Source organism: Ignavibacteria bacterium (assembly GCA_016707005.1).
Classification (GTDB): Bacteria; Bacteroidota; Ignavibacteria; order Kapaibacteriales; family Kapaibacteriaceae; genus UBA10438.
In genome coordinates this window covers 1-115,343 of sequence record JADJIQ010000004.1, presented here as the reverse complement: position 1 = coordinate 115,343, position 115,343 = coordinate 1, and the positions used below count along the sequence as shown (strand labels likewise).

The following is a 115,343-nucleotide window of genomic DNA, read 5'->3' as shown; positions in this document are numbered from 1 at the left end:
AGCCATCCTTGAGTTTCAGCAGGCTCTACGGTATGACAGCTCGTCGGCAACGTTAGCGGCGATCTCCCGGAGCTATCTCGAACTTCGCAAGCTCGACATGGCAAGCGAATATGCCGAGGCCGCCATTGAGCGTGATTCCCTCTCCCGAGATACATGGGAACTCATTGCTGAGATCGAAGTACTGCGTGGTCAATACGATGCCGGAATAGCGGCTTATGAGCGGATCCTTGAACTCAATCCGAGTCGGCGACAGCTCTATACTCTTGGTCGACTCTACGAACCTCGAAACGCCGCCAAGGCCATCGAGGTCTTCGAACGCCTCTGTACAATGGAGCCGGACGAGACCGTTCTTCTGCGTCTTGCTGACCTGTACGAGCGACGTCGCGATGTGAAGGGTGTGCTACGATCTCTGGAACGAGCTCGCAAGCTCGACCCAATAGATCCGCAGATCGCTGCCCGTACATGCGAGATCTATGTGCACGAGGGAATGTTCCCGGAACTGCGTGTTTTGCTTGCTTCGTGGCGCGGACGTGATCTCGATCTTGATCGCAGTGCGCGGGTATGGGGTGTTACGCTCTCCAGTATTCTCGAAGACAGTCTCGTGATGGGAATGTACCGAGAGGACATCACAACCATCCTCGATGATGCCAAGGAGTCATTCCCACAAGTATGGCCCGTGATGGCCCTTGCCGGTACAGTCTCCATGCGTATCGAAGACACAACGCGAGCAGCGACGTTCTTCGACCTAACCGTTGCGAGTCCGGAATCACAACCGGAGTCCTACCTCGAGATCTCTCGCATCTATCTCATCTACGGATATCCGCTCGCTGCTGAACGATATCTCCTCCTCGGGAAGAAGAGATTCGCCACAGATGCAAGATTCCCCTTCCTGCTTGGTGGTGCGGCGATCGACCTCAACAAGGACGAGCTTGCTGTTGCGTACTACCGCGAGTCCGTCTTCATGGACTCATCGATCGTTGATGCATGGGTCCAGCTGGGTCTCTTGTATGATCAAAAGGGGCTTGTCGACAGCTCAGATGAGTGTTATGAACGAGCGCTAAAGATCGACCCTGAACATGCGCTTGCAAACAACAACTACGGATACTCTCTAGCCGGACGTGGCGTCAAACTCGATCGCGCACGTGCTATGTCGTGGAAGGCCGTTCAAGCCGAACCAACAAACGCTGCCTACCTCGACACCTATGCCTGGATCCTTCATCGTTCCGGCGATGATGAGCGGGCGCGGACCTTTATCGAACGTGCGATCAGTGTTGGCGGTAATGCAACACACTATGAGCACTATGGCGATATCCTCGAAGCACTTGACGATCTTAGCGGTGCCATACGCGCGTGGCAGAACTCTCTCCTGCGCGATCCGCAACGAACGTCAGTTCAAATGAAGATCGATAAATACCGATAACACTTCTGAGCAGAACACCATGGAAACCCCAACAAGTACCGATCCGAATGACTATGAGGTCCTTATCCGCAGACGCGGTGAGTCGGACTACGCTTCGTATTGTCCGCAGCTTGCACGTATGATAAAGGGGCAAGCACACGAAGAAGTTGAGGAAGCGATGAAGAAGATCGTTCTGGATCATATCGCTACTCTTCAACAGTCAACACCAACAAGCTGATATGAGCAGCGCCTACCTCACAGCTCTACGCTGGGAGTCGCGTTCGGTGATCGCCTACATCAGCTTCGGTATCATCTCTTTCTCAGTCGCGGCCTTGATCAGTCGCGACGCGATGTGGATCGTTACCGCCTTCCTTGTCATCCTTGGCACGGTCCTCGCATTCTGGCTTCGGCGCACCATTCGTGAAGACTACTTGCACATCGACGGCTACATGGTGATGCTCTATGCTCTTCCTCCCTTCTCGTTCTCGGTGATCTTTGCAGGGATGATCCAGACCTGGATGAACCGCGTCGGATTTGGAACTACTATGCGTGTGGCTGTTGTCTCTATTCTCGGTACGATCATTCCTTCGGCACTTTTCGGCTTCGAGCCGACAACGTCAGCTATCGTCTGTGTCGTGGCCGTTTCCACGTCCCTCCTTCGTGAGTTCCGTCCGTCAGGTGAATACATGGCACCGGTCGGACTCGCCATCTTCATCCGAAGCATCCTCCAATGGTGATCCCTGCGCTCAATATCTGGTGGGTGCGGATCGTTGCGATGATCGGCGTTGTGCTAGCCCCCTCCCTCGTTCTTGGGATGGTGGTCACTGGTGAAGACGCCGTCATCCAGATCCAGTCCATGGTCTACGGGCTGTGCGTGGTGGCGATGATCTCTTTTGAAGTACTCAGGCCTAATGGTCACGCTGTTGCATCCGGGATCATCCCTACCAAGATGAGTACGAAGCTTACGAGCCTTGGTATTCTCTGGGCACTGATCTCTATCGCTGTTATCGCCGTGGTTGCTGTTGTCCTTGGAGGAACCATCGTACCTGTTGCGACGATGTTGGAACCTTCGGCAATATCTACCGTGATTCTCTTTGCCATCGGCGAAGAAGTCCTCTTTCGTGGCACGATATTCCGCGCTGTTGAAGAACGATTCAGTCCAACAATGGCCGTCCTCGCCACAAGTCTCCCATTCGCACTTGTCCATCTGTCGAATCCAGGTTCATCTTGGATCAGTGCAGTGAATGTATTCCTCGCCGGTGTGGCGCTCGGAACATCTGTTGCCCTCACACGCTCTCTGTGGACGGCCATTGGATTCCACGTTGTTTGGAATCTCGGCATCGCGTTTCTGTTCGGTTTTGTGAGTGGTATGGATCTGCCCATTGATGCCTACGTGTTGAATACGAGTGGTATAGCCCCTTCCCTTCGTTGGTTGGTGGACGGATCATTCGGAGTGGAAGACGGGGCGCTGACCACCGTTCTACTGATCATTGCTACGATCGGTATGCAACGTCTCCGCATCTTTGACCCCTATGTGCAGGCTGCTCGCTATCAACAACAACTTTCACTCACACGGTAACGTCCGCGTGAACGTCGTTCGATGTATATGAAACGCCTCGTCACCCTCCTCGTTCTCCTGTACGCTTCAGCTACTGCTGCAAACGCCCAATGGGTCTTGATCAAGGCAGACGGAGATACGATTCTGCAGCGCGGTATCGACCACATCTACAACGTTGAGTTCGATCGTGCTCATGAGGATTTCAAGCAGGTCATCGCGATGTATCCCACACACCCGGCCGGCTATTTTCTTGATGCCATGGTGGAATGGTGGCGGATCAATCTTGATCGACGGAATTCATCTGCCGACCAAGCCTTCTTGAAGAAGATCGATAAGGTATTGTTTGTGTGTGATCAGATGCTCGACTCAACACCACATAACATCACGGCATTGTTCTTCAAGGGTGGAGCACTTGGTTTTAGGGGGCGATACCATGCCATGCGTGAGAATATGTTCAGTGCAGCAGACGATGGTCGTCTTGCCCTAGATATCCTGCAGGAGTGTCAAAAGGTAGCACCGGGCAATCACGACATCATGCTTGGAACGGGGCTCTATAACTACTACGCAGCTGCTCTTCCCGAGAAGTACCCGGCACTCTCCACCGTGATGGTCTTCTTGCCGCGCGGCGACAAGTCTCTTGGGCTGGCACAGTTGAAAGCTGCTGCTCGAAAGGCAAAGTACGCTGCCAATGAAGCGAAGGTGGTTCTCATCCAAGCCTATTTCGACTTTGAACGGAACCCACTTGCGGCGATGGAGTTTGCCTCTGATCTACACAAGCAGTATCCCATGAATCCGGCGTTCCAACGTGCATACGGACGTTGTCTGGTATCCCTAGGTCCGTTGGATTCCATGGAAACCTGTTGGCGTAACGTCCTCGTACGATACATGGACAAGAAAACCGGGTATGACAAACTCGCGGCACGGGAGGCACTTTATTACATCGGCGTTGCTCGAATGATGAACAGGGATCATGAAATGGCTCTGAAGTACCTGTACAAGTGTGATGAAGCATGTCGGGTTCTCGATGAAGACCCATCCGGATACATGGTGAAGGCGAACTTGAAGGTCGGGCAGATCTATGATCTGCAAGGGAAACGCGACCTCGCCATCAAGCAGTATAAGAAGGTACTGGACTGGGATGACGTGGGCGGATCTCAGGCCGAAGCGCAGAGATATCTGCAGTCCGCCTATAAATAGGCGTGGTGGAGAGCCCCTTCCGTATTTTTGAGCTCTCCGCAATTGAGACGCCTTTCCATGAAACCCGATATCACTCCGTGGTCCGAGCTAGCAGCAAAAGAGCTCAAGGGCCGCTCGGCTGACTCCCTCACTATCCGATCAGCTGAAGGTATTCCGATCAAGCCGTTGTACACATCGGCTGACCTGGAGTCGCTGGCCCATGTGAACACCCTGCCCGGTCTGTTCCCTTTCATGCGCGGTCCGTATGCAACGATGTACACGAACCGTCCGTGGACCATTCGCCAGTATGCAGGGTTCTCTACAGCTGAGGAATCGAACGCGTTCTATCGTAAGGCGTTGGCATCAGGTCAGAAGGGACTCTCCGTTGCATTCGATCTTGCAACCCATCGCGGATATGACAGTGACCATCCACGAGTGGTGGGCGATGTTGGAAAGGCCGGCGTAGCCATCGATTCCGTTGAGGATATGAAGATCCTCTTCGATAAGATCCCGCTCGATACGATGAGCGTATCGATGACGATGAATGGTGCTGTGATCCCGATCCTCGCGATGTTCATCGTTGCGGCTGAAGAACAAGGTGTGCCCAAGGAGAAACTCAGCGGAACGATCCAGAACGACATCCTCAAAGAGTTCATGGTTCGCAACACCTACATCTATCCGCCCGAGCCATCAATGCGGATCGTTGCGGACATCATCGAATACACCAGCAATGAGATGCCGCGCTTCAACTCGATCTCCATCAGCGGCTATCACATGCACGAGGCCGGTGCAACGGCCGTTCAGGAACTGGCCTATACGATCGCCGACGGATTGGAATATGTGCGTACTGCCATCAACCGCGGAATGCCGGTGGATGCCTTTGCACCTCGACTGTCCTTCTTCTTTGCCATTGGCATGAACTTCTTCATGGAGATCGCCAAACTCCGCGCCGCTCGCGTTCTATGGGCAACGGCAATGCAGCAGTTCGCACCGGCGAAGAAGGATTCCCTATTGCTTCGAACACATTGCCAAACGTCGGGCTGGTCTCTTGCAGCGCAAGACCCCTTCAACAATGTTGTTCGAACCACCATCGAAGGTCTTGCGGCAGTGCTTGGCGGTACGCAGTCTCTGCACACCAACTCGTACGACGAAGCACTCGGACTCCCTACGGAACGTTCAGCTCGTGTTGCCCGCAATACGCAGCTCATCATTGCAGAGGAGAGTCACGTTACAGAGGTGGCCGACCCCCTCGGAGGCTCGTATTATGTTGAAGCCCTGACCGATGCCCTCGTTCGTGATGCATCGGCGATCATCGCCGAGGTAGAGTCCTACGGTGGGATGACAAAGGCGATCAATGCCGGGATCCCGAAGATGCGGATCGAAGAGTCGGCGGCCAGACGTCAAGCCCTCATCGATCAAGGCAAGGAAGTGATCGTTGGGGTCAACAAGTATCAACTTGAACATGAGTCCGATATCGATGTCCTCGACATCGACAACACAAGCGTTCGTGAATCACAAGTAACACGGCTTGCCTCGATCCGAGCATCACGAAACGAAGACGATGTAACACGCACGCTCCTTGCGCTCACGAACGCAGCACGCAGCGGTGAAGGAAACCTCCTTGAGAAGGCGATTGATGCTGCACGCTGCAGAGCAACATTAGGTGAGATCTCCGATGCAATGGCTCAGGTATTCACACGATTCGAGGCACATACCGTGGCGATCGAAGGTGTCTATGGTGCGCAATACGCACACGATCCGGAGTACGCAGCATTGCGTGCCAACGTGGATGAGTTTGAAAAGGAATTCGGCAGACGGCCTCGCATCCTCGTGGCTAAACTAGGACAGGACGGACACGACCGCGGAGCCAAGGTCATCGCAACGTCCTTTGCGGACATCGGATTTGATGTAGACATCGGTCCCCTGTTCTCCACTCCGGAAGAAGCGGCTCGTCAGGCCGCCGATAATGACGTGCATGTGGTTGGCGTGTCGAGTCAGGCAGCCGGACACAAAACCCTTATCCCGCAACTCATCAGTGCCCTCAAGGCAGAAGGCGCAGGAGACATCCTTGTTGTGGCCGGCGGTGTGATCCCGCCAAAGGACCATGATATGCTACGCTCAGCAGGCGTTACCTCGATCTTCGGCCCCGGTACGAACATTCTTGTGGCAGCAAAGGAAGTGGTTGAGGCCATTCGTACACACCTGAGATCATTGAAGTGATCGTTGCCGGTATCGATATCGGTACCAACACGGCGTTGATGGTGATCGGACAGGTCAACTCCGACGGTTCCTACGATGTACTCGAGGATGTGTATGACGTTCCTCGCCTTGGTGAAGGACTTGATGCATCAGGGGTTATTGCCGATGCGTCATTGTTGCGTGCGGAACAGGCCATGATTCGTTTTCGCAACCATCTTTCGAATCATCCACACGTCAAGGTCTATTCCGTTGCAACAAGTGCGATGAGAGAAGCCGACAACGGCAGCATCGTACGCTCGAGACTAGAGCTGGCATTGGGTTATCCCATCCACATCATCGAAGGTGATGAAGAAGCTCGTCTTACATTTCTTGGGGCCGTTGGAACACGTCCCGAACACACACTCATGATCGACATTGGCGGAGGATCCACGGAGTATGCTGTTGGCATCGGCGGCACGATCACCGATGCAGCATCCACATCTATCGGTGCTGTACGCCTCACAGAACGATTTGCGGTGTCTCGCCCCCTATCTCCTACTGCCGTTTCACAGGCTCGCGAGTACATTCGTCAACTGATAGTCCCCCTTGCTCAGCGGTACGGGAGGATCGATCATGTTGTTGGTGTGGCAGGAACCCCAACAGCCCTTGCAATGATCGATAAGGGGCTCCCCACGTTCGACCCTGCCTTGGTTGATGGTCATACGATGACCACTGCGCGGATCGGAGAGTTATCGGAGTGGCTCTGTGGATTGTCGATCGATGAACTGCGTGCGATTCCGGGTCTTCATGAACGCCGCGCCGATATCGTTCCGATCGGCTCTGTGATCTTGCACACATCGCTGCAGGTTTTTGGATGTGATGCCGTGGAAGCAACGATTCGAGGCCTGAGATTTGGTGCTATGTTGCACTCTTGGAGCCTTATATGAGAACTCAAACGATCATACGGATTGCCATATCGGCGCTCATGTTGTTTGCCGTTGGAGTCAATGGTAGCGGGCAGAGTCAAAACGGCTTGTCGTTGACCTATGACCTTAAGGTTGGAGACAAACATGTCTTTAAACTCACAACGGACCAGCATGTTGTGGGAAATCGGGCAATACGGGTCCAGTCCATTCTGACAATTGAAGTGATCGATGATGACCATCTCGGTAATTATCAATGTCGCGTTACCGTCAGGTCCGATTCCAGCAAAGAACGCACGGATACCGTGGTTTACCGTCCTCATGGCGGGTTCCTGTTTGCAGGCTATCGGTTGTATAGCGAAACGGGAGGATATGACGCAGTGATCGATGCTTTGGGCAAGGTGATTCTCGGACAATCGGTTGCTCCTAAAGACTATGAACAAAGTACGATGACGGCGTTCACCGGCACCACCGATGTTGATGCAACGGAGCGACTGACAATTCCTTATTCCGTTGTGTTGAGCATTCCCAAGGCACCAGAAAACACTCTGATGGACATCGGAAAAGAATACCTCGATACAGTCTATCTCCTAAGCTCGATCCAGCCGATCTCACAATCCTACGGTTCAACCTATTCCAAAGGGGCTCCGAAGAGAAATTTCGACACGATCGCGCGAAGTACGGTTTTGGACTCTGTGGTGATCATCAATGGGCGCAAGATCGGCTTCCTTACCTCACTCTCGATCAAGAAGACATTCACTGGCCAACGCTATACTATAATCGCAAGAAGCGAACGCGACCTCTCTACCGGACTCGTACGATTTATAGATGAAAAGAGCTACTACGTTTCAAGAGGGAGTCCTCGTTTAGAGTATGTGACTACGTGCTACCGCATATCAGGTGACCCTTTTGATCCGATCTCGCCACGACGTCAAAGTACACTTGATGATAAGTGATGGGGGGCAATTACGTACGTAGATTACGTAAGTGGACCCACGTCAAGTCGTTGATAATTGTAACGGTTACGGGTTATCGCGTATATAGTGACATCGATCAGGGGTCTAATTTTGTGCCCTGATTCAATTGTGGTCAGAATGCGCGACCGATCCCTGAGGGGGGTGACGTCAAGAGGGGTTGCCATGAAAAAGTATATTGAACAGTATCGTTCGTTCTGTCTGATCGCAGTAGTGGCGTTGGTTTGTTTCGCGAATACCGCGTCGGCCTTTTCCACATCTCCCGACTCGCTGGTCACCCTAAAGTATCAGTTGGATGTTGGCAGAACCTACACATGGCGACTCGTAGCCGACCAGTTCATCGTAAATGGCCGAGCCCTCCGCCTCAGTGCTATGTTCCATATGGATGCCATTGACTCAGACATTCAGGGCAATACACAGGTTCGAATTCGCGTCAGGTCAAGCGACGGTGATCCAAGAACGAACGAAATCATCGATAGCGTTAAGGCTGGCATGTTCCCTGTTGGTTCGCGCCGAACAAACAAGGCCGGTGTGTATGATGCGATGGTCGATCAGCTCGGAAAGATCATCGCCGGGCAGTACACGATCGATGAGAATACGCCACCACCAGTGATGTCTGGCATTGGCGCAACGAATCAGTTCGATTCAGAACGCAGTATCGACATCCCGGCAATGATGAACATGATGATGCCGACAATGACAGACGGTCAAGATGTCAAGATCGGCACGATGCGGCTCGACACACTATACATCCCGTCAATGAACCAGAAGATCTCCGGTTCTCGCGGCAGCATGATGGCAGACGGGAGCAAGGGTCAGACGGCCATGGATACGCTGTATCGGACCATCGCGTTGGATTCTGTGCTCGTGAAGCCATCCGGACAACGCATCTGCAACATGACGGTGTTCGTCGCCCGTCACAATGCCAACGGCACACACTCCATTACCGAAACGTCAGTGCAACGCGACAAACACACGGGCCTGCTAGAGTTGGTGATCGAACGGGGCTTCAATCTCAAGGACAACGGAGATCGCGTGCCTGCCTACGTAGCTGTTGCCGTGATCGAAACGGATCTTACGCGCCTCACAGATAACGAAGGGAATGAGGTACTCACTCCCCCGTCGATGACTCCGGGCTCATTCCGTTAAAGACGTTCACAGCGATCTCAATGCTTGATCGCAACAGCATCCGTTAGTAGGTCTTCCTGTTGCTGACCGTGTACACCATGTGATCCCGTGGCTGGACTTGCGGCCGCTGATCGTCCAGCGTACCGAAGCTTTTGTCCAGGCTGAAGCAGATCCAACAGATATGGCTGCACAAAGGTCCAAGAGCCCATGTTCTTGGGTTCTTCCTGACACCAAACGATCTCTGCGGCATTCGCATAACGAGCCAAAACGGACTTCATCATTTCGCTATGGAATGGATGGATCTGTTCGAGTCGCACCAACGCAACGGTGTGCACACCTAGGTCAGAACGCTTCTTGAGAAGTTCATTATAGACATTGCCGGTGGAGATCACCACACGTTGGACCGAAAGCGGATCAGCGATCGTTGTGTCATCGATGATCTCTTGATACGATCCATGCGTCAGTTCATCCACGGTCGATTGGAATATCCGCAGATATCCCTTCGGCGTCATGATAACAAGGGGCTTGCGCCAGTCTGCCTTTACCTGTCTGCGAAGGGCATGGAAGTAATTGGCCGGTGACGTGAAGTTGCAGACGATCATGTTGTCCTGAGCGCAGAGCTGTAGGAACCGCTCAAGCCTTGCGCTGGAGTGCTCCGGTCCCTGACCATCGTAGCCGTGCGGCAAAAGCATGGTCACGTTGCTTCGTTGACCCCATTTTTCTTCGGCACTCGAAATGAATTGATCGAAGACGATCTGAGCACCATTGGCAAAATCGCCGAACTGTGCTTCCCAAATGGTGAGTCCACTCTTTGCGATCGTGCTGTACCCATACTCATATCCAAGCACAGCGTACTCAGACAGCGGAGAGTCATAGATGTGCAGCTGTTGCGGCGCATCGATCTCATTGAGAGGGATGTGACGAGAGTCGTTGGTGATATCGCGGTGTACGGCCTGACGGTGGTTGAATGTACCGCGACCACTGTCCTGTCCGGTGATCCGTACCAGATGATCTTCACGAAGCAACGAACCGAACGCCAAGGCTTCAGCCATCCCCCACTGCACGGTGCCGGCATCGAAGGAATGTTTCCGCTTTTCCGCTTCTGCCTTCACCTTTGCATGGATGGCAAACGTGGATGGAACTGAGGTAACAGCCGCAGCGATGTGTTGCAGTTCCTCGAGCGGGACGGCCGTTTGAACTGGCGTAAAGAGATCGAATTCGATGTGCGGTGCATGTGGCGTTGTAGCCGTTGCACGATCGTCATATGCCTTCACAAGAACTGCGTGTTCTTCGTTAACGATCGTTTTCAAAACCTCGGCCGTGGCCACACCTTCGGCCAACAGTCGTTGTTCGTACACGCCACGCACGGGAACCATGTTGCGGATCTTCTTGTACAGCAATGGCTGCGTGGCCGTTGGGTCATCCTGTTCGTTGTGACCGTACTTACGGTAGCAATACATGTCCAGCACAACGTCATCTCCGAACCGCTCACGATACGCAAAGGCAAACTGCGCGGCTGCTCTGCACGCTTCCGGATCGTTCCCATCTACATGCAGGATTGGTACTTGCAACATCTTCGCAATGCCGGTAGCATAATGCGTAGAGCGCGAATCCTCCGGCGATGTTGTGAAGCCGATCTGGTTGTTGATGATGATGTGGATGGTTCCGCCCGTTGCATAGCCCTTGAGTCTGGCCATGTTCAACGTCTCCGGAACCACACCCTGACCGGCAAATGCCGCGTCACCATGAATGAGGATCGGAAGTACTCTGCTGTACGTTTCGTCGTTGATCTGATCATCCAAGGCGCGCGCGATACCTGCCACCACAGGGTTCACAGCCTCGAGGTGACTCGGGTTGGGAGCAAGGACCATATGGATCCCCTTGCCGTCCTGCGAAAGGTACGTTCCCTTTGCACCAAGGTGATACTTCACATCTCCAGACCCTTGATAGGAATTCGGATCGATCTTTCCTTCGAACTCATTGAAGATCTTCTCAAGGGGCTTGCCCATCATGTTGGCAAGGACGTTGAGTCGACCGCGGTGAGCCATGCCTAACACAGCACCCGACAGTTCCTTTGATGCTGCATTCTGCAAGATTTGGTCAAGAATGATCAGGGCACTTTCGCCCCCTTCAAGAGAGAATCGTTTAGCTCCAAGGAACTTCGTGTGAAGGAAGTTCTCAAGATTCTCAGCGCGAGCGAGTTTCCTAAAGGTCTCGATGCGCTCCTCTGGCGAAAGTGCAAGCTTAAGATGGGTCTTCTCTACGTTGTCACGGATCCACTGCTTCTGCGTTGGATCTTGAATGTGCATGTATTCGATGCCAACGTGATCACAATAGGTATCACGCAGCATATCGATGATGTCGCGCAACGTTGCGCGCTTCACGCCGCCTAAGCCGCCGGTATCAAACTCACGATCGAGATCCCAGATCGTGAAGTTGTAGTGCGACGGGTCGAGTTCCGGATAATAGTAGGCTTCCAACCCAAGCGGATTGATATCGGCCAATAGATGTCCGCGCACACGATAGGCGTGGATCATCTGAACGACGCGACCTTCCTTATCGATGATCTCCGGCTGATCCTGCGGGAGGAATGGATTTGCCCCCTTCTCAACGGTCCAGCGCATGGGCTCGAATGGAATTCCCAGTGCTGCGAAGATCTGTTCGTAGAACCGATGTTCGCCTAAGAGGAGCTGGTGCATGAACTGGAGGAACTCACCCGACTCTGCACCTTGGATCACACGGTGATCATAGGTTGACGTGAGCGTAACAACCTTGGAGATCGCAAGCGTTGAGAGCACGTCGGGCATCATTGCCTGAAACTCTGCCGGATACTCGATCGCACCTGCAGCAACGATCGTCCCCTGTCCATCCATAAGTCGCGGTACAGACATCACCGTACCGATACCACCAGGGTTCGTCAACGTGATGTTCGCGCCTGTAAGATCTTCGGGTGTGAGCTTATTCGTCCGAGCACGCTTGATGATATCGTCATAGGCACGAGCGAACTCATCAAAGGTCAACCGCTCGGCATGTTTGATGCTCGGAACAAGTAGGATACGACTGCCATCCTTGCGCGTAGTATCCACGGCGAGTCCGAGATTGATACCGCCGCGCTCCACACGCACTGGGATCCCATCATGGACACCGTACGAGTTCTTCATGTTCGGACACTTTTCCGTGGCCTTGACGATGGCCCAGGCAAGGATGTGTGTGAACGACAACTTCGGACGGTGCTTCTTTGCGAGGACTGTATTGGCAATGCGACGATTCTCTTCAAGTGCCTTGACCGGTGCATTCCGCGCACTCGTGGCCGTTGGCACACGCAATGACGCTTCCATGTTCTCGGCGATCTTTCCGCCGATCGATGACAGAGGAACGAGCGTATCGTCAGCAGCTAGTGCCGGCAACCGTGTTGAACTCGAAGTCTCAACCTTCTGCGGCTGAGATGGTTGGGCCACGACAGCTTGTGCAGATTGTGGCTTTTCGGGCGTATAGGATTGGAAGAACGTTCGCCATTCCTGAGTGAATGACTCAGGATCGCGAAGGAACTCGAAATACATTTCATCTACGTAGGCACTGTTCATCGACATCATGGTCGAGGGGCTTTCTCAATTCAAAAACAGAACTGCAAAACTACTGACTTTTCTCAGGCGTAAAACGTAACCCTATGAACGCTAACATCCGACCGGAACGTTCCCCATCACGGCGATATGAATGCCATTGTTCATCTGTGATCGTACATTCACTCCGAACGTCGATGTTCTGCTCTCCAATGCCCGCAGAAAAACACTGATCCCGTATCGCCTGATGATTGTCAAAGAGCCACTTTGAGCCAAGGGGCGTGCAATGTTTCGCCAGTACCTGAAAGACGTCTTCACCCACTTCATAGTGCGAACCGGATGCACACGGAGATAGCCACACTCGTATGTCAGATGTCTTGGTCTTAAATCTCGATGTCAATATCTCAATGGTTTTGCCAACAATGTTGCCGGCAGTACCTCTCCAACCGCTGTGGATTGCCGCTACAACACCAACTGACGCGTCGTACATCAACACACCGCAGCAATCAGCTAGCTTCACTCCAACGATCAGTCCGGGTGTGGTTGTGATCAACGCATCGGCCTGGGCCTGTGTGCGGGAATCAGCGACCAATATCTCCGTCCCATGCACCTGGTGAACGGTTACGATCCGTTCTCTGTCAACGTCAAGCTCTCGTGCCAATGCCAGGTAGGACCTTTCTACATGTTCCGGCGTAGTGGCCGGTGAGATCGAGAATGAGTAACCCGGCCATGGAAACTCCGTGTTGTCCACCTGAGTGATCCCACTCAGCAAACGGTCATCGTTGAATGCTTTGATGATCTTCATACTTCGAACCTACGAGTTCGCGTCGGATCGTGGCACTCATTCTTCGACCCCATAAGCCCCTTCCCTCACACTTGACAGGGATGGGCTGACGTTTGACCCACAACATGAGCTTGCCGTCGATCGCTGCGTGATGTTGCCCGTCGATAAAGACGTTCAGTGTGTCTCTGCACACAGCTGCAATAACAATTCCGTTTCGTCTCTGAGCAATGAAGGTCTCCGTAGCCCGAACCGGAATACACCATATCACTCCAATGATCACAACTACACCAGCCACCATACGAACCACCCCGCCTATAAACGTTGGAGAAACAAGTGGCCAGAGCAAGGTTGCGATCATCAAGACCACAATGACCCATTTCCATACATCATGGACATGAGCAAGACTGTTATCGGCGGTTCCTTGTGCCACATGATCGGCCATACGAACGAGGACGCTGATACACCATGCTACGGGAGCTGTGACCCCTACAACAGATGTGATACAAAGGAGCAGACAGGCCACGAGTGCACAACTCAACAATGGTACTACAATGAGATTTGCGAAGGGGGCTGTTAACGATGTGGAAGAGAAATACACGAGCGACGGAATACTCACACCGATGGTTGCTGCAATGCTCGTAGCACATGTAGCCGCAAGTGCTCTTTTCCACGGTCGCGGTCTGTCAACAAGACGCATCACACCATTGAACCAGAGCGGACCAACGATGAGGATGGAAGCCATAGCCATCACCGACAAGATCATCCCGGGTTGGGTGCTTACGGTTGGATCAACAAGGACCATCCCTAGTGCTACACCACAGAGAATGTTCACCATGTCGGTATGAAGTTCCCTTCTCCGTGCCACAAGTGCAACGATCCCCATCAGTCCGGCACGAACAGCAGGGGGCTCCCCACCGCTCACAAACACATAGGCAGCAATGATGAGCGAGATCACCACCACGCGCCACCATGACGGTGCAGAGCCTATGATCGTGATCAATACGCCGAGGATGATGCCAACGTGTGATCCGCTCACGGAAAACATGTGCGCTGTGCCACTGGCAGCATAGACCTGCATCACTTCCGGATCGAGCGCCGTGCGATCTCCGATGACAACGGCGATGGCAAGTGCCGACACATCGCGGGGAAGTTCGCGCTCAAAGATCGATACCATCCACTCTCGCGTTACATCGGACCAGCGATTCCACCACGGTTGATCACGAACAACCGCTGATGAGGCATTCGTGATGATGAGCGATGCGCCGGAACCGTGGCAGACGGCCTTCTCCGGAACCTCATCAGGAAGTGTTGCCGGATCCGGACGTCGCAACAGTCCGGTAACGATTCGAGTCTCCCCTTTCCTTGGTGGTGGACGCAAAGAGTCTGCTACCCATTCGGTGACCAAACATGCCGCTCGAACGCATGGCAACTCCGATGCGTCGATCTCACCCATAAGGACATAGCGGTGCTTGCCGGGAGAACTTCGCTTGATCTCCTGCACTACTCCCTCGGCTCGAACACGCATGGTTGGACCAAGGACATCGGAGGTGTCGACCATATGAGAGGCGCGGTACTGCACTGTTATGCAGCCAAGAGCGAGGCACGAACAATGGAATGCGGTGGCCAAGGAGCCCCTTTTCAGGGAGATGGCTGCCAGAGTGATCGATACTGCAGATGTCCAGAACAGGAGGCTTTCTGAGGCATGTGCCACGGTCAGGATCAGGACCCAGCCGAGTACGCAGAGAGTCGGAAAAACAAGGGGAAGGCGGCGTTCCATACCATTCTGTGGCGTTGCCGGGACGGAACGTGACGGTGCCTGTGTCCGTGTTGAAAACTTACCCCGCTATGGGGCTTCCGGGGGGCGGTATTTTGGGGGTCGCGTCACGTTCTGCACCCCTGCAGACACGATGTATCTGAACAGCAAATGATCACTTTTATCAGGATATCAGAATGAGCACAGACATCAAGGCCCCGAAGGAACCAAAGGAGCCGAAAGAACCAAAGGAACCGAAGGGTTCTTCAGAGTCAACATCGATGCGTGTACCCGAGGCCAAGGTCAAGGCAGCACAATTGGCGATGGAGCAGATCGAGAAACAGTTCGGTAAGGGTTCGATCATGCGCCTGAGCGATGAGAACTCTGTCGACATCGACGCGATCTCCACGGGCTGTCTTTCTCTCGACGCAGCCATTGGTATCGGCGGCGTGCCGCGCGGACGGATCGTCGAGATCTATGGACCGGAATCGTCAGGTAAGACAACTGTCTGCTTGCAGGTGATCGCCGAAGCACAGAAGAATGGCGGACTTGCCGCCTTCGTTGATACGGAACACGCACTTGATGTGAAGTATGCGCAGAGACTTGGCGTGGATCTCAACAATCTCTTGCTCTCTCAGCCGGAGTTCGGTGAGCAGGCATTGGAGATCGTGGAGACGCTTGTGCGCTCCGGTGCGATCGATGTGGTGGTGGTTGACTCCGTAGCGGCACTTACACCGCGTGTGGAGATCGAAGGCGACATGGGTGACGCGCAGATGGGCTCACAGGCGCGTCTTATGAGTCAGGCTATGCGAAAGCTCAATGCCGCGATCGGTCGATCAAACACGACAGTGATCTTCACCAACCAACTCCGTTCGAAGATCGGTGTTGTATATGGGAATCCGGAGACCACAACCGGCGGTAACGCGCTGAAGTATTATGCTTCCGTTCGTATCGATGTGCGCCGCAAGGACGTGATCAAGGACGGTCAGGAGATCGTTGGAAACCGCGTGCGTGCCAAAATCGTGAAGAACAAGGTTGCACCTCCCTTCCGCGAAGCAGAGTTCGACATCATGTACAACGAGGGCATCTCGCGCCTTGGTGATATGATCGATGTAGCCGTAGAAGGTGGCATCATCACCAAGTCCGGTTCATGGTTCTCGTTCAACGATGAGCGTTGTCAGGGTCGCGACGGAATGCGTAAGCTCCTCAGCGAGAACGCAGCCCTCTATGCCGCACTCGATGCAGCCGTTCGTGAGGCACTGCACCTGCCAACTCCCGGCACAGTCACAAGTAAATCGAAGTAATACATGGGCACGATCACGTCGATCCGTCGTAACGTAAAGGACGGTGGACGCTGTTCGGTGTTCGTTGACGAAGTCTTCCTTGCTGCATGTCCGATCGACGTTGCTACGTCGCTCGGACTGCGCAAGGGACTTGAGATGACCGATGACCTTGAGCATAAGCTGCGCAAGGAAGATAAACGCATCGTGCTTCGTCAGAAAACGTATCACTTTGCCACCTACAAACCTCGAACAGAACGTCAGGTGCATGACTATCTCGTTGGCCGCGAAGCGACGCCGGAAGAGATCGATGATGTGATGGCGTGGCTGAAGGAGTTCAAGCTTCTCAACGACCGCGTCTATGCAGAACGTTTCCTGGATGCTGCTCGAGAACGCAAGCCCCTTTCGCGATCAATGGCCAAACGGACACTCGCACGCAAGGGAGTACCGGAGTTGATCATCGATGAGGTCTTGCACGAACAGTACTCCGATGACGATGCCATCAATGCTGCACGCCGAGTGGCTAGCAAGAAACTTCGAATGATCACGTCGGTCTCGGATAAAGAGCGCGATGAAAAACTCATGAGATTCCTTCAGTACCGCGGCTATCCGTGGAATGTGATCCGAACGGTGCTTGAAGAGCTTCGTGTGGGTACACTCTGCCTGGCGGCAACTATTGCAACGTTGTTTGTCTTCGCCGCTAGTCAAGGCACGTCGCAGGAGATCACATCGTGCAGGCGATCGCGACTGCCAGATGCGGTGAATCGGTTCCAACCCACAACACAACCGGTGCTCGCTCCAGATGGTACTCTGTTCCTCGACAGGAAACTTCATCCGGACAATGCCGATGGAGGTGTGAAGGATCCGGATGACGTGTGGTTGGCTAGACGCGACGCTTCGGGTATATGGTTGGATGCTGAGCGAACGACATTCACATCATGCAAGCGACCAGACATTGTGTTCTCCTTCACGAGTGATGGTTTGGCCGCTCTGGCTGCAGGTACGTATCGCAAGGACGGCGGAGTTGACGTACCGTCACTAGCCATCCTCAAACGTCGGTCATCACAGGACCTCTTCTCCGAGGTTGAACCGGTGAACATCCCCGGCCTTTCCTCGTTGGGTCGCAACTTCTTCGCCATGATGAGTGATGACCGCAGAACCATCCTCCTCGCGTTGGAGCGTTCTGATGGAATGGGCGGACTCGACCTCTACGTCAGCGTTCGTTGCGGAGAGAACTGGTCAGCCGTGATCAACTGCGGTCCAATGATCAACACACCAGCTTTTGAAGGGGCTCCATGGCTCGCCCCGGACGGAGAGACATTGTACTTTGCCTCAAGCGGACGTGATGACAGACGGGGCAAGTCGGACATCTATGTCACACGTCGCATCGGCTCATCGTGGACCTCATGGTCAACACCGCGAAATCTTGGCTCCTGCGTCAACACCATTGAAGACGAGACCGCATTCTCCCTCATCGGTCGTGGAGACAGTGCGCTGATCCACTCATGGGATGCAGAGTCGGGCAGACCAGGGATCTACGTGGTGGAACTCACGGGTGACGTTCGCCCCCTACCATCATGTTCTTTCACCGGAACTGTGGTTGATGCCGTCACAAACGAGTCATTGCCGATGGCTGAATTGCGCATCCGCGATTCCGCAAGCTCCTGTGAACCCTTCGAGATCCCGCTGGATACTGCAACCAAGAAGTTCACGATATCCTTACCGGCATTACATCGTTATCACATCGACACCAAGGTCCAGCACTACGTTCCGCATCATCAAGTGATCGGTATTCGGACGTTGGATAGTACAACGCTGCTCCGCGTTACGACCAAGGTATTCGATACGCGACGTCCGCTTGCTTCGATCTACTTCGACCGAGGAGTTGCGCAGTTATCCGATGAACATATCGCAATGTTGACAGCGCTTTTACAGCGCTATGATATGCGGCAGATCGCCTTTGACGTAGTTGGGTACACAGACGTGGTAGGTACGCGTGCGTTGAACACGACGCTTTCGGGACAACGTGCAGAATCCGTTGCGGCGCAGCTTGTTGTCCTTGGTCTTGATCAAAACAAGGTACGCGCGATCGGTCGCGGGATAGAGAACCCCGGTACGTTACTTGGACTGAAGGAGAATCCTCAGAGCAGACGAGTGGACATCTTCCCTAGCGAGAAGTCAGGGCGTTGAGAGGTGGACCATCGTGGTAACCTGACCTTCTTCCGGCCGCTCTTCCATGATCTTCAGTGTCCACATCCGATGTGCATGCAAGTAGAGTGCGATGGCATTCTCTGCAAGCCATTCGAATCCCTCATCATGATGAGGTGATCGCCAGAGGATCTCGTCGTGAGCGATAAGGCATGCACGCTCGAAGCCGTCCTGCCCGATCACTTGCACGATAACCTCTTCCATTTCAGCAGGTCTTCGCTCAAAACGGATCGTGATCCGTTGCCATGTTTCATGGCTCTCGAGAGTTGCATCTCTGACGAGTGCACGTGAGCGATGCATTGCTGTGGTCCCAAAAACGATGGGAACGCGAACTGGGTCACTGGTCATAACTACCTCCTGCAGAGGGCGTGACAGATCCACCGGTGGGTGGACACCACATGCGGCGAAGATCGCCGCTACATGACCTCGGAAAATAGCATCAAAATCGGCTTTATGGGGCGCTAAATGTCGATCGTCGTACCACCAGAACCAATCGGAGGCTTCTACGGTCTCCATTTCCTCGGCAACCTGCTCCGGAGAGCGCCCGGAGGCCTCCAGAGCGGCCTTGCAGTCGCGCAGGAGTGACCACGCCAGGTTCTTCACCGGAGAGCCGATCCAGATGTCAAACGTCCCGTTGATCCACGACCCTGCCGTGAAGTGATGCAGACGTCGCCTGCCTGGAGACTCGGAGGCCTGGGAGCAGGTAAGGGTCGTGAACCTGTCCTGATCAGAACATCTCTTCATCAGGGCGTTGAGGAAGTCTTCCCCATTCTTGTCATAGAACTCCCAACAGTTCTCTCCGTCGAGAATGATCGGAACAACCGCCGAGGCCAGAGACATCTCACCGTGTTGAGCGATGATCGCACGCTTTCGTTCTTCAAGTCTGCGCACGAAATCATCAGCAGCCACATCGGCGTCCCAGCGTGCGTATTCAAAACCGATGGCATCGCTCAAGGCATGGTCGCGAAACAACACCGTGATAGGCCCGCGAGCTGTTTCAACAACATGCGGGAAATACTTTTCCGTTGGGCTCCATTGTTCCCCCAAGGACTTCTGCAACACATCTTCATCAGTGGCTGTCCACACTACGCCGTGTTCGGCAAACAATTCGAGCGCAGCCATTGAGAGGCTTCCTTCGGCTGGCCACATCCCAAGCGGACGGTGACCGCTGCGTGACTTCCAGTCATCGAGTGCTCGGCGTATGTGTCGTCGTGCATGATCCGGCGCCTTGTATGCCGGTGACGGTAGTTCAACATGTGGCATGCTCTCATGAGCTACATCACTATCGATCACGAGTGGTAGGATCGGATGATGATACGGCGTGATGCTGATCTCAAATCGCCCCTCACGTTCATACTCGAGGAAGGTTGGTACGATGTCCTTCATCACGTCGTGATGCAATCGGATCAACGCAAACTTTTGCTCTTCGTTGAAGTTGCGTCCTTGTAGAAGAAGTTCGGCAGCGAGTGCCGAACCACGTCTCGTAACCGGACCCAACCATGCAAGGTTGACCAAAACCTGGACGTCGCGCCAATCTTGCGCAGAGAAGTGTCCGGTATCGTTCGCGAGGAGTGCATCGTAGAGTTCTTCATATCTCGGTAAGGGGCTTACCATTGTCTCCCGTTGCACCGTGCTGGCCCAACGTGCAAGCGCTGCCTTCTGTGCGTTGTCTAGATCTTCAGCACGGATCATCGTGAGTCGTTCAAGCTCGTCTGTTCTGCCCCCTTCATATTCATCGAGTTGCATGAGCATCGACGGAACGAGGTTGAACGTGTGTTGAATCGGAAATCGTCCGAGGATATCACAGAGATCTCGATAGTCCTTGGTTGCGTGCAGCCTGACCCAGGGTAAGAAGAACCCATCTGCTGTGCGATAGTCGGGTTGATGCTGATGCCACAGGAAACAGATCCGAAGTGGTAGTGTCCGATCCATCAGAATGCCTTTCGCACGGTGAAGCGCAGAATGTTGTCTTGGGAATCGAACGGCTGGTTGGGGTAGGATCGTGACTTTTGAGCCATATAGTGTAGCTCCCCTGTCCAAAGATCTCCAAATCGATAGCCGAGTCCGGCGTGGAGCCGAATGCGCGAATTGAAATACTCCTTCGGTGCAGGATCGAGATTCTCGAAGAACTCCACTTCGGCGATCGCATACAATGAGTTCGGCGCGATACGCTCATCTGTGATCGCGATACGCGAACCGATGCGCAGTCGAAGTCTGTACTGATCCTGCCAGGTCTTTGTATCTAGGTAGTATAGGTTCCGAAATTCTTGTCGGAGCATAACATAGGGTTCAAACCGAGGGATCACATCGGTATACCGTAGAGCCACATAGGGTCGTAGCTCAATGATGTCGGAGATGTCGGACTGATCGGCATACTCCATGAAGAGTGCCCCCTCGGCCAAGAGCCAGGGAGTGATCGCAAAGGAAACTGCCGGACAGACGGATACACTTGCGTACTTCCGTGAACCATCCACGAAATACTGCGTGAGAAAGAGACTTCCTACCCATCGATCCGCGAGGCTGGAAACAGCTGTTTCTTCAACCCATACTTGGAACGTGGACTGTTCTTGCGATCGCAGAGGGGCGATGGTCGCAAAAAAACAGAGCAGATATAGAATTCGTGGCAGGTGCCGTTTTGTCAGCATCTGCAAATTTAGCTCATTGACGTCAGGCGAACCGATGCCGTTGCTTCAACGCCACACGAACAAGAAGCAACATCACCGGTACTTCGATAAGGGGGCCTATCACGGCGGCAAAAGCCTGACCTGAGCTGAGGCCGAAAACGGCAATAGCCACAGCGATGGCAAGTTCGAAGTTGTTGGATGCCGCAGTGAAGGACAACGTTGTGGTTCGTTCGTAGTCGGTTCCCATATACCGACTCAACCCCCAGCTCACGGCGAACATCACCACGAAGTAGACGGTCAACGGGATCGCCACTCGCACAACGTCCAGAGGCACGCCCAGGATACTCGTTGCTTTGAGACTGAACATGACCATGATCGTCAAGACAAGTGCAACAAGCGTGAGGCGACCAATTCGCGGAACAAAGACATCATCATACCAAACCTCGCCCTTCATCTTCCGCAGGATCACGCGCGTGAGGAAGCCTGCCGCAAGCGGCACGCCGAGGTAGATCAGCACGCTCTCTGCGATCTGTCCCATGGATACGTTAACAGAAGCCCCCTCCAACCCGAGGATCGGCGGAAGCCACGTGAGGAAGAACCAGGCATAGACGCTATAGAACAACACCTGAAAGATGCTGTTGAAGGCTACAAGTCCGGCTGCATATTCTCGATTACCACAGGCCAGGTCGTTCCACACGATCACCATGGCGATACATCGAGCAAGGCCGATCATGATCAGACCTTGGACGTATTCCGGTTTGTCGGGCAGGAACAGAACAGCCAGTGCAAACATCAATACCGGACCGATCACCCAGTTCTGTACAAGGGAAAGTGCAAGGACCTTGGTGTCGCGAAATGCTTCGCCTAACAGCTCGTACCGAACCTTGGCAAGGGGCGGATACATCATCACGATCAGTCCGATGGCCAACGGAATATTCGTTGTGCCGGACTGCATGTTCTCTAAGGCTTGCGGCAATCCCGGGATCAACACTCCAAGCGCCACACCGATGACCATGGCTCCGAAGATCCATAACGTGAGGTAGCGGTCGAGCAGATTCATGCCGACTCTGTTATGGGCGTGAAATATGCCGGCAGTGCCACAACGAAACTCTTGATCTCGTCGCGAACTCGACGATACACTTCGAGAGCCTCTTGCTCCGGAAGACCCTTGGCTTCGGCAGGAGGATCGTCAAACGAATGGTGGACGGTGATGGCTACGCCAGGCAGGTATGGGCAACGTTCCCTTGCGGAGTCGCAGACCGTTACCACGAGGTCCCACGCGATCTTAGGGAGATCATCGATCGTCTGGGAGAGTTGTGTGGTGATATCAATGCCTACTTCCGACATCACACGGACGGCCATAGGATTCAGGCCATGTGCTTCTATACCGGCCGAGTAGGCAACACAGGTATCCGAGAGTAACGTTCGGGCCCAGCCTTCCGCCATTTGTGAGCGACACGAATTGCCGGTGCAAAGGAAGAGGACGTTCATCTTACGAGGATTAGAGGGCATAAAAACGTAATGGTGGTTGGTGATATCACCGCAAAGATCATGCGATATCAACAACCACCAACGTTACGAAACCGTAACCGAGCGGGAAACGGGACTCGAACCCGCGACATTCAGCTTGGGAAGCTGACGCTCTACCAACTGAGCTACTCCCGCTTACGATGGGTGGAGATGCCGGGAGTCGAACCCGGGTCCGAAGTGGACCACCCGAAGCTTACCACGTGTGTCTTCGATCTACGTTTTCTCACCGATTGGGTAACCGATCGATAGGTCCCATTCAGCCAGCCTCAGTGTTGTCTCGCGCTATGCCCTGTTGCTCAGCTGCACGCCAGCTTGTTAGAAAGCGTCACCGGAGAGGAAGGTAACAAGCACCCTTCCGTCCGATGGCATAGCTACTTAATTAAGCAGCCATGCGATAACCGAAGTTATCTGCATGTTTGTTTTCGCCAGTTGTATTAACGAGCTCCACCAGCGTAGCTCGACACGCATCTTCGTGATCGCCTCACCCCGTCGAGACCGTTACATCCCCGTGTTGGCTAGTTACTAGTTACTAGTTACTAGTTACTAGTTACTAGTTACTAGTTACTAGTTACTAGTTACAAATTAGGTGTTCTGGAGTGATTACCATCCGGTAATATTCCATTGACGTATAAGATCTGCGTTTCGTTGATTCCGCATGTACAATTGAAACTCGCAACCCGTAACAAGTAGCAAGTAACCAGTAACTAGTAACTAGTAACAAGTAACCAGTAACTAGTAACTAGTAACTAGCCAAATACTCCTTCACCTCTTCCATATACCAATGCGGGGTGCTGGTAGCTCCGGAGATCCCAACGGATGATGCGCCTTCGAACCATGAAGGGTCGATCTCGTCCGTCGTTTCTACGAAGTAGGTTCTGGGGTTCGCTGCCTTAGCAACGTTATACAAGACCTTGCCGTTTGAAGAGGCACGTCCGGCTACGAAGAGGATCACGTCGTTCTCGGCCGCGAATTTGGCCAATTGGCCTTCCCTGCCGCTTACCTGACCGCAGATGGTATCCTTTGCGTGAAACTCGGTGGCAATGTCTTCCATGGTGTCAACCACGAGCTCGGCAATTCGGGCCTTTAACACATCACGCACGGCGATGAAGGTTGGCCTGTCCATGGTTGTCTGGGAGAACAACACGGTTTTCTTACCGAGTGCAACCAGGTGTTCTGCTTCTTCCACCGTTGAGATCACCACACATTGGTCGTGGACAACGCCACGTACTCCAAGAACTTCGGCATGATCCTTCTTCCCGAAGATCACGATCTGATAGTCCTGGTCCCAAAACTTCCGCACACGTTCTTGTAGCTTGGTCACTACCGGACACGTTGCATCCACGATCTCGATCCCATACTCCCATGCCTTTCGGTAGGTCTCAGGGGGCTCTCCATGGGCTCGGATGATCACCTTGGCTCCGGAGTGGGCCAGACGCGGGAAATCGTCCGAGGTGATCGTGGTAAGCCCCTTATCCTCAAGCCGTTGGATCTCTTTGGGATTGTGAATGATATGCCCTAGGACATAGACATTCCTGTCTGCTCGTGTTGCAGCGAGTTGATCTTCGGCGATCTGTACCGTGCGCACTACACCCCAGCAAAAGCCACTGAAGCGGTCGATCGAGACGTTCATATCAGAAGTTTCCAAACTTTGAGACCAGATCGTAGGTCTTTTGATATCCGTGTACCAGTTCGAGGATCTGCTCCACCTGGTTGTCGATCGTTAGACGTGTGGTGTCGATCTCTGTTGCTCCGTCGGGTTTGATCAGGGGGCTATCTGCACGCTCGCTGTCGAGTTTATCCCGACCCATGATCTGGGCACGTACCTGGTCGGCATCGATCTGCTCACCTCGGTCCAGTGCTTCGGCAAGGCGACGTCGGATACGCTCCTCCGGGTCAGCGATAAGAAAGACCTTGACCTCGGCATTCGGGAAAACAACGCTCCCGATATCCCTGCCGTCCATCACAACACCACCGTTGAAGCCCATCGCGCGCTGACGCAAAACAAGCGCCCTGCGGACAGTTGGGAACGTACTCACCTGACTCACAGAACTTGTGACGTCTGCCTGCCTGATGGCCTTTGTGACGTCTTCTCCGTTCATCATCACGGTCTGCCCGTTGAATCCCGGTTCCATGTGGATCTCGGTTCCGGAGGCAAGCTCTCCGAGATCATGGTCGTTCATCGGCGTACCTTGACGCAATGCAGCAAGCGTGATGGCTCGATACATAGCGCCGGTGTCGATATACACATACCCCAGGCGCTCTGCTACGCGTCTGGCCGTTGTGCTTTTTCCTGCTCCGGCAGGTCCGTCGATGGTCACGATGATCTTTTTCATAGGCTCAACAAATCTACGTGAAACCCTGACCCACTCTTGCTGTCTAAACGGGAAATTCCACACTTCATCAGGAACTTCTGTGAAACACCTACTCATCGTGCTCCTAACAGTCTTCGGCGTGACACTTCTGCATTCTGAACAGACAACAACGACCAGTACCCTAACAACCGTCTCGAAGGATGGCAAGGTGATCCAAGAAACGGTAAGCCCCCAGGTGGACTCCCAGGGTCTCACCACGGCTGAACAGTTTCGACTTGACAGTATGCAGAAACAGCATGATTTCGAACTTCGCGAAGCGGAGATCATTCATCAACAACGTGGCACCCACCCCGAAGAGATCATCGGTGTCTTCATACCGATCATCGCAATTCTCGGTGCCTTCCTCGTTGTCTGGCGCGGCATCGAATCAAAGCGGGCGCTGCGTATGGCCATGATCGAGAAGGGTATGGATCCTTCCCTCCTCATCGATCGCTCCGATGAATCAAGCAAGAAATATGGCGCTCTGCGTTTTGGTATGTTGCTCGCCGGCGTGGGTCTCGGTCTGCTCGTTGCCTTCGTGATCGTGAGTTCTTCCATGATCAATGAAAACCACCAGCCCCTTGTCTTTATCTCCAGTTCCCTCCTCTTCGGCGGAATAGGGCTTATCGGCTATCATTTGATCGCCAATCGTCTCGAAAAGAAATGACCGACGCAGAGATCATCGATCGTGTGTTATCCGGCGACCAACAGGCCTATGGCTTGTTGGTTGCCGCATATCAACGCAAGGCTCTCTCACTGGCGGAACGACTGATGCAGAATGTGCATGAGGCCGAGGATCTTGTGCAGGACTCCTTCGTCAAGGCCTATACATCCTTAGCAAGTTTCAGAAGGGGCTCCTCCTTTGCCACCTGGTTCTACCGGATCGTCTATACCACATGTCTCAATGCGCTTCAAAAACAGAAAAGAATGCCATTGTCTCAATCACTCGATGAGGACACGGCACCGTCGTGGATAGAGCCGGCTGTGTTCGATGAATTAAGCAATGAAACAGTAGAACAGGTTCTTCGTGAAGAGATGTCCCTCATGCCCCCACTCTACGCTGCAGTGATGGAGCTCTTCTACGGCGAGGAATGTTCATATGAACAGATCGCAAAGATCACCGGCATGCCCCTTGGCACGGTGAAGACCCGCCTCAACAGAGGCAGAATGTTATTGAGGACAGCCCTCCTGAAGCGTTGTCCGGATCTGGAGTTGACCAATGCCTGACACTCATCAACACGAACTTTTGTCAAAACTTCTTGACGGTTCACTCACCCCATCAGAATGGGCAGAAGCCCAATCGCTTTGGGGAGATGAAACATTGCGGTTGATGCTTTCCGGAGAACAGAGACTTCGCGAGTCATACCAGCACATGTTGTATCAGGCACCACAGCCCGACATGATTTCTACGATCATGAGTCGGGTAGAGAACGTTCCTGCTCCAAATCGGTCCTTGATCTGGATCCTGAAATATGGTGGACTTCTCGGTGCTGTGATTTTTGCGGTTGGACTCTCCGTTGTATTTGTTGCCTTTTCCGATTCAGCTTCTACGTCATTCACATTCTCCGCTCCCGAACTGGATGGCAGCTGGGCGCTCTGGGGTTTACCCGTGTTGATCCTCATCGGTGTTGGGATATGGCGGATGGAGACGGCCTAACACCGTATCTTGCGCCATGCCATTGCTTTCGGTACGCGACCTCACACATACGTATCCGAACGGGTTCCAAGCGCTCAAGGGAATTTCCTTCGACGTGGAAGCCGGGGAGTTCCTCGTTGTCATCGGCTTGTCTGGTTCGGGCAAGAGTACTCTCCTGCGTTGCCTCAACCGACTCATCGAACCAACGGGCGGATCGATCACCTTCGACGGCCAGGATGTAACGCACATCGCAAATGATGCCCTGCGTAAACACCGCGGTCAGATCGGGATGATCTTTCAACACTTCAACCTTATCCCCCGACACAGCGTCCTGAACAATGTGTTGTATGGGGCTCTAGGGTCAACCGGCACCGTTGCTGCAATGCTTGGTCGGTTCTCCGACGAACTCCGCACACGTGCGCTTGAAGCTCTGCGTGTTGTAGGTATCGCGGAAAAGTCAACCGTCAGAGCTGATGCCCTCTCGGGCGGACAACAACAACGTGTTGCCATTGCGCGAGCGTTGATGCAACAACCACGCATGCTCTTGGCCGATGAACCGGTTGCCTCACTCGATCCGTCAACCTCACACTCTGTGATGACCTACCTTGAGCGTATCAATAAGGACATGGGAACAACAGTGATCTGCAATCTTCACTTCTTGTCCCTTGTTCGTCAATACGCAACTCGAGTGATCGCTCTGAAGGATGGCATCATGGTGTTCAATGGATCGCCCCATGACATCACGGAAGAATGGTTCACAACCATCTATGGTGAAGACGCGGTGGAAGTGGAGATTCGTTAATGTGCTAGTGAAGAAATTGATGTCCATCGTGATCGATCTTTTGCTTGGTGCTACGGTAGTGGCGCTGATCGAGAGAGTCATACTCCCATCCTTGTTGGATGGGAAGCCATGGGCATTTGGTCCGCTGTCGATGGGGATCATCATTGGCGGTGCAATTGTGTGGGCATTGATCGGAATCGTGCGTGGGGCCTCGTTGGGTCGACTCTACACAGGCCTGGACGTTCCGGAAGGCCAAGCCCGCACCATCGTTACGCATCTCGGATGGATCGCCCTCACAACGTGTATCATCGGCGGATGGATCATCACCGATATCTCGCCGATCGAGTTTCTTTCCGGCGAAGGACTCCAGGGTGCCGGACGCATCTTCGGTGCACTCCTCACTCCTGAGTTCGACGTGATCGGTGAAGCACTTGCAGCGATGGTTGTAACGATCTTCACAGCCTTTATGGCAACCGTGGTTGCCGTCCCCCTGAGCTTCCTCCTAAGCTTCCCTGCCGCTCGCAACGTGATGGCCACCAGTCCCCTCGGCAAAACCATCTACATGGGGCTTCGCATCATCCTCAACATCATGCGTTCGATGGAGCCTATCATTTGGGCCATCATCTTCAGTGTATGGGTCGGGATCGGACCATTCGCCGGTATGCTTGCTCTGGTCATCCACACCGTTGCCTCACTTACCAAACAATACAGCGAACAGATCGAAGACGTCAATGCCGGACCTATTGAGGCTATATCTGCCACCGGTGCAAATCGCATCCAGGTCCTCTGGTTCGCCATCGTCCCGCAATGTGTGATCCCCTTCCTCTCATTCACCATCTACCGCTGGGACATCAACGTCCGCATGGCAACCATCATCGGCTTTGTGGGGGGCGGCGGGATCGGTACACTCCTCACGCAGTACCAAGGTCTTGCTCGCTATCATGAAGTGGGCACCCTCGTGATCCTCATCACAGCCGTTGTCTGGATCTTGGATGTTGTGAGTGCTAGGGTGCGGGAGGCCCTGCGTTAGAGGGTTAGAGTGCTAGAGTGCTAGATTGTTAGAGTGCTAGATTGTTAGAGTGCTAGAGTAACTGCGTAACTAAGTAACTACGTAACTAAGAATTTGCTGGAGCACCTTCACATCGATGTCCGTGAGCTTCTTGACGTAAAGGCATCCTTTGCCGGCTTTGAATTTTCCGAGCTTGGCGAGGAGGTCTTCGTGTTGCTCGAAGCCGCCGTGCAGATAGATGGTCAGGTTTGCGGCGCGGGGTGAGAAGCCCATGGGGAACCAGTCGACATCGCGACCGGAAGCGTACTTGAGATGAAGGGTACCGAAGCCAACAATGCTGGCTCCCCACATCTTGGGTTCGCACTTGGTAAGCTTCTTCATGAGTTTGAGTACCGTTAAACAATCAGCGCGCATTCCCTCGTTGGGAATGCGCGCTAAAAAGTCTGATACGGACTGTTCCGTTTGTTTCGTTTTGATTTCGGCTTTTGCCATGCCCCTTATCCCTTGAAGTCGAACTCTCCCATGTTGACGCCACCGATCCAACGGCGACGATCGAAGGTTTCGCGGTTCTTGTTGCAGACGATCTGGAAGGCCGTTGAGTTGCCCTGCTTGGCGATGTCAACAGACCAGCCAAGGAAGATCTCCCAGCAACGATACCACCACTGACCGTACTCGTCATAGACTGCGTCACGGTTTGCCATCCAATTGTCATACCACTGTTGGATGGTCTGTGAGTAGTGGATCCCAACATTCTCAACGCTGTGGATCTCGAAGCCGGCCTTTTCCAAACGTGCCACCACGAAGGAGAGTGGCATGCTGGCATCGGCGCCAGGGAAGATGTACTCATTCATGAAGGCGCCCCAGATGAGCGACTCTTTGTGAATACCTGCCTTGAGTCCGGCGATCTGAAGATAGAACAGACCATCGTCCTTCAAGAGGCCGTGGATCTGATTCATGAAACGCTGGAAGTACTTCACACCTACGTGCTCAGCCATTTCAAGACACGTGATCTTGTCGTACTTGTCCTGAGGGATCGCGCGATAGTCCATTCGAAGGCAACGTGCTGTGTCCTTTACGCCCCATTCGGCGATCTGGGCATTACCATGATCAACACCTGCTTGAGCGATGGAGATACCGGTTGAATCTGTTCCGAAGTACTTCGCCGTGTGCGCAACCAACGTTCCCCAACCGCAACCGATGTCGAGAAGGCGTTCGCCCTTCTTGAGTTGGAGCTTCTGGCTAACGAGGTTGAGCTTGTTGTCTTGGGCTTCTGTAAGCGACTCTTGGCCGGTCTTGTAGAAGGCAGATGTGTAGATCATGCGCTCTCCAAGGAAGCCCTTGAAGAAGTCGTTACGACGATCATAGTGATCACGAACGATACGCTCATCCTGCTTCTTGGAGTGGATGGCGAGCTGCGGGATGAACTTGTTGAAGATGAAACCGATGTGGTGGCCTACGATGTCGTAGTTGAAGTAGGCTTCCCGACTTTGCAACAGCGTCTGAACGTCAACCGTTACGTCGACCCGACCGTTCATGTAGTCTTCGATGAAATTCGTGATCGGGGTCTTCTGGCCGTTCTTGTAGCGCGACTTCACTTTTGGGTCGCGGACAACCACGAGATCCAGGATGTTCTTCGACAGGGGGACGTTTGACGCCATATGCTGCTTTCTTCGATAGAGAGTAATTTGCTTGGAAGTTGTAAGAATACGGGATTCGGCCTTCGAAACCGTCATTTTTTATCATCACAGACAAGGGTTCGCCCCCTTTTTCGTCCTTGTTCAGTTACGAATACGACAAACACCCCCACCCTATGGCAACCATCCATCAGACAGTAGAAACCAAGAAAACCGTGGCGGAAATGCGCCACTCCCTTGACAGCAAGGTGCTTAGCCGACCTGAGTTGAAGCTCCTTTTGGACGAGCATCGCTGGGAAGGCAATGTTCTCCATGCAAAGGGCAAAATGGGTCACGGTACGATCACGCTTGAAGAAGGTCGAGTGATCGTCCATATCGAGCTATCATTGTTCGGTTCCGCGGCAAAGGGACAGATCGAGGAAGCCCTCGGAAAACAGCTACAGCGACTCGGGGAATAACATGAGCTTCGTTCACCTTCACAACCACACACACTTTTCCCTTCTCGATGCTGCGGCTAGTCCGCAGAGCATGATCGATGCTGCCGTTAAGGACGGACAAAAGGCACTCGCGATCACCGATCACGGTGTGATGTTCGGCTGCTTTGAATTCTACAAGAAGGCAAAGAAGGCTGGCGTGAAGCCGATCATCGGTTGTGAGGTCTACATCGCCGTCAAGAAACACACGGACCGCGAGAAGGTACAGGACGCCGGCAAAAAACGGAACTACTACCACCTGGTGTTGCTTGCCAAGAACGAGACGGGATATCGCAATCTCATCAAGCTTACATCCATTGGTCATACGGCCGGCTATTACTACAAGCCCCGTATCGACATGGATCTGCTTCGTGAGTATCATGAAGGCCTGATCGCTACGTCGGCCTGCTTGGCCGGACCGATCAATGCGCCGATGTTGGCCGGTGACGAAGCAACGGCCAGACGGAATGCGATCACGCTGAAGGAGATCTTTGGTGATGACTTCTACATCGAACTTCAGGATCACGGACTTCCCGAAGACCGTCACGTCCTAGAGTTCGCTCCCCGACTTGCCAAGGAACTCGGTATTCGCTTGGTGGTCTCCAATGACGCCCACTACGTCAAGAAGGAAGATGCGGTAGCGCACAATGTTCTTCTGCACATCAACAAGGATGCTTCGTTCTCGCGCGACGGATCTTTTGACGTAAAAACCCGATCTGCGGTATAAGGTACCGGAGATGTACCTCAAGACGCAGCAGCAAATGAAGGATCTCTTCAAGGACTTTGCTGAAGGCATTGAGTCGACCCAGGAGATCGCCGACAAGGTGGACCTGACCATCCCCACTGAACTGCAGCTGCCGAAGTTCCCCATCCCTGAGGAGAGCGACGCCACTACGTTGGAAGACTACCTCGAAGAACTGACGATGAAGGGGCTTGATGAACGTTTCCCTGTTCTCACCAATGAGATCTTGGACCGCGTAGGCTTTGAGCTGAATGTGATCAAACGCATGGGGTATGCGGGGTACTTCCTCATCGTGTGGGACTTCATTCGTGCGGCACGGGAAATGGGTGTCCGTGTTGGTCCGGGACGGGGCTCTGCTGCCGGATCGTTGATCGCCTATGCACTGCGTATCACCGATATCGATCCGCTGAAGTACGATCTGCTCTTTGAGCGATTCTTGAATCCGGATCGTGTGTCGATGCCTGATATCGACGTTGACTTCTCCGATGACAAGCGCGAGCGCGTCATCGAATACGTCAAGGAGAAATACGGCGCTGATTCCGTAGCCCAGATCATCACCTTTGGCACTCTCTCATCACGCGCCGTCCTCAAGGATGTAGGCCGTGTGATGGGGATCGATCTTGCCACCATCAACAGTATCACCGATAAGATCCCGGTGATCCTCGGCAAGGTGCACTCGCTCAAGGATGCACTGGACCTGCCGGAACTTCGGTGGTTGAAGACCTCGGACGATCCACGTCTGAAGGACATGATCAGTTATGCGCTTACCCTTGAAGGGTTCGCCCGCAATGCCTCGCTTCATGCCGCCGGTGTGGTGATCGCGCCGGGTCCGATCAGTGACTTCGTGCCGGTCTACAAGACCCCTACCACGGAGCCTGCAACCCAGTACAACATGAAGGACCTCGAAGAGGCCGGACTGTTGAAGATGGACTTCCTTGGACTGCGAACACTGAGCATCATAGATGAAACGCTTGAACAGATCAAGCGCAATCATGGCCTTGTAGTAGACATCGACACGATAGACTTTGACGATCCGGCAACGTATGAGCTGTTTGCACGTGGTCAGACACAGGCCGTGTTCCAGTTCGAATCCGACCCGATGCAAAAAGCCCTGAGAGAACTCAAGCCATCCGTGCTTGATGACCTCATCGCCATGAACGCCCTCTACCGTCCGGGTCCGATGGGTAACATCCCGGACTTCATCGATCGCAAGAACGGACGTAAGCCCATCGAATATCTGCACCCGCTCATGGAGCCGATCCTCAACAAGACCTATGGCATCATTGTCTATCAAGAACAGGTGATGCAGCTCGTACAGACCCTCGCCGGATTCACCCTTGCTCAGTCCGACGTGATGCGCCGGGCCATGGGAAAGAAGGACGAGAAGTCGATGTCCGAGCAGCGATCGAAGTTTGTGGAAGGGGCGAAGACCAACGCCAATATCGACGAAGCTCTTGCCACAGAGATCTTTGACCTCATTCAAAAGTTCGCTGCCTACGGCTTCAACAAGTCGCACTCAGCCGCCTACGCCTATCTGGCCTTCCAAACAGCATGGCTCAAGGTGCACTACCCTGCCGAGTTCCTTGCTGCGAACATGACGGCGGAATTGAGTGATCAGAATAAGATCGTAACACTCATCGACGAAGCGAAGAGATTCAACATCAACGTCCTTCCGCCGGATGTGAATAGGTCGATGGCAACGTTCGTTGCCGACAAGAACGTGATCTACTTCGGCATGGCCGGTATCAAGACCGTGGGTATCTCTGCGGTGGAGGCCATTGTTGAGGCACGGCAAGAAGCCCCCTTCACCTCGATGTTTGATTTTGCAGCTCGAGTGGAAAAGAAGGTTGTCAACAAACGTGTGCTCGAAGCGTTGGTGTGTTCGGGTGCGTTTGATACGCTGAAGCACGGTCATCGTGCGCAGCTGTTCTCAGTGATCGATACTGCATTGCATTATGCATCACAGGTGCAGGACGATGCCCTCTCCAACTCCGGCGGCCTCTTCGGTACAGAGGATATTGAACGTCCCAAGGAGCCGGCGTTGCCACGTATGGAACCGTGGCCCGAGCGTGACCGACTGCGCAAGGAACGTGAGTATCTCAGCTTCTACATATCTGGTCACCCACTCCAAGAATATGCATTGGCCGTGCAGTCGTTCAGTACGTTGTTATTGTCGAAACTCGACCCTGAGAAGACCGGTACACAGACTCGTTTGTGCGGACTGATCAGCGACATACGAACACGACTCGACAAGCGTGAGAACACCATTGCCTTTGTGAAGGTGGAGCAATACACCGGTTCTGTTGAGTGCATCTTCTGGAGTGACAAGTACAAACAGTTCGCCGAGTTGCTCAAGCCCGATACCGTTGTTGTGATGATGGGCAAGTGTGAGATCAACGGAGACACCGTGAAGATGGTGGTCGATGAAGTGCTCTCGTTGGAACAGGCCGAGAAGAAATTCTCCAAAGGATACGTTGTCTGCATCCGACCAGATGCCGTCAATGATGAGCAGCTCGCCAAGCTCAAGGACCGATGCAACACCTCGGACGCAGAGGACAGCCTTTCATTCGTAGTGATGCGTCCGGACGGAAAGCGACAATACTCCTCGATGATGAAGATCAAAACTTCAAAAGAGAATACTGCCTTCCTTTGTTCTACTTTTGGCGAAGCCAACGTGTTGATCGACACGGAGCGCTAATTCCACAACCATCGGACGGCGGCATGGCCCAGATTCAGTGTGCGATCGGCATCGTTGTTATTCTCGGTCTTACCTGGCTCTGGTCATCCAACAAGCGAGGGATCTCTTGGCGAACCATTCTGTGGGGACTTGCCCTTCAGCTGATCCTTGCGCTCATCGTTGTGGTCTTCCCGCCCGGAGTTCGAGCATTTCAGTGGTTCGGTGATGGCGTAACGTGGTTCTTGAGTTTTGCCACGCAAGGTGCGGCCTTCCTCTTTGGAAACCTCGCGCTGCCCGCCGGACAAGCCGTTGTGGGCTTCCAGTTTGCCATCACGATCACCTCCGTGATCGTCTTCTTCTCCTCCTGCATGGCCGTGCTATACCACTACGGCATCATGCAGAGATTCGTTCGTTGGACAGCGCGCATCCTTGAGCGGACGATGAAGACCTCCCCCATTGAGTCGATCAATGCTGTTGGCGAAATCTTCCTTGGGCAGACGGAATCGCCCCTTCTCGTCAAACGCTATATCCCCTACATCTCATCTTCAGAACTCTTCGCCATGATGGTAGGGGGCTTTGCAACCATCGCCGGCTCCACGATGGGCGTCTACGTTGCCCGCGGCATCAATGCAACAGACCTGATGATCGCCAGCATCCTTGCTGCCCCGGCTGCCCTTGCCTTGGCGAAGATCGCCGAACCCCACGTCAGGTCGAGCAAAAGCGTCATGTCGAGCGAAGTCGAGACACCGGAAGTCGAGACACACACCGCCGGCAACCTCCTCGACGCCATCGCCCACGGCGCCTTCGACGGAGCCAAACTCGCCCTCAACGTCATCGTTGTTCTAATTGCCTTCAAGGCCATTGTTGCCTTTCTCGATGCCCTCCTTGGTATGGGCTCTGCACAGCTGAGCACCATTGGTCTTGCTCATGTACCAACATCGATCGAGCAGATCTTGGGATACGTTTTCCTACCGTTCGCATGGCTAACCGGCATCCCATCAAGCGAGGCGCAGACATTTGCGTCGTTGTTGGGAACCAAGATCGCTATGACGGAATTCATCGCCTATGACAACCTTGCTACACTTGTCTCGCAAGGGGCTTTAAGTGAGCGGACCGTTCGTTTGGCAACTATTGCTCTATGCGGTTTTGCCAATGTGATGTCGATCGGTATTCAGATCGGCGGTTATGGCATGATGGCCCCGAACCGACGCGCCGAAGTTGCGCGCTTTGGATTCAAGGCCATGTGTATCGGTGCGTTGGCGAATCTCTTTACGGCCTGTGTGGCCGGACTCTTCATCTAGGCTTACGGGCCCGCTGCATGATGAGTCGGGTAAGCTCTTCTTGGAACCGTGCTTCAAACGCAATGTAGGTAGCGTATTGTCGAACGCTCAGAAGCGACTTCACTTCTGCATGACGTTTGTTGATCGCCTCTTCAAAGACCTTCATCGCAGCCAGAACCGCGTCGGTCTTTCCTTTCAGGACAGACTCGTCAGCCCCTGACTCCGTGGCTTCACGCAGATCTATGGCCTTGCGATCGAGATCCTTCTTTGCGTTGATCACCGCCCCCTGATAGCGATTGTAGGCAGAGAAAAACTTCTCTACCTGATCGCCTTGCAGATTGAGGACGTCGAGCAATCTCATCTTCCGCAAGTCTTCGATCTTCTGCATCATCTTTTCGCGAGGGGGCGGACCATCGAAGTCATCGTCTTGAGCAATAACCGTGGTCATGCCCAGCAGGACCATCGTCAGTATGATCGTGAGTTTAGAGACCATTGTTCTGTGCTCCCAGTAGGACGTCCACATCGGTTTCCTGAAGCGTCCACGTTACCGTCTCGCTCACTGACTGTGTGATCGTCTCGATGATCTGTTCTTCTTCTGCATCGGCAAGAATAGCAGCAACGTCCGTTGTAGAGACGCTACGTGTTCTCGTATTTCTTTGTGGTGTTTCAACTGCTGTGGGCACCGCAACCGGTTCCACAATGCGTTCGGTTTGCAATGCTGTTGGTTGAAGTGCAACTGGTGCTTGTGTTGTCACCTGCTCCTCGCGCAGGACGATGACCACTGCTGCGGCTGCTGTGAGTGCTGTTGCAGCAAAACCGAAGAAGAGACCACGTCGAGGACGATGTGCATGCTGACGCGCCTCGTGAACGAAGACACTCAGGTTTCGTGTAGCAGCATCAGCCTCACGGTGGATCTGTTCCGCCGTTTGCGTAAATGATGAAGCAAGAGCACGTGTTTCCTGTTCGCTGAATTCTTCAGCGAGCAGGGCTCGCAGTTCTTCTTGTGCAGATGACATGGTGTTAGGCTTTGACATGATCAAGCCACTCCTCGTAGTATTCACTTGTTCGAATGGCAGCAGCGATCTTTTTCACTGCCCAGTGGTAGTTCGCCTTGAGGGCGCCTTCGCTGGTGCCGGTGATCGCGCAGATCTCTTCGTAGGACAATTCGTCGTAGTAGCGCATACAGAACGTTTCGCGTTGTTTTGGCGGGACTGTGTCGAGGACCGACCGGAAGTACGCTTCAAACTCCGACTGTTCAGCGTGCGTCGATGGCGAATGATCAGCCCCCTTCACATCTCTCTCCCCTTCCCCTTCACCGATGGCAAAGAAGCTCAGGAACCGCTTCTTCCGTCGCATGTTGAGGCAGACATTCACCGTGATGCGATACAGCCACGTTTGGAGTGTGCTATCGCCCTTGAATTCACCCAATTTCTGAGATGCCCGCAGAAAGACCTCTTGAGCCGCGTCCTGAGCATCCTCAACATGACTGAGCTGTCGGAACGCCACACTATAGACAAACCGCTGATGCCTGCGCACAAACGCCGTTATCGCACGGTCTTGCTGACCCGTCCGATACGCGTCCAGTATGTCCGCATCACTGTCCAATATGAGTGCCATGCTGCTCACGGTTTCCTGTCCAAACGTCGTTAGCTCAATTTAGCTGACCTTGGACTCATGGCGGCGAGGGAGGTTTAACTCTCCCCCAAGCATTTCTTGGCTCATCCCCGGATGCCTTCTCGAACACCTTAGCTCTCCCCCCGGCCCCCTCTCGCACGCTACGCTCGAGAGGGGGTGCCGGTTCGTGTTATTGGGCACTGCTCACTTCTTGGTTCTTAGGTCCCTCGTCGCTCCGCTCCTCGGGATGACGCTGTCTACTTTAAAAACTTCAATGCGAACAATCCGGCGAGCGGCGTCGAACCGCGGTTCAATTGTATAATCATTCAGGCTTATAGTTGCTCATCTGATCATACCGCTTTCTTTGAGATGAGTCTTCAATGAGCGCTTTAATTGCCTCGTAACTCATTGGTACGATCTCTAACTTTTCATCTAGGACCACCATTCCTTTCAGAATACAGAATTCTATGATAGCCCTACAAACATGTTCATATTGCCTTGTGTAATCGATTCTAAAAGACACCGACTCCACTTCTTGTGTTGCAGTATTAAAGAGAACGTTCAGACAGTTTGACTCAAGATTGCCATAAACATCTAGGGCATCCGACCACGACTTTCCTTTTGAGATTATAGAACTTATACCGTCAAACAAGGACCTCTTTGTTGGCGTTAGCAGCCAATATGGTTCTTCATCAAAACCATCTTCACCAGAGACCGGATTAGAATCTTTATGCAAGTATTCGTAACTCTCTTTAGTTACGATTTGGAATGTGTATTGCCAGAGTGCCATGTTGTTTCGTTATGTGTTTTCAAGACCCGTGCGTTCTTCAAGCAATCCTGCAGTCATCGCCATCACAATCCGATTGACAGCGACCACTTGAGTCCACATCCCAACGAATTGACAACTGCAATCTAGTATTGAGCTGGAAAAGTAAACGGCCTGTTGATGCAGTGGTTGGCTACTAGCGGCCTGAAGTGGACACTGAGGGTGGAATCTCACTGTGACTTGATTAGCCCGCGACCCCGGACCACTTGCACTAGAGTTTACTTTTACAATGTAGAACCTCACGAACTAGCGAATCAAGACAATACATGTACACGAGACATGCATCATGAATGGCCTGATCTTGGAGGTTGAACGACGCTGAATAAATTGCATTGAATTGAGCAGTCATCTCTCCATGCTGCATTTCCAATTGAACATAGTTGATGTCGATGCCACTGAATACTTGTGTAGCTAGACCATATACATACCCGCCATATTCTGCCAAACTGGCTACCCAATCTGCGAACGCATCATTGTTTGGAAATTCTGGAAATCTCATTTCATAATGCTGCTTCATAGCCGTTTCAAGCGATTCATTACTCATTTTCATTTCCCTGATCTTTCCCCACTTTCATAGACACGTAGGTTGATTTCGTTGTTGTGAAACTAGCTCATCTGCGAAAGTATTGGCTCATCCCCCGATGCCTTCTCGAAGAACTTATCTCACCCCCCAGCCCCCTCTCGCACGCTACGCTCGAGAGGGGGAGCCGGTTCGTGTTGAATAGTCCTTGGTCATCGTGTGGCTTCGTGATTTCCCAGATTCCTTGTAACTCGGCTCCTCAGGACCTCGGAAGAAGTGTCATAGAGCCGATGTACTGATATTTCGTGCTTGGTGACTTCATCTTGAAAGCTAGTTCACTGATTCCGATGGAAAACAGTTCACAACTACCGCCTGCGGTACGGAATTGAATTCAGATGTTGCAGATTCATCTCCTCCAAGTCCAGTTTGCAGACGGAACTAAGATAGTGTTTCCATGCATCGTCTTGTTCACAATCAAAAGGAGAGCATGGACCTGTAGCAACCTCTTTGAAACCTATTGGATCGATTGAAGGCGATTTCAAGTATGGACGTGGTTGATTACTAGTGTGGTCAAACTCTGGAGTATGGTAGTACCGCTTCGCGTATACAAACAACCTCCACTCACGCTCAGAGGTGTAATGATGATCTTTATAGCAGACCACAAGCTTAAATAGTTGCTCGCAGGTTTCAATCAAATTCACTGCATCCGGTGAGGCAATCGAATCAATCATCTTTTGCAACTGTTTCCTGACTGATCGCTCGTACCTTGATCTATCGTACAACACTTTCAAAAGAAACAATGGATAAGAACGAGACCCTTCTTCTGAACGCCCGGGAAGCTTCATACGTTGTAAAGCACTAGAATCAACTCCGATAGTTATTCCACGTCCATCATCACCATACGGCCTCCACAAATCGATGGAATCAGGCTTCTCGCACAAGCTAGTCATGTATACAACGCGTACTTTCTTTAACTCATCTTCTGACGGCTGTGCAAACCGATCTACAAAGACACTAAGTTTTGCCTGATCATTAGACATGCCAAACTTTTCTAAATTCTCCGACGTATGTCGGCTGTAGTGACTAAAAGCACGAACGGTATGATAGTAGCATGTTCCCAATCGATTAAGAATCTCTGTTCTTCCCTTGTACTTGTCTGCTAGATCAAGAATTACATCAATAAGCAAGCGAATCCCTTCAACAATCTCAGTTGGGTCGTTCATGCTATCACTCCGATACAGTCGAATAGACTTCTCCTGAAGGATACATCTTGCCGCTTGATACGATGTGTAGTGATAGAGTATTTTGGGTGTTTTGCGTGCCATTATCTACTCAGTATTTCTTACGAACTGGTGGTCACTAGATCAATATGATCTACACGTGTTTGAGTTCGCCCTCCAACGCCTTGACTACTGCAATCTAGCATTGGGCATTGCAAGTCAGATACCGGTTAAATCGGTGGTCAGCTACGAGCGGAATGAGGGCGTCACTGGGAGCATATTCTCCAGGGGAGATCGATTAAACACCAAGCGATTGGCGACGATTGAATGTGGGAACTCGATACGGTCCAGTGTGATCGACGGAAAAGAAAGCATCTTGACCAACATGGTCCTTGAATCTGCTGCGGACAAGCGCAAAGTGCTCTGGATCAACAATCATGTCATTGATGTCCTCCGTGAGTTGCACCATGATATGACCTGTTCGAAGTTCTGTCACGCTGTAAACTGGCGCCGCGAGTAGTTGGTCACGGCCGAACAACTCGATGTATGGAGGGCCATACAAGGTCATCCAATACACGTCAGGGAGGTATTGATTCAACCGATGACTTGCAATCATGAATCCGAAATCGGTAGCCTTCGAATCTGCTACCAATATCGTTCCGCTCTGACGACCTGATTGCACCTCTTGCTCTGACAATAGATTGATACAGCAGTGATCAACATCCAATTCGCTAGAAGCTACTTCTACGAACTCCTTAATTTCCTCGAGATCGACCTCTCCAATCTTTGTAGTGATGTCCCATGATCCGTGAAACTCAAGTTTCATCAAACCCATTGAAATCATTGAATCGAGATATGGCTTTCTCCTACTTGCTATGAAAGGGCTCTTCCATGACTCTAACATGCGAGCCTTGTCGTTGATATCGAATACGCCTCGCAATGGCTCCCAATTGCCATATCGTTCGGGGAGCAGGTTTGGAAGCTTCGACTCCCACAAGTCCAAGATCTTTTCACCCGTAGCTAGATCATCTATGGAACGTGGTATCAACAGGCTAACAGCCAATCCCTGATTCATCTTTGCCATATGTTCAGTTCTCCTGTTAATGGGTCGAATACTAATATGCTACCGCCAGATGATCTTCTCCCACTTTCGTGGCAAGGTATGTCGTTTGCAGATTCAACCAATTTTGACAACTGCAATCCATGTTCTCGTGACCACTTGAGATCACAATCCAACGCCCAGACAACTTTAATCTAGAATTGGGATTAGCAAGTTAGTTACGGGCGTTTCAACCTATAAACAAGCCGGCGAGTGGCGTCATCCCGAGGAGCGTAGCGACGAGGGACCTCGGTCGAATTGACACAATCACCTAATGACAAAGTGACGTTGTGACGGTAAGACTGTTTGACGTTAGGACGTAGAGCAACGTCGTCATTTTGTCACTTCGTCATTGCGTCATTGAGTCACTACGTCATTGCGTCATTGAGTCACTACGTCATTGCGTCATTGAGTCACTACGTCATTGCGTCATTTCTTGCCTCACACTCTTGCTCTTAACCACACCCTGCTTCTCAACACCAGCAGCGCCACTGTTGCGAAGACGATGTAGCCGATGAGGATTCCTACCCAAACGCCGGTGGCGCCAAGTGAGGTGGCGTGACTCAGCGCGTAGCTCAATGGGAGCTGGAATCCGAGCAAACAGCCGGATGTGACGAGCATGGAGATGATCGATGAACCGGCTCCGCTGATCACACGTACGGTGATGAGACCAACGGCAAAGAAGATGTATCCGAACACGGTGATGTGGAGGTAGGTGGTGGCCTCGCTCAAGGTGCCGGGGTTGCTGGTGTAGAGTTCGATAAAGGGGCGACCCATAAACCACACCACAATGGCGAGCCCTGCCATGAGGATCATCATCTGCTTCATCGCACTACGATGGAATCCCCAAACGCGATCTGGTTTGCCGGCTCCGAGGTTCTGACCGGTGGCTGTCTCAACGGCGATGCCGACGGCAAACACACTCATGAAGACGAACATGTCCACATTCAAACCGAGGGTGTAGGCGGCTGTTACCTGCGTTCCGAAACTGCTGACGATGGTGAAGATCACAGCGCGATTCAGACTGACGGACAACATCTGTAACGATGCAGGGAATCCTTGTTTTGCTACGCGCGATAACAGATCGAAGTCGAGTCTGAATTCGGAAAAGTCAAGGTGCATGTTGGTCTTGCCACGCAACAACGCCGTAAGTGCAATGGCGGTCCCGCTCATCTGCGATATGGCTGTTGCTAAACCTGCACCCTGCATACCCATCTCGGGAAAGGGTCCGATGCCAAAGATCAGGAAGGGGGCGATCACGGCATTGAGGATCACGGTTGCAACCAAGACCATCATTGGGAACATGGCGTTGCCCGTTGAGCGAACGATGCTGAACATCTGGAAGTTCAAGAGGTTGCACGTAAAGCCGATCAACAGCATGCCGAGATAGGCCGTGCTGAGCTCGGCCACCTCTGGCGTCATCCGCATGAGGACGGGAACGGTAGGAAGGAGGAGGTAGACGGCAGCGGTCACCGCCGAGGCCATGACAGCCATGCCGACAAGGGCCTGTGTGGCGGTACGAGAAGCCCCCTTGTGATCACCTTCGCCGAATCGACGGGATACGATGATGCCGGTGCCGACAGCAAAGCCGCTTACGAGGGTGAAGAGGAAGAAGACGACTTGATCACTGGTGCCGATGGCAGCAATGGCGGCATCACCGAGCCGGGAGACGTAATATCGGTCGATCAGTGAATAGACCATATTCACAACAAAGCTGAACGCCAAGGGGATGGCGAACAGCCGAAGGGAACCGTCTATGGGGTCGTTGATGAGGTCGACGCGACGTCGACCAGCGGCAGATGCAGACATGGTATAGGTGCAATTTCAGCAATTGCGCACTAACGTAATACGAACATGAATGTTTCGTAATGGTGCGCCAAACTCCAACGCGGTATCTTGACGTTGGATTCACACACGCAACACGATGTTCACACTCCTCGTTATCTCAACGACGATCTACGCTGCTCGGCTGGCCTTCTTCCTCATCGGACAGGCCCGCCCCACACCGCAGCGTGTTGTGTCAACGGAGGTGCCGTTTGTAAGTGTGATCGTCCCGGCCAGAAACGAAGAGGCTAACCTCGAACGCTGCCTCACGGCGCTGAGCGCAAGTGACTACCCGGCTGACAGGTTTGAGATCATTGTGGTGAATGATCGAAGTGATGATGCAACAGAACAGGTCTTGGAAGACCTTGCGGCAAAACTGCCAAAGGTCCGTCCCCTGCACCGACGTGATACGCTGGACCACCCGAACCTCAAGGGGAAACCGGGAGCATTACAACACGGAATCGATCACGCTACGGGTAGTGTGTATGTGTTGACCGATGCCGACTGTTTGGTCCACCGGGAATGGCTTCGCACAATGGTTGCCCCATTTGCCGATGAAACGGTCTCGCTGGTATGCGGCTTCACTGTCATACGGTTACGACGTTTGTTTGATGTTTTACAAGACATCGAATGGTTGTACACACAGACCATGGCAAGGGCCGGTATCCAAAATGGCGTCCCACTCGGATGCTTCGGAAACAACATGGCCATTCGCGCAGAAACCTACCAAGAACTCGGCGGATATTCAGCGATCGAGTTCAGCATCACAGAGGACCTTGCACTGCTTCAGGCGATGTCGAATGCCGGCAAGGGCGTACGCTACCTGTGTGATGAACGGGCAACCGTAGAGACACTGCCCTGCGAAACCGTGGGCGAGTACCTGCGTCAAAAACACCGTTGGGTGCGTGGCGGAATGGCACTTGGCAGCAAGGCCGTTGCCTTTGTCATCAGTGGTGCAACGTATTGGGTCGGACTCGTTGCCAGCATCGTCAATCATGAGTGGTTGTGGGCAGGGGGCTTCTTGCTTCTTCGCATCGTGGGTGACGGGTTGCTGATCACCACGTCTGTGGCTCGGCTTCGACGTTGGAAGGTCTTCCCTGCCGTTGCACCGTCGATCGTTGCCTTGTTACTGCTCGAGCTCCTACTTCCGTTCGTGACGCTGCGCAAGCGCATCGTGTGGAAGAACCAGGTGTTCCGTCAGTGACGTGTTGCCTGCTCTACAAGGTGGAGCAGAGACATATACGGGATGCCGGTCTGACGTGTGAGGGCCCCCTCACAAAGAACATTACACGAGACCCCAAGGTCAACACCCGTCGGTATCTCGTTCTTCTCTGATCGCAGAGCCGATTCCACCAGCTCAGGATACATCAATCCCCTGTCGCCGCCCATTCCGCAGCATCCGGCTGATGGAGGCACCACAACCTCTTGTGCACATGGCCGCACAACGTTCATGAAGGTCTCGGTCGATCGAAGTTTCTCAACACCGCAACCGGGATGCACCACCACTCGGTTCACGCGAGAGGTGATGGTAAGCCCCTTCATCACCAACTCCGCAAACCCGACTTGATCGATAATCTGGAGTCCGAGCTGCGTGGCCTCACCTACAAGCGCAGCAGCGCATGTTGAGGTGTCGATGATCACCGGTATGGCAGACCCTGACTTAAGGGAGAGAAGGTGGTTGATGAGGGCTGATGATGTTTCGTGTGCGGCGTCATGAAACCCCTTTGATGCATAGGGCTGACCGCAACAATAGGCGTCGGAGTCGATCACTGTGAGTCGCAATCCGGCGCGTTGAGCCAACGAGAGCACTACTTCATCCAGGGACATGCCATCACGTCCGGCACCAAGGGTTTTTGACGGACATGTTTGAACGTAGATCGCATCGGGTCGGTCAAGAGTGTTGGATGCAGCCCTGTGTGGTCTTCCATACCGACGGATCACCGACGACCCAACACGCGCAACGCTGTTTACGAGTCTCATATTCTTGGACATCACCGAGGCAAGGATGCGCGAGCCGCGTGATGTACTCTCTGCTCGCATTTCCTTGATGAGCGCGCCTGTATCGATGCCCACCGGACACACCACGCTGCACATACTGTCGGCAGCACATGTTTCAATTCCGCTGTACACAAACGATCTATCGATCTCTGCTACCATTGCACGATCATTGGCATTGATCACACGTTCCCGCTGCAGAACAATGCGTTGTCGTGGCGTAAGGGTCAGCCCCCTACTTGGACAAACATGTTCGCAGAACCCACACTCGATGCATAGGTTGGCTGTTGATTCCCGTCCAATGGATGGCACACTCTTGATGTTCTTCACATGGGCATGCACGTCTCTGCACAACACTACGTCGGGGTTGAGGATGGCGTGCGGATCGAGCAGTTCCTTCACACGATACATCACAGTGTAGGCGGCACTTCCCCATTCACGTTCAACGTAGGGCGACATGTTGCGACCGGTGCCGTGTTCTGCCTTGAGTGAACCGGCATAACGGTCGACCACGATCTCGGCGATACGATCCATGAACCGTTCATAGCGTTCGATCTCGGCCTGCGTTTCAAAGGACTGGTTCACGATGAAGTGGATGTTTCCATCCTTTGCGTGACCAAAGATGATCCCTTCATCATAGCCAAACTCAGCAAAGCTTGCACGCACGTCCTTCACCAACGAGGCCAGAAGATGCGGCGGAACGGCGATGTCTTCGTTGATCATCGTTGCACCCTGCGGCCTCATCGCTCCGATGGAAGGCATGAGCCCCTTTCTCAACCTCCAAAGAATGGCTTGTTCACGCGGATCAGTAGTCCACGAAACAGAAGAAGCTGTTGAAGGGGGCTCCACATCATGGAACTCCACGAGCAATGCCGATGCGCCCGGTGTAGTGATCCGAAGATGATCCGGTGTTGTTGTCAACTGTGCAAAGGATCGCAACGAGGCATCATCCATGATCTCAACGGCTGCTGCGCCGGCATCGCGCCAGAACGGCACGGTGGCACAGGCCTCGTCAACAGAGTCATAGACGATCATCGCCGTCCACTTTGTTGTGGCGTCGGCAATGGTGTTGAGCGTTACATCCGAGATGAATCCCAGGGTGCCTTCACTGCCGATCATCAAACGCGCGATGATCCTTGCCGGCTCATCTTCATCGAGAAATGCATTGAGGGAATAGCCGATCGTATTTTTGATCGCATACTTCCGACGGATGGTTGCAACGAGACCCTCATCTGCACGCACGTCATCACGAAGCGTTGCTATCCCTTGATGGATGCTCGGCGCACGTTCCTGCAAGTGCCTGTCAGCATCGGATTGTGCAGTATCAATGGTAACACCGTTGGCAAGCACATATGTCATGCTGCTGAGTGTGTTGTAGGAGTTCTGCGCTGTGCCACAACACATGCCGCTTGCATTGTTGGCGATGATGCCGCCGATCATTGCGGCGATGATCGATGCCGGGTCGGGACCGAGCTTGCAACCATGCGTCCGGAGGTGAGCGTTGACGCGCGCTCCCGTGATGCCCGGTTGCATGCGTACGCGGCGACCGTCATCGAGCACGGTGACCGATGTCCAGTCACGTGAGAGGTCAACGAGGATGCCGTCAGTTACGGCCTGACCTGACAGGCTTGTCCCTGCTGCACGGAACGTAAGGTGACTGCTCGTGCGGATGCACCAGGCGAGGAGTTGCTGAATGTGCTCAACAGAGGCCGGACGTACCACAGCCTGTGGTACAAGACGGTACAGACTCGCGTCATGAGCAAAGGCCAATCGATCGATGAGCTGCGTGGACACGCGGTCGTCGCCGATGAGGTTCCTAAGCTCGGTCATTCCTACACCTGGAAGACGCCGGTCTTAAGTTCCGGCAACGTGCCTTGGTGCGAGGCCACTGCTATGCCGCAGGAGATCACCCTGCGCGTCTCTGTTGGCGCAATGATCCCGTCAACCCAAAGTCTTGATGCTGCATAGACCGGCGTGGTGGTGGCTTCGTACTTGGCTTGGATCTCTCGCAAGAGTTCTTGCTGTTTTTCGGGTGTGAGTTTCTCGCCTTGTTTCTCAAGCGCAGCTACCTTGATGGTCAACACCGTCTTTGCTGCCTGACTTCCACCCATCACGGCGATCTGCGCCGTAGGCCATGCATAGATCAGGCGTGGATCATAGGCCTTGCCGCACATGGCGTAGTTGCCTGCGCCGTAGGAGTTGCCGAGCACGATCGTGAACTTCGGGACGATGCTATTGGCAACGGCGTTGACGAGTTTGGCTCCATCCTTGATGATGCCACCTTGTTCTGCACGTGTGCCCACCATGAAGCCCGTTACGTCCTGCAAGAAGACCAGCGGAATGCCGCGTTGATTGCAGTTCAAGATGAAGCGCGCAGCTTTGTCCGCAGAGTCGGAATAGATCACGCCCCCTACCTGCATTTCACCCTTGCCCGACTTACAGATCTCGCGGTTATTGGCAACGATCCCAACCGCCCAACCATCAATGCGGGCATAGCCGCAGAGAATGGTCTGACCGTATCCGGCCTTGTATTCATCGAACTCCGAGGCGTCGACGAGTCGGGCAATGATCTGACGTGTGTTGTATGGCTTTGCACGGTCGGCCGGCAGGATTCCATAGATCTCGTCGATATCAAATGCCGGATCGCGCGGTTCAACGCGGGAGAACAGATCACTCTTTCCCTTGGAGGGGGCGAACTTATCCACGAGTGAACGGATCTTGATGAGTGCCTCTTCGTCGCTTTCAACCTTGTAGTCAACGATACCACTCACCGTGCTGTGCATCGTTGCTCCGCCAAGCGGTTCGATATCGGTCTTCTCTCCGATGGCTGCTTCGACAAGTGCGGGGCCGGCAAGAAAGACACTTCCCGTACCGTTCACGATGATCGCTTCATCGCTCATGATCGGCAGGTAGGCACCACCGGCAACACATGGTCCCATGATGGCAGCGATCTGCGGAACACCCATGGAGCTCAGAATGGCGTTGTTGCGGAACTGACGTCCGAAGTGTTCTTTATCGGGGAAGATCTCGTCCTGCATCGGCAGAAAGACGCCTGCTGAGTCAACGAGGTAGATGATCGGCAAACGGTTCTCGATGGCGATCTCTTGCGCGCGCATGTTCTTCTTTGCCGTCATCGGGAACCATGCACCGGCCTTGACCGTGGCATCGTTGGCTACGATGAGGCATTCTCGACCGCTGATCATTCCCACAACGGCAACAACACCGGCGGATGGACAGCCCCCTTCAGCCTCATACATATCCTGGGCTGCAAAGAGTCCGATCTCCAGAACATCAGTTCCTTCGTCGATCAACAGATCGATCCGCTCTCGGGCCGTGAGTTTCCCCTTGGCCTTATGGCGCTCAATGGCCTTTTTACCGCCACCAAGCATCACCTGTTGGGCCTTGGCCTCGATGACGCGGGTCAGTTGTTTATTCGCATCGGCATTGGCCTCAAAGACCAGGTCGTGCGTGATTGCTGTTCCGATGACGTTCGCCATGTCGCTCTCGTTCGGTAGGGTCTGATACGACGAAGGCGCTCCGATGGAACGCCTTCTGGAACTACGTTGTGCGGGACTTATTTGCCCTGTGGTGCAGCCGGTTGTGCAGGAGCTGCTGGCATTGGTGTTGTTGGAATTTCCGCCCCTTGGGAGACTGGTGCGCGACCTGCGCCGCCGTCATCCGTGGAAAGGAAGAACTTGTTGACAACGATCGACACAAGCACCATGGCGCCGAGAAGGATCATGGTCGTGTTCTGCAACACGTTCCGTGACTGGCGAACGCCGAGGAGGTTGGTCATCTGACCACCAATGCTACCCATTCCGGAGATCATGTCAGCCTTTCCGGGCTGGATCATGATCACGAGGATCAAAAGGACTGAGGCAATGATGCCAAGACTGATAAGCAGGATTTCCATAACGCTTCAATTGGTTTCGTGTGAACGGCAAATATACCACGCCTTTTGCTCATGGACAACCGAGCCCGAGGCAAAGCGGCTTCTCGAACGACATCCCATTTTCACTGAACCAGACAAGGAAGGTGTCATACCGGTCTGCATTCTGCTTGTAGTGCCTCTGCATCTCCTGTTTGTCGCCATATCCATAGAGCCACCAGAGGTATTCCTTCAATCTCCCCTGCTCCTGTAGACGCTTGTTCCAGCTCAGGATATCGTTGGGATAGGTCTTGTCGTACACGGCCTGCGACCAAGCACGCATGAACTTGTACCGCAGGTCGATGAGCCTTTCGATACTGAGTCGCGGTAGGATGGAATCCTTGGGGATAAAGGGCTGGGCAGCCAGAGCGATGTTGTATTCGAACGCAACCGGAAACGACATTTGTTGAGCTCCTAGGGGGCTTGGCACGTCGAGCAAGGAATCGGAGCAGAAGTTGATCGGATCGTTATTGTCGCCCAACTTCATGGAGCGGTTCCAAGTCTCGTAGACAAGTCTGGACATGTCGCGTGTACGCGGTGTGTTGCGTTCAAGGTTGAGGAAGGCCTCTCCGTAGAACACCGCCCAGATCAGGTCCCGTGTTTCCGAATACGACCTAGCCAGCCAGTAGTAGTTGGTTGGGAAGGTAGGCTCGGCCTGAGTTCCCTTCAGCCACCATGCATTGGCACGGGCACGGTCATAGGCAACGTAGTATTGCTGTCCCATTTCGAAGTGGAGTCTTCCCGACCGGGGATAGGCCGCCAGTCCGGCACGGTAGACGGCTCTGGACGAGGCAGTGTCCTGCATGAAGTCGTGACAGTTCCCCATCAACTGATAGCCCCGTTCCTTGAGCGACGTGTCGGTATAGATCGGCTGCAGGATCGTAAGAGCATCCAGATAGCGCTTGGCCATCACCAAACTCACAGCTTTCTCGTAGAGGTACGGTGTATATCCTGGCATGAACTTTAGAGCCCTGTCCCAGGCCTCTATGGCGTTCTCCGGGAGATTGGCATCCATGTACTCAATAGCCTTGCCCGCTTCTTCGTCAGCCTTCACAGGATCTCGTTGTGAAAAGACCGGAACGGCACATCCCAGAATAAGGACGAAGGCCGCCAACAACGATCTTTGCATACGATTCGATCTGATCAACAACGACATAAGGATCCTCCGATGTCACGTCAGTTTCTTTACAGCTCAGTTCTTCTTGTGCTGGTGGCACTTTTCGTCAGCGGGTGCCTCACAGCAGAACGCAAGAGTTACAAGATTACGATGACGGGCAAACAGTCCGGCACGTGTACCATCACCTTCCACAACATTATCTCTCCAAAAGAAGAGGGGCGCGACATTTCCTTCAAGGACTTTGCCGAGCTTCAGACGGACTATGTTGAAGGCGATAAGATCGAATCAGAGTTCCCCGGCTGCCGCAACGTCAAGAAGCGCTTGTACGAGAAGGACGGTCAGCTCAACGGTGAATTCACCTTTGAGTTCGATTCCCTCTCTACGCTCAAGATGTTCAAATACGACGAGAAAAGTCCGGTGATGATGTATTTCGGATCGTCGCAAGAGTCGTTCATCGAGAGCAACGGTACCTATGGCGGAGAAACAATGCCGGTAGCATTCTGGCCAGCATCAACCACGTCGATGACCCTCACAACAAAACTCTCCGATCCTAATCCCGACGCGGTGAGTCTCGTTGAGCAATACAGGAAGTGGAAGAAGTGATACGAATCGTTTGTGCGCTGAGTCTTCTGTTCGGTTCTTTCCTTCATAGCGCGGAGCTCCCAAATAGTCTGCTGTGGAAGGTCACTTCTCCTCAGGGGGCTGTCAGTCACGTATTCGGCACGATCCACCTGCAGGACTCTTCGGTATTCCGTCAGCGTGATACCGTTTTGAGTCTCGTCAGAACATGTCGCACCTATGCATCGGAAATGCACCTCGATTCAGTGATGGCGATGATGCAGCCGTCGGTGCTGTTTCTTTCCGGGAAGACCCTATATGATCTTGCAGACAGCGCCGATGTGAAGCGCATATGTGCTGCCCTGCAGTCGAGAGTACCCTCTATGTCGCCCCTATGCACGCGATTGAAGCCGGGCGCGATCGGCATGTTGCTGTCCTTCGGTGCGGTTGAGCAAACAGCTCCTGTTGCCATGGATCAGTTCTTATGGGACCTTGCCAAGCAACACAAGCCCCTTCTCATCGGACTTGAGACGTTGGATGAACAGATCGCCGTGATCGATCAATTGACGGCGCAAATGCTCATCGATCATCTGGAGAACATCGTCCACGAGGACTCCTTGGCGTTGATCCTTCCTCGACACTATGCCAACGAAGATCTCAATGCCCTAGCAGCAATCACAGATGACACAACCGAAGCGTACTCTGGGATCGTTGAGTCGCTCAACGATGATCGCAACGTTGTGATGGTGCAACGCATGAAACAAATGCTCACCACCGGCGATGCCTTCATTGCCATCGGTGCCCTACATCTCACCGGCGAAAAGAGCATTCTGCTCCTGCTCGAAAAAGAAGGCTATCGCGTTGAGCCTGTGCTCGGCGGCAAGAGATCGCAATGGCTCTTTAACGAATTCGGTGATGACTAGTATTCTAATCGTGTAAAGAGAATTTTATTGGAACGCGAACCCAACAGCGGACAGGCTTTCCGTTCTGAAATGCAGGAGTAAACTTCACGCGACGGACTGCATCAATAGCACTCTGATCAAACACTGTGTTATCAGACTCAATGATTTGAATCTTCTCAAGACAGCCGGTCTCACTGAGAAGTGCACCCACAAGAACCATTCCTTCCAGATTAATCCGACGGGCCTCTTCCGGATACTTTATCGATAAAGCGAGAGCGTTTTCATCATGCGATGGCGGACGCAACTCAGGATAGATTTTCGAATCGTTGGTGTCTCTTACGACCGAAACGGGTCCTGGGTAATTCCAGGCTAATTGATACGACTTGAGATCCAGATCAGTAAAGAACCTGCATGCACTGCTGAAAATGGAATCTGTACAGCTGATAGTGAACTTCCTTTTTCCACGAATAGGCACACGAAGGACGCATCGATCTGCATACCACTGGGCAATGATCCGTATTGATGGATGTTCTGACTTCTTATGTAAAGGACGTATACCGTCCTTTGATATCTCTACGATGAATGAGAACGAAGCAGGGAGGACACTATCTACAACTGGAATAGATCGCGGTGGTAGTACACTACAGTGTTTGGACAGTTGTTCAATGTCCTTTGGTTCTACAATGGCTTGTCCAAATAGCACCCACTCGTCTGCTATAGCCAACGTTGACAAGACAACGAGGCCTACAGCAACAAGTGTTAGACGAACGGACATGCCACCTGGGCTCCATTGCCCTTGGTAAGAAGCTCCGGTACGTTCACAGCACATTCAGGACGTGCGATCGGGCAACGTGTTCTGAATCCGCAGCCGCTTGGTTTGTTGAGAGGCGTTGGAATATCTCCCTGGAGCACGACGCGTTCTTTGTTCTTGCGCGTGGGATCGGGTTCCGGAATGGCTGAGATCAAGGCTTTGGAGTACGGGTGCACGGGATCGAAGTACACTTGATTGGCAGTGCCGATCTCCGCTACGTTCCCGAGATACATCACAGCGATCCGCTTGGAGATGTGATAGACCACGGAGAGATCGTGTGCGATGAAGAGGTAGGACATCCCGAACTCTTTTTGCAGATCCTCCATCAGGTTGATCACCTGGGCCTGCACAGATACATCAAGCGCTGAAACTGGTTCGTCGCAGATGATGAGATCAGGGTTTGTGGCCAGTGCACGTGCAATGCCGATACGTTGACGTTGTCCGCCAGAGAATTCGTGCGGATAGCGTCCGGCATATTCGGGTTGAAGTCCAACTCGTTCCAAGAGCCACATCACCTTCTCATCCACCTGCTGCTTCGACATCTCCGGCATGTGGATCTCAAGGGGCTCTGCAATGATCTGCTTCACCGACAACCGAGCATTCAACGATGAATACGGGTCTTGGAAGATCATCTGGATCTTCGAACGGAACGCGATCATGTCGCGCTTCGAAAGATGCAGAAGATCCGTTCGTGTACCGTTCTTATCAACGTAGATCACTTCCCCATCAAGCTCAACACCGGGAGAGACGTGTTTGAGGATGTTGATGAGGGCGCGACCAACTGTTGTCTTACCACATCCGGATTCACCAACGAGTCCGAGCGTTTCGCCGCGTTCGATGGCGAAGGAGACGCCGTCAACGGCCTTTACTTCCGCTACCTTACGCTGCAACACTCCGCCGGTGACCGGGAAGCGGACGCGGAGGTTCTTGACCTCGAGAAGGGGCTGACTCATTGCACACCTCCTTGGGGTTCAACGAGGTGACACCGTACAAAGTGGGCCGGACTGATCTCTCGCAATGGTGGCTCCTCGTTATCACATTTGTCGATCTTCACTGCACAGCGCGTGCAGAACTTGCATCCGGCAGGAAGATTCATGATGCTCGGGACGTTCCCCGGAATGGCCTTGAGTCGCTCACGACCCTTTGTTTCCATACTCGGCCGTGGGATGGAAGCCATCAAGCCTTCCGTATACGGATGTTTCGGATGTGCAAAGAGCTCTTCAACAGATGCCACTTCTTGGATCTTACCGCCATACATCACGATCACGCGCTGACACATCTCTGCAACCACTGCAAGGTCGTGCGTGATGAGCACAATGGCAGCATCCTGACGTCGTTGCTTGAGCTCCATCATGAGGTCGAGGATCTGCGCCTGGATCGTTACATCCAATGCCGTTGTTGGCTCATCAGCGATCAGTACCGACGGATTACACGCAAGAGCAATGGCGATCATCACACGCTGACGCATACCGCCGGAGAACTGGTGCGGATAGTCGTTGATGCGCTTTTCCGGATCAGGGATACCAACAGCACGCAGCATGTCGATGGCCTTAACCGTTGCTTCTTTCTCCGAGATCTTCAAGTGTGCTTGCAGCACCTCAGAGATCTGCATGCCGATCCGAAAGACCGGATTGAGCGACGTCATCGGTTCTTGGAAGATCATGGCGATCTCCCGACCACGGATCTGATACATCGCCTCATAGGACAGCTTAACGATGTCCTGCCCTTTAAAGAGGATCTCTCCACCCATGATCCTGCCCGGCGGGTCAGGGATGAGCTTCATGAGCGACAAGGCGGTCACAGATTTCCCGGAGCCCGATTCACCAACGATCCCGAGCACTTCGCCTTTGTAGATATCGAAGGAGATACCATCAACAGCCTTTGCCCACGTGCCTTCGATATTGAAGTACGTTTTGAGATCCTTGACTTCGACGAGTTTTTCTTGTGTCACAACAGATACCAATTGATGCGTGAGGAGGGGGCGTTCCTATCGCAGACGCGAGAACACCTTCGGATCGAATGCTTCCCGAATACCTTCGCCAATGAACACCACAAGTGTGAGTGTGAGGAACATTGCGCCGAACGGGACCACTACCAACCAATACCGTGTGATGTTGGAAAGTCCAACACCGATCATCTGACCCCACGATGGCGTAGGGGGCGGCATACCAAAGCCCAGATAGTCGAGCGATACAAGAGCGCTAATCCCACCCACCAGAGCGAACGGGAAGAACGTAATGATCGGAACAAGGGTATTCGGAAGGATGTGCTTGATGAGGATCGATCGTGTTGGAACACCGATGGAAACGGCTGCCGCCACGTAGTCGCGAGAGCGCTCACGATAGAACTGCGCTCGCATCTGCGTGGCAATTCCAAGCCACGAGAAGATCACCAGGAGGAAGACCAACAACGTGAACGTTGGCTCCACGAATGACACAATGATGATGATCAAGAAGAGGAATGGCAATGCATGCCAGATCTCCATCACTCGCTGCATACCAAGATCGATGAAGCCGCCGAAGTATCCCATCACTGCACCAACAGGAATACCAATGAGGTACTCAAGAATAGCTATCAGCAGTGCAAAGGACATCGACACCTGGAAGCCATAGGCCATACGCGAGAGAACGTCTCGTCCAACATCATCTGTGCCGAACGGACGAAGCAATCCCGATCCATCTGCTTCAAAAGGACCAATGAATTTCTCATTGCCCCCTACCGTCACATCCTCATTAGGACCGAACGGATAGAGCGGCATGATCACATAATTCTCACTGCCCGCATCTTCCCACTTTGCTTGCAGAACGCGATAGTTGGCCTCTGCTTGATTCCCTACTTCGCCGTACTGTTCTGCGGGATCAAAGCTTGAGGGGGCAAAACCACCAACGAGTGGAAGCGACGCAAAGAAGTCGCGCGCTGCCGGTGAAGACCACTCGCCGTTATAACTAACGAGGAGTGCCTTGTTATTCACCATCAATGGCAGGAAGAACGAAAGTGCGTAGGCCGACAGAAGGATGATCATCGAGTAATAGCCTCGACGCATGCCTTTGAACTTCTTCCATCGACGTTGATTGATCGACAGCGACTTCGATGTGTTGTTTGCTTTTGACATAGGATCAGGAGAATCGGATACGTGGATCGACAAGCGCAAGCATGAAGTCGGAAATGATCGATCCAACCAGCGTGATGATGATCGAGATCACAGCAAAGGCAAAGAACACGCTCTGATCACGAGACCCAATGGCTTCGAAGGACAACCGTCCGATACCGTCGATATTGAAGGCATACTCCACGAGGTAGTTCCCGGCCAAGAAGATGCCGATGATGCCGCCGATGGAGGCAACAAGCGGAATGACGGAGTTCCTCATGGCATGCATCCAGATCACACGGTTCTCTCGGAGCCCCTTTGCATAAGCGGTGCGAACGAAGTCCTGCCCGAGTGTATCGAGCAACGAGTTCTTCATCAAGAGCGTGATCGATGCAAAACCACCAAGCGTATAGGCAATGGTAGGAAGGACGAAGTACAGTGCTCGGTCCGCGATCTTCTCGAATGCCGAGATGGACTCGTAATCACTTGATTGGAAACCACCGGTTGGGAACCAGGCAAGTGCAGAGCCCCCTCCCAGAAGAACAAGAAGTACGGCTCCAAGGGCCCATCCTGGGATGGAGAAGGCGATGAAGACCATACTTGATGAGATCACATCGAACTTACTGCCGTGACGCAGGGCCTTTTGTGTTCCGAGGTAGAAGCACACAACGTAGGTGATCACAAAACTGATCAGTCCGAACTGCATCGAGACCGGGAGTCGCTCAGAGATGAGCTCAAACACCGGTTTGCGATATCGCTCTGATCTACCGAAATCAAGTGTGAAGATCCCAGATATGCCGCGCTGGTAGACCCAGACGCTGTTCTCCTTCTTTGATGGATCCACATACCAACCAGATAACGGGGCTCCATCACTCGCCTGATAGACCGCGAATTGTCCACTAGCGTCCTTCTTCACGATCACGCGGAAATTGTTCCCCACGTTCTGAGGTGTATCAATGACAGCGAGGTAGTCGTTGACCGGACGTGGCATGAGTCCAAGCCACATGAGGTAGCGTGCCCATACAGGTTCATTCACCTGGTGATACCGCTGCAAAGCCTCAAGTTGACTTGGCGGTATGGACATATTCTCGGCACCAAGAGCGGATCCACCACCTTCGGCTCCTTGACCCTTACGAAGCGCATTGAGTTGTTGTTCATATGGTCCGCCCGGAGCGAACTGCACAATGAAGAACACCACGATCGTCGCCCCAAAGAACGTTGGAATGGCGAGCAGAATTCGTCGAATGATGTATTGCAGCATTGGGTCTTCTTATTTCGACTCGTTGAAATCGCGCCAGAACGTGAACTCGATGATGTTCTTGTTCCCGCCAAGATCTGTCTTGTTCTTCTTTGCCTCAGCAAGAGCCGTAGCCTTCTCACCATCATACCACCAGAGAAGTCCGGCAGTACCATAGACGTAGCTAAGCTGAGTGAAGCGGCTGATACCATATTCAGGCATACCGAACTTATCCCACACTGCCAGGCGGATGCCCTTTGGATTCCACCAATGGCTCTTCATGTAGTAGTCATACGTGATCTTGTCGATCTCATTGATGATCTTGATCTGCTCTGCAACGCTGAAGGTTGTGTCGTAGATCGGCAGAAGCTCATCCACTCGGGCATTCTTGAAGCCCTGAATGTTGTTGTTATCGTTCTTATCAGCCAGTGAGCTTTGCAGCGATGTTTCCGGGTTTGGTGTGACCAAACCTGAATAGCCGTACGAGAAGATCTGGAAGTTGCGCTCGTCGATGTTCTTGATGATCGAATTCCAATCCATCAGCTTCAGACGAAGATCGACGCCGATGTTCTTGAGTTCCTGTTGATACGGTGTGAGCCAGCGCTCGTCGAGCTTGGAGATCGCCATTTCAATGACGAATGGCTTGCCATTCTTCACGAGCAGTCCGTCACTATTTCTCGACGTCCAACCTGCCTCTGCAAGAAGCTTGGCTGCAGCTGCGGGATCATAGACCATTTTCGGATTGGTCTTACTTGCATACGGCGTGTTTGGATAGTCCGTGTCGAATGTCTCGTACTCATTGTAGAGAAGCTTCTCAACGATCGTCTCCCGCGGATAGACCATCATGAAGGCCTTACGAACACGGATATCGTCGAAGGGGGCTTTCCGCATGTTGAACGTAATACCGTTGGTTCCCATCGGTCCGTTATTGTAGAAACGATACCGGCGTACCCAGCCGTTCTTGATGGCTTCGTAGTCTGTGTCCTTGATCCACTTTTCCGTTGTTGCCATGCTGAACCGGAAGAGATCGATCTCGCCGCCCTTGAACTTCTCATAGAGAAGATTCGCATTGTCCTTGACAACGAGGTAGTTGACGTAGTCAAAGTTTGCCGTGTACTTCGTAGTCGAGTAATCCTTCCCCCAATAGTCCGGCCTGCGCGTAAGGCGCCATCCGTTACCGGCCTTGACGTCCTTCTCATTTAGGTAGTATGGACCTGTACCGGCAGGCATGTTGAAGTTGTACTTCTCGAGGAATTCCTTGCCCGTGATGTTGCCGATCTCATGATCGGGATAGACCACAAGTGAGTTACCGAAATAGAGCAGGTTGCGGAAGTTGACCGTCTTGCATTGGACCTGGACGATGTACTTACTCAAAGCCACGGGTTGTTCGAATTTCTCGTAGACGAGATTCGCTGATGGCTCAAGAATTCCTGGGTCAACCATGAGTTTCCAACTCGAAACAACGTCCTGAGCCACAACGGGTTTGCCATCGGACCAACGAGCATTAGGATCGATGCGGAATGTGAACGTCTTCTTATCAGGGCTGATCTTCCAATGAGACGCCAGGCCAGGCATATACTCACGAGTGATCGGATGTTGTCCGAGCAAGGTCTCATAGATATATCCCTTGATCTCGGTATTCACCACCATCGACGAACCTTGGCCTTCCGGACGGAAGGTTGTTGGGAAGGTCATTTCCCCAATGGTGATCTCTCCGCCCTTGGTTGCACGCGAGTCGCCGAAATATTTCTCGTCTTCGGGCTTGACCACATAGGTCACAAAGCCTAGTCCCTCGGAGATCTTCTCAAACCCTGCGCCACCGAGTGTGTCGGCTACGCTTGGGTCGGCTCCAGCCGGAGTATCATATTTCTTCCAAACATTCTTGATCTCTGCGGTTGAGCTCTGCTGAGCCCTGCGTCCGCAGCCGGTTGTGAACACGAGTGCGATGATGGACATCGCGATGATGCTGCTTGCGGCCCAACTGGTCCGAATGCTCTGGAACATGAAACTCCTTACAACGATTGTTGCTACGTGTTAGCGAGAGGCAAATATACACGTAACCCCCAGCCACAGCCAACATTTGCGGTGACCACGAGAAAGACCGAACTTGCAGGATGCAAACCATCCTGCCTGCCGACCTGTCCCACCGTGACAGACATCAACTGCTCCTGAGCGGTGTCTCCCCCCGCCCCATTGCCTTTGTGACCTCTGTGGATACCGAAGGCAATGTTAACCTCAGCCCCTTCTCGTTCTTTAACGCCTATGCCTCCAACCCACCGATCGTGGCCATCGGTCCGGCCATCGCCGCCAAAACGGGAAGGGCAAAACATACGTGGTTAAACATCCTGGCAACCCAAGAGTGCACGATAAGTACAGTGTCCCACTCCATGGTCCACGCCATGAACCTCACAGCGGCAGAGTATCCGAACGAGGTGGATGAATATCTCAAGGCCGGGTTTACCAAGAGAAATTCCGTGAAGGTGACTCCCCCGAGTGTTGCGGAGTCGCCTTACAGCATGGAATGTCGGCTTATGGAGAACATTGAGCTTCGCCGTGACATCGGTGGCAACGGCAATCTGATGCTCCTGGAGGTTGTTGCCTTTCATGTTGCGGATAGCGCTCTGATCAACGGGAAGGTGGACCCACGGGCCCTCGATCTCGTAGGCAGAATGGGAGGCGCATACTACACGAGGACCCAAGACATCTTTGAGGCCACACAGCCCCCTCATATTCCGATCGGGATGGACGGACTCCCTGAGCATATCAGGACAAGCCCGATCCTTACCGGGAATGAGTTAGCCCAGCTTGCCTATCTGCCCACACTTCCGATGCCGAGCGGATCATTCCCCCAATTCGATGAGTCGATCCGCGCAGATTCCCTCGACGTTGAACTTGCCATGGGTCGGCCCGATGGCGCTCTCTACGTCTGGCTCCAAAACGGCGACCGTTCAGATCATGCCACACTTCATCGCATCGCACAGCTCTACATCGCACAGGGGAAGATGGAAGAGGCGTGGCAAACGTTGTTAATGTAGAATAGCGAATAGCGAATAGCGAATAGCGAATAGCGAATAGCGAATTTCCTTAGAAAGGCGCTTGTAGAAGGCGCTTAAAGAAGGCGCTTATAAAGCCGATTAAGCCAAAGGCTCGATCACACACAACAGGGTTCCCTTTTCAAAGGCGGAACCGGCGTTTGTTGTGAGTTGGCGTACGGTGCCGCTGATGGGAGTCTTGATGGCGTTCTCCATCTTCATGGCTTCGAGGGTAAAGAGAGTCTCTCCCTTGCGCACTTGAGCCCCTTCAGTCGTATGGATTGCTTTGAGCAGACCGGGCATTGGGGCCGGGATACGCGTTACACGCTGCTTTTGAGCGGGAGAGGCCTTGAGGATGTCGAGGAGGTTATGGTGGTGACCGTTAAGGACCGACGTAGAGTAGGAATATCCACGGATGGTAACGGTCACACCGGACATGCCATCGCTGACGATATGAACGGGCACACGCATCGATCCATCGATCCAGTGCCAGATGTTTGGGACATCTGTTGGAGCAAGATAGACGTTGGTATCACCGCTAACAGCACTGCCGTCCTCGGTCAGCTCAACGCTGCGGTCTTTTCCGTCGATCTCTGTGTTTACGACATAGGTATTCATAGGTTCTCCATCGGCCTGCGAAGATACGGAGGCTTCACATTCAGCGCATCAATACGAGGTCCCTCGCTTCGCTCGGGATGACGCTGCGACAAGTGATCATCACGAAGGTTTCTGTTGTACTAACCAAGCGGCGCGGGAACTCAGGCTTCACATTCAACGAGGGTCACACTCGAGAAGGAATAATCGCCCCGATACAAAGCCTAGCCCCTTAAACGTTTTTGTGCGACGGTCGTAGATCACCGGCCCCATGGTATCGCACATTCTTCCCATGCGGAGAATGTTGAGATCGAGATTCACATAGGCAAGAGTTGTTGCACTCGCCCACCCTACTGCGCTTCCGTCGGTTGAGATCTGCACCGGCACACCAAGGTTCACCGCTCCCTTGAGCCATGAACGTTTGCCGTTGATCGTTACGAAGTGGTCTCCGTCTACACCCGCATAGACCATGAGTGCACCGTCATGCGAGAACGATATCGGTCCTGTTTGTCTTCCGGATGGATACTCAGCGCCACTGAAATTGACAACATTGTTTCCATTGCGTACTGCACGCGCAGCAACTAGCGGATCGAACGGTGACAGTGCCAAGCCCCATGCCGATTGAACGGGAAGGCTGGTCCACGGGGCATTCATCTCCGTTGTGTAGAGATAGACTCGAGCCGTTCCGGAACCGTCGCTTGCGATCCATGCGCAAACGGAACCAACTACGTTAAGGACGATCTCTGAAAGCGATGCCAACGACGACATGATCTCTTCCTGGCCGCGATAGACGCTCCAGCGTGTTCCGAATCGTACGGCATAGACAGGAGCCCCGTCTGCCCACACTCCCGATAGTTTGATCTCATCTGCTGTTACGTGCTCCTGCCCATTCTCAAACAGGACGTCAACAGCACCGCGGCGTTCCACCCATGCGATCACCAAACCTTGCGGATCAAAACAAACCATGCGCGGCTCATTCACACACCGAAACGATCGCTCGTATGTGGAGAGACGTCGGTCATTGCCATTGGTATGATACCACCACGGAGTGGACGATTGTGACGGGAGATAGATCGCCTCGAGAACATCACCCTCAAGCGCAACAGTATCCTCCATCGTAAGCACATGCCATCTGTTTTGGAGCCTCACCCCAACCACTACATTGGAACCATCGTAACTCACCTTTGGCGGTAACACTCGCTCATAGGGTCCGTACTTCTGACCGTCGATCACCAACCCAGTGAACTCTTCATACTGCTTCGTTAGTGCCCACCAAACGCCCGACGAATCAAGACCAACAGCAAAGGCACGCTCGTTCGCATCAAGCAACAACTTGTCGGTGCAATCCTGTGCGGAAAGGTCATCAAGGGGGCTGATGAGTGCGCACAGAACAATGAGGAGGACGATCTTCATACAGGACCAGTCAGGCCGATGGAACATACCAACGTTCTTGAGTTGCGACGCAGGTGAGTGCAACATCGTGTGACTCTGGGATGATACTGTGAACACGCTGCATCTCGTAGGCGATTCCGATCGATGGAGCTGTTGCAGTGCGTAGGAACTTGTCGTAGTACCCTTTGCCATATCCGATGCGATGACATTGTCTGTCGAAGGCAACGAGTGGAACGATGATCGCAGCATTTGCATCAAAGAACGCATCATTCGTAATGACATCTTCCTCCGACTCGATCACGGGCTCCGGGATCCCAAAAGCCCCTTCTCTCCACGATGTGCGCCAGGTGATGCGACAATGATGCATCACGCCCTTTCCGGGAGGAACAACAGGCACATAGACCTCCTTACCGATACCCCACGCATACTCGATGAACGGCATCGTCTCGATCTCACTGCCAATGTTGCGAAAGATGTGAACGCGTTCGGCGATCTGAAAGGCGCGGACCTTGTGTGCACGCTCAAAGATGATCTGATCCCATAGAGACCGATCGTCTGGGTTTATGCCAGATCTCCGCTCCAGAATGTCCGATCGTAACTCGCTCTTGGTCACTGTTCTCTCCGTGATGCAATGATGTCCGGCAGGACGATGGCTGCCAACAATACACCACCGCCAATGAGCTGCCTGACAGAGAATTGTTCATTGATGGCCATCCACGCAATGAATGATGCGGCAAGGGGCTCAATGGCAAAAATCACTCCTGCGCGAACCGGATGTGTGTACTGCTGATATCGCGTTTGAACAAAGGTTGGGATCACAGAAGCAAAAATCCCGCAATAGAGCAGTCCAAGAATGAGATCCCGGTCAAACGTCACATTCAAGGATGTGCCTTGCGAACTGTCAACTCCTACGCCTACTCCTGCCAAGATCACCGTTGCGACGAACTGCAGGATCACGAGTGCATTTTGCTTCTGTGTATCGTGACGGATCTCCGTTGTCCACACATCGATGTAGGTGAGGTAGACTGCCCAGAGAATGGCACTGAACAACGTAAGCACATCGCCAAGATTCACACCCTGAGATTCGGGAGAGGTGAATAACCAGAGTCCAACCAGCACCATGATGATAGAGAAGACATGGTTCGGTTTGATGCGTGCGCCATCAACTACGCGATGGACGAGTGGAACAAAGACCACCATCGTTCCCGTGATGAAGGCCGAAGCCGACGCAGAGGTCATCGTCAGACCGATGGTCTGTAGTAGGAACCCAACACCATACAGAACGCCGAGTGCAAGCCCCTTCCCCATCGTGTCTTTGTCGATCGATGCCAATGAACGAGGCCACACGGCGACTGCCACCACGGTGGCAAGGACGAATCGCAGAAGAACAAACATGCTTGGACTCACGTCCACCATGGCCGTCTTCACAACGGCGAAGGTGCCTCCCCACAGGATGGTTATGGCAAGGAGGAGAAGCTCAGCGTTATGACGCTTCATTTGGCAGGAGTTGCTGCCATCAACTCGTAGTAACGGGCAGCGGCTCTCATACCGATGTGGAAGTTGCCAAGATCGAAATGTTCATCAGGCGAGTGGGCATTCTCGTTATTCAAACCAAAGCCCATCAACACTGTTGGTGCCTTAAGGATGGTATCGAAGAGTAGCACTACGGGGATCGATCCACCTTCGCGAGTGAATCTACATCGCGTTCCAAAGGTCTCTTCCAATGCCGCAACGGCAGCATGCATCGCCGGCGAATCCCGAGGAACGAGAACAGGGTCTGCTCCATGCAGGTCTTGCACGTGCACGGTTACACCCGGCGGTGTGATCTGACGAATGTAGTCCATCACCTTCTGTGCGATGTCGTGATGTTTCTGATATGGAACGAGTCGCATACTCACCTTTGCCATTGCGCGGGCAGGCAGCACCGTCTTAGCACCCTCTCCGGTAAAGCCACCAAGGAGTCCGTTCACGTCAAGTGTAGGTCGCGCCCAGAGTTGTTCCGGAGTGGTATAGTCCTTCTCCCCGACCAACCTCGTGGCGCCCACATCGGCAAGGAGCCGGTCTTCATCATAGTCAAGGTCCATCAGCGAGATGTGTTCGTCGTGAGAGATCTCCAACACGTCATCAAAGAAGCCCGGAACCAAGATCGTTCCGTCCGGACTCTTCAGCTGCGCAATGATCTGCGCCAGGGCATTCAGCGGGTTGGCCACTGCGCCACCATACGAGCCGGAGTGCAGGTCGCGATTCGGACCTTGGACATCGATCTGCAGGTATGCCAGTCCGCGCAGACCATAGACCAACGACGGCATACCCGGAGCGAACATTGGCGTATCGGATACGAGCACGGCATTACACTTCAGCATCTTCTTCTTTTCTTTTACGAACGGCGCGAGGTTCGGACTTCCGATCTCTTCTTCACCTTCGATAAGCAACTTTACGTTCACAGGAAGCTTGCCATTCACGGCCAGCATTGCTTCGAGTGCCTTGATGTGGAGGAACACCTGCCCCTTATCATCTGTGGCACCGCGGGCATAGACTTTTCCGTCGCGGACCGTTGGTTCGAACGGCGGGTTGGTCCAGAGGTCGATAGGGTCAACCGGTTGCACATCATAATGGCCATAGAACAACACCGTGGGTGCATTCGGTCCGGCCTCGACATATTCTGCATAGACGATCGGATGCCCCTTTGTAGGGAATATCTCTACATGTGGCATTCCGATCGAACGCAGGTGCTGGGCCAACCACTGGGCGCAACGCTCCACATCGCCTGAATGCGCCGGATCTGTGCTAACACTTGGAATACGAAGAAACTCCATCAGTTGCGCTTCTGCACGGGCCTGATGTTCAAGGAGGTAGTCTGCTACGGTCATGGTAGATGGCGTATTATGGGAAGGACAAGAGTGTAAAAATACCAAAGGCTTGGTGCAGAAGCGCTCTTCAACGATGTTTGTTGGAACAACTGCTGCGCGAAAGGCCTCCATGGAGAAGATTTTCGGGATCGATACCTTCGAGATCCTCCTACATCTGTCGTATCTCTTGCTGATCGCAGGTTCTCTCGTTCGCACGATCCTTCCGCTGCGGATCATGATCATTTGTTCGACCATTGCCGGATTCATCTCTGGATATCTATCGGGCTATGGCTCAATGGTGTTGTGGGAGGCCGGTTTCTTTGTGGTGAACGTGGTGCAAGTGATCATCATCATTAGGGAACGTCGCTCAGCCAAGCTTTCCGAAGAAGAGCACACCCTTCACAAACACAAATTCTCCGCCCTGTCGACGGTCGATTTCTATCGGCTGGTCAAACGTGGGACGTGGGTCTCGGCACCATCCGGTGAGCATCTCACAACGCAGGGTTCACCTGTAGTACGGATCTTGATCGTAAGTAAAGGGGCTGCCCAGGTAGAGATCGACGGAACTGTGGTTGCTTTCTGCCGGAATGGTGATTTTGTTGGGGAAATGGCATTCGTTTCGGGAAATCCTGCCAGTGCAACTGTAACAACAGTGACGGAGACTCGTTATCTTATGTGGCGATCAGAAGAATTGAAGGGGCTACTAGAGAAACATCCTGACATCAAAAACGCTCTTCAGACTGTTTTTTCTAAGAATTTGATCGAGAAGCTCTCTCGCGATGTGAGGGCATCTGAGTCTGAGAAGATAGGTGCTTAGGATAGAATTGCGTAGATTTTCGGAATCGTATCATTTGGGATCACCATGGTCGAACAGCCAGTTTCCACACCGTTAGCACTCACGAACGACGGAACTCTAGAGATAGTCTTCTTGGGTACGGGAACGGCATTCGCCCGTCGTCTCTTTCAGACCAACCTCCTTATCATCAAGGGTGAGGAGCATGTTCTGGTGGATTTCGGGATGACCGGTCCCCAAGCCCTTCAGGCCCTTGGGCTTACTGGAATGGACATCAGAACGATCCTGCCCACACATTCGCATTCAGATCACATCGGTGGCCTCGAGTACCTTACTCTTGTTAACAGGTACATGGCGGTTCCGTCGGGCAAAGAAAAACTCAACATGATCATTACGGATGTGTATCGTCCGATCCTTTGGGACCTCTCTTTGCGTGGAGGGCTGGAGTACAATGAGCAGAATGCCGAAGGGCGCCGTCTCTCGTACGACGACCTTTATACGACACACGTACCGCAGCAGATTGCCTCTGAACCTCGCTCGATCTTTTCGATCGATATGAATGGTATCAAGCTGGAGCTCTTCCATACGAACCACATTCCGGGTGAAGCTGACAGTCCGAAGGATGCCTTTGTGACGTATGGCCTGCTCATTGATGACCGAGTCTTTTTCTCTGGTGATACGAAGTTCGACCGTGACCTCATCGATATGTATGCAGATCGATCAGAGATCATGTTCCATGATGCCAGCATGACGCCGAACCAGGTACATGCTTGGGTGGAAGATCTTCGTGGCATTCCGGAAGAGATCCGTCGCAAGATGTATCTCGTCCACTACCAAGACGAGATGACCGATGATGACGCCGCAGATTTCAAGGGGCTGGCCAAACAAGGTATTCGGTACCTGTTCCCCTGAACGTTTACACGCTCGTCTCTAGCGCTACAGCTTCTTCGTAGACTCGCTCGTACATCGGAACGATCAACGAGATATCAAACTTTTCAACCGCACGCTTGCGCGAGTTCTCGCGGAAGATCGCGAGCTTTTTCGGGTTCGATAAGAGGTCCACACAATACCGTGCCATTCGGTTCACATCTCCGAGTTCAGCGATGAAGCCGGTCTCGTCGTGACGAACCACCTCAGGTATGCCACCGATACTCGTGGCCACTACCGGAACAGAGCAACTCATCGCTTCAAGAGCCGAAAGGCCAAAGCTCTCTTGTTGTGATGGCAGTAAGAAGATGTCTGCTGCGGAGAGGATCTCTGGCAAGGCAGATTGTTTGCCCAAAAAGGTAACGTACTCTTCTACATTCAGCTCACGGCATAGACGTTCTGCATCACTGCGCTCAGGACCGTCACCCACAAAAACGAGGCGTGCCGGAAGTTTCTTGCGTACTTCGGCGAGAATCCGAATGCAGTCGTGCACACGCTTGACGGGACGGAAATTGGAGACGTGCATGAGGATGAATTCCCCTTCTGTGCGCAGACGTCTTTCAACGGTTTGACATTCAACTCGCTTATAGACCTCCGTATCCACAAAATTCGGGATCACCTTGATCGGGAGATCTTCACCGAAACTCTGTCGCGTCTTCTCTTGCAAGAAGCCTGAGACTGCCGTGATTATGTCGCTCTTCTCAAGCGAGAACTTCACGATCGGATGAAACGTGGGTTCAAGTCCAACCAGCGTGATATCCGTGCCGTGCAGCGTGGTAACAAGCTTGAACGGTGTTGTGGTTCGTGCGATCTCCTTCGCCAGATAGGCGCTGATCGCATGAGGGATCGCATAATGCACGTGCACCACGTCGAGGTGTTCGTATCTTGCTACGTCGAGGATCTTTCCGGCAAGTGCAAGTGTATACTGATTGAACTCGAGAAGCGGATACGACGGCGTCTCAACCTCATGGTAGTAGATGTTCTCCTGAAAGCGATCGAGTCGCATCGGTTGGGCATAGGTGATGAAATGCACACTATGTCCGCGCCGTGCTAGTTCTTGCCCAAGTTCCGTTGCTAAAACACCGCTACCGCCGTACGTTGGGTAACACACCATTCCTATTCGCATTTCTCGTCCTCTCTTCAGAATGAACCGCAAGACATTGCTCGCAGTATGACCTTTCCACCCTACGATAGTGTTCGCGGTGAAGCGAAGGTCGAAATTACCATCAAACGATCGGTCTTCTGCGCATACATAGCGCCGTGCACGACGAAAGACCAAGCAATTGAGTTTCTCGAGCGTATCAGAGCGCAGCATTGGGATGCTGTGCATCACTGTTATGCGTGGCGGATCGGCCCGCATGGCATGGAGTATCGGATGTCTGATGACGGCGAACCCTCAGGCACGGCCGGCAAGCCGATTCTGTTCGCATTACAACGCGCAAATCTCAGCGATGTGATCATTGTGGTTGCACGCTATTTCGGAGGCGTAAAGCTGGGCGTAGGCCCCTTGGCTCGCGCCTATGCTGATTCTGCCCAAGGTGTGATCGCTGCGAGCGAGCTGTGGACCATTCGTCCGATGGCACATTTGACCGTACATTGTATGTACGATGATGTATCTACGATAACACATGTGCTCGAAGAGGTTGACGCGCGGTTCACGCCTACGTACTCAGACTCGATCACATTTGATGTAGACGTGCCACTCGTCAATCTTGAACGCCTTAAGGCAGAGATCACGACGCGCACAAATGCACGGGCTGGCTATTCAAAAATCGCCGCCGAGTGAGAAGAGGTAGATCGGCTGTGACGTCCCGCCGTATGGCTCATTACGCCATGCTACATCAAACCGCAGTGGCAGCCCTAGTGCAAGCGAACGAATACCGAAGCCAAAACTCGAGAGCACCGGATTCGGAGCCTGACGTCCGCTCGGCATCCACGCCATTCCATTGGAGTCCCACGCGCCCCCTGCATCAAAGAAGACTTGACCTTGGAGGCCTTGGAAGAGCGATGGAATAGGTCCGGCCTGGAATGCGAACAAGAACGGGAAACGGAATTCGATGTTCGTCACAAAGTAGCGCGTGCCGTTTCGCTCATTGAGTGCCCAACCGCGTAGAGGCCAACCCGGACGAGTGAATGCAAAGTCTTCGGGATTGACAAACGGCCAACCGTTGTCGCTAAAGAATCTGTTGAACCAGTTATCGATACCGCCAATGAAGAACTTCTGCGGATCTCGGCCAAGGCTGTAGCCACCACTGCCACGCACCGCGATCGTGTACGATTCACCGAGGTGGAGGTAGTGCCGTGCGTCGATACGTGCAGTTGCAAACGAGAGTCCATTGTCTGACCATCCCGGCGAACCTTCGAGCGTGATGTTGAGTCGAGTACCCTTTACCGGTGCCCAGAAGCCCCATAGAGCATCATCAAGCACATAGGAAATGGTTGGTACCGTTACGAAGCGGGTGAGAGATGGCTCTTGTGGAAAGTCGACGTTCTCGCGTGACATCGACATGATCTGCATCCCGACATCGAAACGTGTATAGCGCGAGAATGGGTATGATGCCCACACCAATCCGCCATAGTTCCTCAGTCGATACAAATATGTGTAGGGCGAGCCTTCGGGCTGAATGTAGGTGAAACCTGCATTCTGAAACACGGAGACATGATAGTCCACTACATCCGGCAGGTACCCATATGATAGGAGGAAGCTACTGTTTGTGAGATCGAGGTAAAGATTCGCACGGAAGTAGATCTCGTGATCACCCATCATGTCCGTGAAGAGGAGTTCTATCTGACCATTGGCACCGAACCAGTTGCTATAGCCGGCATTACCTGTCACCACGTCTGGCGAGAATGTGACTTTGTAATCCTTCGGAGTGAAGTCAGTCTTCATGGTGCTATCTGACCCACTGCGCTCGTCTCCGGGAACTTGGATCACGTCATCATTCGGTTGAACTGACCGCTGCTGAGAGAGATCCACATCGAACATTCCATAACTGGTTGTGGTTGTGTCCTTCAGCTGCGAGATCCGGTCCATCACTCCGGTGAGAGCATTCTTTTCTTCAAGCTCCATCTGACGGAACCTTGTTAGAGGCAAGGTATCATGTTCCTTAAGATCCAAGGGGAACTTCAATAGGAACAGGTCATATCCCACACGGTTCTGCGAAGCAAAGAGAAGCTTTGTGCCATCCTGCGACAGCGATATCTGCGAAACTTCTTGAAGCGAGTTCGTGATCGCCACTTTTCTGCCGGTCGCAAGATCCATCTTCCAAAGATTGCTGATCCCATTGTAGTCGGCAACGAAGAGCATCTGCGTTCCGTCCGGCGTTATCTCGATGGAATACTTCCCTACATCTGGATCCTTGGTGATACGTTCGATCGTTCGGTCTTCAAGCGAGATGCGATAGATATCGCGCGCATCTACATCGTGATCCCACATCTCAAAGTTCTGTGTGGTCTCGAAGCCCGATGTGTATTTCATTCGGTCGGAGATAAAGTACACGGTCTTGCTGTCCGGCGTCCACGTAGGCGTCATGTCCGTGAAGACATCGTTTGTGAGTTGGCTCAGCGACTTCGCCTCAAGGTCATACAGGAAGATATCGGATTGTTTCCCGCCCGTATCGGCATCAAAGGCAAGGTACTTTCCATCGGGTGACCATGCCACGCCCCCTATCGTTTGAAAGCCGAGCATCAGGATCTCATAGTCACCTGTGGCAACATCGATAAGGTAGATGCCATCTTGTCCTGCAGCCTTAGCTCCAACAGCAAGTTTGGTTCCTTGCGGATTCCACGACACACCGGGAGTGAGGAAGTTCAGTTCTTCGAAGTCTGTGGAACGTGCGCTGCCGGCCAGACGTCGAGCGTTCTTGGAAACAAGATCCATAACCCAAAGACCAAACGTTTGATCCCCGCGGTCAGAGATAAATGCTACTTGTTCTCCGTCGGGAGAAATGGCCGGTGAGGTATTATAGAAATTCCCGTCCTTCTGGTGGTTCGTGAGCCTGCTCGAAAAGTCTTCGACGTATTCGTAGCGATTCACATCCGGGAAATAATACTTCTTCTCATCCTTGGCCCACTGCTCGGACATTTCTTCATAGGTCATGCCGAATGCAGCGCGGAACGTTCTATCGACGTCGCCAATGGTGCGGAACCGGTTGAGGACTTCGCCCACCTTCCCTTTTCCATATTTGCCGGCGATATAGGACCAGAATGCTTGACCGCCACGGTAGGCGAAGTAGCCGTTGAGCTGACTGATACCACGGAGGTATTCACTCACTGCCACATCGCGCATGAACATATCGGTCTTCACATCAAGACCGTTAGCACTTGAATATTCGGCGAAGCCTTCATTCATCCACAACGGAAGCATTGCGGCACCACTGCTGCTCATCAACGCTTGAATGGAACCGCCGTAGAACATGTCATTGATCACGGCATGGACCAACTCGTGATGGATCACGTGACGGAACTTGGCGTAATCACCTTCAAACGGTAGGACCACACGGTTCTTGAAGAGTTCGGTCACACCGCCGATACCTTCCGACATAAACTCATCGATCACGTTCGTCTGTTGGAACTGATTGTGAGAGCTATAGATGATCAGGACGATGCGTTTTGTGATGGAGAACGAGAGTTCTTCCTGGATCTGCTTGAGTGCGTCTTCGGCCTTCAGTGCCGTGTATTTGGCGATATACTCCGCATCGCCGTGGAAGTAGACATCAAAATTCTCTGACTGAATGTATCGCCAGTTGAATTTCTCATACTGCTTCTTGTTCTTTCCAAAAGGGAGATTCCCCGCCAAGAATTGAGCGGAGATACTGTCCGTAAGGATGACCAGCGATAGAAGAAGGAGTAAGGGGCGCATGGAGATCGAAAGTGTAGATCCGATGCTGAAGACCCGCTGCGACCGGAATATGTTACCGTTCACGCTGATGTTTCAGTCGATTGTTCCTGTGATCCGCCCACAGTCTTCCTTGGCTTGGATCGTTTGGCAAGATATGCCAATCCGGCCTCTGCGGCAGACTGTTCGGCATCCTTCTTATTCCGTCCGGAACCACTGCCGATCACTCGGTCTTCGACGACAACATCTACTGTAAAGTGTTTCTCGTGGTCTGGGCCTTGCTCACGAACCACCACATAGCGGGGAGCTGCCTGCCCCCTACCTTGTACGGTTTCAAGGAGGAGACTCTTATAGTTCGTATCGTGAACGAGAGATTCTCGAACCATGATCGGGAGGAGCTTTTCCACGATGAAGCGTCTGACCTCATCAAATCCGCGGTCGAGATACACTGCTGCAATGATGGATTCCAATGCATCGGCCAGCATGGAATCATTCCCACGCTGCAGAGACTGCGTGGCTGAATAGCTGAGGAACAGAAATTCGTCGAGCTTGAGTGCGCGGGCACAGATTGCAAGAGACTTCTTGTTAACGATCCATGACCGCATCTTGGTGAGCTCGCCCTCCAAGACCTCTCTGTTGTTATAGAAGAGGTATTCGGCCGTGACCATGCCGAGGATGGCATCACCCAAGAACTCAAGTCGCTCATTAGAGCGATGGTCCGGGGTGTTAACCACCTGGAGGTAGGAACGATGCGTTAGGGCCTGCTCATAGAGCGAGGCCAGATGGATATCCACGCCGATCTGCTTCTCAAGTTCAGCCACACGTTCATCCGTAAGGATGCCCATGGGTGGGAAGAGATCGCGAAACATCGCATTATTCGCCGACCCGCGATTGGAGGCGAACTTTAAAAGATTAGCGTAAAGCTGACGGACGATGTCCTTCACAACCGATGGCCGGACGTGGTGAGAGTCTTACTCAGAGAACGCTTTGAAGCACAGTGTAGCATTGTGTCCACCAAAGCCGAACGTGTTGCTCAAAGCAGCGCGGATCTCACGCTTCTTTGGAGCATTAGCCACATAATCCAGTGTGCAGTCCGGATCAGGTGTGATCTGATTGATCGTAGGAGGGGCGATGCCATTGACGATGGCCAACGTTGTTGCGATGGCTTCAACCGCACCAGCTGCACCGAGGAGGTGACCAGTCATGGACTTGGTTGAGCTCACCGACATCGTCTTGACATGGTCGCCAAAGACCGTTGCGATGGCTGCCGATTCTGACTTATCGTTGAACGGTGTAGATGTCCCGTGTGCATTGATGTAGTCGATATCCTCAGGAACCAGACCAGCGTCTTCAATGGCAAGCTTCATCGAGCGCACAGCACCTTCACCACCGGCTGCCGGCTGCGTGATGTGATAGGCGTCATCTGTGAATCCGATACCGGAGAGTTCGGCAAGGATCGTTGCACCGCGGTTCATGGCGTGTTCAAGAGTTTCAAGGACAAGGATCGCTCCTCCTTCACCCATGACAAATCCGTCGCGGTCTTTGTCGAACGGACGGCTTGCTGTTGCGGGATCATCATTACGGGTAGACAGTGCCTTCATCGCATTGAATCCGCCGATACCCATCGGACAGATCACTGCCTCTGAGCCCCCTGCCAACATCACATCAGCCATACCACGCTGCATGAGCATGAGGGCATCGCCGATACTGTGTGACGAGGTTGCACAAGCAGACACCGTGCCGTAGTTCGGTCCCTTAAGACCATATCGAATGGCGATGTGTCCGGCTGCAATGTCCGAGATCAGCATTGGTACAAAGAAGGGGCTGATACGATCCGGCTTACCGCCACGCTCGTACAGGTTCTGTTGCTGATGATGGTACGTCCACATCCCGCCGATGCCTGATCCAAAGACCACGCCGATGCGGTTGCGATCCGTTTTTTCAAAATCGATGCCGGAATTCTCAACGGCCATTACAGCAGCCGACATGGCGAACTGCGCGAAGAGGTCCATTCTCTGAACCTCTTTGCGCGATATCACCAATAGTGGGTCGTAATTCTTGACCTCGGCGGCAAAACGTGTGTCGAACTCCGACGCATCAAAACGCGTGATAGGAGCCGCACCACTGCGACCCTCCATCATGCCGGCCCAGAATTCAGTTGCCGTATTGCCAATGGGCGTAACGGCACCAACGCCGGTGATGACGACGCGAGGTATTGATCTCGACATACGAACCTACGAGGATGATCGATGTTTAATTAAGAGGCCTTCGACTCGATGTACGACACAGCGTCGCCAACGGTCTGGATCTTCTCTGCGTCGGCGTCATCGATCGTGAGGTTGAAGGCACGTTCGAATTCCATGATGAGCTCAACGGTATCGAGAGAATCAGCGCCAAGATCGCTTGTGAACGATGCTGCCGGCGTTACTTGTGATTCTTCAACACCGAGCTTGGAGACGATGATCTCCGTCACTTTTTGTGCCACTGCTGACATACGGAACCCTTGATAAAAATGAGGTTGAAAATTTGCCAAATGAAAGATCACATCGCCAGACCACCGTCCACGTTGAGAACCTGTCCGGTGATATACGAAGACTCAGGAGCGATGAAGAATGAGACAACACTTGCTATCTCATCCGGACCGGCGGCGCGCTTCATTGGAATATTGCCGAAGAACGATGCCTTCTGCTCATCCGTAAGCTTTTCCGTCATGTCAGTTTCTACAAAACCCGGAGCTACGCAATTTACGAAAACGTTACGACTAGCGAGTTCACGGGCGAGGCTTCTTGTGAGGCCTACTAACCCAGCCTTGGCGCTGCTGTAATTGACCTGTCCGGCATTTCCCTGCAAGCCAACGATACTGCCGATATTCACGATCCGCCCCGTCCGCTGGGACATCATCGGTCGGGCAGCTGCCTTACACGCATAAAACACGCCTGTGAGGTTCGTATCGATCACATCTTGCCAGTCCTTGCCGCTCATGCGCATGATGAGTCCGTCCTTTGTGATCCCGGCGTTGTTGACAAGGGCATCGATTCGACCCCCTTGTGTGACAACGGCTTCGATGAATCCCTTGACGGAGTCTTCGTCGCTGACGTTCACCTGGAGGAAGGTCACCGTACCCCCTGCCGCACGGATCTCGGAGGCAACAGCTTCTGCCCGTTCCGGCGCAGAGTTATAGGTGGCGAATACATGAGCACCTTCGGCGCAGAGCCTGCGAACGATCGCCTCACCGATCCCGCGGGATCCTCCGGTGACAGCGATCACCTTGCCTGAGTGGTCAAAGGTCTTCATGTTCATACTCCCTGTTCATTCACGCGTTGGACATCTGCTGCTGTATCAATTCCGTCGATCGTTGCTTCCGGCAGTGTTCGTTTGACCAATCCTTGCAGGACCTTGCCCGGACCGATCTCTCGATACGAAGTGATCCCATCCTTCCACATCGTCTGCATCGTTAGGGTCCAAAGCACTGGCGACGTGAGTTGACGAATGGCGGCATCTTTCAGTTCATCCGCGGCAGTAACGGCACTACCCGAAACGTTAACATAGACCGGTACGTTTGCGTCGTTGAACTGGGTTGAACGGATCTTCTCAGCTAGGCCGGATTCTGCCTCTGCTAGAAGAGGTGAATGGAACGCACCACTGACTTGAAGTTCCTTCACCAACTTGGCACCCCGCTCCTTGAAGATCGGCATAGAGGCGCGTACGTGTTCTGCAGATCCGCTAACAACGATCTGCCCTGGAGAGTTAAAGTTCGCAGGGACGATCACGTTGCCATTGCCGGTATTGAGTTCTGCGCAAAGGGCTCGTACAACATCGTCCTCGAGTCCAACAACAGCAGCCATCGTTCCGGGAATGCGGTCACCCGCTTCGTACATCAATGTTGCGCGGAGCTGAACCAGTTGCAGTGCATCTTCGAACGAAACAACTCCAGCTGCATAGAGCGCTGAATATTCGCCGAGTGAATGACCGGCAACGGCACTCATGGATGCCCGCGCCTGGGTAACATTCAGAAGCAAAGCCTCATGAAGGAACAGAGCGGGCTGTGTATAGCGCGTTTGACGAAGGGTCTCTTCCGGACCATCGAACATGATGGCACTCAGATCATACGCAAGGATCTCATTTGCACGATCCACCAGCCCCTTAGCAAGAGGGTATGTTTCGGCAAGATCCTTTGCCATCCCAACGTACTGTGAGCCTTGACCCGAAAAGAGAAGTGCTGTCTTCATGTTCAGTTTCCTTAGGTATCGATGGACCAACGAATGAGCACGCTACCCCAGGTATAGCCGGCGCCAAAGGACGAGAGAACGAGATAGTCGCCCTTCTTCACCTTCTTTGTCATGTGCAATTCTGACAAACAGATCGGGATGGTACCGGCCGTGGTATTTCCGAACCGGTCGATATTGATCATCACCTTGTCGTGCGGAAGCCCCATTCGTTTGGCGGTTGCATCGATGATCCGAAGATTGGCTTGATGCGGAACGAGCCAAGCGATATCATCGGCTGTGAGGTTGTTGCGCTGCATGATCTCATAGGAGACATCAGCCATCCCCTTCACCGCACTCTTGAACACGGTCTGACCTTCTTGATAGACATAGTGTTCGCGGTTCTGAACGCTTTCAACTGTAGGGGGCTTGAGAGACCCTCCAGCTGGTTGGTGAAGGAAGTCCTCTCCCTTACCGTCCATGCGAAGAACATGATCGATAACGCCATAGGTATCGTCTGTTCCGTCTTCAAGCAGAACTGCACCGCCACCGTCACCGAAGAGCACACACGTTGTACGGTCTTCGAAGTTGAGGATGGAGCTCATCTTATCACCGCCAAGGACCAGACAACGTTTCACTGCGCCCGACTCAACCATCTTTGCTCCTGTAACCAGAGCATAGAGAAAACCACTGCAAGCGCCGGCTAGGTCGAAGCCCCAGGCATTTGTTGCACCGAGTTTGCGTTGCAGGATGGCGGCACTCGACGGAAAGACTCGATCACCCGTAATGGTTGCTACGATGATGAGATCGATATCCAATGGTGTGAGGCCGCGTTGCTCAAGCACTCGCTGAGCTGCCGGCAGAAGAATGTCCGTGAGCCCGCCCTCAAAGGCAAAGTGTCGCTCACGAATACCTGTTCTTGTCGTGATCCATTCATCCGTGGTATCGATCTTGCTTTCAAACCACACGTTGTCATAGACGTCCGCAGGCACGTTATGTGCCACGGCAGTGATCACCGCATTCATACAGGTTCCTTGGATGAACTCGCCGCATTAGCGAGTGCTTTTTGTATCGTACCGTTCACGTCCTTGCGGACCATTTCAACGGCTCGTTTGATCATGTTTGAGAGAGCAAGGGGCGAGCTGCTGCCGTGACCAATGATCGCTACACCATTGATTCCGAGAAGGGGCACACCACCATATTCTTGGTAGTCCATGTCGCGTAAAGCGCTCTTAAGGACAGGTCTGAAGGCACCGATCAGGAGTTTCTGCACGATCCCGCGGTCTGCATACGCACGGAATCTGTCCTTGAGGAAGCCGAGGATGCTTTCAGCAAATTTGAGGACGATGTTACCCTCAAATCCATCGCAGACAACGATATCGACGGTCCCGGCAAGGATGTCTCTGCCTTCAACATTTCCGGCGAAATTCACTCCGTTGGTCTGGAGTAGGCCGTAGGCTTCGCGAGCTACCTCGGTTCCCTTTCCTTCTTCTTCTCCAACATTGAGCAGTCCAACGGTTGGACGTTCAATGCCGATCATGAGTTCGGTATAGACGCTGCCCATCACGGCGTAATCAGAGAGGAACTTGGGTTTACTGTCTACATTGGCTCCAACATCGAGCAGCAACGTAGGGCGACCGGTCTTGGTCGGGAAGAATGATCCGATGGTTGGACGGCTCACACCGGGAATACGACCGCAGAGCATCGTGGCCGTGGCCATCACGCCGCCCGTGTTTCCGGCGGAGACGAATGCGTCTGCCTGACCCGATCGCATGAGTTCAAGGCCAACATAAAGGGAAGACTCTCGACGGGTCTTGATGATCGACGAAGGCTCGTCTCCCATGCCCACAACGTCAGGGGCATGCACGATCCTGATCGACGCAGACCCTTGATGTTTACTGAGCAACGGCGCAAGGTCGCCTTCTCGTCCAACGAGAATGAGTTCAACGTTCGGACCAAGGTCTTTTAACGCAAGGATAGCCCCTTGCACTTCATTTCCGGGTGCATGGTCTCCGCCCATCGCATCCAACACGACCCTTACGGGGCGGGCTTGCGTTGGGAGAGGGGCTGAGGAAACAGCGTCAGGCACGGACGATCCTCAGGGGGTTCGTGTTCTCGTGATCGTTAGTCGACAGAGAGGATCTTGCGACCGTTGTAGTACCCACATGAAGGGCAAACGATGTGTGGCTGCTTGGCTGCGCTGCAGTTAGGGCATGTCATTACAGAAGGCGCAGTGGCCTTGTAGTGCGTACGGCGCTTGGCACCGCGGGACTTGGAATGACGTCGCTTTGGATTCGGCATGAGAGGTACCTCAGATTTACGGTCGTTTCAATTTTGCGAGTGCTGCCCATCGTTCGTCCACTACTTCGGTGTGAGCCGTTCCGTCGGCCTCACGTTCCTTGATCGCGGGATGGATCTCTTCAAGTTCTTTGTCTCGATACGCGGGAGCTACACGTCGAAAAGGGATCGCTACAGTAAGTACCTGACGTACATCTTCTGTTAGATCGATCACCTTGTCTTCTTCTCGTATCCCCCGTGCCTCTTCATCATCAAGTTCACTGATTCGTCCACGCTGCGTTGCGGCCAGATCATGATCAACTACGAAGTCGAGATCGATCACAGCTGCGATCGGCTCTTCAAACTCTTCGAGCGACCTGTCACAGACCAAACGAGCGGTTCCGGACACGTCTGCATCAAGTGTATACCTGCTGCTCGCCTTCCGGAGGACACCTTCTGTGTGGATCGTACCGACGAATTCCGAGGCAAGCCCCGGGATCTGCGATACATCCGTCTCGATTGAGAAGGGATGGTTCCCATCCCGAAGGCCCACGATATTGATGGTGATCATGGTATTCAGGCGGGTCCAATGTTGACAAGACTACGAAAATACGGCACTTAGACGATTTTTACAAACCTTGTCCACATCGTCAAGCACCAAGCGCCTTGAGGTTCTTTTTCGCGGTTTCGTTGTTCGGATCAAGCTTAAGGACCTCGCGGTAGGCCTTTTTGGCATTTTCCACGTCCTGCAGACCCTGATAGCCAAACCCGAGGTAGATCCAGGAGCCAACACTCTTGGGATCGAGTTCGGTACCGATCTTACTGCGATCCACGATGGCCTGCCACTTCTTGTCGCCGATATCCTGACCATTGAGTCGAATGATAGCTCCAACGGCGTACCGTTTATCATCCGCACTTGTGCTGGTCTTTCCATTCTCGATCACGGTATTGAGGAGCTCCGGCCCCCTTACAACATCACCCTTGGCCAGGAGAGTCTCACCGAGTCGGAGCGTGGCATACATGTACTTCGGGTTCACACCCAAGGAGCGCTCGTAGGAGGCAACTGCGCTATCCACGAGGCTATCGGCATAGAAGTTATTGCCGATGAAGACATGGATCTTCGCATCAAGCGAGTCGGAGCAATTTGCCAGACGCTTACGGAAGATCTCGTTCGAACGGGCATACATGTACCGGCCCTGCATCAGCACAGCATAACGGAACATGAAGGTACATTGCTTTGGGTCCCTGTCAGCTGCTTCGGCCATCACATTGATCGCCATTGCCGTATCGCCTGCTACAACTGCAGCCACACCAAAGTACCAGTAGTCAACATTATCCCATCTCGCCTTGATCGGAAGTGCAGCCTTGTAATATTCTACAGATGCCTTCCACTGCTTGGCCATGAAGTTGCATTTGGCCATCATCAAAGACACCTTTGGCTTGAGAGAATCGATCCTGGATGCGGCATCTTCAAGATGTTGCTTCGCTGAATCGCACATATTCTGTTTGAAGAGAGACTCGCCGAGGTACCACGAGGCCATGATCTCACCCGTTCCGAGTGGACGTAACTCACGATAGGTCTTGAGTGCTGTTGTAGCCGCAGAATACTTGCCTGCCAAATAGAGGATCTTCCCCTCTTCATACCAAGCACGAGCATTCTTAGGATCAAGTTTTGTTACCTGATCCCATTCGCGAAGTGAACGAGAGAAATACTCGTTGGCCAGATCATTGTCTGTTTCCCGATTGCCCATGCGCCAGAAACAGATGGCAAGGTTGAAGTGTGCGGTTACCTGATTCGGATCTAGTTCAAGTGCCTTGTCGTAATTCTGGACCGCAAGTTCAAAGACAGGAATTGGCTTGGAGTTGAAGTAGATGTTCCCAAGTGCCAAGTATGCAGCCGGACTCTTTGAATGTTTGTCTCGGGCCGTAGTGGCCACAAGTTCTGCAGCCTTCATGGAATCTGCGGCAACAAGGGCATTCACAAGAGCAAGCGTAACGTCCACATCATCCTTCTTCCGAAGGTACTTTCGTAGGATCGGACTTGCGGCGGGTGCTTGCGATGTCTCGGTGAGTGCCTGTGAATATAGAAGCACATTTTCCTTCTCATCATCATCGTCTTCATACACACGGCGAGCATAGGTCAGCGCCGTGTCATGGATGTCGAGTTCCAAATAGATCTTTGCAGCAAGTGCCACTGTTGGCATATCCTGTGGGTTCTTGTCGATCGCCTTCCGAATATGATCGGCGGCCTGTACCCAATTGCCCTCTTCTGCAGCCTTTTTGGCTGTATTGAAGTCATTAGCACTGGCAACTGCGGCATAGCCGAGTACGAGGATCGCAATGAGAAGCGTACGCATGGTGGTGTTGATGTGGGTGATCATTCTTCTGGCATTGTAAGGGAGAACTTTGCGTACGCTGGTTCGATACCGGCCGCAAAGAGAGTTTTGAGAGCATCACCATTCCGCGTCATGTACTGCATGAAGCCGGATGGAAGATTGTATTGATTCGGAAGATCACGCAGGTATACCCAGATCGGAACCGGGAATGGATATTTCCCCATGATGAGGTAGGACAGATGCACGGGCTTAGGCCATTCATGTGATCCGTCGGCATTTGTATAACTCAATCGAAGGGGCTTAACCGACGTATCACGAAGAACCTGCGACATATACCCGACGCCGATGGAACCACGCACAGATTGAACGGCACGAACAACACTGTCATGATCGGGCACGGATGCGATTCGTTGGCGAGACGGCAACTTCTTCTTTCCGAGAACAACGTTCACAATGTTGCCGTAGATGGACCCTGATGCATCACCGGAGATGATGAATGTGGGATCTGACGCAAGTTTCGGGTAAGACACCTTTACTCCGCTCTCTCCTCCAAGCCACTGCCGGATATGATCGGAGTTCATCGTGTCGTATGGAAAGTCCTTTGCAACAAAGAACACCAAGGCGTCCCTGCCGAGTAGAGTTCTTGGGAGTGTATCACCGGGATCATTCGCAATGGCACTGTCTTCCGACGGAGTATAGTCGCGTGCGATGATCGCAATGCGCTCCTGATGATTGAGCATTCTGTCCATCGTTGAATGAACATTAGCACCCACAAGAGTCACGGAGGCGTTTGGATGAGCCTTGTCATACAAACCCTTTGCTGATCCAAGAATCCCGATGATCTCCGGATCAACGGAAACGGATATCGTCCCCGCCAGCGCAGTTTCCGTCTGAGATGCTTCTTTTTGAGCCGTGTCTGAACATGATACCAGACCAATGGCAAGTATCGCTGACAGAACTACTGATGTATGGATGTTACTCTTCATCGTCTTGGTTCTTTCGCTGACTGAAGTATGACACGAGGCGAAACAGACCAAACAATACGACGATTGACCCAAAGACTTCTTGGAGTGGCGAGTCCAATACCCCGAAAGGAGGAACGCCGGCAAGGATCAAGCCTCCCAGAAGGAGAACAAGAACCCTGACGGCGATATTGATGACATGCATTGTTTCGAAAGCGGTGGATTACCGCAGAGTGAATCGGATAGGCACGCGAGCCCACACACGAACGGCTTGACCGTTTTGCTGCGCTGGAGTGAACGATGTCTCGCGAACAGCTTTCACAGCGGCTTCGTCTAGGATCTCGTTGTCAGACTCAATAACCTTGATATTCTCGATACGGCCATCCTTGCCAATGAGGGCACCTACAAGAACGATTCCTTCGATGCCGTTTCGTCGTGCCATTTCCGGATACTTCACACGTCGCGCCAAGCTGCCTTCGTCGTACGACGGTTCCTTTTCCACCGAGACAAAGTCCTCAATGTCGGGTTCCGGTTCGCGAGCAGCGATCTGAACACCTTCGCCGATGTTGTCTGCAAATCCGCCATTATCCTCCCCGCTTCCGCCAACGGCTGAAGCACGGTTGATCTCATCGGTATTGGCAAAGTCCTTTGCATCCGGAGCCAGTTCTGCATCAGGTACAGCAACCGGAGTACCTGCACGTGCAGCCGGACCGGCAGGAGCGGCTGTTGGCGGAGGTGGAGGCGGTACGTCTTCGTTCTGCGATTGTGGAGGCGGCAGATTATCTAAGGATACACGGGCCAGTTTCACCTTCACCACGTTCGGTGGTGGGAAAAGCCAGTTTTCGATCAGTGGCGCTGCAAACACATAGAGAGTGATCAAGAGTAAAAGCGCAAGCGTCACCAAGAATGCACGCTTCGTGTTCGCTTCAATAACGCGCTTAAGTTCGGTAGCACCGTAACGGAGTGCCTCTAGCGGCTGTTGGAGTGTTGCTGTGGTGCTCATAGTCCCTTCAGCTCCTCGGCGTCCTTCGCCTCATACGGTGAAACCGTGAACTTGCGCTTGCGTTCGTTGATACCGATGCGTTTAAGACCTTCGATGATGTCCGGCTCGGCGGCATTCAGCTCGTCGAGGATCTGAACAACTTGACCGTAGGGGGCTTCGCCTGAACCTTTTAGAACCACGATACAGCGGTTCTTCAGCGTCACGTTTTGGTCCACAACAACCTTTTTAAGCCCCTTGATCGTGATCTTCTCCGGGGCATCCATACCCATGTTATAGAACATCTTGCCATCCTCGCGGACGCGGATGGTAAGAAGCTCGGATTGTTTCACCTCGATTGGGACGTCCAATTCCGGTGGAACGTTCATTTCCATCGTTTGCGGCGTGATCATCGACGTTGTGAGCATGAAGAACGTGAGAAGCAAGAACGTGATATCCACGAGTGGCGTCATATCGAGACGAAACCCGAGACGTTTCTTTGCCTTCCGCTTGCCCTGTTTGCCGCGTCGTTGTTTTTGTCCGCCGCCTAATTCACCACCACCTGCCATGAGGACACCTGTAGTTCGGTTCGTTCTAGAATAGAGAGGATGGAACGTGGGAAAGTGTTACTACCCGTTAGGCGTAGATCACAATCCCGTCTTCTTCTCCGTGACGAAGTTGAACGTGGTAGCGCGTTTTTTGCGCATCTCGTTCATAGCCATCTCCACCCACCGATACCGGAGGCGGCGATCTGCATCTACAGCAAAGGATGCTCTCGGGTTCACGATACGGCACTTCTCAACAACAGTGCCTAGCCAGACGGTGTCCTTGATCTTATACACCGTGGTCTTCTCGTCAACATCCGGGAACTTCGCTTCGCGCATAGCAGCACGGAGAGCGATGATATCCTGCTCGTTGATCATCGACACGTAGAACGCTGTGTCCTTCACAACCGAATCAACACCGATCTTGATCATCACAAGATCCTTGTCGGCAAGCTTGGCTGTATCGGACTGCGTCTGTGGTCGTTTGATCTCGACCTTATTCTGATTTTCTGATTCGCTCTTGAACTTTGCTGTGAACATGAAGAACGTCAGAAGGAGGAACGTGATGTCCACCAACGGCGTCATGTCCAACACAAAGCCAACGCGCTTCTTCTTGATCTTCGACATGATTATTCCCTACCGGTGATTAGATCAGGCCTTCGTGCCGGTGCGGATGGAAAGCGTTTCCATCAGATCAAGGATGGCTTCATCCATTTGATACGTGAAATCGTCAACCTTCGTTGTGAAGAAGTTGAAGAAGATGATGGACAGAACAGCGGCGATAAGACCACCCGCCGTGTTGTAGAGAGCTTCGGAGATACCGATGGAGAGCTGCTGAGCCGAAACGGTACCGGCAGCACCAAGGGCTTGGAAGGCACGGATCATACCAACGGTTGTTCCGAGCAGACCGATCATCGTAGAAACCGAAGCAATGGTTGAAAGCATTGCAAGATTCTTCTCAAGAAGCGGTGTCTCGAGGTTCATGTTCTCGTCGATAACACGCTGTGTTTCTTGGAGCTTCTGATCGGCGTTCAGTGTTGGATCGTTCTCAACGGTCTTGAAGCGCTCAACGGCAGCACGAAGAACATTGGCGAGCGAACCGCGTTGGTTGTCACATGCCGCAAGAGCTGCGCTGTAGTTGCCCTTAGCAACGTTCCCAACGATCTCCTGCGTGAAGGTGTGCATGTTCCCCTTGCCGCCGGCCTTGCCGATGGAAAGGAAACGCTCAACCGTAAAGGTGAGAGCTATGAGAATACAGGCGATAAGCAGACCCACGAGCGGACCACCGGTAAAGATCATGCCCATTGCGTTCTGCGGGAGGTGCATGTCCACCACTTGTGTCTTCGGGTCTGTGAAGTTGCCTTCAGCACCGAGTACGAGGTAGAACACAGCGTAGGCCGCAATTACGCAGGCTACCAGAATGATCGTGTTCGTCATGTTCTTCATACGTCACCCTTCAAGGAAACAGAATAGTGTTATTGATCGTTGTTGTGCGCATCGAGTGCTTCGTCTACACTCGAATACGAGTCGAAAACATTGTCCAGTCTCGTCACATGGAGGATCTGCTGTAATGCCTCAGGCACATTACATAACACGATCGCTCCCCCTTTCCTGCTGATGGACGTATGAGCCGCAAGCAAACCGCCGATAAACGACGAGTTGATATAGGCCACACGTTCCAAGTCCACCACCACCGTCTTGCTGCCGTTCACCAAGGCGCGTTGAAGCACTGTCTGAAAAGCTTCCGACTCCTCACCCCCGGTGAATTGACCTGAAAGTGCTACGATCAGGGTCTCGTCAACCAGTCGTTCTGTGATCTGTTCGTTTTCCGTCATAATTCCAACCGTCCGTCTGAATGCCGCGTCGTGAAGACGTCGAATCTACGAAAAAAGCCTGCTTCGTTCAGGGTGTAAGACACTCTGAGTTACGACTTTGTAACACTGCCCCATGAGATCTTTGCCACACGAGGGATCCCGGCGAGGTCCTCAATGATGGTGCAAAGCAGCCCCCCGGCAGTCATCAGGGCAAGAATCTCTGTACTCTGACCATACCCTATCTCGAGGAATGCCGTGCCTGTTGGTGATAGAATTTTCGGGGCTGCGGCTGCGAATCGACGGTAGAACGTAAATCCGTCGAGATCATCGGTAAGTGCGGTAAGGGGCTCATGATCCCGTACCTCTGGCTCAAGCTCGTGAATCTCAACCAACGGAATGTAGGGCGGATTCATGGTTATGAGGTCGAATGTACCGCTCGGTAGGTCCGCAAGGAAATCCATCGTTGTGAACGTCACTCGAGATCCCACTGCATGTGCCTCGGCATTACGTCGGGCAACCTCCAGTGCGCCGTTATGCACATCAATACCCACCCAGACCGATGTAGGGTCATGAACGGCAATACTGACGGGTATACATCCGCTTCCGGTTCCCACATCCAAACAACGCGGTGACAAGCCCCCTACCTCGCGGAGGAGACGGATCGCACGATCAACGATGATCTCGGTCTCGGGACGTGGAATAAGCACATTGGGGTCAACGGTAAAGGATAGACCATAGAAGTCGGCCTTTCCGAGGATGTACTGCAGCGGCTCACGTTCTGCCCTTCGTCGGACGTAGGCCCGCAACACCGAGAGCTCCTCCTTTGTTAGGGGGCGTTCATGATCGGTGTAGAGCTGAAGTCTGCGCACGTCGAGAACATCACACAACATGAGCTCAATGGTCAAACGCGGAGAATCCACGCCCTTGCGCTCAAAGTACTCCGTCCCCCAATTCACGAGGTCGAGCACGGTCCATATGCGCTCTACGTCAGGCGTTTGCCGACGCATAGTGGTCCTGCAGCGATACCGCCGTGAACGTTTCCTGCCTCAGAGCCTTTATCCCATGCAAGGACGCTTCGGCCGCAGCGAGGGTTGTGAAGAACGGAACCTTATACTTCATCGCTGTCCGACCCATTACGGCCTCATCGTATCGAGCGCTCTCACCGATCGGAGTGTTGATCACGATCTGAACGTCACCATTGGCGATCTGATCGATGATACTTGGTCGACCTTCGTAGTGCTTGAGAACGGAGGTAGTCTCAACACCATGCTCACGAAGGAAGGCAGCCGTGCCACTGGTTGCTAGGATCGCAAATCCAAGATCACGATATCCCTGCGCTGTTTCGATGGCACGTGGTGTTTTGTCGTGGGCACTAAGGGAGATGAAAACATTTCCGGTAAGGGGCAATGAATTCCCGGAAGAGATGTGCGACTTCACGATGGCTCTTCCGAACGTGCTGTCCATGCCCATCACTTCGCCAGTTGAACGCATCTCGGGTCCGAGGAAGACACTGGCATGCGGGAACTTGGCGAATGGGAAGACCGACTCCTTGATGGCCGTGCGAGTCATCGTTGTGCTGAATTCCTTCATCTCGATGTCAGCAAGCTTCGTGCCGACCATCACACGTGTTGCGATCTGCGCAAGCTGCACTCCGGTGGCCTTTGACACAAAGGGCACGGTGCGCGAAGCGCGCGGGTTGACCTCGAGTACGTAGACGATATCGTTCTGGACAGCGAACTGAATATTGAGCAGACCGATCACGTTCAGCTCACGCGCCATGCGCTTGGCGTAGTCGCGCATGGTGTCCACGATCTCAGGCGCAATGTTATACGGCGGAAGAACACATGATGAATCGCCAGAGTGTACACCGGCTTCTTCGATGTGCTGCATGATGCCACCGATCACCGCCATGTCTCCGTCGCTCACAGCATCAACGTCGAACTCAAGGGCATTCTCAAGGAAATGGTCGATAAGGACCGGACGTGTTGGATCCTGCGCAATGGCTGTGCGCATGTACTCGCGCAGAGAATCTTCGCGATAACAGATCTGCATTGCCCTGCCCCCTAACACATAGGACGGGCGAACAAGGACCGGATAGCCAACGCGATCGGCGATGACCACTGCGTCGTCTTCGGTGACGCTTGTCCCCCACGGCGGACATGGGATGCTGAGTCGGGCAAGAAGATCACCAAAGCGCTGACGATCCTCTGCAAGGTCAATGCCTTCCGGCGATGTACCGATGAGTTTCACGCCGGCTTCATGAAGCTTCTGCGCGAGTTTGAGCGGCGTTTGTCCACCGAAGGTGATCACCACTCCATCGGGATCTTCCAGTTCGATGACGTTCATCACGTCTTCGAAGGTCAATGGTTCAAAGTAGAGTCGGCTCGTTGTATCATAATCCGTTGACACGGTCTCCGGATTACAATTGATCATGATCGCTTCGTACCCCATCGCCTTGAGAGCGAACACTCCCTGCACACAGCAATAGTCGAACTCGATACCCTGGCCGATACGGTTGGGTCCGCTTCCGAGAATGATGACCTTCTTGTTCTTCGACGGTTTGGCTTCGTTCTCAGTATCGTAACACGAGTAGTGATACGGCGTCTCCGATTCGAACTCTGCTGCACAGGTGTCAACGGTCTTGTAGACCGGACGCACGCCGATGTGAAGTCGTTGGGCGCGGACGGCCGATTCCGATACTCCGAGTATGGTTGCGATCTGATAATCACTGAACCCGTAGCGCTTCAGCTTCTTCATGTGCGGCACGGTGATCGCTTGAAGTGCAAGTCCGTTCTTCACTTCACGTACAAGTTCCAAGGCCTCATCGACGATCTGCTTGCACTGCTCAAGGAACCATGGGTCGTACTTCGTGAGGCTGTGGATCTCTTCCGTACTCATCCCCGCGCGCAGGGCATCACAGAGGTCGAAGATCGATGTTGATGAACGTTTGCGCAGACGCGACCGCAATGGTACCAGTTCGGCCTCGCCCAGCGGTGTGAGATCTGCATAGTGCGGAGAATCGAATCCGAATCCGAATCGCTTCTGTTCAAGTGAACGAAGTGCCTTTTGAAGTGCCTCTTTGAAGTTGCGACCAAAGGCCATGGCTTCACCCACCGACTTCATCTGAATGCCAAGTGTATTATCGGCCTCATGGAACTTCTCAAAGTCCCAACGCGGGATCTTCACCACTACATAGTCGATGGACGGCTCGAAACACGCCGGTGTCTTCTTTGTGATGTCGTTGAGGATCTCGTCAAGTGTATACCCTACGGCTAGTTTAGCCGCCATCTTTGCGATCGGGAATCCCGTTGCCTTTGATGCAAGAGCCGAGCTGCGCGATACGCGCGGATTCATCTCAATGACCACCATGCGTCCGTCTTGCGGATTTACGGCGAACTGAATATTCGATCCTCCGGTCTCCACACCGATCTCACGAATGATCTTCAACGAAGCATCCCGCATGCGTTGGTATTCTCGGTCGGTAAGCGTTTGCGCCGGGGCTACCGTGATCGAGTCACCCGTATGGACACCCATCGGATCGACATTTTCGATCGAACAGATGATCACCACGTTGTCCTTGGTGTCTCGCATCACTTCGAGTTCATACTCTTTCCATCCAATGATGCTCTCTTCAACAAGTACGCGCTGAATAGGGCTTGCAACGAGTCCGTTGCGAAGCATCTCGCGATACTCTTCGAGGTTATAGGCGATGCCGCCGCCGGTACCGCCGAGGGTGAAGGACGGACGGATGATGGCTGGGAAGCCCACCTCGTCCACCATCTTCATGCCTTCCTCGAACTCGTGCACAAAGCCCCCTCTCGGCATTTCCATACCAATCTTCTTCATCGCATTGAGGAAGAGTTCGCGGTCTTCTGCCTTGTGGATCGATTCGATCTTGGAGCCGATGAGTTCAATGTTGTATTTGGCAAGGATGCCGGCCTCGTGCAATTGAACTGCAGCGTTAAGGGCTACCTGACCACCCATTGTTGGGAGGATGGCATCCGGACGTTCGTTCTTGATGACCTCTTCGATGAACTGCGGTGTGATCGGTTCAACGTAGGTAGCATCGGCCACGTCCGGATCCGTCATGATCGTTGCAGGATTCGAATTGATGAGCACAACACGATATCCTTCTTCTCGCAGGACCTTGCAGGCCTGCGTACCGGAGTAATCGAATTCACAGGCTTGGCCAATGACGATGGGGCCGGAGCCGATGACAAGGATCGTTTTGAGGTCAGTACGTTTAGGCATGAGAGGTGAGGTCTTTCCGTGCTATCAGGTTAAGAGGAGTTTGCGAAGGACAGCCATCCGCACAGCAACGCCGTGCGTCACTTGGCGGTGAATGAGGCACTGGGGTAGATCAAGGACAGGTTCATCGATCTCAACACCAACATTGACCGGACCGGGGTGCATCACGGCCACATGTGGATAGGCGCGCGCCTGATCCATGGTGAAGGCATAGGATCGGCGATAGTCGTCAGCATTAAGAACAACGTCATCAGAGAGTCGTTCACGTTGAATGCGAAGGAGGTAGACAACATCAGCCCACGGAAGAAGTTCATCCATGGACGAGAAGCGCTGCATCGACGAGAACATTTCATCCTGCGGCGCAAGTGCATCGGGAGCGCAGTACGCAACGTCTGCCCCGAGTCGCGCAAGTACGTCCGTGGTAGACCGTGCTACCCGAGAGTGTCGCAGGTCTCCAACCACCGCCACACGTTTTCCGGCGATGTCTCCTGCATACTCTCGGAGTGTAGAGGCATCAAGAAGTGCTTGTGTGGGATGTTGGGCGCTGCCCTCGCCGGCGTTGATCACCGACATCGTTGAATACGAAGCGATCTCGCTGTGAATTCCGTTTGAGGCATGACGGAGGATGATGGCATCAAAACCCATCGACTGGATCGTGAAGATCGTCTCACGCATCGTCTCTCCCTTTTCAACGCTGCTGCCGCTGCCTTGGAAGAAGATCGATGAGGCACCGAGTCTATCGGCCGCCGTCTCAAAGGAGAGTCGTGTTCTTGTTGATGCTTCGAAGAATGCGAGAACGAGGCGTTTCCCCCTCAGTTCGTGCGACTGCATCGAATGCAGTCCATCAGGTGTGAGAACGGAGGAGGCGTCGTCAAGAAGAGCGTTGATGTCTTTGACGGAAAGGTCACGTGTCGACAGTAGGTGTTGTAACGCCATCGGTTGCAAAAATAGCGCAAAAAAAAGCCCGCCAATTGGCGGGCCCTGAAACTGTTGCCAGTTACTTCTTCTTCTTTGCTGCTGCCTTCTTCGGAGCTGCCTTCTTCGGTGCTGCCTTCTTTGCTCCGCCGGCCTTCTTCTCACCGTTCACAACGGCCTTGAGATCGGAGCCTGCAGAGAACTTCGCAACCTTACGTGCAGCGATCTTGAGCGTTGCACCTGTGAATGGATTGCGACCAGTACGTGCAGCGCGCTTGCCAACGCTGAACGAACCGAAACCGATAAGAGCAACACTGCCGCCCTTGCCGAGCTCGCCCTTGATAGCGTTGATACATGCATTGAGTGCAGTATCAGCTTGCGACTTGCTGAGACCAGCGTTGTTAGCAATAGCCTCGATCAGCTCTGCTTTGTTCATGAGAACCCCACAAAATGTGTTTGGTAAAACCAATTGCGTAGCGAAGATATCGGCTATCTGTAGGGGTTTTCAAGGACGAATTATCCACAACGACCTATTTCATAGGGGTTTGAGAGATCACACGTCCGGAATCCTCCCATTTCATAGGAGTTGGAGGGGCCATTGACCAAGGAATAGTCGGGTATCCACGATACCCAATGCCATCAATGCTGTAGCGATCAATTGTGTACTGAATCCGGCGAAAAGCCCTGCCAGTACGTCATCTCCGAGCACTGCCCATGCTTCGGTGCGATCATTTATCACGCTGATCGGCCATGGTTTCATCACGTCAAAGAGTCGGAACAGGAACACGGAGCAGGCCCACATCACCCAGCCCATACTGGCTGCCGGGAACATGAACGTGATGCACATTCCCATCGCTTCATCCACGACCACCACGTTCGGATCGTGCCCCCACTTGCCTTGGATGCGTGGTACGCTCCAAAGTCCGAGGATGGTGAAGACCACAAGTCCTATCCCGTAGGCGATCTGCGTGGTCTCTACGGTCATGGCAACGAACAATGCCGGCAGTGCGACAACGATACTGCACCACGATCCGGGCATGATGGGGAGCAACCCAATGCCCCCTACTGTTGCGATGTAATCAGCTGCTCCGGAGAGCTTCGGTCTTGGTATGCGTTCAGCCACGGGAGAAAAGGTGTCGGTTAGTGAAAATGTACATAATGGCAGTATAGATGGTCAACAGCGTGATCCCAAACTCGATGTAGTAGGTGACCGTTGAGTAGAGCGTCTGGTGTGCTGTAACACGTGCTCCATCACCGGGTCCGGCAACCACAAGCCAATACAGGATGAGTGCATAGATGATGAATCCCATCTGCAAAAAGGTCTTGACCTTGGCAGCATAGGACGTTTGCATGATCGTACCCCGATCATCAGCGATACTTCTCATCGCCGTGGTTCCAAAATCGCGCACCACGATAACGATCACCATCCAGAGCGGCATCACGTCGATAAGAAACAGCGCAACGAATGCGGAGGTGGTCAATACCTTATCTGCGAGTGGATCGAGAAAGATGCCATGATCCGTCACCTCGCCATACCGTCTTGCCAGGTATCCATCTAGCCAATCAGTGGCCGCTCCAACGATGAAGAGCACAATGGCAGCCGTCACAGCCGATGGAGAGTCGGACAGGATGCAGACCAGGAAGATCGGGGCAATGAACAACCTCGAGAGCGTAATGATGTTCGCGAGTGTGAACTTCATCGTCAGCCTGCTCCGATCGCTGCATCAATGATCGCGCAGAACGATGCGGCCTTGAGCGATGCACCGCCAACCAAGGCTCCGTCGATATCCCTGCACGAGAACAATGTTGCCGCATTCTCATCGGTAACACTTCCACCATAGAGGATGGGTACGTGTTGAGCACCGAAGATGTGGAGTTCACTACGGATGAAAGCGTGCACGTCCTGCGCTTGGATGGGCGTAGCAGCTCGACCGGTACCGATTGCCCAAACAGGTTCATAGGCGATCACACTTGCCTTGATGACGTCTTCCCCTGCCGACGAGGTGATCAAACGTATCTGCGTTCCGATCACATCAGTGGTGATATCGTCGTCTCGTTCGTCGAGGGTTTCACCCACACAGATGATGGGCGTGAGTCCGCAGGCGAGGGCACGAGCGGCTTTCCTACCGATCAGGTCGTTGCTTTCGAATTGGTCACGGCGACGTTCAGAATGCCCAACAATAACGTAGGACACGCCAATGGATGAGAGAACCACGGGGCTCACTTCACCTGTATACGCCCCCTTCTCCTCATGATGACAGTTCTGTGCGCCGATCGAGACATTGGTCCCGGAAGCTGCTTTGATTGCGTTCGTAAGTGAAAGGTAGGGCGGACATACCACGATCTTCACTGAGGAAGGGGCTTTCTGCACGCTGGACGATGATGCGATCTCAGTAACGAGAGCCGACGCCTCATCAGGTGCGGTATTCATCTTCCAATTGCCGGCGATGATGCGTGTTCTCATGGACGATGAACTCCTTTGACCTGGAAGATGCGATACGATGTAAGGTACTGATCGGATTCGAATCCGATACCTTCTATCGTTTCGGTGGGTGTAACGATGCGAACGTATTCGTCGGAACGAATGCGTTGTGTGGAGTTTACCCACAAGAGCTTGGATGTTGTCAGAGTAGTTCGACTCGAATCCGAATGGATCCTCACGTTCCCTATCGCCGTCATATTCTTTGAATGATCATCAACGAATGCTGAGTCTGACGTAAGTATTGCAGAAGGGGCTTTCCCGGTCCGGGAAAAGAAGTCTACCTTCACACCCTTTCCAAGCGTTGTCTGCTGACGATCCTCAAAGATCCTCCCCTCCCCGGCGTGCAGAATGGCCTTGGTATAGGCAGAGTCTGTGAACAGAACCTCAACATTGTACGAGAGGTGTGCCGGCGCTGTGAGAAACGGGTCGTCCTTCAGGCGCGTAGAGGAGGCCCTATCCTGACACGACGTAACAAGAATCGATGCGACTATGATCGTGAGAAGGACCTTCATCGGTGCCAATGATCCAGGACCATCTTGAGAAAATCACCCGACTCATTGAGCGGGAGTTGTGTTGCCGCGTCGCTCTTTGCTGCAGCCGGATCAGGATGTGTCTCAAAGAACAATCCGTCGATCCCCACGGCTGCCGCTGCACGAGCAAGAGCTGGGATGAACTCCCTGCGTCCACCCGATGAGGCACCGATCGATGGTTGTTGTACGCTATGTGTTGCGTCGAAGATCACCGGAAAGCCTGTTGTGGCCATGATCACCAGGGATCGATAGTCCACCACCAGATCGTGATATCCAAAACTCGTACCACGTTCCGTGAGCCAGACCTTGGTGTTTCCCACGGCCGTGACCTTGGCGGCTGCCTTGGCCATGTCATCCGGCGCCATGAATTGCGCCTTCTTGATGTTCACTGTCTTTCCTGTGCGTCCTGCTGCTTCAAGAAGCGACGTCTGGCGACTCAGAAACGCAGGGATCTGCAACACGTCCACGTAGGCGGCAGCCATTGACGCTTCGTCATCCGTGTGGATATCCGTTAGCACAGGCACACCAATTGCTGTACCCGCCTCGCGCAGGTAGGTAAGCGCATCTTCGTCACCAATGCCTTGGAATGCTCCAGCACTTGTTCGGTTGGCCTTTCGGTATGATCCCTTCAGGACAAGATCCACCGGAAGGTCTCGGCAGACAGAGGCAAGATGTTCGGCAACCTGCATGACGATATCTCGTGATTCCACGAGGCAAGGTCCGGCAATGATGATGGGGCGATTCGCTGGGTTCTGCATAGGCGTCGAAATTATCCATTAAATTGAGCCCAGCAGCAAAGAGGCTATGGCACCACGTCCTGACAATATTCCCCTGCGTCGTCGAAATACGACCGACGCAGGTTCGCCCGCGCCTGAAGAGGCGTCCCGTCCGCAACAACGCACGTTGCAGGACGAGCACGACCGTATCCGCCGGTTCAAGATCGTTTCGGTGCTCATCGGACTGCTTGCCATCCTGATGTTGATCGCCTTGGTCTCGTATACTCAGCGCGACGAAGCGAACGCCCAGCTCACCATGCGGGACATGATCGGCGTGATCCGCGGAGACGATGCCCTGCGCGTCCGCTTTGAGACAACATATAACTGGCTAGGCCTGTTGGGCGCTGTTGTTGCGCATTGGATGTACACATCCACCGTGGGCATTTGGTCCATCGCTATCCCTGTCCTGATGCTCTTCTGGGCATGGGATCTGTTCCGCTTCCAACGCATCACGCCCCTTCTCACACGCCGCTCCATCGCTACCTTCAGCGTGATCGTTACCCTGAGCGCCTTTCTCGGCACAATGCAGCTGGTGGAACTCACCAACTGGCTCCCACGCGAGTCATGCGGAGCCATTGGACAGTTCCTCGCCGGCGTCACCACACAATTCATCGGACGCGTAGGCAGTGCCATCGTCTGGATCGTAGCCCTTGGCTTCGTCTCTGTCTTTGGGTTTGAGATCGATCTCTCATCACTCGGACTTAAGACAAAGGGGCTCCTTGGAAAGATCGAGTGGAGAAGAAGTAACAGAAATAATTCGTCCCTCGACTCCGCTCGGGATGACGGTTATGACGAGAATGACGGTTATGACCTTGAAGACGAAGACGAGAACGAGGTAGAGACCGAGCCCACCATCGTTCCACCGATCCGAAGAAGGATACAACGTCCGGTATTGGATGTTGATGATGTGGATGAAGAGCCGGCAACCATTCTTCCGCGTCCGAAGCCGGAGACATTGCGTACGGAATCTTCGATCCCGGCTGAGGGCAAACAACTTTCCAGCTCGGTGAAGATCCTCCGTCCGACAAAGAACGACGCACCTCGCGAGGTTCCACCGGAACCGTCGCCTGCAGACGAAGAGCCACCAAGCGTTGATCTCACGGATCTTCAGAAGAGACTACAAGAACTGCATCCGAAGAAGGATATCAGTTTGTTTGAGGAGAGTGACGGGTCCCTCGACTCCGCTCGGGATGACGCTTCTCTCGACTCCGCTCGGGATGACGCTTCTCTCGATCCTCCCTTCGGCAGGACTGGCTCTGCTCTGGATGACACTCCCCTCGACTCCGCCCGGGATGACGTGTCATCAATTGTGAAGAGACCGTTGGTGGTAACGGTGCAGGATACCTTGTTCCCGGTTGAGCCGGAGATGCAGTTATCCAACGCAACGCTATACGATGAAGAGATCGCCTACAAGCCCCCTACCATTGGACTTCTTGTAGATGTGAAGGACGAGGCTGCTGTTGACGACAAGGAGCTTGAGGCCAATGCGCGTACGTTGCAGGAGAAGCTTGAAACGTTTCGTGTGCGGATCGAGAATTTGACCGTTACACCAGGTCCGGTGGTGACGCAGTATGAGTTTGTTCCGGCTTCTGGTATCAAGGTTTCGCAGATCGAGTCGTTGGCCGATGATATTGCTTTGGCACTCAAGGCGCAAGGTGTGCGGATCATTGCACCAATACCCGGCAAAGGCACTGTTGGTATCGAGATCCCGAATCAACATCCGTCGATCGTGCGGTTCAGTTCGATCATCAAGAGTCCGAAGTATCACAACCCCGACATCAAGCTCCCGCTTGCTATGGGCAAGACGGTGATCGGAGAAGTATTCTGTGCGGATCTCACCAAGATGCCGCACCTCCTCATCGCCGGTGCTACTGGCAAGGGCAAGTCTGTTGGTATCAACACGATCATTGCATCGCTGCTCTATCGTATGCATCCGCGTGATCTCAAGTTTGTGATCATCGATCCAAAGCGCGTGGAGATGAATCTCTATGCAGCATTGCGCGATCACTTCCTTGCCATCTCGCCAGATATCGATGAGACCATCGTCACCTCGCCACAGAATGCCGTAACGGTACTCAAGGCATTGGTAGAAGAGATGCAACAGCGGTTCAGCATCCTTGCTGCTGCCGGACAACGCAACATCAGTGACTACAATCAAAAAGTGCGCGACGGAAAGATCAAGGACAAGGGCGGCATCCGCCATCGTCCAATGCCATTCATCGTTGTGATCATCGATGAGTTGGCAGACTTGATGATGACCGCTTCGAAGGAAGTGGAAGAGCCGATCTGTCGCCTCGCCCAGCTCGCCCGCGCCGTCGGTATCCACTGTATCGTTGCTACGCAACGTCCGAGTGTTGACGTTGTAACCGGACTTATCAAGGCCAACTTCCCGGCCCGTATCGCCTATCAATGTTCGTCGCGTATCGACTCACGTACCATCCTTGACGGAACAGGTGCTGAGCACCTTATCGGTAACGGAGACATGCTCTTCGCTCCCGGCAATACGCCAATCCCTATTCGTATGCAGAATGCCTTTATCTCTACGGAGGAAACTGAGGCGCTGTGCGAATGGATCGGCGGTCAAAAGGGCTACTCTACACCGTACATGTTGCCGTCCGTGAACAAACGCGGTGGTGGTATGGGAGGGGGCTCCAGTGATCGCGACGCACTGTTCGAAGATGCAGCACGCATCTTCATCCAACTCCAGCAAGCCAGCACGTCAACACTGCAACGCCGACTCAAGGTTGGCTACGCGCGTGCAGCCCGCATCGTTGACGAACTCGAAATGGCCGGTATCGTTGGCCCACCTGATGGCTCACGCGGTCGCCCCGTATTACTCCAAAGCGAATCTGAGCTCGAAGCCTATTTGTAAAGCCCTTATGACGGTATGACTGTTATGACGGTTATGACGTCATCCCGAGGAGCGGAGCGACGCGGGACCTCGTCATCCCGAGCGTAGTCGAGGGAGCGTAGTCGAGGGACGAGTCATACTGTCATAACCGTCATAATCGTCATAACCGTCATAACCGTCATAACCGTCATAATCGTCATAACTCTTGTCACGTTTCATCACAAACAAGACACAAGGATGTGAATGACACATCCCACGTCGATAACGCCAATGAAGATCGCCATTGTGATCCATCCCGAAGAAGGACATGGATTCTGGGTAGAGGTACCGACTCTACCTGGATGCGTGTCTCAGGGTGATTCGATTGAACAAGCGGTGGCCAACATTCGAGAAGCTATACTGGCCGTACTCGAAATCGATCTTGAGGGAATTGTCATTGAACCCAATGACAAGATCCTTGAGATCGAGATATGAGAGTATGCGTTAAAGGATTGACGCGCCATATACTGGCAATCGTTGATAGAACCGGCGGTGGATAACACTATATATTTATGACTGTTATAACTGTTATGACGTCATTCCGACATAACGTCATGATGTCATTTCCTCACCGAGGTCCCTCGTCGCTTCGGGCACGGCATGCCGTGCCCCTACGCTCCTCGGGATGACGCTTGCCCCGATGTTCTGTGTATAAAGAAACGCGAGCACCATCATTGATGGTGCTCGCGTTTCTACACCTAATTGTAGGAGTGGACGTAGCGTCATTTCTTCCCATCGTATCTTTGTTGGTTTGCTTCATTCCAACACGCCCTATGACCCGCGATTTAGAGCCCCTTACCGAAGTTGATGGTGAACACACGATGATCCGTGTGCGGGGAGCTCGTGAGCATAATCTCAAGAACATCCATCTGGAGATCCCGCGCGATCAGTTGACGGTGATAACGGGGCTCAGTGGTTCCGGGAAGTCATCGTTGGCATTTGATACGATCTATGCCGAGGGTCAGCGCCGATACGTGGAGTGTATGTCCTCCTATGCCAGGCAGTTCCTAGGAGTGATGAAGAAGCCGGATGTGGACTTCATTGAAGGTCTCTCCCCTGCCATTTCGATCGAACAGAAGAGCATCGGGATGAGTCCGCGCTCCACGGTTGGCACAGTAACGGAGATCTACGACTACCTGCGATTGCTCTATGCGAAGGTGGGTACACAGTTCTGCGTGACCTGTGAGATCCCGGTGAAGCAGCAGACCACGGAGCAGATCGTGGAGACGTTGTTGGCGTTGCCTGTTGGGACGCGACTCCAGATCCTGAGTCCGGTGGTAAAGGGTAGGAAGGGGCATTATCGCGAACAGTTCGATCAGTTCCGACGTCAAGGATTCACACGTGTACGCGTGGACGGCGAACTCACGGAGATCACGGAAGGCATGCAGCTGGCTCGGTATAAGGTTCATACGATCGAGTTGGTGATCGACCGACTTGCCGTGGATCCGGAGAGTCCGCGCAGACTCACAGAAAGTGTCGAGACTGCCCTCTCGCTTGGTGATGGCGGACTCACTGTCCTGTCTGAAACAACGCCCGAGGTTTGGGAAGATCGATTCTTCAGCACGCAATACGCATGTCCGCAATGTGGCACATCGTATCAGACGCCGGCACCAAACATGTTCTCGTTCAACTCTCCGTTCGGTGCTTGCAGCTCGTGTGAAGGGATCGGTGAAATGATGGACTTCGATCCTGCACTTGTTGTGCCTGATCCGTCGATCCCCTTGCTGAATGGTGGTATCGCGCCCCTTGGAAAAAAGCGGGAAACATGGTTGTGGAAACAGGTGATCTCGTGGTGTGAACACATGAAGATCCCGATGAATGTCCCCTTAGGTGAGCTCACTGATGAACAACTCAACGGCATCCTCTACGGTCTTGGTGGTTCATCAATCAATGTTGCCTACAGCGGAACAACGGTAAAACACTCCTACATCGGCGTGTTGCCATCACTCAGACATCAACACGAACAGACGAGCACGGCCACGGTACGGAAGTCGATCGAACGGTTCTTTGCAACCATTCCGTGCAGAGAGTGTGGTGGTGCCCGACTCAAGCCCGCACACCTGCACGTGCGTATCGCCGGGAAGAACATCCATGAATCGTCGGTGTTCGATATCACTTCGGCGCACTCCTGGTTCAGTTCACTTGCTGCGAAACTCACGGACCGACAGAACATCATCGCCACATTGATCCTCAAGGAGATCACCAGCAGGTTGAGTTTCCTCCACGAGGTTGGCTTGTCCTATCTCACACTCGATCGCAGCGCACGTTCCCTCTCCGGTGGTGAATCTCAACGTATTCGACTTGCCTCGCAGATCGGATCGCAGTTGGTTGGGGTAACCTATGTCTTGGACGAGCCAAGTATCGGTCTTCATCAGCACGACAACCGAAAGCTCATCACGTCGCTCAAGAACCTGCGAGATCTGGGTAACACCATTCTTGTTGTTGAGCACGACAGAGAGATGATCGAGGAAGCCGATCACGTGATAGACATCGGTCCCGGTGCCGGCGTCCACGGCGGTGAGATCATCGCCGAGTTTTCGATCAGGGGGCGGCCCGTGGCAATGAAGCTCTTGGACATAACAAGGACTACGATCGCTCTCTTACGCTGCAGTACCTCACCGGCGACCGTCAAATGGACGTGCGTTCGGTACGCAGAGAAGGCAATGGCAAGGTGTTGCGTCTTGTTGGTGCACGTGGACACAATCTGCACAACGTCACGTTAGAATTGCCCCTTGGCACCTTTACCTGTATCACCGGCATGAGCGGGTCGGGCAAGAGTACCCTCATCAATGACACGCTCTACCCCATCCTCTCCCGACATTTCTACAACGCCGAGTCTGTTCCTCTTCCCTACGACCGTGTAGAAGGCATAGAACACATCGACAAGGTGATCGAGATCGATCAGACACCGATCGGGCGCACACCACGGTCGAATCCGGCAACCTATACCGGACTCTTCACGCAGATCCGTGATTTCTATACCATGCTCCCCGAGGCCAAGATCCGCGGATATCTGGCCGGACGGTTCAGTTTCAACGTATCGGGTGGACGCTGCGAGGAGTGTGAAGGTGTAGGCATCCGCAAGATCGAAATGAACTTTCTGCCTGATGTCTATGTTCCTTGTGACATCTGCGGCGGAAAACGCTACAATGCCGAGACCCTTACCGTCCGGTTCAAGGGCAAATCCATTGCCGACGTGCTGAACATGACCGTTGAAGAGGCCTATGAGCTCTTTACGGACATTCCACGCATCAAGGCCAAGCTTGGAACGCTTATGGACGTGGGTCTGACCTATATCACGCTCGGTCAACAGGCTCCCACGTTGTCAGGGGGCGAGGCACAACGCGTCAAACTCGCCACCGAACTATCCAAGACAAGCACGGGTAAAACGTTATACCTCCTCGATGAACCAACCACCGGACTCCATTTCGAAGACACTCGTGTTCTCTTGCGACTGCTGGACAAGCTTGTGGCAAAGGGAAATACGGTGATCGTGATCGAGCACAATCTCGATGTGATCACCTACGCAGACCACATTGTGGACCTGGGGCCAGGTGGCGGACGAGACGGAGGAAGGATCGTGGCTTGTGGGACTCCCGAGGTTGTTTCCCTCAATCCTGAGAGTATCACAGGAACCTACATTAAAACGGAACTCGCTGCCAACTCACTATAGACCATTGCCGACGCCCATCAGCTCATCACACCAATGAGGACGCCGACAGATGACGAAGTATAGCAATCGACTTGAATGGACCTCCATTCGAAGGATCTTAAAGACCGAGAAACGAGACGTGATCATCGTCGTGATCTACTCCGTTCTCGCAAGCCTACTGGGGCTTGTAGTTCCCCTCAGTTCCCAAGCCATCGTTAATGCCGTTGCCTTGGGTGTGTTCAGCCAACAGCTTGTGGTCCTCTGTATCATCGTCTTCTCAGCGATGGTGGCAACGGCAGTGATCTCCGTGTTTGAGCGATATGTGATCGATATGATCCAACGTCGCATGTTCGTGAACACGGCGTTCGATATCGTTTATCGACTTCCGCACCTCTCTCAGTCTTCACTCAGAGAGTCATACGGCCCCGAACTCGTGAACCGGTTCTTCGACGTTGTGACCATCCAGAAGTCCGTTGGCAAATTCCTGCTCGAGGGTACGAATGCTGTGTTGGTACTGCTCACCGGACTCATCGTGCTTGGAGTATACCACCCGTTCTTCCTTTTGTACGACCTTGTCTTCATGCTCTTTGTCCCGGTTCTGATCTACGGATTGGGCAGAGGCGCAGTGGCCAACGCCATCAGTGTTTCCAAGAAAAAGTATATGGCAGCTGCGTGGCTGGAAGATGTGGCTCGGAATCAGCTCGGGTTCAAGTTGACTGGGGCAAGCCCCCTTATCCTCAATCGCATGGATGAGATCGGGACAGGATATGTAGAGTCGAAACACAGGCTTTACATAGTTCTGGCTCGCCAGATCTTTGGCTCATATCTCTTCAAAGGGTTTGCAACAGTAGGGATCCTTGCACTTGGCGGGATCCTGGTGATCGAACAGGCCATCTCGTTGGGTCAACTCGTTGCTGCCGAGATCATCATCATCCTCATTCTGGGTGCGATGGAGAAACTCATCGGTCAGTTCGACATGTACTACGACCTCGTGGCTGCTCTCGACAAACTCTCTACGATCATCGAATTGCCAACAGAGAGGACAGACGGACTTCCCGTGCACAACCGTCCGTCCGGCGGGACTGTGGACGTACGAAATGTTGGCTTCAGCTATGGCGATCACGAAGTCCTCAAGGACGTAACCTTTGTGATCAACGCCGGCGAACGTGTGAGCCTTGTGGGGGCGAGCGGCGCTGGCAAGTCTACTCTTGCCCAGATCATGATCGGACTCGACACTCCGTCACGCGGTTCAATTGAGGTAAATGGCGTTGATACGCGTGTTGCAGAACTCCATTCCTTGCGCGCACGAGTAGGATATGTCTTCCCCGAGAATCAGATCATTCCTGGAACGGTTCTTGAGAACATCACACTTGGACGAGTGGTATCGCAAGAAGATCTGCAGTGGACGCTACGGATGGCCCACTTAACAGAGAGTGTACGAGACCTTCCGAATGGACTCGACACCCAACTCACAGCAACGGGTGAGAATCTTTCGTTCGGGATGCGCCGGCGCATCTTGTTCGCACGGATGATCATGAGCAAGCCCGACGTGCTTATCATCGATGAAGCGTTTGAAGGAATTGAAGACGCCGTCAAACTATCCATGCTTGATGACCTGATGGCATGGCCTCATTGGACCATCATCAACATCTCGCACGACCCCGAGGTAGTTCATCGCACATCGTATGTCCATGTGTTGCAAGAAGGCCGGATCACGGAGTCGGGAACTCCACAAGAACTTCATAGCAAGGCAGGCACCTTCTGCAGCCTCTTCCCCGTAGGAGGTCACCATGGTTGATCTACGTAACAGACACGTCCATACCTTGCTTTCAACAAGCACCATCCACCGCAAACTCGTAGTCTTCATTGGTGTCTTGCTTGCCTTTACCCTCGCCTTTCTCATCCTTGTGCCGTGGCAGCAAACCGTTGTTGGGAGCGGCAAAGTAACGTCCTTTGCTCCCGAGGCCAGACCTCAGACCGTAGAGAGCAGGATCAGTGGTCGGATCGTTCGCTGGTATGTTCGAGAAGGGGCTCATGTGAACAAGGGAGATACTATTGCGATCCTTGCGGATATCAATGTGAACTTCCTTGATACGAACCTTCTCAACCGACTTCAGGTTTTGCGTGAGCGCACGTTTGATGCGCAGGAAAAGGCCATCAATGTTGCGATCCAACGTCGCAAGCAGGCCGAGCAACGCTATAACGCATCACTTGCCCGACTCGAAAACGTGATGGTTGAGATCAGCACGGCCCGTATTCGGTACCTACGTGCAGACACTCTCTTCAAACAAGATCTCGTCTCGCGAAGAGAAGTGGAAACTGCCCAACTGAATCTCCAAAAAGCCATGGCAGATTCTGCAACGGCTTTTGCTGGCATGACGTCGGCTCAACAAGACATCAACGCCTTTGTTGCCGAAGAAGAGCGAGTGATCAATCAGGCCTACGTTACCATGCAGGAAGTGGATGTACGGCTCGGTAATGCTGAAGGCCGCGTTGGATCGGGTGTTATCCTGGCGCCCCTTACCGGAACAGTGGTACGTATCGCTAAGGCCGGCTCCGGACAGACCGTGAAAGAAGGCGAAGAGCTTGCCTTGATCGTACCAACATCGAATGACCAAGCCGTGGAGATCTATGTGAGTGGAATGGATGCTGCTCTGATACAACCCGGCAGATACGTGTCATTACAGTTCAGTGGATTCCCCGCCTTCCAATTCAGCGGATGGCGCCACGTGAACGTTGGTGTATTCCATGGGCGCGTGAAGGTTGTTGATGCCGTTGATGATGGCACAGGTCGTTTCCGCGTGCTTATCATCCCGACAGATGATCCGCAATATTCAACATGGCCCGACGGACGATACCTGCGCCAAGGCACTGATGCAACGGGCTGGGTACTGCTCGACGAAGTCCCGATCGGATACGAACTCTGGCGTCAGCTCATGGGCTTCCCGCCGCAGTTCCCCGTCCCGATCAAGGACACCAAGGTCTCATCCAAGAGTTCGGCAAAGGACGAAGCAACATGAAGGTCTACGCCGTTCTGATCATCGCAGTGATGATGATGGTGGGAACTACCAGTTCCTTCGCGCAATCAACGTTGCGGCTCGACGACTTTCTCCGTCAGGTAGAGTTGAACAACCCTGCACTGCGTTCGGCTGACTTTGAACCGGAGCTCGCAGAGGCCGAAGTCCGTTCGGCACTTGGCAGATTCGATCCGGTCCTCAACATGTCCTACGAATACAAGGACAAGGACGGCAAGGACAAGCTCAACCTCTTTGACGGATCGTTGGAGCTTCCTCTTGACATGCTCTTCGGCCCAAAACTCAAGGCATCGTACTCCCGTGGTATCGGCAGCAGTATCAATCCGGAGTCGGGCACAACAACTCCCGGAGAAGGGGCGTTGGGGATCTCCATGCCCATTCTTCAGGGGATCTTTACGGACAGCCGACGCAACCAACTGCGCAAGGCGATGCTCCGTCCGGATCTCGCCCAAGCGCAGTACCGTCTCGAGCGGAACAACCTCCTGCGTACGGCCGGCATGCGCTACTGGGACTGGAGCGAGGCACTCGCAGCTGTTGAGGTGGCAGACACCATGCTGGCCTTGGCCGTACGACGTTTGAACTTTGTTGCGCGCAGGGCGCAGGCCGGCGAGAGCGCCGTGATCGACAGCGTCGAGATCGCTCAAGAAGTAGAGCGTCGCAAGGGCGAACGCTTCCGTGCGCTGCGCATCGAGGAGCAACTCAGAGTGGATGTAGCTGTCTTCCTGTGGAATGGGAACGGTACGCCGCAACAGACCATTGGGACGCGGCCGTTGGATCTGCCCCCTATCGCCGATACTACCGTGCAGGCGATCGATGCGGCAAATCTTGCCCGTGCCACACGTCCGGAACTTCGCAGAGCCGAAGTGTTTCAACAGACCTCGCGTCTGGATTCGTCCTTGGCGCAGGAGTTCATGAGACCCTACATCGAGGTGGAAGCGGCCTTGCTTGCCTACGACGTAACGTCATTGAGCAACACCGATTACAAGCTCGGTTTCCGGATCAATCAGCCCCTTCTCTTCAGACAGGCATCGGCCCAACAGCAAACCGCCGGGATCACCGTACAACGGGCAGATCTTACGCGGTCGCTCATCGAGCGGATGGTGGATGCCGACGCTGTGAATGCCGTGATCGCCATTGACCGATCCAGGGAGCGTCTCGAGGCATCGAATGAAGAGGTTCGGCTTGCACGGTTCATGGTTGACGCGGAACAACGCAAGTTCGTGGCGGGTGAATCCACACTTCTCCAGCTCAATCTGCGGGAACGGTTCCTGGCTGAGGCACTTCTACGTCAGGTCTCGGCCCGTGCTGATTGGGCCCGTGCAAGATTGATGCTGCGTTGGGCCACAGGAACCATTTGATTCCCGTATCTTTGTGGTCTTATCCAGTCAATTCAAACGAGAGTTACATGAACATCCTTGTCTGCATCAGTCAGGTGCCGGACACTACCACGCGTGTTACCGTGGGTGCCGATGGGAGCAGTATCAACCCAGCCGGCGTGAAGTTCATTCTTAACCCTTACGACGAGTTTGCCATCGAAGAAGGCCTGCGTCTGAAGGAAAAGAATGGCGGAACCGTTACAACCGTCACCGTTGGCCCGGATACGGCAAAGGAAGTGCTCCGCACTGCCCTAGCGATGGGTTCTGATACGGCGATCTTGGTGAAGGATGACGCACGCTCGGACTCCTTTGTGATCTCTTCAGCCATCGCCGAGCTTGCTACGGAGACCTCACCTGATGTGATCATCTTTGGTCGCCAATCCATCGATTTCGATTCGTTTGTTGTGCCGTCCATGGTTGCCGAGATCCTCGGTTGGCCGAACGTTTCCATGGCCTCAACACTCACGATCGATGGTACGAACGTATCAGCAGAGCGTGATATTGAAGGTGGTAAGGAGATCGTTTCGTCCTCGCTTCCGTGTGTGATCAGTGCTCAGAAGGGGCTCAATGATCCTCGTTATCCAAAGCTCCCGGATATCATGAAGGCAAAGTCGAAGCCGATCACTGAGCGTGCCGCTTCGTCGGCAAGTGCTCGAGTTGCCACCGTTGGCATGACCCTGCCGGAAACAAAACGTCTGAACAAGATGATGAGTGACAGCGAAGCCGACATCGAACAATTGGTACGTCTCCTCCACGAAGAAGCGAAGGTGATCTAATGAGCATACTGATCTTCCTCGAAGTTTCCGGTGACGGACTCAAGCGTTCCTCGTACGAAGCCATCACGGCTGCCCGCAGCATCTCTGGCGGTGCTCCATTGGTTGGAGTAACCATCAATGCAACTGACGCGCAGATCGCAACGGCGGGTGCCTATGGTCTGTCGCAGTGTTACAACGTAACAGGTGCCGACTGGACATCCTTCAAGAACAGCGCCGTTGCTGCTGCAGTGGCAGAGGCAGCCACAACATGTGGTGCAAGCACTGTACTCTTTTCTGCAAATGCCACCGGCAAGGACATCGCACCACGCGTTGCTGTTCGGTTGCAGGCCGGTCTGTTGCCGGATTGCACAGAGCTGCACGGCACACCTACGTCGCTCGAGGCCACACGTCCCGTCTATGCCGGCAAGGCCACCATCCGCGTCAAGGCAACTACACCAACAACCGTAGCAACCCTGCGTCCAAACGTCTTCACGGCTCGCGAAGATGGTGCTGCTACAGTTGCCATCACTGCGTTTGCACCTACTGCCAGCGCCGGGATCCGCACGTCGACCGTAACAGGCATTTCGAAGAACGAAGGCATGCTTGACGTAGCAGAGGCCGACATGATCGTATCGGGAGGTCGCGGACTCAAGGGTCCGGAGAACTTCCATCTTGTTGAATCCCTCGCACGCAGTCTCGGCGCAGCCGTTGGCGCATCTCGTGCCGTGGTTGATGCCGGATGGCGTCCACACCGTGAGCAGGTTGGTCAAACAGGCAAAACTGTAAGCCCAACCATGTATATCGCCTGTGGTATCAGCGGCGCTGTGCAGCACTTGGCCGGAATGTCAACAAGTAAGATCATCGTTGCCATCAACAAGGACAAGGACGCACCGATCTTCAAGGTTGCCGACTATGGCATCGTTGGAGATGTCTTTGAAGTGCTTCCGAAGCTCACACAAAAGATCTCTTCTGTCACAGGTCGCAGCTGATCGGACATTGCGATGAACAAGATCCAGGTAGACATCCTCGGGCTCTCCATCAACCCCAATTCACAGCGGGCCTACGCCCTGTTGTTGAAAGAGGTTGACGGAACACGTCGCCTCCCCATCGTGATCGGCGAACCCGAGGCGCAAGCCATCGCCAACGAACTCGAAGGTGTACGTCCGCAGCGCCCCATGACGCATGACCTGCTCAAGAACATCATCGAAACCCTCGGCGCAACCATACGCGAGATCGTCATCAGCTCCATCAAGGAAGGCACGTTCTATGCAACCATCGTCTTTGAGTTCTCCGAACTCGAAGTGGATGCCCGTCCAAGCGATGCCATTGCCTTAGCCGTCCGCTGCGGTGCCCCAATGTATGTGACCGATATCATCATGGACGAGATCGCCATGCAGGCTGAAGACATTCCCGAGATCGAAGAAGGGGCAAGTGACACCCCTGAAGAAGAAGAAGACGACAATGAACTCAAACGTCTGCAACAAAGCAGCGTTGTCCAAGAAGCCCCCTCCGAGCCCCTGACCTTCCGTCAGAGACTCGAACAGGAACTCGATCAAGCGATCAAGGTAGAAGATTACGAAGCGGCCGCACGCATCCGCGATGAACTGCAACGCCTCACCGGCGATGCCTGAACATCGATGATTTGCGAGCAATTCTTATCTTTGTGGCCCGCGATGCCGGAGTAGCTCAGGTGGTTAGAGCAATGGAATCATAATCCATGTGTCGGGGGTTCAAGTCCCTCCTCCGGTACCAAGAACGCAGAACAGCGAACAGCGAACAGCGAACACAGAACAGAGAACTCTGTTTAATTCTGTGTTCGCTGTTCGCTGTTTTATGTTCGCTGTTCGCTGTTCACTGTTCGCTGTTCACTGTTCGCTGTTCACTGTTCGCTGTTCACTGTTCGAGAGAGCTTTCCTCTCCGCCGGCACCCTCACCAGCACCAGCAACGCAAGATTCAGCACGGTTCCTACCACAGCCGTTATTGGTGCATTGACAAGAAGTGGAACGGCGATGAACTCCATGATCACCGCAACGTAGTTTGGATGCGGGATGAACTTGTAGGGTCCGGTGCGTACCAGACGTTTGCCGGGAACGATGATGATCCGTGTGTTCCACGCATCTCCCAATGACGAGATGGCCCAATAGCGCAATGCTTGGGCGGCAACAAAGACCGTTGCCCAGATCGGCCATAGAGTTGAAGTGCCTACAAGCTCGTGACCATTCCCACGAACGACACTCTCTGTGATGAAGCCAACGAACCACAACACATGCAAGAGCACGATCACGGGATAATGCCCAGCCCCATACTCAACTCCACCACGCGCCTTCGCCCGCCGTTCGTTACGACGTGCCATCACCAATTCTGATAGGCGTTGAAGGATGAGGATGGTGGTGAGGAGTTCGAGCAATGTGCTAATGTGCTAATGTGCTAATGTGCTAATGTGCTAATGTGCTAATGTGCTAATGTGCTAATGTGCTAATGTAACCTCGTAACCATGTAACTAAGTAACTATGTAACTATGTAACTAAGTAACTAAGTAACTGAGTAACCAGTAACTAGTAACTAGTAACTAGTAACTAGTAACTAGTAACTAGTAACTAGTAACTAGTAATTGCTCCGCACTAAACCCTGGTCCAAGGGCGCTCATGATGGCGTATCCTGGTGTATTGGTTGTGTTGAGGAATTCATTGAGGACGAAGAGGACACTGACGCTTGACATGTTGCCGTAATCGCGCAGGATGTTGCGGGCGATGGTGAAGGTTGAAGGGGGCATTCCGGTTGCCTCTGCATAGGCATCGAGGACCTTTGCACCGCCTGGATGGGCGATGATCGACGTGATCTCGTTTCGTGCGATTGACCATGAGGCACAGGCGTCATCAAGCACTGTTGGGAGGTGTTGTCGAACAAAGCTCGGGATGTCTCGGGAGAAACGAACGCGAAGTCCTGTGTCTGCAACGTCCCAGCCCATGATGTCTTCGGTGTCCGGGAACAAGGTGCTGTAGCCGCCAAGGATCGTTGGGCCGGTGCCGTTGGAGCTGACGCAGACAGCGGCGGCGCCATCACCGAAGATGGAACTGCCAACGATGTTGGACTTCGATGTGTCCGACTGTTGGAAAGTGACGCTGCAGATCTCTACGGCGACGAAGAGGACGAGTCCGCCACCAAGTGCGCGCGACATCTCGGCGGCCCGAGCAAGTCCGGCAACACCCGCAGCGCAACCGAGTCCGAAGATCGGTAGACGTTTGGTGTGGAGTGAAAGTCCGAGCGTTTGGATCAGGGCTGCATCGAGCGACGGCGTCATGATCCCCGTTGTGCTTGCAACAACGATCCCAACAACTTCCTTCTCACGTCCGGCAAGTGCCACGCGTGCTGCTTCGGTGGCAAGACGTACGGCGCTCTCGGCATAGACGGCATTTGATTCAGCGAATCCATGCTCCGTGGCATACCACTCGGGTGGACGTACGAAGCGTCGGGTTTGAATGTGACCGTGCTCAAAAACGTGGAGTAATCTCGACAGATCCTGCACGGACTCGCCGAACACTCGCTCTACCGTTGCACGCACGATCTCTTGATCAACAATGTATTCCGGTGAGGCCGTACCTATACCATCGATTCGAACGTTGATCATAAGGTTGACGGAGCATCCGGCTCTGGTGTAGCACAGGTATTGCGAAACGCGATCTGTGAAAGTCTCTTGCGATGGTCGCTTCGCCAATCGATACGCGGACGTTGCTTCTCGGGTGGAAGGTATCCGAGACGGTACACAGCCATGAGCTCAAGGTCATCGGGGACGTTCAGGATCGACTTCAACTCATCCCATGCCTCAGGGATCTCCATGGGCGTTGAAACGAACTGTATACCCATACCCAACTCCCCCGTCATCAGCCACACGTGTTCAATGGCCATGCCCAGCGATAGTGTGCAATAGTATCCGGAGAGCTCACCCGGTTTGTATTCTTCCTTCGTGAGTAGTGCAGCAAGGAGTAAGGGGCTCCCCTCGATCAACTTGCGGTTGTCTTCGCCCAGGAGTTTTGCAACACCAAGCTTCGACAGAACATTCATCACGTTATCTGAGAACACCTGCTTGATGAAGGGGCGAAGCGCCATCGGCATTTGATCGATGAAGATGCCATCTCTACGCTCATCCATCTCCTCTTGTGAGAAGCGGAAATATTTTCTGTAGCGGGTGAAGAAGGAGCCCCCTTCGATGAGCTGCGTCATGGTTCGTCCGCCGATAGTAGCGATCTGAGAGCGTACCTGCGGATCGTCGATGAGGATGAACCGCCACGGTTGTGAGTTGAAATGACTCGGTGCGCGCTCTGCTGCTTCTACGAGCATACGTTGATGTTCGATCGACACCGGACGCGGATCGAAGTGTCCGTTTGATGTCTTCCGCGATCGTATCGCTTCACGAAGGGTCATTCAGGTCTTTCATACAGATGATCGATTGTCTCGGCATGTGCGGCGAGCACCGCCTTGCGTTTGACCTTCAGCGTTGGTGTGAGGAGGCCGTTCTCAACAGTGAAGGGTTTGGTGATCACCGCAAAGCGACGTACACGTTCGTATTTGGGGAGCTCTCGCTGTAGTTTATTGATGTCGGCCTCCATGGCTCGATGCAACTCCGGAGAAGTCCACAATGTTTCCTGTGACTCATACTTCACGGTGTTTTTCTCAGCCCAGGTCCTTACGGCCTCTGCGTCCGGCACGATCAGTGCCGTGCAGAATTCTCTGGCATCACCAACAAGCATCATTTGATCGATCAAGGGGCTTTGCATGATCAATGCTTCGATCGGACCTGGAGCGATGTTCTTACCACCGCTTGAGACAAGGAGGTGTTTCTTGCGGTCTGTGATGCGGAGGTGACCCTTTTCGGTGAACTCTCCGATGTCGCCGGTATGCAGCCAGCCATCCGCGTCGATACACTCTCGTGTTGCCGCGTCATCGTTCCAATATCCCTTCATGATGCTTGGTCCGCGCGCAAGGATCTCTCCGTCTTCGGCAATACGCACCTCCACGCCCGGCAATGGAGGACCCACGGTGCCGAGTACCACATCACCGAGTCGGTGAGCCGATATCACGGGAGAAGTTTCCGTAAGACCATATCCTTCTACGATGGTGAGACCGATGATGCGGAAGAACCGTCCAACCTCGTGGTTGAGTGCTGCGCCCCCTGACACAAAGAACCGCAATCGACCACCGGTTCGTTCCCGGATCTTGGAGAATACCAGTTTGTCGGCAATCGCCCGCTGAAGAACGGTGAACACTCCACGATCCCCTTCGTCATAACGTTCGCCTACCTTCATTGCCCAGCGGAAGATCTTCTGTTTGATAGGTGAATCGCGCTCAACGGCACCGAGGACACGCGCACGAATACGTTCGAAGAGTCGAGGGACCGACGTCATGATCGTGGGCTTCACTTCCTTCATCAACTCTGCTACGGACTCGATCGATTCGGCTATGTAGACCGATGCGCCGGCGGCAAAGGCTAGGTAATGTCCGGTCATGCGTTCATAGCTATGACACATCGGTAGGTACGACAGAAACGAATCCGTCTCCGTAACATCGATCGTGTGAAGTGCGCTGTCAACATTGGCTGTAAGGTTTCGATGTGTAAGCATCACACCCTTTGGATTTCCCGTGGTACCGCTTGTGTAGATAAGCGTGAGGAGATCTTCTGATCGTACTCGAGATGCAAGGGTTGTGAATTTCGTTCTCCGCTCCTGTGGGGTGCTCTCTGCCCTGCTGCGTTCCATCACCGACTGCATACTCACAATGCGAGGATTGTCCGATAGATGTTCGTTCATCGTAATGATGAGTCGAACCGTTGGCATTTCATCCCAGACCTCTAGAACCTTGCGTAGCTGGGCGGCATTGGAGACGATGATGGCCGTTGCTTCGCAGTTGTTGAAGATGAACTGCTCTTGGTGTGCTGTGAGTGTGGGAAAGATCGGTACGTCTACGATGCCAATGCCTGCCATCGCAAAATCCACCACTACCCATTCCGTGCGGTTCTCACTTACAACTCCTACGCGTTCTCCCGGAGCCAGGCCATACCTGAGGAGTCCGTCAGCAAAGAGTTCCACTTGCTGGCGCACCTCTTCATGTGTCAGTGGGTGCCAAGCCCCTTCACTGCGATGGGTGTAGGCGATCTTGTTGGGGTTTCCTTCATAGCGTGCACAGACGCTGAGGAACATCTCCGGGATCGTTGTTGCAGTCATGAATACCTCCTGACTGCAATATGGGATTCCTCAGTCGAAGAACGACCAATCAACGCTCAATCGAATTGCGCGTGTGATCTCCGGTGCGTACGAGGTGGTATACCAGCGCTGACCGAGGATGTTCTCATATGATGCGCGGACGGTTGCATTCCCAACCATGGCCATGAGGAAGACGTTGAGTCCGTCATACTGATCGCCGGACTTCATCGTGGGTTCCACATACGTCCAGGAAGGGGCTACGTACTGCGGCAACCGTGCTTCACTGAGCCAGCGTCCGCTCACTCCCAACCGTACAGAATTACGACCTACCTCATAGACGTAGGCAACAGAGAGGTCGCCCATCATCAACGGGAAACGTTGGTCCTCGACGTCGGTGGTTGTTGAACGTGTGACACGCACTACCGGACGTACCTCGATGTCCCCTAGTCGCCACGTTGCGTCGGCTGCAACGCCAAGGATCATCCGCGATGAAGCGTTAGAGGATGTGGCACTTGTATAGACGCCGTTGTTGACAACTCCGACAGCTACGATCGGATCGTTAATGAAGCGGGCATAGGCCGTGGCCGATGCGTGGATGTTCTTTGTGTTCCACTGTCCGCTGGCTGAAAAGAGGTAATGACGTTCAGCGTCGAGACCGTATCCCTCAGTTTCAAAGGGGGCTCGTTCAGATGTGGACGCATCAACAGAATAGTGACCATCGTACGTGAGAAGTCGGAGTCCGGCTCCTGCCCCAACCATGAACCGCGAATCCTGCAACGCCAAGCGAGCCGCACCACGAAAGACCAACGATGGCGTGAGATCAAACGTAATGTGACCAAAGGCCTGGGAATTCGAGTAGTCCAGATTATATGGCTCCAGTGTTCCTGAAGAACCCATTGTTTCGGTAGGCCGTCTCGTGAGATCCGAGATGACTCCGATGCGTAGGCGCATCACACCGATCGTTTGATCATAGCGTACCTGAGCTCCAAGAACAGCGGCCGTCCGAAGCGACCCCTCGAGTGTATCACCTGTCGTGTTGTAGTTCGCAGAATCTCCATAGCGTCGAACTGCTGAATACGTGCCGAACAGAGTTGCCGTGATCACGCTTGATGAATCATCGGCCATGACCTGTGCAAAGTTGGCTGTGATATCGTGACGTCGCGTGTTATCTGCTAATGCGAAGTTGACCGGCGGTGCCGCATCTTCCGTGAACTCCGTGGAGAGTCCGGCATACCGTACACCTCCCCAAAGACCTGTGTTTAGCGATGCCAATTCATACGACACCATCAGGTGCGATCGCGGGCTCATCGTCCATCGAACTGCCGCGCGCACATTCCAGATATCGAAACTCGTATTGGTATAACGTCCATTGGCTCCGCTGCGCTTTACACCAACCGTAACATTGAAGTTCTCCGCCACATTCTGCGAGAACGTTCCGTCCATGGCAACGATATCGCCCCCTCCTTGATGATACCACAGGGCGGTATAGGGGGTAGCGCTGTTGTGGATCATCGACTGCATGTTCATCGCCGTCAGCGTCATGCTAGGGGCAAGACCAACAGCATCAGTACCGGTGAGGATCTCGACACGTTCCAGTCCGGCGGGTTGGGCTTGGATCAATTGGTATGTGCCCGACCACGATTCTATTAGGGGGCGAGTGTTGATGCTCACAGCAAGGTCAACATTCATACCGCCCATTACACTCAGTCCGTCATTCTGACCGAATCCGCCGTGGGAAAGCGGCATCCAATGTGTGCCTCGATAGAGAGCATCGGCAAGCGCACCATACTGCAGCTTTCGCATGTCGAGCTTGGTGATCTGCGTCTCCGTCTCAACGTCAGAAGCGGTCAGCCGACCCAATGCCCGCCATGGGGCGGGCATTGAATCGGTAACGACCACAGTTCGTTGCGTAAACGCTGTATCGCGCGCAGGGGGCTGTGCCGGCGGCGCACCCTGTGCGGGTGCTTGGGCTTGCGACAGCGCCTGCATGGGCGCGAGAACACCGATGCAGAAAAAACACCACCAGGTGAAGATGGCCTTCACCTGGTGGGGGTTATGCATCTGGTGTAGGAGTATCTGCACCGTTCGTGTCCGGCGTGCCTTCTGCTCCTTCTATTCCATCCACCTCGTCGTCTTCGTCACGCGTAACGGTTGTGATATCGGCGATCTGATCTCCCTCTTCGAGGCGGATCAGCTTCACACCCTGCGTGTTGCGACCGAGCTGGCGGACGTCCTTTACTTGCTGACGGATGAGGATGCCGTTGGTGGTGATCACCACAAGATCCTGCGTGTCGTGTACTTCAAGAATGGCGCAGATCGGTCCGGTCTTCTCCGTCATGTTCATCGCGATCACGCCCTTGGCGCCACGCTTTGTCATGCGGAACTCATCAACCACCGTGCGCTTTCCATATCCGCGCGTGCCAACAACGATCACCTGGGCATCGCTGCGTCGGACGGCGGTGAGAGAGATCACGTAGGCGCTTTCGGCAAGGGAGATGCCCTTTACGCCGGCGGCTGCGCGACCCATCGGACGAACATCCTTTTCCGGGAATCGCACGGCAAGACCGTTCGATGCACCGATGAGGATCTCCATCGAACCATCTGTGAGACGTGCACCGATCAAACGGTCATCGTCATCAAGGTTCACCGCGATGATGCCGTTGGAACGGACGTTCGCAAAGTCCTTGAGGGATGTCTTCTTCACCGTGCCGTTACGTGTTGCCATGAAGATGTAGAGATCCTCACGGTCGAAGTCTGTAACGGACAGATAGGCCGTTACCTTTTCGTCCGCCTGCTTCTGGATCACATTTGCAAGGGAACGCCCCTTGGCATTTCGTGAGCCTTCTGGGATGTCGTAGACCTTTTGACGGTAGACGCGACCACGATCCGTGAAGAACAACATGTAGTGGTGCGTAGAGGCTTGGAAGAGGTGCTCTACCCAATCGTCCTCATACGTTCCGGCACCGGCAACACCACGTCCGCCACGATGCTGACGACGATACGTCGTTACAGCTGTGCGCTTGATGTATCCGTTGTGCGAGATCGACACGATCACTTCTTCGTTGGCGATCATGTCTTCGAGCGTGAAGTCCTTGGCATCGTACACAACCTGCGTGCGACGCTCATCACCGTACTTCTCGGCAAGTTCTTTGAGTTCTGTTCCGATGATCTGCATCTGCAGGTCCTTGCTTGCAAGGATGGCACGCAGACGTTCGATGGTCTGAATGACCTCGGCGTATTCGTTTTGGATCTTCTCACGCTCCAGGCCGGTGAGGCGCTGGAGACGCATGTCGAGAATGGCCTTGGCTTGGATCTCTGAGAGACCAAAGCGCGACTGCAATCTCTCCGAAGCTTGTTGTGCGTCCTTCGATTCACGAATGGTCTTGATCACTGCCTCGATGTTATCGAGAGCGATGATGAAGCCTTCCAAGATGTGGGCGCGTTTTTCAGCGGCATCCAGGTCGTATTGGGTACGACGGACAACAACCACGTTGCGGTGCTTGAGGAACTCTTCCATGAGTTCCTTGAGCGTGAGGATGCGCGGACGACCATTAACAAGCGCAAGCATGATAACGCCGAACGTCACCTGCATCTGTGTGTGCTTGTAGAGGTTGTTAAGAACAACCATCGGCACACCATCACGCTTGAGTTCGATCACGATGCGCATTCCGTCGCGGTCAGACTCATCACGGATATCGGAGATATCCTCAAGTGACTTTGCCTTCACGAGGTCGGCGATCTTTTCAATGAGTCCGGCCTTGCTAACCTGGTACGGCAGCTCATTGATGATGATAGCTTCGCGTCCCTGCTTATTGGTCTCCGTGATCGCCTTTGCACGCACGAGGATCTTTCCGCGACCCGTGGTGTAGGCATTACGCACACCTTCATAGCCGTAGATGATACCGCCCGTTGGGAAGTCCGGCGCAGTCACATACTTCAGCAGCTCTTCGTTTGCGATTGCCGGATCTGCGATAACCGCTTGGATGCCGTTGATGATCTCGCGCAGGTTATGCGGCGGGATGTTCGTAGCCATACCAACGGCGATACCGTTCGCACCATTAACGAGCAAGGTTGGAAGAACTGCCGGCAGGACCGTTGGTTCTTGCAAGGAATCGTCGAAGTTCGAACGGAAGTCTACCGTGTTCTTATCGATGTCGCGCAAGACTTCCATTGCCAGACCGGTCATACGGGCTTCCGTATAACGCATAGCGGCCGGAGAGTCTCCGTCAACCGATCCAAAGTTGCCCTGTCCGTCTACGAGTTGGTAGCGCATCGACCACGGCTGTGCAAGGCGCACCATGGCGTCATACACGGCTGAGTCACCGTGTGGGTGGTACTTACCCAGCACTTCCCCGACGATACGAGCGCTTTTCTTGTATGGTCGATTGGGTGCCATACCCAATTCGTACATGGCATACAGGATCCGGCGGTGAACCGGCTTCATACCGTCCCGTGCATCCGGAAGAGCACGAGAAACGATCACCGACATGGAATAATCGAGGTACGAATCCCGCATCTCGTCCTCCATCAGGACGGGCAGGATTTTT

103 protein-coding genes, 2 tRNA genes, 1 other RNA gene and 1 pseudogene (1 of these 107 running past the window's edge) are annotated in these 115,343 nt (G+C 53.4%); 37 read left to right on the top strand and 70 right to left on the bottom strand.

What is annotated here, in order from left to right:
• The 9 genes from IPI29_07155 to IPI29_07115 all read left to right on the top strand — a co-directional run.
• Positions 1-1,420, top strand: partial view of a tetratricopeptide repeat protein gene (locus tag IPI29_07155; protein ID MBK7412314.1) — the 3' portion only. Its footprint begins 119 nt before the window's first position; the window shows 1,420 of its 1,539 coding nt (coding positions 120-1,539); its start codon lies off the left edge, out of view; it ends in the stop codon at positions 1,418-1,420.
• A 19-nt stretch (positions 1,421-1,439) separates the two neighbouring features.
• Complete coding sequence (locus tag IPI29_07150; GenBank protein ID MBK7412313.1) at positions 1,440-1,637, top strand: hypothetical protein; 198 nt, start codon at positions 1,440-1,442, stop codon at positions 1,635-1,637.
• A gap of 1 nt (position 1,638) precedes the next feature.
• Positions 1,639-2,136, top strand: coding sequence for a hypothetical protein (locus IPI29_07145; GenBank protein ID MBK7412312.1), 498 nt, complete (start codon positions 1,639-1,641; stop codon positions 2,134-2,136).
• Positions 2,130-2,978: a CPBP family intramembrane metalloprotease gene (locus IPI29_07140; GenBank protein MBK7412311.1), complete on the top strand. Its 849-nt coding sequence runs from the start codon at positions 2,130-2,132 to the stop codon at positions 2,976-2,978. Before IPI29_07145 ends, IPI29_07140 begins: the two co-directional genes overlap by 7 nt.
• Positions 2,979-3,005: 27 nt before the next feature.
• A complete protein-coding gene (locus tag IPI29_07135; GenBank protein ID MBK7412310.1) occupies positions 3,006-4,154 on the top strand; it encodes a tetratricopeptide repeat protein in 1,149 nt (382 codons plus the stop codon).
• A gap of 57 nt (positions 4,155-4,211) precedes the next feature.
• On the top strand, positions 4,212-6,353 hold the full coding sequence (scpA, locus tag IPI29_07130; GenBank protein ID MBK7412309.1) for a methylmalonyl-CoA mutase: 2,142 nt from the start codon (positions 4,212-4,214) through the stop codon (positions 6,351-6,353).
• Positions 6,350-7,258 (top strand): hypothetical protein, encoded by a 909-nt coding sequence (locus IPI29_07125; GenBank protein MBK7412308.1) that lies wholly within the window; start codon positions 6,350-6,352, stop codon positions 7,256-7,258. The genes scpA and IPI29_07125 overlap by 4 nt, the downstream gene beginning before the upstream one ends.
• The gene (locus IPI29_07120; protein ID MBK7412307.1) at positions 7,255-8,190 is read left to right on the top strand and encodes a hypothetical protein; all 936 of its coding nucleotides are present in this window, start codon (positions 7,255-7,257) and stop codon (positions 8,188-8,190) included. Before IPI29_07125 ends, IPI29_07120 begins: the two co-directional genes overlap by 4 nt.
• 183 nt (positions 8,191-8,373) lie before the next feature.
• Positions 8,374-9,357, top strand: coding sequence for a hypothetical protein (locus IPI29_07115; protein ID MBK7412306.1), 984 nt, complete (start codon positions 8,374-8,376; stop codon positions 9,355-9,357).
• Positions 9,358-9,374: 17 nt separating this feature from the next.
• Here the strand turns inward: IPI29_07115 and IPI29_07110 are convergent, their stop codons facing one another.
• Genes IPI29_07110 through IPI29_07100 form a run of 3 tightly spaced genes read right to left on the bottom strand, consistent with a single transcriptional unit; the run spans position 9,375 to position 15,457 of the window.
• Positions 9,375-12,929 carry a multifunctional oxoglutarate decarboxylase/oxoglutarate dehydrogenase thiamine pyrophosphate-binding subunit/dihydrolipoyllysine-residue succinyltransferase subunit gene (locus tag IPI29_07110; GenBank protein ID MBK7412305.1) on the bottom strand — a complete coding sequence of 1,185 codons (3,555 nt, stop codon included), beginning with the start codon at positions 12,927-12,929 and terminating at the stop codon, positions 9,375-9,377.
• A 40-nt stretch (positions 12,930-12,969) separates the two neighbouring features.
• Positions 12,970-13,701 (bottom strand): peptidoglycan editing factor PgeF, encoded by a 732-nt coding sequence (gene pgeF, locus IPI29_07105; protein MBK7412304.1) that lies wholly within the window; start codon positions 13,699-13,701, stop codon positions 12,970-12,972.
• A complete protein-coding gene (locus IPI29_07100) occupies positions 13,673-15,457 on the bottom strand; it encodes a ComEC/Rec2 family competence protein (protein ID MBK7412303.1) in 1,785 nt (594 codons plus the stop codon). Before IPI29_07100 ends, pgeF begins: the two co-directional genes overlap by 29 nt.
• A 257-nt stretch (positions 15,458-15,714) precedes the next feature.
• Between IPI29_07100 and recA the strand changes: the two genes are divergently transcribed.
• The gene (gene recA, locus IPI29_07095; GenBank protein MBK7412302.1) at positions 15,715-16,737 is read left to right on the top strand and encodes a recombinase RecA; all 1,023 of its coding nucleotides are present in this window, start codon (positions 15,715-15,717) and stop codon (positions 16,735-16,737) included.
• Between the two features lie 3 nt (positions 16,738-16,740).
• A complete protein-coding gene (locus IPI29_07090) occupies positions 16,741-18,903 on the top strand; it encodes a RecX family transcriptional regulator (protein MBK7412301.1) in 2,163 nt (720 codons plus the stop codon).
• Here IPI29_07090 and IPI29_07085 read toward each other — a convergent pair.
• The 8 genes from IPI29_07085 to IPI29_07050 form a co-directional block, all read right to left on the bottom strand.
• Positions 18,892-20,853 carry a hypothetical protein gene (locus IPI29_07085; GenBank protein MBK7412300.1) on the bottom strand — a complete coding sequence of 654 codons (1,962 nt, stop codon included), beginning with the start codon at positions 20,851-20,853 and terminating at the stop codon, positions 18,892-18,894. The two genes, IPI29_07090 and IPI29_07085, sit on opposite strands and share 12 nt — an antisense overlap.
• Positions 20,853-21,566, bottom strand: a complete 714-nt coding sequence (locus IPI29_07080; GenBank protein MBK7412299.1) for a DUF2490 domain-containing protein — start codon at positions 21,564-21,566, stop codon at positions 20,853-20,855. The genes IPI29_07085 and IPI29_07080 overlap by 1 nt, the downstream gene beginning before the upstream one ends.
• A 22-nt stretch (positions 21,567-21,588) precedes the next feature.
• Positions 21,589-22,605 (bottom strand): ACR3 family arsenite efflux transporter, encoded by a 1,017-nt coding sequence (gene arsB, locus IPI29_07075; protein ID MBK7412298.1) that lies wholly within the window; start codon positions 22,603-22,605, stop codon positions 21,589-21,591.
• Positions 22,602-23,036 (bottom strand): arsenate reductase ArsC, encoded by a 435-nt coding sequence (locus tag IPI29_07070; GenBank protein ID MBK7412297.1) that lies wholly within the window; start codon positions 23,034-23,036, stop codon positions 22,602-22,604. Before IPI29_07070 ends, arsB begins: the two co-directional genes overlap by 4 nt.
• 101 nt (positions 23,037-23,137) lie before the next feature.
• Positions 23,138-23,210, bottom strand: a tRNA-Gly gene (locus IPI29_07065).
• A gap of 7 nt (positions 23,211-23,217) precedes the next feature.
• Positions 23,218-23,583: a transfer-messenger RNA gene (gene ssrA / locus IPI29_07060) on the bottom strand.
• A 231-nt stretch (positions 23,584-23,814) separates the two neighbouring features.
• On the bottom strand, positions 23,815-24,705 hold the full coding sequence (locus IPI29_07055; protein ID MBK7412296.1) for a 4-hydroxy-3-methylbut-2-enyl diphosphate reductase: 891 nt from the start codon (positions 24,703-24,705) through the stop codon (positions 23,815-23,817).
• Between the two features lies 1 nt (position 24,706).
• Positions 24,707-25,408, bottom strand: coding sequence for a (d)CMP kinase (locus tag IPI29_07050; GenBank protein ID MBK7412295.1), 702 nt, complete (start codon positions 25,406-25,408; stop codon positions 24,707-24,709).
• A gap of 79 nt (positions 25,409-25,487) precedes the next feature.
• Here IPI29_07050 and IPI29_07045 point away from each other — a divergent pair, with 79 nt between their 5' ends.
• Genes IPI29_07045 through phnE form a run of 5 tightly spaced genes read left to right on the top strand, consistent with a single transcriptional unit; the run spans position 25,488 to position 28,873 of the window.
• Positions 25,488-26,093, top strand: coding sequence for a hypothetical protein (locus IPI29_07045; GenBank protein MBK7412294.1), 606 nt, complete (start codon positions 25,488-25,490; stop codon positions 26,091-26,093).
• Positions 26,090-26,653 (top strand): sigma-70 family RNA polymerase sigma factor, encoded by a 564-nt coding sequence (locus tag IPI29_07040; GenBank protein MBK7412293.1) that lies wholly within the window; start codon positions 26,090-26,092, stop codon positions 26,651-26,653. The genes IPI29_07045 and IPI29_07040 overlap by 4 nt, the downstream gene beginning before the upstream one ends.
• Entirely contained in the window at positions 26,646-27,083 is a 438-nt protein-coding gene (locus tag IPI29_07035) for a hypothetical protein (GenBank protein MBK7412292.1), read from the top strand. Before IPI29_07040 ends, IPI29_07035 begins: the two co-directional genes overlap by 8 nt.
• Before the next feature lie 16 nt (positions 27,084-27,099).
• Entirely contained in the window at positions 27,100-27,864 is a 765-nt protein-coding gene (gene phnC, locus IPI29_07030; GenBank protein MBK7412291.1) for a phosphonate ABC transporter ATP-binding protein, read from the top strand.
• A gap of 19 nt (positions 27,865-27,883) precedes the next feature.
• Entirely contained in the window at positions 27,884-28,873 is a 990-nt protein-coding gene (phnE, locus tag IPI29_07025) for a phosphonate ABC transporter, permease protein PhnE (protein ID MBK7412290.1), read from the top strand.
• A 69-nt stretch (positions 28,874-28,942) separates the two neighbouring features.
• Here phnE and IPI29_07020 read toward each other — a convergent pair whose 3' ends face one another.
• Both IPI29_07020 and IPI29_07015 read right to left on the bottom strand, forming a co-directional pair.
• Complete coding sequence (locus IPI29_07020) at positions 28,943-29,344, bottom strand: DUF1801 domain-containing protein (GenBank protein ID MBK7412289.1); 402 nt, start codon at positions 29,342-29,344, stop codon at positions 28,943-28,945.
• Between the two features lie 5 nt (positions 29,345-29,349).
• Entirely contained in the window at positions 29,350-30,387 is a 1,038-nt protein-coding gene (locus IPI29_07015) for a class I SAM-dependent methyltransferase (GenBank protein ID MBK7412288.1), read from the bottom strand.
• 275 nt (positions 30,388-30,662) lie between these two features.
• On the opposite strand from IPI29_07015, the gene IPI29_07010 reads away from it, so the two are divergent.
• From IPI29_07010 to IPI29_06995, 4 genes are read left to right on the top strand one after another with little or no spacing between them, the layout of a single operon-like run.
• A complete protein-coding gene (locus tag IPI29_07010) occupies positions 30,663-30,944 on the top strand; it encodes a polyhydroxyalkanoic acid system family protein (GenBank protein ID MBK7412287.1) in 282 nt (93 codons plus the stop codon).
• 1 nt (position 30,945) lies between these two features.
• Positions 30,946-31,686 carry a PHP domain-containing protein gene (locus IPI29_07005; GenBank protein MBK7412286.1) on the top strand — a complete coding sequence of 247 codons (741 nt, stop codon included), beginning with the start codon at positions 30,946-30,948 and terminating at the stop codon, positions 31,684-31,686.
• Between the two features lie 10 nt (positions 31,687-31,696).
• A complete protein-coding gene (dnaE, locus tag IPI29_07000) occupies positions 31,697-34,399 on the top strand; it encodes a DNA polymerase III subunit alpha (GenBank protein MBK7412285.1) in 2,703 nt (900 codons plus the stop codon).
• A gap of 23 nt (positions 34,400-34,422) precedes the next feature.
• Complete coding sequence (locus IPI29_06995) at positions 34,423-35,679, top strand: NupC/NupG family nucleoside CNT transporter (protein ID MBK7412284.1); 1,257 nt, start codon at positions 34,423-34,425, stop codon at positions 35,677-35,679.
• Here IPI29_06995 and IPI29_06990 read toward each other — a convergent pair.
• From IPI29_06990 to IPI29_06955, 8 genes are all read right to left on the bottom strand, one after another.
• Positions 35,672-36,151, bottom strand: coding sequence for a hypothetical protein (locus tag IPI29_06990; GenBank protein ID MBK7412283.1), 480 nt, complete (start codon positions 36,149-36,151; stop codon positions 35,672-35,674). The two genes, IPI29_06995 and IPI29_06990, sit on opposite strands and share 8 nt — an antisense overlap.
• Complete coding sequence (locus tag IPI29_06985; GenBank protein ID MBK7412282.1) at positions 36,141-36,674, bottom strand: hypothetical protein; 534 nt, start codon at positions 36,672-36,674, stop codon at positions 36,141-36,143. Before IPI29_06985 ends, IPI29_06990 begins: the two co-directional genes overlap by 11 nt.
• A 4-nt stretch (positions 36,675-36,678) precedes the next feature.
• On the bottom strand, positions 36,679-37,275 hold the full coding sequence (locus IPI29_06980; GenBank protein MBK7412281.1) for a sigma-70 family RNA polymerase sigma factor: 597 nt from the start codon (positions 37,273-37,275) through the stop codon (positions 36,679-36,681).
• Between the two features lie 319 nt (positions 37,276-37,594).
• Entirely contained in the window at positions 37,595-38,062 is a 468-nt protein-coding gene (locus IPI29_06975; protein MBK7412280.1) for a hypothetical protein, read from the bottom strand.
• 247 nt (positions 38,063-38,309) lie between these two features.
• Positions 38,310-38,642, bottom strand: a complete 333-nt coding sequence (locus tag IPI29_06970; GenBank protein ID MBK7412279.1) for a hypothetical protein — start codon at positions 38,640-38,642, stop codon at positions 38,310-38,312.
• A 341-nt stretch (positions 38,643-38,983) separates the two neighbouring features.
• A complete protein-coding gene (locus tag IPI29_06965; protein MBK7412278.1) occupies positions 38,984-39,841 on the bottom strand; it encodes a DUF2971 domain-containing protein in 858 nt (285 codons plus the stop codon).
• 295 nt (positions 39,842-40,136) lie between these two features.
• Complete coding sequence (locus IPI29_06960; GenBank protein ID MBK7412277.1) at positions 40,137-40,922, bottom strand: hypothetical protein; 786 nt, start codon at positions 40,920-40,922, stop codon at positions 40,137-40,139.
• A 456-nt stretch (positions 40,923-41,378) separates the two neighbouring features.
• Positions 41,379-42,746, bottom strand: a complete 1,368-nt coding sequence (locus IPI29_06955; protein MBK7412276.1) for an MATE family efflux transporter — start codon at positions 42,744-42,746, stop codon at positions 41,379-41,381.
• A 115-nt stretch (positions 42,747-42,861) separates the two neighbouring features.
• Here IPI29_06955 and IPI29_06950 point away from each other — a divergent pair, with 115 nt between their 5' ends.
• Positions 42,862-43,965: a glycosyltransferase gene (locus tag IPI29_06950; protein ID MBK7412275.1), complete on the top strand. Its 1,104-nt coding sequence runs from the start codon at positions 42,862-42,864 to the stop codon at positions 43,963-43,965.
• On the opposite strand, the gene IPI29_06945 is transcribed toward IPI29_06950, so the two are convergent.
• The 4 genes from IPI29_06945 to IPI29_06930 all read right to left on the bottom strand — a co-directional run bounded on the left by IPI29_06945 (position 43,959) and on the right by IPI29_06930 (position 49,840).
• Positions 43,959-46,586: an FAD-binding oxidoreductase gene (locus IPI29_06945; GenBank protein MBK7412274.1), complete on the bottom strand. Its 2,628-nt coding sequence runs from the start codon at positions 46,584-46,586 to the stop codon at positions 43,959-43,961. The two genes, IPI29_06950 and IPI29_06945, sit on opposite strands and share 7 nt — an antisense overlap.
• Positions 46,587-46,588: 2 nt before the next feature.
• Positions 46,589-48,253, bottom strand: a complete 1,665-nt coding sequence (locus tag IPI29_06940) for an acyl-CoA carboxylase subunit beta (protein MBK7412273.1) — start codon at positions 48,251-48,253, stop codon at positions 46,589-46,591.
• Positions 48,254-48,330: 77 nt separating this feature from the next.
• Positions 48,331-48,669: a preprotein translocase subunit SecG gene (gene secG, locus IPI29_06935; GenBank protein ID MBK7412272.1), complete on the bottom strand. Its 339-nt coding sequence runs from the start codon at positions 48,667-48,669 to the stop codon at positions 48,331-48,333.
• 49 nt (positions 48,670-48,718) lie between these two features.
• On the bottom strand, positions 48,719-49,840 hold the full coding sequence (locus IPI29_06930; GenBank protein ID MBK7412271.1) for a hypothetical protein: 1,122 nt from the start codon (positions 49,838-49,840) through the stop codon (positions 48,719-48,721).
• Positions 49,841-49,852: 12 nt separating this feature from the next.
• Between IPI29_06930 and IPI29_06925 the strand changes: the two genes are divergently transcribed.
• Positions 49,853-50,404: a hypothetical protein gene (locus IPI29_06925; protein MBK7412270.1), complete on the top strand. Its 552-nt coding sequence runs from the start codon at positions 49,853-49,855 to the stop codon at positions 50,402-50,404.
• Positions 50,401-51,282 carry a TraB/GumN family protein gene (locus IPI29_06920; GenBank protein ID MBK7412269.1) on the top strand — a complete coding sequence of 294 codons (882 nt, stop codon included), beginning with the start codon at positions 50,401-50,403 and terminating at the stop codon, positions 51,280-51,282. Before IPI29_06925 ends, IPI29_06920 begins: the two co-directional genes overlap by 4 nt.
• Before the next feature lie 4 nt (positions 51,283-51,286).
• On the opposite strand, the gene IPI29_06915 is transcribed toward IPI29_06920, so the two are convergent.
• From IPI29_06915 to IPI29_06890, 6 genes are read right to left on the bottom strand one after another with little or no spacing between them, the layout of a single operon-like run.
• Entirely contained in the window at positions 51,287-52,036 is a 750-nt protein-coding gene (locus IPI29_06915) for an energy transducer TonB (protein MBK7412268.1), read from the bottom strand.
• Complete coding sequence (locus IPI29_06910) at positions 52,021-53,025, bottom strand: ATP-binding cassette domain-containing protein (protein MBK7412267.1); 1,005 nt, start codon at positions 53,023-53,025, stop codon at positions 52,021-52,023. The genes IPI29_06915 and IPI29_06910 overlap by 16 nt, the downstream gene beginning before the upstream one ends.
• On the bottom strand, positions 53,022-54,023 hold the full coding sequence (locus tag IPI29_06905; GenBank protein MBK7412266.1) for an ABC transporter ATP-binding protein: 1,002 nt from the start codon (positions 54,021-54,023) through the stop codon (positions 53,022-53,024). The genes IPI29_06910 and IPI29_06905 overlap by 4 nt, the downstream gene beginning before the upstream one ends.
• Positions 54,024-54,059: 36 nt before the next feature.
• On the bottom strand, positions 54,060-55,184 hold the full coding sequence (locus tag IPI29_06900) for an ABC transporter permease subunit (GenBank protein ID MBK7412265.1): 1,125 nt from the start codon (positions 55,182-55,184) through the stop codon (positions 54,060-54,062).
• A gap of 4 nt (positions 55,185-55,188) precedes the next feature.
• A complete protein-coding gene (locus IPI29_06895; GenBank protein ID MBK7412264.1) occupies positions 55,189-56,421 on the bottom strand; it encodes an ABC transporter permease subunit in 1,233 nt (410 codons plus the stop codon).
• Positions 56,422-56,430: 9 nt separating this feature from the next.
• On the bottom strand, positions 56,431-58,401 hold the full coding sequence (locus IPI29_06890) for a hypothetical protein (GenBank protein MBK7412263.1): 1,971 nt from the start codon (positions 58,399-58,401) through the stop codon (positions 56,431-56,433).
• Between the two features lie 110 nt (positions 58,402-58,511).
• On the opposite strand from IPI29_06890, the gene IPI29_06885 reads away from it, so the two are divergent.
• Positions 58,512-59,432, top strand: a complete 921-nt coding sequence (locus tag IPI29_06885) for a flavin reductase family protein (GenBank protein MBK7412262.1) — start codon at positions 58,512-58,514, stop codon at positions 59,430-59,432.
• A gap of 99 nt (positions 59,433-59,531) precedes the next feature.
• Here IPI29_06885 and IPI29_06880 read toward each other — a convergent pair whose 3' ends face one another.
• From IPI29_06880 to IPI29_06860, 5 genes are all read right to left on the bottom strand, one after another.
• Positions 59,532-60,047, bottom strand: a complete 516-nt coding sequence (locus IPI29_06880) for a biotin/lipoyl-binding protein (protein MBK7412261.1) — start codon at positions 60,045-60,047, stop codon at positions 59,532-59,534.
• A 153-nt stretch (positions 60,048-60,200) separates the two neighbouring features.
• Complete coding sequence (locus IPI29_06875; protein ID MBK7412260.1) at positions 60,201-61,502, bottom strand: hypothetical protein; 1,302 nt, start codon at positions 61,500-61,502, stop codon at positions 60,201-60,203.
• Positions 61,447-62,028, bottom strand: coding sequence for a 5-formyltetrahydrofolate cyclo-ligase (locus IPI29_06870; protein ID MBK7412259.1), 582 nt, complete (start codon positions 62,026-62,028; stop codon positions 61,447-61,449). The genes IPI29_06875 and IPI29_06870 overlap by 56 nt, the downstream gene beginning before the upstream one ends.
• Complete coding sequence (locus tag IPI29_06865; GenBank protein ID MBK7412258.1) at positions 62,025-62,912, bottom strand: DMT family transporter; 888 nt, start codon at positions 62,910-62,912, stop codon at positions 62,025-62,027. The genes IPI29_06870 and IPI29_06865 overlap by 4 nt, the downstream gene beginning before the upstream one ends.
• Positions 62,909-64,285, bottom strand: a complete 1,377-nt coding sequence (locus IPI29_06860) for a dipeptidase (protein MBK7412257.1) — start codon at positions 64,283-64,285, stop codon at positions 62,909-62,911. Before IPI29_06860 ends, IPI29_06865 begins: the two co-directional genes overlap by 4 nt.
• A 52-nt stretch (positions 64,286-64,337) precedes the next feature.
• Between IPI29_06860 and IPI29_06855 the strand changes: the two genes are divergently transcribed.
• Positions 64,338-65,081: a cyclic nucleotide-binding domain-containing protein gene (locus IPI29_06855; protein MBK7412256.1), complete on the top strand. Its 744-nt coding sequence runs from the start codon at positions 64,338-64,340 to the stop codon at positions 65,079-65,081.
• A 45-nt stretch (positions 65,082-65,126) separates the two neighbouring features.
• On the top strand, positions 65,127-65,969 hold the full coding sequence (locus IPI29_06850) for an MBL fold metallo-hydrolase (protein ID MBK7412255.1): 843 nt from the start codon (positions 65,127-65,129) through the stop codon (positions 65,967-65,969).
• A gap of 4 nt (positions 65,970-65,973) precedes the next feature.
• On the opposite strand, the gene bshA is transcribed toward IPI29_06850, so the two are convergent.
• The gene (gene bshA / locus IPI29_06845; GenBank protein MBK7412254.1) at positions 65,974-67,110 is read right to left on the bottom strand and encodes an N-acetyl-alpha-D-glucosaminyl L-malate synthase BshA; all 1,137 of its coding nucleotides are present in this window, start codon (positions 67,108-67,110) and stop codon (positions 65,974-65,976) included.
• A 45-nt stretch (positions 67,111-67,155) separates the two neighbouring features.
• Here bshA and IPI29_06840 point away from each other — a divergent pair, with 45 nt between their 5' ends.
• Positions 67,156-67,770, top strand: coding sequence for a YigZ family protein (locus tag IPI29_06840; GenBank protein ID MBK7412253.1), 615 nt, complete (start codon positions 67,156-67,158; stop codon positions 67,768-67,770).
• Here the strand turns inward: IPI29_06840 and IPI29_06835 are convergent.
• The 27 genes from IPI29_06835 to kdsA form a co-directional block, all read right to left on the bottom strand.
• Complete coding sequence (locus IPI29_06835; GenBank protein MBK7412252.1) at positions 67,750-70,908, bottom strand: PD40 domain-containing protein; 3,159 nt, start codon at positions 70,906-70,908, stop codon at positions 67,750-67,752. The genes IPI29_06840 and IPI29_06835 overlap by 21 nt on opposite strands.
• Positions 70,905-71,765, bottom strand: coding sequence for a ribonuclease III (gene rnc, locus IPI29_06830; protein ID MBK7412251.1), 861 nt, complete (start codon positions 71,763-71,765; stop codon positions 70,905-70,907). Before rnc ends, IPI29_06835 begins: the two co-directional genes overlap by 4 nt.
• 27 nt (positions 71,766-71,792) lie before the next feature.
• A complete protein-coding gene (gene fabF, locus IPI29_06825) occupies positions 71,793-73,049 on the bottom strand; it encodes a beta-ketoacyl-ACP synthase II (protein MBK7412250.1) in 1,257 nt (418 codons plus the stop codon).
• Between the two features lie 29 nt (positions 73,050-73,078).
• Entirely contained in the window at positions 73,079-73,315 is a 237-nt protein-coding gene (locus tag IPI29_06820) for an acyl carrier protein (protein MBK7412249.1), read from the bottom strand.
• A 47-nt stretch (positions 73,316-73,362) separates the two neighbouring features.
• Entirely contained in the window at positions 73,363-74,115 is a 753-nt protein-coding gene (gene fabG, locus IPI29_06815) for a 3-oxoacyl-[acyl-carrier-protein] reductase (protein ID MBK7412248.1), read from the bottom strand.
• 2 nt (positions 74,116-74,117) lie between these two features.
• A complete protein-coding gene (gene fabD, locus IPI29_06810; GenBank protein MBK7412247.1) occupies positions 74,118-75,050 on the bottom strand; it encodes an ACP S-malonyltransferase in 933 nt (310 codons plus the stop codon).
• Between the two features lie 11 nt (positions 75,051-75,061).
• Positions 75,062-76,051: a ketoacyl-ACP synthase III gene (locus tag IPI29_06805; protein MBK7412246.1), complete on the bottom strand. Its 990-nt coding sequence runs from the start codon at positions 76,049-76,051 to the stop codon at positions 75,062-75,064.
• A complete protein-coding gene (plsX, locus tag IPI29_06800) occupies positions 76,048-77,046 on the bottom strand; it encodes a phosphate acyltransferase PlsX (GenBank protein ID MBK7412245.1) in 999 nt (332 codons plus the stop codon). The genes IPI29_06805 and plsX overlap by 4 nt, the downstream gene beginning before the upstream one ends.
• A 104-nt stretch (positions 77,047-77,150) precedes the next feature.
• Positions 77,151-77,327, bottom strand: coding sequence for a 50S ribosomal protein L32 (gene rpmF / locus IPI29_06795; GenBank protein ID MBK7412244.1), 177 nt, complete (start codon positions 77,325-77,327; stop codon positions 77,151-77,153).
• Between the two features lie 16 nt (positions 77,328-77,343).
• Positions 77,344-77,874 carry a DUF177 domain-containing protein gene (locus IPI29_06790; protein MBK7412243.1) on the bottom strand — a complete coding sequence of 177 codons (531 nt, stop codon included), beginning with the start codon at positions 77,872-77,874 and terminating at the stop codon, positions 77,344-77,346.
• 79 nt (positions 77,875-77,953) lie between these two features.
• Positions 77,954-79,660, bottom strand: a complete 1,707-nt coding sequence (locus IPI29_06785; protein MBK7412242.1) for a tetratricopeptide repeat protein — start codon at positions 79,658-79,660, stop codon at positions 77,954-77,956.
• A 20-nt stretch (positions 79,661-79,680) separates the two neighbouring features.
• Positions 79,681-80,625, bottom strand: a complete 945-nt coding sequence (locus tag IPI29_06780) for a substrate-binding domain-containing protein (protein MBK7412241.1) — start codon at positions 80,623-80,625, stop codon at positions 79,681-79,683.
• Positions 80,615-80,806 (bottom strand): hypothetical protein, encoded by a 192-nt coding sequence (locus tag IPI29_06775; GenBank protein ID MBK7412240.1) that lies wholly within the window; start codon positions 80,804-80,806, stop codon positions 80,615-80,617. The genes IPI29_06780 and IPI29_06775 overlap by 11 nt, the downstream gene beginning before the upstream one ends.
• Before the next feature lie 18 nt (positions 80,807-80,824).
• Complete coding sequence (locus IPI29_06770; GenBank protein MBK7412239.1) at positions 80,825-81,604, bottom strand: energy transducer TonB; 780 nt, start codon at positions 81,602-81,604, stop codon at positions 80,825-80,827.
• Positions 81,601-82,149 (bottom strand): biopolymer transporter ExbD, encoded by a 549-nt coding sequence (locus tag IPI29_06765; GenBank protein ID MBK7412238.1) that lies wholly within the window; start codon positions 82,147-82,149, stop codon positions 81,601-81,603. The genes IPI29_06770 and IPI29_06765 overlap by 4 nt, the downstream gene beginning before the upstream one ends.
• A 78-nt stretch (positions 82,150-82,227) precedes the next feature.
• Positions 82,228-82,752, bottom strand: a complete 525-nt coding sequence (locus IPI29_06760; protein MBK7412237.1) for a biopolymer transporter ExbD — start codon at positions 82,750-82,752, stop codon at positions 82,228-82,230.
• Positions 82,753-82,776: 24 nt separating this feature from the next.
• Positions 82,777-83,571: a MotA/TolQ/ExbB proton channel family protein gene (locus IPI29_06755; GenBank protein ID MBK7412236.1), complete on the bottom strand. Its 795-nt coding sequence runs from the start codon at positions 83,569-83,571 to the stop codon at positions 82,777-82,779.
• 29 nt (positions 83,572-83,600) lie between these two features.
• The gene (locus tag IPI29_06750) at positions 83,601-83,960 is read right to left on the bottom strand and encodes an STAS domain-containing protein (protein MBK7412235.1); all 360 of its coding nucleotides are present in this window, start codon (positions 83,958-83,960) and stop codon (positions 83,601-83,603) included.
• Between the two features lie 89 nt (positions 83,961-84,049).
• Positions 84,050-84,946, bottom strand: coding sequence for a peptide chain release factor N(5)-glutamine methyltransferase (gene prmC / locus IPI29_06745; GenBank protein MBK7412234.1), 897 nt, complete (start codon positions 84,944-84,946; stop codon positions 84,050-84,052).
• Entirely contained in the window at positions 84,927-88,190 is a 3,264-nt protein-coding gene (gene carB, locus IPI29_06740) for a carbamoyl-phosphate synthase large subunit (protein MBK7412233.1), read from the bottom strand. The genes prmC and carB overlap by 20 nt, the downstream gene beginning before the upstream one ends.
• 24 nt (positions 88,191-88,214) lie before the next feature.
• The gene (locus tag IPI29_06735; protein MBK7412232.1) at positions 88,215-89,123 is read right to left on the bottom strand and encodes an aspartate carbamoyltransferase catalytic subunit; all 909 of its coding nucleotides are present in this window, start codon (positions 89,121-89,123) and stop codon (positions 88,215-88,217) included.
• A 61-nt stretch (positions 89,124-89,184) separates the two neighbouring features.
• Complete coding sequence (locus IPI29_06730) at positions 89,185-89,538, bottom strand: HU family DNA-binding protein (protein MBK7412231.1); 354 nt, start codon at positions 89,536-89,538, stop codon at positions 89,185-89,187.
• A gap of 141 nt (positions 89,539-89,679) precedes the next feature.
• Positions 89,680-90,225 carry a phosphatidylglycerophosphatase A gene (locus IPI29_06725; protein ID MBK7412230.1) on the bottom strand — a complete coding sequence of 182 codons (546 nt, stop codon included), beginning with the start codon at positions 90,223-90,225 and terminating at the stop codon, positions 89,680-89,682.
• Positions 90,218-90,802 (bottom strand): CDP-diacylglycerol--glycerol-3-phosphate 3-phosphatidyltransferase, encoded by a 585-nt coding sequence (gene pgsA / locus IPI29_06720; protein MBK7412229.1) that lies wholly within the window; start codon positions 90,800-90,802, stop codon positions 90,218-90,220. Before pgsA ends, IPI29_06725 begins: the two co-directional genes overlap by 8 nt.
• 2 nt (positions 90,803-90,804) lie before the next feature.
• Positions 90,805-91,566, bottom strand: a complete 762-nt coding sequence (locus IPI29_06715; GenBank protein MBK7412228.1) for a triose-phosphate isomerase — start codon at positions 91,564-91,566, stop codon at positions 90,805-90,807.
• Positions 91,563-92,096: an LPS export ABC transporter periplasmic protein LptC gene (lptC, locus tag IPI29_06710; GenBank protein MBK7412227.1), complete on the bottom strand. Its 534-nt coding sequence runs from the start codon at positions 92,094-92,096 to the stop codon at positions 91,563-91,565. Before lptC ends, IPI29_06715 begins: the two co-directional genes overlap by 4 nt.
• Positions 92,093-92,872 (bottom strand): 3-deoxy-8-phosphooctulonate synthase, encoded by a 780-nt coding sequence (kdsA, locus tag IPI29_06705; GenBank protein ID MBK7412226.1) that lies wholly within the window; start codon positions 92,870-92,872, stop codon positions 92,093-92,095. Before kdsA ends, lptC begins: the two co-directional genes overlap by 4 nt.
• Before the next feature lie 46 nt (positions 92,873-92,918).
• Here kdsA and IPI29_06700 point away from each other — a divergent pair, with 46 nt between their 5' ends.
• The 10 genes and pseudogenes from IPI29_06700 (at position 92,919) to IPI29_06655 (ending at position 106,350) form a co-directional block, all read left to right on the top strand.
• A complete protein-coding gene (locus IPI29_06700; GenBank protein MBK7412225.1) occupies positions 92,919-95,762 on the top strand; it encodes a DNA translocase FtsK in 2,844 nt (947 codons plus the stop codon).
• 222 nt (positions 95,763-95,984) lie between these two features.
• The gene (locus IPI29_06695; GenBank protein ID MBK7412224.1) at positions 95,985-96,215 is read left to right on the top strand and encodes a type II toxin-antitoxin system HicB family antitoxin; all 231 of its coding nucleotides are present in this window, start codon (positions 95,985-95,987) and stop codon (positions 96,213-96,215) included.
• 386 nt (positions 96,216-96,601) lie between these two features.
• Positions 96,602-99,453 (top strand): annotated as a pseudogene (uvrA, locus tag IPI29_06690) (excinuclease ABC subunit UvrA).
• A 49-nt stretch (positions 99,454-99,502) separates the two neighbouring features.
• Entirely contained in the window at positions 99,503-101,230 is a 1,728-nt protein-coding gene (locus IPI29_06685; GenBank protein MBK7412223.1) for an ATP-binding cassette domain-containing protein, read from the top strand.
• Complete coding sequence (locus IPI29_06680) at positions 101,223-102,452, top strand: HlyD family efflux transporter periplasmic adaptor subunit (GenBank protein ID MBK7412222.1); 1,230 nt, start codon at positions 101,223-101,225, stop codon at positions 102,450-102,452. The genes IPI29_06685 and IPI29_06680 overlap by 8 nt, the downstream gene beginning before the upstream one ends.
• Positions 102,449-103,825, top strand: a complete 1,377-nt coding sequence (locus IPI29_06675; GenBank protein MBK7412221.1) for a TolC family protein — start codon at positions 102,449-102,451, stop codon at positions 103,823-103,825. Before IPI29_06680 ends, IPI29_06675 begins: the two co-directional genes overlap by 4 nt.
• A 47-nt stretch (positions 103,826-103,872) precedes the next feature.
• Positions 103,873-104,619 carry an electron transfer flavoprotein subunit beta/FixA family protein gene (locus IPI29_06670; GenBank protein MBK7412220.1) on the top strand — a complete coding sequence of 249 codons (747 nt, stop codon included), beginning with the start codon at positions 103,873-103,875 and terminating at the stop codon, positions 104,617-104,619.
• Positions 104,619-105,587, top strand: coding sequence for an electron transfer flavoprotein subunit alpha/FixB family protein (locus IPI29_06665; GenBank protein MBK7412219.1), 969 nt, complete (start codon positions 104,619-104,621; stop codon positions 105,585-105,587). The genes IPI29_06670 and IPI29_06665 overlap by 1 nt, the downstream gene beginning before the upstream one ends.
• A gap of 12 nt (positions 105,588-105,599) precedes the next feature.
• The gene (locus IPI29_06660) at positions 105,600-106,229 is read left to right on the top strand and encodes a bifunctional nuclease family protein (GenBank protein ID MBK7412218.1); all 630 of its coding nucleotides are present in this window, start codon (positions 105,600-105,602) and stop codon (positions 106,227-106,229) included.
• A 44-nt stretch (positions 106,230-106,273) separates the two neighbouring features.
• Positions 106,274-106,350 (top strand) — tRNA-Met (locus IPI29_06655).
• Positions 106,351-106,463: 113 nt separating this feature from the next.
• Here the strand turns inward: IPI29_06655 and IPI29_06650 are convergent.
• From IPI29_06650 to gyrA, 6 genes are all read right to left on the bottom strand, one after another.
• Positions 106,464-106,952, bottom strand: coding sequence for a hypothetical protein (locus IPI29_06650; protein ID MBK7412217.1), 489 nt, complete (start codon positions 106,950-106,952; stop codon positions 106,464-106,466).
• A 237-nt stretch (positions 106,953-107,189) separates the two neighbouring features.
• Entirely contained in the window at positions 107,190-108,227 is a 1,038-nt protein-coding gene (locus tag IPI29_06645; protein MBK7412216.1) for a stilbene synthase, read from the bottom strand.
• Positions 108,224-109,021, bottom strand: coding sequence for a nitroreductase family protein (locus IPI29_06640; protein MBK7412215.1), 798 nt, complete (start codon positions 109,019-109,021; stop codon positions 108,224-108,226). Before IPI29_06640 ends, IPI29_06645 begins: the two co-directional genes overlap by 4 nt.
• Positions 109,018-110,817 carry a long-chain fatty acid--CoA ligase gene (locus IPI29_06635; GenBank protein MBK7412214.1) on the bottom strand — a complete coding sequence of 600 codons (1,800 nt, stop codon included), beginning with the start codon at positions 110,815-110,817 and terminating at the stop codon, positions 109,018-109,020. Before IPI29_06635 ends, IPI29_06640 begins: the two co-directional genes overlap by 4 nt.
• A gap of 30 nt (positions 110,818-110,847) precedes the next feature.
• Positions 110,848-112,857, bottom strand: coding sequence for a hypothetical protein (locus IPI29_06630; GenBank protein ID MBK7412213.1), 2,010 nt, complete (start codon positions 112,855-112,857; stop codon positions 110,848-110,850).
• Positions 112,850-115,324 carry a DNA gyrase subunit A gene (gyrA, locus tag IPI29_06625; protein ID MBK7412212.1) on the bottom strand — a complete coding sequence of 825 codons (2,475 nt, stop codon included), beginning with the start codon at positions 115,322-115,324 and terminating at the stop codon, positions 112,850-112,852. Before gyrA ends, IPI29_06630 begins: the two co-directional genes overlap by 8 nt.
• Positions 115,325-115,343 lie beyond the last annotated feature (19 nt).

Coding starts and splice junctions, on each gene's coding strand:
- fabG (MBK7412248.1), bottom strand. CDS start 74,115: ATGAAGACCTTTGACCACTCAGGCAAGGTGATCGCTGTCACCGGAGGA.
- dnaE (MBK7412285.1), top strand. CDS start 31,697: ATGTACCTCAAGACGCAGCAGCAAATGAAGGATCTCTTCAAGGACTTT.
- kdsA (MBK7412226.1), bottom strand. CDS start 92,872: ATGCAGAACCCAGCGAATCGCCCCATCATCATTGCCGGACCTTGCCTC.
- IPI29_06785 (MBK7412242.1), bottom strand. CDS start 79,660: ATGCGTACGCTTCTCATTGCGATCCTCGTACTCGGCTATGCCGCAGTT.
- phnC (MBK7412291.1), top strand. CDS start 27,100: ATGCCATTGCTTTCGGTACGCGACCTCACACATACGTATCCGAACGGG.
- IPI29_06880 (MBK7412261.1), bottom strand. CDS start 60,047: ATGAATACCTATGTCGTAAACACAGAGATCGACGGAAAAGACCGCAGC.
- IPI29_06695 (MBK7412224.1), top strand. CDS start 95,985: ATGACACATCCCACGTCGATAACGCCAATGAAGATCGCCATTGTGATC.
- IPI29_06980 (MBK7412281.1), bottom strand. CDS start 37,275: ATGGCACTCATATTGGACAGTGATGCGGACATACTGGACGCGTATCGG.
- IPI29_06650 (MBK7412217.1), bottom strand. CDS start 106,952: ATGGCACGTCGTAACGAACGGCGGGCGAAGGCGCGTGGTGGAGTTGAG.
- IPI29_06910 (MBK7412267.1), bottom strand. CDS start 53,025: ATGAGTCAGCCCCTTCTCGAGGTCAAGAACCTCCGCGTCCGCTTCCCG.
- IPI29_06860 (MBK7412257.1), bottom strand. CDS start 64,285: ATGACCGTAGCAGACTACCTCCTTGAACATCAGGCCCGTGCAGAAGCG.
- IPI29_07010 (MBK7412287.1), top strand. CDS start 30,663: ATGGCAACCATCCATCAGACAGTAGAAACCAAGAAAACCGTGGCGGAA.
- IPI29_07110 (MBK7412305.1), bottom strand. CDS start 12,929: ATGATGTCGATGAACAGTGCCTACGTAGATGAAATGTATTTCGAGTTC.
- IPI29_07140 (MBK7412311.1), top strand. CDS start 2,130: ATGGTGATCCCTGCGCTCAATATCTGGTGGGTGCGGATCGTTGCGATG.
- IPI29_07100 (MBK7412303.1), bottom strand. CDS start 15,457: ATGGAACGCCGCCTTCCCCTTGTTTTTCCGACTCTCTGCGTACTCGGC.
- gyrA (MBK7412212.1), bottom strand. CDS start 115,324: ATGGAGGACGAGATGCGGGATTCGTACCTCGATTATTCCATGTCGGTG.
- IPI29_07055 (MBK7412296.1), bottom strand. CDS start 24,705: ATGAACGTCTCGATCGACCGCTTCAGTGGCTTTTGCTGGGGTGTAGTG.
- fabD (MBK7412247.1), bottom strand. CDS start 75,050: ATGAAGACAGCACTTCTCTTTTCGGGTCAAGGCTCACAGTACGTTGGG.
- IPI29_06770 (MBK7412239.1), bottom strand. CDS start 81,604: ATGAGCACCACAGCAACACTCCAACAGCCGCTAGAGGCACTCCGTTAC.
- IPI29_07070 (MBK7412297.1), bottom strand. CDS start 23,036: ATGAACGTCCTCTTCCTTTGCACCGGCAATTCGTGTCGCTCACAAATG.
- IPI29_06790 (MBK7412243.1), bottom strand. CDS start 77,874: ATGATCACCATCAATATCGTGGGCCTTCGGGATGGGAACCATCCCTTC.
- IPI29_06730 (MBK7412231.1), bottom strand. CDS start 89,538: ATGAACAAAGCAGAGCTGATCGAGGCTATTGCTAACAACGCTGGTCTC.
- IPI29_07090 (MBK7412301.1), top strand. CDS start 16,741: ATGGGCACGATCACGTCGATCCGTCGTAACGTAAAGGACGGTGGACGC.
- IPI29_07080 (MBK7412299.1), bottom strand. CDS start 21,566: ATGCTGACAAAACGGCACCTGCCACGAATTCTATATCTGCTCTGTTTT.
- IPI29_06700 (MBK7412225.1), top strand. CDS start 92,919: ATGGCACCACGTCCTGACAATATTCCCCTGCGTCGTCGAAATACGACC.
- IPI29_06780 (MBK7412241.1), bottom strand. CDS start 80,625: ATGAAGAGTAACATCCATACATCAGTAGTTCTGTCAGCGATACTTGCC.
- IPI29_06925 (MBK7412270.1), top strand. CDS start 49,853: ATGTCACGTCAGTTTCTTTACAGCTCAGTTCTTCTTGTGCTGGTGGCA.
- IPI29_07145 (MBK7412312.1), top strand. CDS start 1,639: ATGAGCAGCGCCTACCTCACAGCTCTACGCTGGGAGTCGCGTTCGGTG.
- IPI29_06675 (MBK7412221.1), top strand. CDS start 102,449: ATGAAGGTCTACGCCGTTCTGATCATCGCAGTGATGATGATGGTGGGA.
- IPI29_06865 (MBK7412258.1), bottom strand. CDS start 62,912: ATGAAGCGTCATAACGCTGAGCTTCTCCTCCTTGCCATAACCATCCTG.
- bshA (MBK7412254.1), bottom strand. CDS start 67,110: ATGCGAATAGGAATGGTGTGTTACCCAACGTACGGCGGTAGCGGTGTT.
- IPI29_06750 (MBK7412235.1), bottom strand. CDS start 83,960: ATGACGGAAAACGAACAGATCACAGAACGACTGGTTGACGAGACCCTG.
- IPI29_06895 (MBK7412264.1), bottom strand. CDS start 56,421: ATGCTGCAATACATCATTCGACGAATTCTGCTCGCCATTCCAACGTTC.
- IPI29_06775 (MBK7412240.1), bottom strand. CDS start 80,806: ATGCATGTCATCAATATCGCCGTCAGGGTTCTTGTTCTCCTTCTGGGA.
- IPI29_07135 (MBK7412310.1), top strand. CDS start 3,006: ATGAAACGCCTCGTCACCCTCCTCGTTCTCCTGTACGCTTCAGCTACT.
- IPI29_07035 (MBK7412292.1), top strand. CDS start 26,646: ATGCCTGACACTCATCAACACGAACTTTTGTCAAAACTTCTTGACGGT.
- pgeF (MBK7412304.1), bottom strand. CDS start 13,701: ATGAAGATCATCAAAGCATTCAACGATGACCGTTTGCTGAGTGGGATC.
- plsX (MBK7412245.1), bottom strand. CDS start 77,046: ATGGGCGGAGACCATGCACCCGGAAATGAAGTGCAAGGGGCTATCCTT.
- secG (MBK7412272.1), bottom strand. CDS start 48,669: ATGGAAATCCTGCTTATCAGTCTTGGCATCATTGCCTCAGTCCTTTTG.
- IPI29_06645 (MBK7412216.1), bottom strand. CDS start 108,227: ATGATCAACGTTCGAATCGATGGTATAGGTACGGCCTCACCGGAATAC.
- IPI29_06945 (MBK7412274.1), bottom strand. CDS start 46,586: ATGACCGAGCTTAGGAACCTCATCGGCGACGACCGCGTGTCCACGCAG.
- IPI29_07150 (MBK7412313.1), top strand. CDS start 1,440: ATGGAAACCCCAACAAGTACCGATCCGAATGACTATGAGGTCCTTATC.
- IPI29_07020 (MBK7412289.1), bottom strand. CDS start 29,344: ATGGCAAAAGCCGAAATCAAAACGAAACAAACGGAACAGTCCGTATCA.
- IPI29_06955 (MBK7412276.1), bottom strand. CDS start 42,746: ATGTCTGCATCTGCCGCTGGTCGACGTCGCGTCGACCTCATCAACGAC.
- IPI29_07120 (MBK7412307.1), top strand. CDS start 7,255: ATGAGAACTCAAACGATCATACGGATTGCCATATCGGCGCTCATGTTG.
- IPI29_06840 (MBK7412253.1), top strand. CDS start 67,156: ATGACCTTTCCACCCTACGATAGTGTTCGCGGTGAAGCGAAGGTCGAA.
- IPI29_06995 (MBK7412284.1), top strand. CDS start 34,423: ATGGCCCAGATTCAGTGTGCGATCGGCATCGTTGTTATTCTCGGTCTT.
- IPI29_06960 (MBK7412277.1), bottom strand. CDS start 40,922: ATGGCAAAGATGAATCAGGGATTGGCTGTTAGCCTGTTGATACCACGT.
- IPI29_06670 (MBK7412220.1), top strand. CDS start 103,873: ATGAACATCCTTGTCTGCATCAGTCAGGTGCCGGACACTACCACGCGT.
- fabF (MBK7412250.1), bottom strand. CDS start 73,049: ATGTCGAGATCAATACCTCGCGTCGTCATCACCGGCGTTGGTGCCGTT.
- prmC (MBK7412234.1), bottom strand. CDS start 84,946: ATGCGTCGGCAAACGCCTGACGTAGAGCGCATATGGACCGTGCTCGAC.
- IPI29_06660 (MBK7412218.1), top strand. CDS start 105,600: ATGAACAAGATCCAGGTAGACATCCTCGGGCTCTCCATCAACCCCAAT.
- scpA (MBK7412309.1), top strand. CDS start 4,212: ATGAAACCCGATATCACTCCGTGGTCCGAGCTAGCAGCAAAAGAGCTC.
- IPI29_06950 (MBK7412275.1), top strand. CDS start 42,862: ATGTTCACACTCCTCGTTATCTCAACGACGATCTACGCTGCTCGGCTG.
- IPI29_06685 (MBK7412223.1), top strand. CDS start 99,503: ATGACGAAGTATAGCAATCGACTTGAATGGACCTCCATTCGAAGGATC.
- IPI29_06900 (MBK7412265.1), bottom strand. CDS start 55,184: ATGTCAAAAGCAAACAACACATCGAAGTCGCTGTCGATCAATCAACGT.
- pgsA (MBK7412229.1), bottom strand. CDS start 90,802: ATGAAGTTCACACTCGCGAACATCATTACGCTCTCGAGGTTGTTCATT.
- rpmF (MBK7412244.1), bottom strand. CDS start 77,327: ATGCCGAATCCAAAGCGACGTCATTCCAAGTCCCGCGGTGCCAAGCGC.
- IPI29_06940 (MBK7412273.1), bottom strand. CDS start 48,253: ATGGCGAACGTCATCGGAACAGCAATCACGCACGACCTGGTCTTTGAG.
- IPI29_06765 (MBK7412238.1), bottom strand. CDS start 82,149: ATGGCAGGTGGTGGTGAATTAGGCGGCGGACAAAAACAACGACGCGGC.
- IPI29_06715 (MBK7412228.1), bottom strand. CDS start 91,566: ATGAGAACACGCATCATCGCCGGCAATTGGAAGATGAATACCGCACCT.
- IPI29_06975 (MBK7412280.1), bottom strand. CDS start 38,062: ATGGCACTCTGGCAATACACATTCCAAATCGTAACTAAAGAGAGTTAC.
- IPI29_07005 (MBK7412286.1), top strand. CDS start 30,946: ATGAGCTTCGTTCACCTTCACAACCACACACACTTTTCCCTTCTCGAT.
- IPI29_07040 (MBK7412293.1), top strand. CDS start 26,090: ATGACCGACGCAGAGATCATCGATCGTGTGTTATCCGGCGACCAACAG.
- IPI29_06760 (MBK7412237.1), bottom strand. CDS start 82,752: ATGTCGAAGATCAAGAAGAAGCGCGTTGGCTTTGTGTTGGACATGACG.
- IPI29_06665 (MBK7412219.1), top strand. CDS start 104,619: ATGAGCATACTGATCTTCCTCGAAGTTTCCGGTGACGGACTCAAGCGT.
- IPI29_06630 (MBK7412213.1), bottom strand. CDS start 112,857: ATGCATAACCCCCACCAGGTGAAGGCCATCTTCACCTGGTGGTGTTTT.
- IPI29_06820 (MBK7412249.1), bottom strand. CDS start 73,315: ATGTCAGCAGTGGCACAAAAAGTGACGGAGATCATCGTCTCCAAGCTC.
- IPI29_06890 (MBK7412263.1), bottom strand. CDS start 58,401: ATGTTCCAGAGCATTCGGACCAGTTGGGCCGCAAGCAGCATCATCGCG.
- IPI29_07050 (MBK7412295.1), bottom strand. CDS start 25,408: ATGAAAAAGATCATCGTGACCATCGACGGACCTGCCGGAGCAGGAAAA.
- IPI29_06735 (MBK7412232.1), bottom strand. CDS start 89,123: ATGGCGTTACAACACCTACTGTCGACACGTGACCTTTCCGTCAAAGAC.
- IPI29_06965 (MBK7412278.1), bottom strand. CDS start 39,841: ATGAACGACCCAACTGAGATTGTTGAAGGGATTCGCTTGCTTATTGAT.
- IPI29_06990 (MBK7412283.1), bottom strand. CDS start 36,151: ATGGTCTCTAAACTCACGATCATACTGACGATGGTCCTGCTGGGCATG.
- IPI29_07015 (MBK7412288.1), bottom strand. CDS start 30,387: ATGAACGGTCGGGTCGACGTAACGGTTGACGTTCAGACGCTGTTGCAA.
- IPI29_06885 (MBK7412262.1), top strand. CDS start 58,512: ATGCAAACCATCCTGCCTGCCGACCTGTCCCACCGTGACAGACATCAA.
- IPI29_06635 (MBK7412214.1), bottom strand. CDS start 110,817: ATGACTGCAACAACGATCCCGGAGATGTTCCTCAGCGTCTGTGCACGC.
- lptC (MBK7412227.1), bottom strand. CDS start 92,096: ATGAAGGTCCTTCTCACGATCATAGTCGCATCGATTCTTGTTACGTCG.
- IPI29_06915 (MBK7412268.1), bottom strand. CDS start 52,036: ATGTCCGTTCGTCTAACACTTGTTGCTGTAGGCCTCGTTGTCTTGTCA.
- phnE (MBK7412290.1), top strand. CDS start 27,884: ATGTCCATCGTGATCGATCTTTTGCTTGGTGCTACGGTAGTGGCGCTG.
- IPI29_07085 (MBK7412300.1), bottom strand. CDS start 20,853: ATGGATCGGACACTACCACTTCGGATCTGTTTCCTGTGGCATCAGCAT.
- arsB (MBK7412298.1), bottom strand. CDS start 22,605: ATGAATCTGCTCGACCGCTACCTCACGTTATGGATCTTCGGAGCCATG.
- IPI29_06985 (MBK7412282.1), bottom strand. CDS start 36,674: ATGTCATCTGCACAAGAAGAACTGCGAGCCCTGCTCGCTGAAGAATTC.
- IPI29_07115 (MBK7412306.1), top strand. CDS start 8,374: ATGAAAAAGTATATTGAACAGTATCGTTCGTTCTGTCTGATCGCAGTA.
- IPI29_06680 (MBK7412222.1), top strand. CDS start 101,223: ATGGTTGATCTACGTAACAGACACGTCCATACCTTGCTTTCAACAAGC.
- IPI29_06805 (MBK7412246.1), bottom strand. CDS start 76,051: ATGAATGCGGTGATCACTGCCGTGGCACATAACGTGCCTGCGGACGTC.
- IPI29_06970 (MBK7412279.1), bottom strand. CDS start 38,642: ATGAGTAATGAATCGCTTGAAACGGCTATGAAGCAGCATTATGAAATG.
- IPI29_06930 (MBK7412271.1), bottom strand. CDS start 49,840: ATGTCGTTGTTGATCAGATCGAATCGTATGCAAAGATCGTTGTTGGCG.
- carB (MBK7412233.1), bottom strand. CDS start 88,190: ATGCCTAAACGTACTGACCTCAAAACGATCCTTGTCATCGGCTCCGGC.
- IPI29_06640 (MBK7412215.1), bottom strand. CDS start 109,021: ATGACCCTTCGTGAAGCGATACGATCGCGGAAGACATCAAACGGACAC.
- IPI29_06875 (MBK7412260.1), bottom strand. CDS start 61,502: ATGTTGCACTCACCTGCGTCGCAACTCAAGAACGTTGGTATGTTCCAT.
- IPI29_06755 (MBK7412236.1), bottom strand. CDS start 83,571: ATGAAGAACATGACGAACACGATCATTCTGGTAGCCTGCGTAATTGCG.
- recA (MBK7412302.1), top strand. CDS start 15,715: ATGCGTGTACCCGAGGCCAAGGTCAAGGCAGCACAATTGGCGATGGAG.
- IPI29_06850 (MBK7412255.1), top strand. CDS start 65,127: ATGGTCGAACAGCCAGTTTCCACACCGTTAGCACTCACGAACGACGGA.